This is a genomic window from Pseudomonas mangiferae, assembly GCF_007109405.1.
In the GTDB taxonomy this organism is placed as follows: domain Bacteria; phylum Pseudomonadota; class Gammaproteobacteria; order Pseudomonadales; family Pseudomonadaceae; genus Pseudomonas_T; species Pseudomonas_T mangiferae.
Genome location: NZ_VJOY01000011.1, coordinates 1 through 113561, shown reverse-complemented (window position 1 = coordinate 113561; position 113561 = coordinate 1). Strand labels below are relative to the sequence as shown.

Sequence of the window (113561 nt, the reverse complement as noted above, 5' to 3'; positions counted from 1 at the left end):
CCGGCACCTCCACCCGGTTCACCTCCAGCCCCAGCCAGAGGCTCGCCGCGGTGGCCAGGGTGACGCCGATCAGCGCCCCCGGCAGGAAGCGCAGGCGCGTTGGGCGCAGGCGCTCCCAGGCCACCATCAGCGCGATGGTGCCCAGGCCCAGCAGCGCGGCGTCCAGGCCGAGGCCGCCGCCCAGCACCGGCAGGGCCTCGCCCAGGGCGCCGGGGAACGCCAGCAGGTTGGCCAGGCCGGAGGCCTGGGGCTGGGCGTCCAGCATCACGTGGACCTGGGACAGCACGATCAGCACGCCGATGCCGGCAAGCATGCCGTAGACCACCGCTGGCGCGGTGACCCGGAACCAGCACCCCAGGCGCAGGCGCCCGGCGATCAGTTGCAGCAGGCCGGCCAGCACCAGGATCGGCCCGAGCAGCGCGATGCCGTGGGTGCGCACCAGTTCGAAGACCAGCACCGCCAGGCCGGCGGCCGGCCCGCTGACCTGCAGCGGCGAGCCGGCCAGCCAGCCCACCACCAGGCCGCCGACGATGCCGGTGACCAGGCCCTTGGCCGGCGGCATGCCGGAGGCGATGGCGATGCCCATGCAAAGGGGCAGGGCGACGAGGAAGACCACCACGGACGCCAGAGCGTCGCGAGGCAGGGTTGTCTTGAGTGAGTCGAGCATGATGGGGCTCCTGCACGTTTTCGGCACATGACGGATGGCGACACCGCGCGCGAGGGCGCGGTATCGGGCAGGCGTAAGCGGTGGGCGTGTTGTCCGGCCCGGCGTGACGTCAGCGGGCGTTGGGAAGTGCCTCAGGACCCGCTGTAGCGGGCCTTGGGCGTAGCCATCGGCACGGGGCCTTCGCCGTCGAGGGGAAGGAACTGCCCGCGTTCGGCGTCGTAGGCGCGGATGGCGCTGGTCTCGATGTCGTAGACCCAGCCGTGGATGAACAGCTGGCCGCTGGCCAGGCGCGAGGCCACCGACGGGTGGGTGCGCAGGTGGTCGAGCTGGGCGACCACGTTCTCCTCGGTGAGCACGCCGAGGACTTCGTGCCCGGCGCAGGTGCAGTTGTCCGCCACCACCGTGCGGGCCACCTCGGCATGGCGCAGCCAGGCCTTGACCGTGGGCATGCGCTCCAGGGTCTCGGGGTTGAGCACCGCCTTCATGGCGCCGCAGTCGGAATGCCCGCAGATGATGATGTGCTGCACCCCGAGGGCCAGCACAGCGAACTCGATGGCGGTGGAGACGCCACCGTTCATCTGCCCGTAGGGCGGCACCACGTTGCCGACGTTGCGGGTGACGAACAGGTCGCCGGGGGAGCTCTGGGTGATCAGCTCGGGCACGATGCGCGAGTCCGCGCAGGTGATGAACATCGCCCGGGGTTGCTGGGCGGTGGCGAGTTTCTTGAACAGCTCTTCCTGCTGGGGAAACACCTCGTGGCGAAAGCGCAGGAAGCCTTCGACGATGCGTTGCAGCGCTGTCTCGGCGTTCTCCGTCTCCGCGGGCGCCGCACTCGGGTCGTTGTCGCTCATATCCCTACCTCTGGTTTCGTTGCTGGCGGAAGAAACAGTCCCATGTCGCTAGCGCGTCCACGAGCCCTCTTGCGGCATCGGCGAAACGCCGGGCCGGCTGGCTCGCTACCGGGTCACCCTACGGCGGCAAGCTTAAGCGAAGCTGAACGGACCGCTCTGGCACGGGCCTCGAGGTTTTTCCGCATGTGTCGGACGCCCGCGCGGGCGAGTCGGTTCATGGGCCGTGCGGCCTGTCAGCATGCCAGCCCCCGCGCACCTTGCCCACCGCGTCCGTCGCCTGCGCCCGGGCGGCGAATCGGGGCGGGGCGCCGCCCGGGCGGGACCGGGTGCAATCGAGACGTCGGCTCCTGGCCGATGGCCCCGCTCGCCAGCCGATGCCGGAGCGTGCTGCCGGGGCGGGGCGAGAACGCGGCTTTTTCCAAGCGCAGCGTGTCCTGACGATTTCCGGATAACGGCCAGACACACCCCTAGAGCAGGGACAGCTGGCCGCCGGGCGGGGCGAAGCGGCTGCAGTCCAGGCCGAAGTCGCCGCGACGGTTCAGGCCCAGGCGCCGGAGGGCCACGGCGAAGCGCTGGGCCAGCAGCTCGGCGAACGGCCCCTGGCCGCGCATGCGGTGGCCGAAGCGGCTGTCGTAGACCTCGCCGCCGCGGCACTGGCGGATCAGGCTCATGACGTGCTCGGCGCGCTGCGGGTAGTGGGCGGCCAGCCATTCCTCGAACAGCGGCGCCACTTCCCGCGGCAGGCGCAGCAGCATGTAGGCGGCGGACTGGGCGCCGGCATCCCGGGCGGCCTCCAGCAGATGCTCCAGCTCGCGGTCGTTGACCATGGGGATGATCGGCGCGCAGAGCACCCCCACCGGTACCCCGGCGCCCCGCAGCACGCGGATCGCCCGCAGCCGCGCGCTCGGGGCCGCGGCGCGCGGCTCGAGGATGCGCTTGAGTTCGTCGTCGAGGCTGGTGAGGCTGATCATCACCGCCACCAGCCGCTGCTCCGCCAGTTCGCTGATGAGGTCCAGGTCGCGCAGGATCAGCGAGCCCTTGGTCACCAGGGTCACCGGGTGGCGGTAGCGCAGCAGCACCTCCAGGCAGCGCCGGGTCAGTTGCTGGTCCCGCTCGATGGGCTGGTAGGGGTCGGTGTTGGCGCCCAGGTTGATGGGGGCGCAGACGTAGCCGGGCTTGGACAGTTCCTGCTCCAGCAGCGCCGCGGCATTGGTCTTGGCGATCAGCCGGGTCTCGAAGTCCAGCCCCGGGGAAAGGTCCCAGTAGGCATGGCTGGGGCGCGCGTAGCAGTAGATGCAGCCGTGCTCGCAGCCCCGGTAGGGGTTGATCGAGCGATCGAAGGGCAGGTCCGGAGACTGGTTGCGGCTGATGATGCTCTTGGCGGTCTCGACCCGCACCTCGGTGACGCAGGGCAGCGGGGCCTCTTCGTACCAGCCGTCGTCGCTGGGCACCGAGCGGGTCGGGGCGAAGCGGTTGTAGGGGTTGCTGCCGGTGCCACGGCCGCGGGGCGGCAGGCTCGCGCTGGACATCTGGGACGCTCCACCGATACTGTTCGCATATACAGTATTAGTGACATCCCCTCGCCACAAGCCCAGCCGCCGAACGGTTCAGGACCGCGCGGTCGCCTCGACCGGCAACGGCGCGTCGGACCGCCGCGCGTAGCGCTGGGCGAGCACCGCGCAGACCATCAGCTGCAACTGGTGGAACAGCATCAGCGGCAGGATCGCCGCGCCGATGGAGCCGCCGGCGAACAGCACCTGGGCCATGGGCACGCCGCTGGCCAGGCTCTTCTTCGAGCCGCAGAAGACGATGGTGATCTCGTCCTCCTTGTGGAAACCCAGCAGCCGCGCCAGCCCGGTGGTGGCGCCCAGGGCCAGGGCGAGGATCAACCCGCAGGCCAGGACCAGGGCCAGCAGCGCCGGCAGCGGCACCTGGTGCCAAAGGCCCTCGATCACCGCCGCACTGAAGGCGGTGTAGACCACCAGCAGGATCGACCCCTGGTCGACGAAGCGCAGCCAGTGCTTGTTGCGCCCGACCCAGGCGCCGATCCAGCGGCGGGCGATCTGCCCGGCGATGAACGGCGCCAGCAACTGCAGGACGATCTTCAGCATGGCGTCGAGCATCGAGCCGCCCTCGCCATGCAGGTCCAGCAGCAGGCTCACCAGCAGCGGGGTGAGGAAGATCCCCAGCAGGCTGGAGGCCGAGGCACTGCAGATGGCCGCCGGGATGTTGCCACGAGCCAGGGAGGTGAAGGCAATGGCCGACTGCACGGTGGCCGGCAAGGCGCACAGGTAGAGGATGCCGGCGTACAGCTCCGGGGTGACCCATGGCGCCAGCAGCGGTCGCAGGGCCAGGCCGATCAGCGGGAACAGCACGAAGGTGCAGGCGAAGATCAGCAGGTGCAGCCGCCAGTGGGTGGCGCCGGCGATGATGGCCTCCCGGGACAGCTTGGCGCCGTGGAGGAAGAACAGCAGGCCGATGGCCAGGTTGGTGAGCCCGTCGAAGGCCACCGCCACGCGGCCCTGGCAGGGCAGCAGGCTGGCGAGGGCGACCACCGCCACCAGGGTCAGGGTGAAGCCATCGGGCAGGAAACGCGGGCGGGACATGGCACGACTCGAACAGCGGAACGTCGCGCCACTCTACCCCGCCGGGCGTCTTGCCGGCTAACGGTAGAAACCCCGTCGATAGCGCCGAACGGACAACGACCGCCGTCTTTCCCTCGCTTTCACGATGCCGGCACAGCGGGGGCCCTGGTCGCGCGGGCGTCCAAGACGGGTCACTGGAACTACCCCGACCTCCGGCCGCATCGTCCAGCACCGCGCATCCCCGCCAGCCCGCATCGCCGGGACCGCATGAGCCCGCACCTTGGCGGCGCTCGACACGACCCGCCGCCAGACGCACCCGCTGGCGCTAGCCGCCGCTGTGGTCGGTCACCTGGCCGATGTCGTCCCCGGAGGTGTGGGCGGAGTCGTCGTCCCGCAGGCGCTCCACGTCTCGCGCGCTCACCGCCGCGCCGCGGTTGCCCCAGCTGCCGCGGATGAAGCTGACCACCTCGGCCACCTGCTGGTCGCTCAGGCGCCAGCCGAATGCCGGCATGGTGAAGGTGGACGGCGCCTGGTGGGTGGCCGGCAGGGTACCGCCCTTGAGCACCAGGCTGATCAGCGAACTGGGGTCCTCGGTCTGCACCACCGGGTTGCCGGCCAGGGCCGGGAATACCCGGGCGTAGCCCTGGCCGTCGGTGCGGTGGCAGGCGGCGCAGTTGTCCAGGTAGAGGGCCGCGCCGGGACGGCTGTCGTCGCCCTTCCAGAGGGCGTCGGCCACCTGGCGGTCGTAGGCGTGGGGCGTGTCCTGGGGGTTCCGGGCGGGCAGCGACTTGAGGTAGCGGGCGATGGCCAGCAGGTCGTCGTCGCGCAGGTACTGCATGCTGTGCACCACCACGTCGGACATCCCACCGAACACCGCGCTGCGCTCGCTGCGACCGGTCTTGAGGAAGGCCACCAGCTGCGCCTCGCTCCAGCTGCCGAGGCCGTCGGTGTGATCGCCCCGCAGGTTCTTGGCGATCCAGCCCTCCAGGGGCGCGCTGCCGGAGAGGAAGGCGTCGCCGTCGCCGGCATCGAGGGATTTCTCCTGCATGGTGAAGGCGCGCGGGGTATGGCATGCGCCGCAGTGGCCGAGGCCTTCCACCAGGTAGGCACCGCGGGCCACCACCGGGTCCTGGCCGGGGGCGGGGACGAAGGCTTCCACCTTCGGCGCGAAGGTCCAGCGCCAGAACGCCAGGGGCCAGCGCATGGACAGCGGCCAGGGGATGTCGCTGTCGCGGTTTTCCTGGGCCACCGGCTCCACACCATGCATGAAGTAGGCGTACAGCGCGCGCATGTCCTCGTCGCTGACGCGCGCGTAGGACGGGTACGGCATCGCCGGGTAGAGGGTGCCGCCGCCCTTGGCGATGCCGTGGCGCACCGCCTTGTCGAAGTCCTCGAAGCGGTACTCGCCGATGCCGGTCTTGTCCGGGGTGATGTTGGTGGAATACAGGGTGCCGATGGGCGTCTCCATGGGCAGCCCGCCGGCGAACGGCTTGCCGCCCTTGGCGGTGTGGCAGGCGACGCAGTCGCCGGCACGGGCCAGGTAGTCGCCGCGGACGATCAGCGCCGGATCGGCGCCCTCGTCAGGCGCGGGAGGCTGCGCGGCGAGGGCCGGGCCGGCGAGGGTCAGGGCGAGGGCGGTTGCGGTGAACGGGTTCATGGCCAGCCTCCTCATGCCTGCACCAGCGGGCCGGGGTTCTTCAGGTACTGCTCGCGGATCGCCCGGGCGGCCCAGTAGGTCAGCGCCGCCACCAGGCCGGTGGGGTTGTAGCCCAGCCCCTGGGGGAACGCCGAGGCGCCGGGGACGAACACGTTGTGCACGTCCCAGCTCTGCAGATAGCGGTTCACCGCGCTGGTCTTCGGGTCGCTGCCCATGATCGCCCCGCCGTTGAGGTGGGTGGTCTGGTAGCTCTGGGTGTTGAAGCGGTCGCCGGGCTGCTTGCCGAGGATCGCCAGGGCCTTGGGGTTCATGGCCTCGGCGATGCGGCGCACCTTCCCGACCATGAACTGGTTCATGCGGATGTCGTTGTCCTTCCAGTCGAAGGTCATGCGCAGCAACGGCTGGCCGTAGGCGTCCTTGTAGGTGGGGTCCAGGTCCAGGTAGTTGTCGCGGTACGACTGGTGGGCGCCGTGGGCATCCATGGACAGGTGATGGGTGTAGTTCTCGGCGGTGGCGCGCTTCCAGGCGCTGCCCCAGGCCGGGGTGCCCGGCGGGTTGGAGATGCCGCCGATGGGCCGGGTGCCGGCCTGGTTGACCCAGAACGGCGAACCGCCGACGAAGCCATGGGGGCCATGGTCGAAGTTGTCGGCGTTGAAGTCGTCCACCGCCACGCCGTTGCCGCCGGCGCCGATGAACGGGTTGGTGTGCACGTCCTGGTCGAAGTAAGCCTTGATGGTGGCCATGTTCTGGTAGGCGAAGTTGCGCCCCACCACCCCGTCCCCGGTCTTCGGGTCGTAGGGCTTGCCGATGCCGGAGAGCAGCATCAGGCGCACGTTGTGGAACTGGAAGGCGCCGAGGATGACGATGTCCGCCGGCTGCTCCACCTCGCGGCCCTGGGCGTCCACGTAGGTCACCCCGGTGGCGCGGCTGCCGCTGCTGTCCAGGTTGACCCGCAGCACGTGGGAATTGGGCCGCAGCTCGAAGTTCGGCGCCTGGCGCAGGGCCGGCAGGATGTTCAGGTTGGGCGAGGCCTTGGAGTACATGTAGCAGACGTAACCGCTGCAGAACCCGCAGAAGTTGCACGGGCCCATCTGCACGCCGTAGGGGTTGGTGTAGGGCCCGGAAGTGTTGGCCGAGGGCAGGTTGTAGGGGTGGTAGCCCACCGCCGCCGCCGCCTGCTGGAACAGCTGCGCGGAGTAGGTGTTTTTCTGCGAGGGCAGCGGGAAATGGTCGGAGCGGTCCGGCGCGAAGGGGTTGCCGCCGCTGCCCTGGCCCACGGTCTCGCCCTTCACCGTCCAGGCCTGGCCGGAGGTGCCGAAGACCTTCTCGGCGAAGTCGAAGTAGGGCTCCAGTTCCTCGTAGCTGACCCCGAAGTCCTGGATGGTCATGCCGTCGGGGATGAAGCCCTTGCCGTAGCGTTCCTCGTAGTGGCTGCGCAGGCGCAATTCCACCGGGTCGACCCGGAAGTGCACCCCGGACCAGTGCAGGCCGGCGCCGCCGACCCCGTCGCCGGGGAGGAAGGCACCCAGCTGGCGGTTCGGCAGCGCCACGTCGTCGAGGCCATGGCGGATGGTCACGGTTTCCCGGGACAGGTCCTGGAAGAGTTTCTTGCGGATGCTGTAGGTGAGCTCGTCGATCACCTGGGGGTAGGAGCCGTCCGGGTAGGTGTCGCGCATCGGCCCGCGCTCCAGGGCCACCACCTGCAGGCCGGCCTCGGTGAGTTCCTTGGCCATGATCGCCCCGGTCCAGCCGAAGCCGACGATCACCACGTCGGCCTTCTTCATCGCGTTCGCCATGCTCAGGCCCTCTCGCCGCGGATCGACACCGGCGGGATGGGGTAGCGCTCGCCCCGCTCCACCCAGTCCATGAAATCGGCGCGGGCGCCGGGGAAGTTCACCAGCTTCCAGCCCACCAGGCCCTTGTTGCCGCCGTGGATCGGGTCGCAGAAGAAGCCTTCCTTGGTGTTGGTCAGCAGGTAGGAGAAGAACACCTTGGCCGGCACCGCGTCGAACGTGGCCTTGCCCGCTTCCAGCAGCCCTAGGGCCTGGTCCTGGGTGGCGGCGTCCAGCTCGGCGAAGCGCTTGCCGTACTGGCGCCCGCACCAGTCGTCGGCGGCGGCGATGCCCAGGCGGTAGATGTCCCGCGGCACCAGGCGCAGCTGGTAGCCGAACTCAGGCGCGGCGTCGGCGACGAAGGGCCCCTGCATGTACCAGGTGGCGCCGGTGGCATAGGGCGTGGTGAGCTGCCGGTCGATGTATTCCGGCACCCCGGCCTCCAGGGCGCCAGGGCCGGTGGCGTCGGCCGGGATCAGCCGCGCCACCGCCGCGTTGACGAAGGCCCATTCCTCGGCGGTGAAGAACACCGGCTGGTAGGCCGTGCCGCTGCCCGCCGGGGCCGCCTCGTCCCGTGCCTTGGCCTGGGCCGGCGCCGGGTCCGCCACCACCGCGGCGCCCAGGCCGATCCCGCTGCCGGCGACGGTGACCACCGGAATCAGGGTGAGGGATTTGCGCAGGAAACTGCGCCGCGAGTCGAGGATGTCGTCGGCTGACATGGGCACTACCTTATCTGGCGAACACGGTCGATGCGGGACGTGAACCGTCCCGGCGTTTATTAGGGAGCTATCTATTGCCAAGCGCCGCGGCAATCCGCCACGCGCGGCAGCCTTGGTAAAGACTGGTTACAAAAGCGGGAGGTTCAACTTCCCTGGCGGGGCGGGAAATCGCCGGCCAGCGCGGCCGGCGGGCACACAACGGGCAGGCTCCGCGGCGTTTTTCGGTCGCTCGGGAGAACGGTGCGCCCTGCCAGGCGTGGGCGACCGCATCGAAAGGACGGTACAGGCCCGTCATCCGACGGGCCCGACGCGAGAACCGGGCGAGGCCCGGTCAGTCCTTCTTCAGCTTGGGGTTGGGAAAGAACTGCACCGGCTGCACCTTGGGGTCGGCCGGTGCCTTGGGGGCCGCGGCGTTGACCCGGGTGGGCAGTTCCCGGGGTACCGACTGGCCCTGGGCATTGAGGGTGTCGGCGTAGCCGCAGGTCACGCACTCGCGGTGCGGCACGCCGTCCACGTTCCACATGCGGATGGTGTCCATGGCGCTGCACGCCGGGCACACGGCGCCGGCGATGAAGCGCTTGGGCGGGGTCAGCGGGGCGTCGCTCATGCCGCCTCCGCGCTCAGCCCGAGGTGGCGCAGCAGCGCGTCGATGCGCGGCTCGCGGCCGCGGAAATCGGCGAACAGCACCGTCGGCGCCTGGGAACCGCCGCGGGCCAGGATCGCGTCGCGGAAGGCGCGGCCGGTCTGCGGGTTGAGCACGCCCTCTTCCTCGAACCGCGAGAAGGCGTCGGCGGACAGCACCTCGGCCCACTTGTAGCTGTAGTAGCCCGCCGCGTACCCGCCGGCGAAGATGTGGGCGAAGCTGTTGGGGAAGCGGTTGTAGGTCGGCGGCGGCATCACCGACACCTCGTCGCGGATCGCCCCCAGCACGTCCAGCACGCTGCGGCCGTCGCCGTGGGTGGCGTGCAGCTCGAAGTCGAACAGGGAGAATTCCAGCTGGCGCAGCATCATCAGGCCGGACTGGAAGTTCTTCGCCGCCAGCATCTTGTCCAGCAGATCCTGGGGCAGCGGCTCGCCGGTCTGGTAGTGGCCGGAGATCAGCGCCAGGCCCTCCGGCTCCCAGCACCAGTTCTCCATGAACTGGCTGGGCAGCTCCACCGCGTCCCAGGCGACGCCGTTGATGCCCGAGGCTCCGGCGTGCTCGACCCGGGTCAGCAGGTGGTGCAGGCCATGGCCGAACTCGTGGAACAGGGTGGTGACCTCGTCATGGGTGAGCAGCGCCGGCTGGTCGCCCACCGGCGGGGTGAAGTTGCACACCAGGTTGGCTACCGGGCTCACCAGTTCGCCGCTGGCGGTGCGGCGCTTGTCCCGGGCGCCGTCCATCCACGCGCCGCCGCGCTTGTTGGCGCGGGCGTAGAGATCGAAGAAGAAGCGCCCGACGTGCTGGCCCTGTTCGCGGATCTCGAACAGCCGCACGTCCGGGTGCCAGCGCGGGAAGTCGTGCAGTTCGGCGATCTCGATGCCGTAGAGCTTCTGCACGATGGCGAACAGCCCGCCGAGCACCTTGTCGATGGGGAAATAGGCGCGCAGGGCTTCCTGGGAAATGCTGTAGCGCTGCTCCCGCAGCTTCTCGCTGTAGTAGCCCACGTCCCAACTCTGCAGGTCCGGGCAGCCGCGCTCGGCGGCGAAGGCCTTGAGCTCCGCCAGGTCCTGTTGGGCGAACGGCTTGCTGCGCTGGGCCAGGTCCCGGAGGAAGTTCAGCACCTGCTCGCTGGAGTCGGCCATCTTGGTGGCCAGGCTCAGCTCGGCGAAGTTGGCAAAGCCCAGCAGCTCGGCCAGTTCCTGGCGCAGGTCGAGGATCTGCGCCATCAACGGGCCGTTGTCGAAGCGGCCAGCGGTGGGGCCCTGGTCGGAGGCCCGGGTGCAGTAGGCGGCGTACACCTCTTCGCGCAGGGCGCGGTCGTCGGCGTAGGTCATCACCGCGTAGTAGCTGGGGAATTCCAGAGTGATCAGCCAACCGCCCAGGCCCTTGGCCTCGGCGGCCTGCTTCATCTGCGCCTTGGCCGAGTCGGTGAGCCCGGCCAGGCTCGCCTCGTCGGCGACCTGCTTGGTCCAGGCCTGGGTGGCGTCCAGCAGCTGGTTGGAGAAGGTGCTGGTCAGCTCGGAGAGCTTCATCTGGATGTCGCCGTAGCGTTTCTGCTCGGCCTCCGGCAGGTCGATGCCGGACAGCCGGAAGTCCCGCAGGGCGTGTTCCAGGATGGTGGTCTGGGCCACGTCGAAGCCGGCCGCCGCCTGGCTCTTCGCCAGCGCCTCGTAGGCCTGAAACAGCGCGCGGTTCTGCCCCAGCTCGGTCCAGTATTCCGACAGCAGCGGCAGGCAGGCCTCGTAGGCGGCGCGCAGTTCCGGGCCGTTGCACACGGCATTGAGGTGGCTCACCGGGCTCCAGGCGCGGCCCAGGCGCGCGCCCATCTCGTCCAGGGCCAGCACCAGGCCGTCCCAGCTGGGCGTATCACGCTGGCTGTCCAGCAGCGGGGCGAGGGCCGCGCGGCTGTCAGCGAGGATGTGGCGGATGGCCGGCTCCACGTGCTCCGGGCGGATGGCGTCGTAGGGCGGCAGGTCGAAGTCTTGCAGGAGGGGGTTGCTGGCAGTCACGGCAGTCACCTGGAAAAACGGAACATGAGGGGTGTGACCACAACCCGAAGAGGTTTTCACACCGTGCGGGAGGCGCATCTTAATTTAGAATCGACCGCTCCCGCAGCTCGAGAGGTGGCTATCGTGACGATTCGAACTTACCGGGGCCTCGCCCCCGCCCTCGGCGAACGGGTGTTCGTCGACGCCAGCGCCGTGGTCATCGGCGACGTCGCCCTGGGCGACGACAGCTCGGTCTGGCCGCTGACGGTGATCCGTGGCGACATGCAGCGCATCCGCATCGGCGCGCGCACCAGCATCCAGGACGGCAGCGTCCTGCACATCACCCACGCCGGCCCGTTCAACTCCGACGGTTTCCCCCTGACCCTCGGCGACGAGGTCACCGTGGGCCACAAGGTCACCCTGCACGGCTGCACCCTGGGCAACCGCATCCTGGTGGGCATGGGCAGCATCGTCATGGACGGCGCGGTGGTGGAGGATGAGGTGATCATCGGCGCCGGCAGCCTGGTGCCGCCCGGCAAGCGCCTGGAAAGCGGCTACCTCTACGTCGGCAGCCCGGTCCGCCAGGCCCGCCCGCTGACCGACAAGGAACGCGCCTTCTTCGCCTACACCGCCGGCAACTACGTGAAGCTCAAGGACCTGCACCTGGCCGAGGGGTACGACCGCTAGCCCCGATCCCCGGCGGATCCGCGCTGCGCCAGGTAGTCCCGCAGGCGGGCCTTCAGGTAGGGCACGGCGTCGGGATGGTCGAGGAAATCGTCGATGGCCATCAGGGTCCAGTACTGGCCCTCGTCGCCGAAGCGGATCGCCTGCACCTCGGCAGCGGTGAGATCGCCCACCAGGAAGTAACTGGGCAATGCCTGGGGCCGCACCCCGTCGTAGCGCTGCTGCCAGACCAGCCGCTCCGGCGCCAGGCGCAGGGCGAACTCTTCCTCCAGCTCCCGCAGCGCGCACTGGGCCGGGTCCTCGTCACCCTCGCGCCCGCCACCCGGCAGGTCCCAGTGGTCGGGGAAAGGAATGCCCGCCTTGTCGTCACGGCGATAGACCAGCACCTGGTCCGCCAGCAGCAGGGCGAGCTTGGAACCGTTGAATGCCTGCATGGCGTCCTCCTGCGTAGGCAAAACCCGCAGCCTAGCAGCACGACGGAAGAAGACCGGGCCCGAATGGACCGATGGAAATAAGAAAACGGCTTGTCTGTTTTCCTCTCGTGACCGTTCTCGAGGGGTATTTATCATCACTGTTCTTCAACGGTTATTTAGGCAAGTACCTCTATAAGAAGAAAAACGTGATAGCAGGGCGATAAAGACTTCCGTGATAAGCCCTGCCGTGCACCGTCCAACTTGCGCTTACTAGATAAGAAAGTCGCTCGTTATAAAAACCGGCGTCAGCGAGACTATTTCCCCTGTAACGAAGTTCCGCGACGATCCGAACGGCGTTCTTATATAAAAGTGCCTATCGATAGTGGCTTCGAACATACCCGGCTCAGGCCCCTATGGCCTCCACCCCGGGGCGAAAGCCGCTACCATGGCGACCCTTTTTTCCTACTCGGGGCTCGCCATGCACTACCAGACCCTGCTCTTCGACCTGGACGGCACCCTCACTGACCCGCGCCTGGGCATCACCCGCTCCATCCAGTTCGCCCTGGGGCGGCTGGGGATCGACGAGCCGGACCTGGCCCGCCTGGAGCACTTCATCGGCCCGCCCCTGTTGCAGGCATTCATGCAGACCTATGGCTTCGACGAGGCCACCGCCTGGCAGGCGGTGGCGCATTACCGGGAGCGCTTCAAGGTCACCGGGCTGTACGAGAATGCGGTCTACGACGGCATCGCCGAGTTGCTGGCATGGGTGGAGGGCCAGGGCCGCACCCTGTACATAGCCACCTCCAAGCCCTGGGTATTCGCCCGGGAAATCGCCCGCCACTTCGACTTCGCCCGCCATTTCAAGGTGATCTACGGCAGCGAACTGGACGGCACCCGCACCGACAAGCGCGACCTGATCCGCCACCTGCTGGACGAGGAACGCCTCGACCCGGCGCAGACCCTGATGATCGGCGACCGCAAGCACGACCTGATCGGCGCCCACCACAACGGCCTGCACGCGGCGGCGGTGGGCTATGGCTATGGCAGCCGGGAGGAGCTGGAGGCGGAAGCGCCGGAGCATTTCTTCCCCAGCGTGGCGGCGCTGCGCCAGGCATTCGCCTGACGCGCGAGCGGCCGGGGTGGCCGGCCGCCGGTGCGGGAGAGGGCCGGGATCAGCCGTCGTTGCGCTGGTAGATGATCTTGCGGGTGCCGTAGGCGCAGGAGCCGACCACCATGTTGGGGTCCTTCACCTCGGCGGCGGGGACGATTTCCAGGGTGTAGCTGGTGACGCCGGCCGCCTGGATCTTCACTTCGATTTCCTGCTTGAGCGCCTCGCAGTCCTTGGGCGCGGCCAGCAGCGGCAGGGCGGTCAGGCTGAGCAGGAGGGCGGCGGCATACCTTTTCATGAACGGTTCCTTGTAGAGGGGGACGGGGCGGCGCGCGTCGGGCCGCTCCCTGGCGCTTCGACCGGCGCCGCCGGGGCCGAGTTCGCCGGCGGGCCGGCCAGTTCGCCCAGGGCACGCCAGCGCGTCTCCTGGGGCAGGCCGGCCAGGGCCTCGACCCGGGCGTAGAACCGCGGCCAGTCGCCATTCACCTGGCGGAACAGCGCGGCAAACGCCGGCACCCACTGGTCGTAGAGGCCGAAGGGCAGCAGCTTGGCGTTGTTCAACGGCGCCTCGATCCAGGCGTCGTAGCCGGGCTGCCGCCAGCCGTGCGCGTCCCGCAGGGCCCGGTAGTCGCGACGCAGGTGCTCGAACTCCGCCTGCTTGGCGGCGCGCATCGCCGGCGCCGGCAGGTCGCGGGCGTACAGCGCCTCCAGGCGCGCCCGGCAGGCCAGCACCAGTTCGGTGAAGCGCGCCTCCTGGTCCGCCAGGCGCGGATCGACGTCCGCCAGACCGCGGCTGCGCCGCCACTGGCGCAGCCCCTGCTGCTCCACGAAGCGGGCGAAGGACTCGTTGAACGGCGTGTCGTCCGGCTGGTAGACGCGCTGGTGGGCCAGCTCGTGGAACAGGGTGGACACCAGGCGATCGTCGTCCCAGCCCAGCATCGGGCTGAGGATCGGGTCGTCGAACCAGCCCAGGGTCGAATAGGCCTGGACCGGGCCGATGTAAGTCTCCAGACCTTCCTCCCGCAACAGGGCCGCGGCGCCCCGGGCGCGCCCCTGCTGGTAGTAGCCGCGGTAGGCGACGCAGCCGGCGATGGGAAAGCAATGCAGGCGCGGCGCCAGGGAAAATTCCTCGGTGGCGAACAGGTTCCAGACCACGTAGGGCCGGTGGATGTCGGCGTACAGCCGGTAGCTGCGGTTGTCCGGCAGGGCCAGGGCCTGGCTGGCGAAGGTGCGGGCCTGCTGGGACAGCGCCAGGCGCCGGCGCTCGGGGCTCTGGGCCGGCAGCGTGGCGAGGACCTCGGCCACCGGCTGGCGCGCCCGCAGCAGGTCGAACTGGCCACGGGCCAACTGGCCGTAGTAGTCCAGCCCGCTGCAACCGTTCAGCAGGGCGGCCAGTGACAGCGGAACCAGGGCGCGGACGAGGGGGTCGATCAGGGCAGCGAAGCGGGGGTAGGCCATGACGGCACCCTACCCGAACGCCCGCGCCCTCTCCAGCCCGGCCCCCGCCCACGACACCGGAGACTGCCATGCGAAACCCGTTGCTCTACTGCCTGTTCCCCGTGCTCGGCGCCTGTTCCCTGATGCCCCGCCATGACCCTGCCCAGGCCTGGGTCGACCTGGACGACGACACCGCCGGCGTGGTGCAGGCCACCCAGGTGGACAGCCAGCCTCTCGAGGACGACCGCTACTTCCAGGTCACCCCCGGCGAACACGAGCTGCAGGTGCGCCTGCAGTTCGACGTCGACCCCGCCAACATCGGCCCGGACAGCGCCGGCCTGTCCCGCACCTGCCTGCTGACCCTGGACTACGACGGCTTCGACGCCGGTCGGCGCTATCGCCTGGACACCGGCAGCGCCGGCTTCCGGCCTTGGGCGCAGCTGAAGGACGAGCGCGGCGCGCCGGTCGCCCGCGCCCGCGAAGGCCGCTGCGGCGACGTCTGAAGGCCGGGGACGGCATCCTGGCGTATGCTCTGGCGTTTCCCCCGCACGGAAACGCCCTCATGACCCGCCCTCGTTCCCTCGCCCTCGCGCTGCTCGGCCTGCTGGCCGGCTGCGCCACCTCCTCCGACCTGCCGCCGCCGGACCCCGCCCAGGCCTGGGTGGACGTCTACGCGGCGCCCGGCCATGACGTCAGCGCCATGAGCCTGGACGACCAGCGGGTCGGCGATGCGCGGTATTTCCAGATGACGCCGGGCGCCCACGCGTTGCGGGTGCGCTTCCAGCACGAGGTGAACAGCCAGGGAAGCGACGGGGTCAGCGAGCCCATGCGCATCACCTGCCAGCTGGAGGTGCGCTACGACGGCTTCGCAGCCGGCCAGCGCTATCGCCTGGAGGTGAGGCCCCTGGTGCTCAAGGCCCAGGGTTACCTGTTCGATGCCCAGCGCCGGCTGCTGGCGCGGGCCGACGTATTGCGCTGCGGCCCGATCTGAGCCGTGGGAGCGGCAGGGCGCCGCTCCCGGCAGGGTAGTGCGTTCAGTTTTCCAAGGTGGCTTCCAGGGTGATGTCGGCGTTCAGCACCTTGGATACCGGGCAGCCGGTCTTGGCCGCGTCCACCGCCTGCTCGAACTTCTCGCGGTCGGCACCCGGGATCTTCGCCACCAGGGTCAGGTGCACGGCGGTGATGGTGAAGCCGTCGCTGTCCTTCTCCAGGGTCACTTCGGCCTTGGTGTCGATGCTCTCGGCGGTCATCCCGGCCTCGCCCAGTTGCAGCGACAGGGCCATGGAGAAGCAGCCCGCGTGGGCCGCGCCGATCAGCTCCTCGGGGTTGGTGCCCGGCTGGCCCTCGAAGCGGGTATTGAAGCCGTAGGGGTTGTCCCGTAGCGCCCCGCTCTGGGTGCTGATGCGGCCCTTGCCGTCCTTGATGCCACCTTCCCAATGCGCGGATGCGGTTTTCTTGATTGCCATGACGCGGTCTCTCCTGTGCGTGGGTCTTTGCTCATAGAGGGCCGAGCGGCGCCGCAAGTTCGACGCCGCGCATCGCCCTCAGGCGCGCAGCCCGGCGAGAAGCTCGAACGCCCGCAGGCGATCGGCGTGCTCATAGACGTCGCAGGTGAAGATCAGCTCGTCCGCCTCGGTCTGTTCCAGCAGGGTTTCCAGCTTGGCGCGGATCTTCTCCGGCCCGCCCACCATAGCCAGGGCGAGGAAGCTGCCCACCGCCTCCTTCTCGTGGGGCAGCCAGCGCCCGGCCATGCTGGGCACCGGCGGCTGCAGGACCAGGCTTTCGCCACGCATCAGCGCCAGAATGCGCTGGTAGACGGAGGTGGCGAGGAAGTCCGCCTCTTCGTCGGTGGGCGCCGCCACCAGGGGCACGCCCAGCATCACGTAGGGCTTGTCGAGCACCGCCGAGGGGCGGAAGTGGTTGCGGTAGACGCGGATCGCCTCGTGCATGTAGCGCGGCGCGAAGTGGGACGCGAAGGCGTAGGGCAGGCCCTTCTGCCCCGCCAGCTGGGCGCTGAACAGGCTGGAGCCCAGCAGCCAGATAGGCACCTCGGTGCCGACCCCCGGCATGGCGATGACCCGCTGCCCCGGCTGACGCGGCCCCAGCAGCGCCTGCAGCTCCTCCACGTCCTGGGGGAAATCGTCGGCGCTGCCGGAACGCTCCCGGCGCAACGCCCGGGTGGTGGCCTGGTCGGCTCCGGGGGCGCGGCCCAGCCCCAGTTCGATGCGCCCCGGGTAAAGGCTGGCCAGGGTGCCGAACTGTTCGGCAATCACCAGCGGCGCGTGGTTGGGCAGCATCACCCCGCCCGACCCCAGTCGCAGCGTCCGGGTACCGGCCGCCAGGTAGCCCAGCAGGACCGCCGTCGCCGAGCTGGCGATGCCATCCATGTTGTGGTGCTCGGCGACCCAGAACCGCTTGAACCCCAAGGCCTCCACGTGCCGGGCCAGGGCCAGGGAGTTGTGCAGCGCCTGGGCCGGCCCGCCATCCTCGCGAATGGGCGCCAGGTCCAGTACGGAAAACGGAACAGGGGCGAGACGGTTCATAAGGGCATTCTCCTGACGCTGTGTGAAAGAGGGCGAGGCGGTTTCAACTCTATGCATGAAACCCTGTTGAAACATGTCCGCCTAGAAGTATTTCGAAGAGGCTTTCATATGGAGGTGGATGCAATGAAACACAACCCGCATTCTTTTGCGGTTTCAGCGCGCTTTGAATTTTTCAACCGATGGAAAATAGTTAGTTCAATTAAATCAATCAGATAAGAGAGAAGTTATTAAATATAAAGTCGTTATTATTCATATAAATAAAAATCTTCTTTTGATTTGATTTTACATGGGCGCCCTCGTGCCCTCTCCCGACCCATCACGTCAGGAAAAGTCACACATATGGAGGTAAGCGTTTCGCCATGCGCTCGGAACTGCACCGTTCCGAGCGGGCTCCGCGCGTTCACAGGCGCGCGCTCGTGCCTCACGGCTGGAGCCTGAATTCGGCAGAAGGGAGCGGGGGAGATGGACCGCAGGCCTGGCAGCCTGCCCATGTGAAATCGCCGGAGCCGGGCATTACCCCGACTCCGGCGATCCGTGACCTTTTTCACTGACGCTGGTAGACGATTTCCTTGCTGCCCGCCTCGCAGGTACCGACGACTTTCTTGTCGCCACCGGCGCCCTTGTCGACGACCTCCAGGGTGTAGGAGGACGCGCCGTTGGCCTTGATCTTCGCGTCGATCTCGGCCTTGAGTTCTTCGCACGGCTTGGCCGCGGCCAGCGCCGACCCCGCCACGCAGAAGAGCCCCACCGCCATTGCTAGTCTTTTCATGAATAACGCTCCCTCGCTGCTCACAACATGAGTCCGCACGTGCGGACGGCATGGCGTCGCGTCGTCGACGCTCGGCCCTACCCGAGGCGCTCCCGTGCCGGTCCGGCCGGACGGGTAGCGCGCCGGATCAACTGTTGGCGATGCGGAAGCCCACCTTCAGGGTCACCTGGTAGTGAGCCACCTTGCCGTTCTCGATATGGCCACGGGTCTCGGCGACTTCGAACCACTCCATGTTCTTGATGCTCTTGGACGCTTCCGCCAGGGCGTTGCCGATGGCGTCTTCGATGCTGGTCTGGGACGAGCCCACCAGCTCGACCTTCTTGTAGGTGTGATGATCCGACATGGCTGTTCCTCCTGAAGTCAGTGACGAATGCGGCGTGACCGCCCTTAAGTGCTGAGTCCGGGAAACCACGGGATAAGTTCAAGCTCAGCATAGCCGCACTTTCCGGACCCCTCGCAGTCCACACTTCACTCACCCTTCAACAGGAGACGAACCATGGCTCTGTTCAACACCTCGAAGAAATCCCTGCACAACATCCAGTCGGAAATCGAAAACCTGATCTCCACCCTCGACGGCCTGCGCGGCGATGCCAGCGACGAGTCACGCAAATCCCTGAAGATCCTGCGCGGCAGCGCCGAGCGCGCCCTGAGCCACTCCCGCGACCTGCTGGGCGATGCCTACGAAGAGGTCAAGGACCGCACCTACAAGGCCCGCGCCGCCACCTGCGACTACTCCCGCGAGAATCCCCTGGTCGTGGCCGGCCTCGCCATCGGCGCCGCTGCCCTGATCGGCTACCTGATGTTCCGCGACGCCGAGTGACCCCGCGCGGCTTCGCGCCGCGCGTCCCATGCCGGTGACCGTTCCGCGGTGCGCCGGCCCGTGCCGGCCGCAGTACCGCCGGCTCGCTTCACCCCTCCTGCAATTCCTGCGACAGCCACGCCGCAAGGCGCCCGGCGCGCTCCTGGCCGCCTGCCGGGCGGCGGCCGGTGGCGCCCCGCTGGGGCACCCACAGCGCCAGCCGCGCCGGTGTCTCGACGAACCCCCAGGGCGCCAGCAGGCGACCCGCGGCCAACTCATCCGCCACCAGGGTGCGCGGCGCGATGGCGATGCCCAGCCCCGCCACCGCGGCCTCCAGCAGGTAGTACAGGTGCTCGAAGCCCTGGCCGAGGCGCAGGCGCTCGGGTGCCAGGTGCTGGGCGGCCACCCACTGGGGCCAGGCCTGGGGCCGTGAGGTGGTGTGCAGCAACGCCTCGTCCAACAGGGCTTCGGCTGACGCCTGGCGAAGCGCTTCCACCCGCGGATGGCGCGGGCTGAGCACCGGGCCGATGCGCTCCACCGCCAGTTCGTATACCTCCATGTCGGCCGGCCAGGGCGGGGCGGCGAAGCACAGGACGGAGTCCAGGCCCGGGCGGCGCGGGTCCAGTTCCCCTTCGCTGGCGGACAGCTGCAGGCGCAGGTCAGGCAGCTCGGCGTGGAGCCGATCCAGGCGCGGGATGAACCAGCGGGCCAGCAGGCTGCCGGGACAACCGAGGACGAAGGGCGTGTCGCCGGCCTGCTGGCGCAGCTCCCCGCAGACCAGCCGCAGGCGGTCGAACGCCTCCCCGGCGCCATCCCGCAGGCGGATACCGGCATCGGTGAGTTTTACGCCGCGGCCCTCCTTGACGAACAGGGTGCTGCCCAGGTGTTCCTCCAGTTGCCGCACCTGCCGGCTGATGGCCCCGTGGGTCACGTGCAGCTCCCGGGCGGCGCGGCTGACACTGAGCAGGCGGGCGGCGGCCTCGAAGGCGCGCAAGGCGTTGAGTGGCGGCAGGTCGCGGTTCATGTACACGGTATCCGTGAGTTTTACTGACAGGTAGCGGCGATCTTATCGCTTTTCCCCGGGCGCGCCAGTGGCTAAGGTGGTCGCCATGCCCGGGCCGAGCCCGTCGAATTCCCTCCCCCGTCGCCGTTCCCCGGAACGCCAAGGAGTCCACCCATGTCCAGCCTGCGCAGCGGCCCCGACGCCACCGGTCTGTTCGGCGCCTTCGGCGGCCAGTACGTCGCCGAAACCCTGATGCCCCTGATCCACGACCTAGCCGCCGAGTACGAGAAGGCCAAGACCGACCCCGAGTTCGCCCGTGAATTGGCCTATTTCCAGCGCGACTACGTGGGCCGGCCGAGCCCGCTGTACTTCGCCGAACGGCTCACCGAGCACTGCGGCGGGGCGAAGATCTACCTCAAGCGCGAGGAGCTCAATCACACCGGCGCCCACAAGATCAACAACTGCATCGGCCAGATCCTCCTGGCCCGGCGTATGGGCAAGCGGCGCATCATCGCCGAGACCGGCGCCGGCATGCACGGCGTGGCCACCGCCACCGTCGCGGCGCGCTTCGGCCTGGACTGCGTGATCTACATGGGCACTACGGACATCGACCGGCAGCAGGCCAACGTCTTCCGCATGCGCCTGCTGGGGGCCAAGGTGATCCCGGTCACCGCCGGCACCGGCACCCTCAAGGACGCCATGAACGAGGCCCTGCGCGACTGGGTGACCAATGTCGACAGCACCTTCTACCTGATCGGCACCGTGGCCGGCCCGCACCCCTACCCGGCCATGGTCCGCGACTTTCAGGCGGTGATCGGCAAGGAGACCCGCGAGCAACTGGCCGAGAAGGAAGGCCGCCTGCCGGACTCCCTGGTGGCCTGCATCGGCGGCGGTTCCAACGCCATGGGCCTGTTCCACCCGTTCCTCGACGACGCCAGCGTGAAGATCGTCGGCGTGGAAGCCGCCGGCCACGGCATCGACAGCGGCAAGCACGCGGCCAGCCTGAACGGCGGCGTGCCCGGCGTGCTCCACGGCAACCGCACCTTCCTGCTGCAGGACGCGGACGGCCAGATCATCGACGCCCACTCCATTTCCGCCGGCCTCGACTACCCCGGCATCGGCCCCGAACACGCCTGGCTGCACGACATCGGCCGGGTGGAATACACCTCCATCACCGACGACGAAGCCCTCGCCGCCTTCCACCAGTGCTGCCGCCTGGAGGGCATCATCCCGGCCCTGGAGTCGTCCCACGCCCTGGCCGAGGCCTTCAAGCGCGCGCCGACCCTGCCCCGCGACCACCTCATGGTGATCAACCTGTCCGGCCGCGGCGACAAGGACATGCAGACCGTCATGCACCACTACGACGAACAGGAAGAGCACATATGAGCCGTTTGCAGACCCGTTTCGCCGAGCTGAAGCAGCAGGACCGCGCGGCCCTGGTGACCTTCGTCACCGCCGGCGACCCGGACTATGCCACCTCCCTGGCGATCCTCAAGGGCCTGCCGAAGGCCGGGGCCGACGTGATCGAACTGGGCATGCCGTTCACCGACCCCATGGCCGACGGCCCGGCGATCCAGCTGGCCAACCTGCGCGCCCTCGCCGGCAAGCAGGACCTGGCGAAGACCCTGCGGATGGTCCGCGACTTCCGCCAGGACGACACCACCACGCCCCTGGTGCTGATGGGCTACTTCAACCCGATCCACAAGTACGGCGTGCCGCGTTTCATCGAGGACGCCCGGGCGGCCGGGGTGGATGGCCTGATCGTGGTGGACCTGCCGCCGGAGCACAACGCCGACCTCTGCGACCCGGCTCAGGCCGCCGGCATCGACTTCATCCGCCTGACCACCCCCACCACCGACGACAAGCGCCTGCCGAAGGTGCTGAACGGCAGCTCCGGCTTCGTCTACTACGTCTCGGTGGCCGGGGTCACCGGCGCCGGGTCCGCTACCCTGGAACACGTCGAGCAGGCCGTGGCACGCCTGCGCCGCCACACCGACCTGCCGGTGGCCATCGGTTTCGGCATCCGCACCCCGGAACACGCGGCCACTATCGCGCGCCTGGCCGATGGCGTGGTGGTGGGCTCGGCGCTGATCGACCGCATCGCCCAGGCATCGACCCCGGCGCAGGCCGTGCAGGACGTGCTCGACCTGTGCTCGGCCCTGGCCGAAGGCATCCGTACCGCCCGCCGCTGACCGGCGCCAACACGCGGGGCGATCCCAAACCGTAGGGTGGAAAACCGCGAAGCGTTTTCCACCTGACAACCACGAACATGGACCGCTGCGCCTGTGTCACCCGATAGCCCACGGGTGGGAAAGGAGCGTTTCCCACCCTACCGCTTGGCTGGCCCCACCTCGCAGACGACCCAACCGTAGGGTGGAAAACCGCGCAGCGTTTTCCACCTGACAACCACGAACATAGACCGCTGCGCCCGTCTCGCCCGATAGCCCGCGGGTGGGAAAGCGGAGCGTTTCCCACCCTACCGCTTGGCTGGCCCCACCTCGCAGGCGATCCCAACCGTAGGGTGGAAAACCGCGCAGCGTTTTCCACCTGCCAACCACGAATATGCACCGCTGCGCCCGTGTCGCCCGATAGCTCGCGGGTGGGAAAGCGGAGCGTTTCCCACCATACGGTTCCCGTGCGGACTGCACTTTTTCACCGGCGCCACGCCTGGCGGCAACTCCGCGGGCACCCCCCGTCTGCCAGGCGCCCGGTGGCGTATTCCCATGACGGCCCCGTCCGCACTACACTTGCGATCAATTCTTATCCGCACTTAGTCCTTCCCGGAGGTTCGGGTGACGCCCGCTTTCCCCGATCCATCGCTGCGACAGGACGTCCACCGCCTTTACCACGATCACCACGGCTGGCTGCAGGGCTGGCTGCGCCGGCGCCTGGGCGACCGCGAGCGGGCGGCGGACATCGCCCACGACACCTTCCTGCGTCTGCTGGTGACCCGCCGCCTCCCCGGGGTCGGCGAGGGCCGCCGCTACCTGGCGCAGATCGCCCGCAACCTGGTGATCGACCAGTGGCGCCGCCAGCGCATCGAGCAGGCCTACCTGGACAGCCTTTCCGCGCTGCCGGAGCCGGAGACGCCGTCCCTGGAGACCCGTGCCATCGTCATCGAGACCCTGCTGCTGATCGACGCCATGCTCGACAGCATGCCGGCCCGGGTGCGCGAGGCCTTCCTGCTGTCCCAGTTCGAAGGGCTGACCTACCCGCAGGTCGCCGCGCGCCTGGGGGTCAGCCTCAGCTCGGTGCAGAAGTACATGACCCGCGCCATCCAGGCCTGCTACCAGGTGCTCTACGCCGAATGACGCGCCTGCCCGACAGCCCCATCGCGCCGGCGGTGGTGGAGCAGGCCAGCCACTGGCTGATGCTCCACTGGGGCGGCCCGCTGGAAGACGAGGCCCAGCGCCGCTTCGCCGCCTGGCAGGCCGCCGACCCCGAGCACCGGCGCGCCTGGGAGCGCCTGCAACGGCTGCAGGGCACCCTCGCCGGGGTGCCCGCCGGCACGGCCCGCACGGTGCTGCGCGAACTGCCGGACGCCCGTCGCCGCCAGGCGTTGAAACTGCTGGGCCTGCTGCTGATGGCCGGTGGCAGCGGCTACCTGGCTCAGGCGCACCTGCCCTGGCGCGAGGCCCTGGCCGACCTGCGCAGCGGCACCGGCGAACGGCTGCGCCATGACCTGCCCGACGGCAGCCGCCTGGAGTTGAACAGCGGCAGCGCGGTGGACATCCGGTTCGACGCCCACCAGCGGCGAATCCGCCTGCTGGCCGGCGAGTTGCTGCTCACCAGCGGCCGCGACCCCGCTCCGTACCCGCGCCCGCTGGTGGTGGAGACCGCGGCCGGCGACGTTCAGGCCCTAGGCACGCGCTTCTGCGTGCGGGAAATCGACGGCGGCAGCCGGGTCGACCTCTACCAGGGCGAGCTGGAAATCCGCCCGCGCCGGGCCGCCGCCCGACGCCTGCAGGCGGGCCGGCAGCTGTGGTTCTCCGCCGACGAAATGGGCGACACGCGCCCCGCCGACCTCGACGCCATCGCCTGGACCGAGGGCCGCCTGGTGGTGGAGCACATGCCCCTGGGCCGCTTCGTCGACGAGCTTGCGCGGCACCGCCCCGGCGTGCTGCGCTGCGACCCGGCCGTCGCCGGCCTGCCCCTCACCGGCGTGTTCCCCCTGGCCGACACCGACCGGGTGCTGGCGGCCCTGCAACGCTCCCTGCCGGTAGAGGTACACGCCGTCACCCGCTATTGGGTGACCGTGCGGCCGCGGGCCTAGGCGCTGTCCGGAAAATGCCGGCGCTCGGTGAGGCGTCGTCGAAAACGGGAGCGGAACGCTCCCTGATCGCTCGCCGTGTCCTGGTTCGTCTTTGCCTGGCCCCACCTCCCCTCGATGCCTTCTCGCACAGCACCCGAGGAGGAAATGGGCCTACGCTCGACGAAGGCCTCGTAGAAGGCGGGCCGGGCTGCTCGTCCTGGGTAGAGCCGTTTTTCCACCAGTGCTTGCCCTGCCCTTCGGCCCTCGTTTTTTCGGGGTGAGCGCCGGGCAACGACCGCGCCGTGAAAAAAATTTCGCCGTCCCTTGTCGGTTTCGCCGGCTCGCTCGGGATACCCGTGACCCCGCTCACGACGCATTCTCACGAGGAGTACCCGGAATGCCGCACCTGCCCGCCCCCACCCGTAGCCGGCTGAACCTGTCGGTTCGCCACGCCCTGTTCGCCGGCCTGCTGGCCGCCGGCCCGCTGCCGCTGCTGCCGGCCGCCCAGGCCCAGCCCGTCGCCGATACCCAGGCGCGCACCTACGCCATCCCCGCGGGCGCCCTCGACCAGGCGCTGAACCGCTTCGCCCGGGAAGCCGGCATCCTGCTTTCCGCCGACGGGCAGCTCACCGCCGGCAAGCGCAGCCCGGGGCTGGAAGGCCGCTATGGGGTGGAGGACGGCCTGGCCCGCCTGCTGGCCGGGACCGGGCTGGTCACCGTCGCCACCGGCGACGCCTACGTGCTGCAGGCCGGCGCCGCGGACGCCGCGTTCCAGTTGCCCGCCACCACCATCGGTGGCACCGCCTACGACACCTCGCTGGGCGGTGCCAGCGGGTTGATCGCCGAACGCACCATGAGCGCCACCAAGACCGACACGGCCCTCATGGACACACCGCAGTCCATCAGCGTGGTGACCCGCAAGCAGCTCGACGACCAGAAGCCCCAGAGCATCGGCCAGGCCCTGCGCTACACCGCGGGCGTGAACGGCGAGGCAAACGGCGTCGACACCCGCAAGGACACCATCTCGATCCGCGGCTTCGACGCCACCACCGGCGGCGGCATCTACCGCGACGGCCTGCGCCAGTACAGCTTCAGCAACCAGAGCCGGATGATCGGCGAGGTCTATGGCCTGGAGCGGGTCGAAGTGCTGCGCGGCCCCGCCTCGGTGCTGTTCGGCCAGGGCGGCCCCGGCGGCATCGTCAACATCGTCAGCAAGCGCCCCACCGACGTCCCGCTCCACGAGGTGGTGGCCGAAGTCGGCAGCTACGACCGCAAGCAACTGGCCGCCGACCTGGGCGGGCCGTTGGACGACGACGGCGTCTACAGCTACCGCCTGACCGGCCTGTTCCGCGAGAGCGACACCCAGATCGACTACGCCAAGGACGACCGCCAGTACATCGCCCCGGCCTTCAGCTGGCGGCCGTCCGAGGACACCTCGCTGACCCTGCTCACCTCGTTCCAGAAGGACCGCAACGTCCTCGGCTACTACGCCCTGCCGCGCATCGGCACCCTGAAGCCCTCGAGCCACGGGCGCCTGCCCACCGACCGCTTCGTCGGCGACCCGGACTTCGACAAGTACGACGCGGAGTACTGGTCGGTCGGCTACCAGTTCGAACACCACCTGGACGCCATCTGGACGTTCCGCCAGAACGCCCGCTACATCCGCTCCGACCAAGAACAACGGACGATCTACCAGTACGGCCTGGACGACGACCAGCGCACAGCCGGCCGTTTCGGCTACCTGGGCAGCGAGACCCTGAAGAACGCCATGCTGGACAACCAGCTGCAGGCCACCTGGGAGCACGGGCGCTTCCGCCACACCACCCTGGCCGGCATCGACGTCCAGCACGCCCGCAGCGACCAGCTGGGGGGCGGCAACGTGGTCAGCCCGCTGGACCTCTACGACCCCGTCTACCACCAGGACTACAGCGACCTGGACGCCTTCTACGACATCAACCAGCAGCAGAAGCTGGACCAGGTCGGCCTGTACCTGTCCGAGCAGCTGACCTTCGACGAGAAATGGATCGTCAACCTGGGCGGCCGCCAGGACTGGAGCCGGTCGAGCACCGACAACTACGAGGACGACACCTCGCCGGACCTGCACCAGCGCGACCACGCCTTCACCTGGCGCAGCGGCGTGATGTACCGGGCGGACAACGGCCTGGCGCCCTACGCCAGCTATTCCGAGTCGTTCTTCCCCAACATCACCGCCACGGCACGGGACGGTAGCGCGTTCGAGCCCGAGACCGGCCGGCAGTACGAACTGGGGATCAAGTTCCAGCCGCCGGGCAGCGAGGCGTTCGTCACCCTCTCGGCGTTCGACCTGACCCGGCAGAACGTGCTGACCCCGGACCCGGCCAACAACCGCTTCTCGGTGGCCACCGGCGAGGTGCGCTCCCGCGGCCTCGAGCTGGAGGGCAAGGCGAAGCCCACCGAGGCCCTGGAGCTGATCGCCAATGTCAGCCACGCCAACCTGGAGATCACCCGCAGCACCCGCGCCGGCGAGGAAGGCAACCGCCCCGCCAACACCCCGGAGACCCTGGCCTCGCTGTGGTCGCAGTACACCCTGCAGGGCGGTCCGCTGGCGGGCCTGGGGATCGGCGCCGGGGTCCGCTACGTCGGCGCCGGCTACACCGACACCGCCAACGACGAGCACGTCCCTAGCTACACCCTCTACGACGCCTCCCTCAGCTACGACCTGGCCCACCTGGACGCGTCGCTGGCAGGGCTGAAGCTGGCGGTGAACGCCTCCAACCTCACCGACGAGCGCTACGTCTCCCAGTGCGGCTACACCGGCGACAGCTGCAAGTACGGCTACCGGCGCAACCTCACCGGGTCCGTCACCTACGCCTGGTGACCCCACGCGCCGTAGGGTGGAAACCACAACCTCCGACGGTGGGAAAGCAGAGCGTTTCCCACCCTACTTCCCAACCCGTAGGGTGGAAAACCGCGCAGCTTTTTCCACCAAGGGCTCGCGGTAACTCTCACCGCCTGACTACCGTGCCCAAGCCCTGTGCCAGGCGGTGAGCAGGTACGCGCCTGGATGGCTACGAACCCCTATACGCCGAGGCCTGTATGCGGATCGAGCGTCGTAGGGTGGAAAACCGCAACGCGTTTTCCACCGATGGCCCCCGGCACAGCGCTCCACGCCCTTTGGTGGGAAAGCAGAGCGTTTCCCACCCTACTTCCCAACCCGTGGGGTGAAAAACCACGCCGCGTTTTCCACCAAGGGCTCGCCGTAACCCTCACCGCCTACTACCGTGCCCAAGCCCCTGTGACAGACGGTGAACGGGTGCGCGCCTGGATGGCTGCGACCCCCTATACGCCGAGGCCCGGATGCGGATCGAGCGTTGTAGGGTGGAAAACCGAAACGCGTTTTCCACCAATGGCCCCGGCACAGCGCTCCACCCCCTCCGGTGGGAAAACAGAGCGTTTCCCACCCTACTTCCCAACCCGTAGGGTGGAAAACCGCGCAGCGTTTTCCACCAAGGGCTCGCGGTAACCCTCACCGCCTGACTACCGTGCCCAAGCCCCTTTGTCAGACGGTGACGGGGGCGCGCGCCTGGATGGCTGCGAACCCCTATACGCCGAGGCCTGGGTACCGACCTCGCTACACCCAGGCGGAAGCCGAGCCGGCGATTGCCGGGCATCGCCTGCCACCGATAAGATGAGAACAATTCACATTTCATATCGAGTGGCATCCGCCGTGTCGGCCATCACCCGCAAGCTGGGCTTCTTCTTCAGCGATCACCACCGCTGGCTGCTGCGGCATGTGCAGCGCCAACTGCGCAACCACGCCGATGCCGAGGACACCGCGGCGGAAACCTTCTGCCAGTTGCTCGCCGCCCGGGTCGACCCTGCCACGCTGGAGCAGCCGCGCGCCTTCCTCTCCACCGTCGCCCGCCGGCTGATCCATGACCGCCATCGCCGCCAGCGCCTGGAGCGGGCCTACCTGGAACGCCTGGCGCTGCTGCCGGAGGCCCTGGCGCCCTCGCCGGAGGAGCGCCTGATGCTGCTGGAAGCGCTGGACCTCGTCGACCGCACCCTGGCCGGCCTGCCGCTGGCGGTGAAGAAGGCCTTCCTCTACAGCCAGCTCGACGGCTTCGGCTACGCCGAGATCGGCCGTCGGCTGGGTGTGTCCGAACGCACCGTCGGCCGCTATATGAACCAGGCCCTGCGCCAGTGCTACCTGAGCGGGGTGGGGCCATGACGCCCTCGCCCCTCGACCGCGAGGCGGAAGAAGCCATCGCCTGGATGGTACGGTTGCGCGCCGGCGCACCGGATGCCCGCCTGCAGGCCCGTTTCGACGCCTGGCGGGACGGCGACCCGGCCCGGCGCCGCGCCTGGGAGCACCTGCAGGCGCGCCTTGGCGCGCCCTACGACACCCTGCGCCGGCTCGACCGGCAGCTCGCCCACGACCTGCTGGCGCCGCCCGCCCTCGGCCGCCGCGACGTACTGCGCGGCATCGCCGGGCTCGGCCTGGCAGGCGGCGCGCTGTGGCTGGGCCTGCGCAGCGCGCCGGGACGCGCGGTGTTCGCCGACCTGCGCAGCGGCACCGGCGAGCGCCGCCGCGTCACGCTCGCCGACGGCAGCCAGCTCGACCTCAACGCCGGCAGCGCCGTCGACGTCGCCTTCCAGGCCGGCCAGCGCCTGCTGCTGCTGCGCCGGGGCGAACTGGTGGTGCGGGTCGCCGCCGACCCCTCGCGGCCCTTCGTGGTGCGCAGCGCCCAGGGCGATGTCTGCGCCCTGGGCACGCGCTTCCTGGTGCGGCAGGAGGCGGACGTCACTCACGTGGCGGTGCTGGAGCACGCCGTGCGCGCCCGCCTGCCCGGCGGCGAAGCCCTGGAGTTGCGCGAGGGCCAGTCCGCGCGGCTGCACGCCGGGGCCGTCGAACGCCTGGCCGGCGACCCCCGGCGCGCCGCGGCCTGGCTCGACGGCCGCCTCGACGTGCTCGACGAGCCCCTGGAGGCGGTGGTCGACGCCCTGCGGCCCTACCGGCGCGGGTTGGTACGCGTCGCGCCGCAGGTCCGCGGGCTGCGCGTGCAGGGCGTATTCCCGCTGGACGACAGCGACCGCGCCCTGACCGCGCTGGCCGAGACACTGCCGATCCGCATCCAGCGTTACGGGCCGTGGTTGACCCTGATCGAACCGGCGGGATGAAAAAACGGCTCGCCGGTGTCCGGTTTTCCTCGCTCGTTCCACCTCTCTCCTGAACGCAACCCACCTTCAGGAGACCCTCCGTGTTCACACCCTGGCCCCGCGCCCTTGCCGTATCCGTCGCCCTGGCCTGCTTCAGCCCGCTGGCCATGGCCGAACAGACGGTCCGCTTCGACCTGCCCGCCGCCAACCTGGCGGAAACCCTCAATGCCATCGCCAGCCGCGGCGACCGGGCGATTTCCCTGAACCCCGCCCTGGTCAGCGGCAAACAGGCGCCGGCGATCCACGGAGAAATGACCGTCACCCAGGCGCTGCAGCAGGCCCTGGCCGGCAGTGGCCTGGACCTGAGGATCACCGAGGGCGGGACATTCGGCGTGCAGCCCCGCAGTGGCAGCGACGAGGCGCTGGAGCTGGGCGCAACCCGCATCGACGCCGCCGGTCTCGGTGAAACCACCGAGGGCAGCGGCGCCTATACCACCGGCGCCACCCGTACCGCGACCCGGCTTTCCCTCTCGCTGCGGGAGACGCCGCAATCGGTGACGGTGGTGACCCGGCAGAAGATGGACGACCAGAACGTCCAGTCCCTGGACGACGTCGCCCGCACCACCACCGGCATCACCTACACCAAGATCGGCACCGAGCGATCGACGTTCTATTCGCGGGGGTTCGAGATCAATGACCTGCAGTTCGACGGCATCCCCTCGAACATCGCGGAAAACTACTCGATGGACGTCATGTCCACCGCCAACATGGCGATCTACGACCGTGTCGAGGTGGTCCGCGGCGCCAACGGCCTGCTGCAGGGCACCGGCAACCCCTCGGCGGCCATCAACCTGGTGCGCAAACGCCCCACGCGCGACTTCCGGTTGGGCGCCGAGCTGGGCGCGGGCTCCTGGGACAACTACCGGACCCAGGTCGACGTCTCCGGCCCGCTGGTGGACAGCGGCCACCTGCGCGGGCGCGCGGTGGCCTACTACAACACCGCCAACAGCTTTCGGGACGAGGCGGAAAAGGACAACCAGCTGCTGTACCTGGTCGGCGAAGCGGACCTGGACGACGCCACCGTGCTGACCCTCGGCGCCACGCTGCAGAAGGACGACAACAACGGATACGAATGGGGCGGGCTGAACACCCGTGCCGACGGTTCGTTCTACCCGCTGTCGCGTTCCGCCTCGCTGGTGGGCGACTGGGCCTACCTGGATCGCAATAACTACACCCTGTTCGGCGACCTCACCCACTACTTCGACAACGACTGGAAGCTGACCCTGGCGCTGAATTCGATCTGGTCCGACGCCGATTTCCTGTCCTCGTACCCCAGCCGCGTCTCCGGCGACCGGTACAAGCTGATCGTCTCCCAGGCCGCCTACGAGGACCGGCAAACCGGGCTGGACCTCTATGCCACCGGCCCCTTCGAGCTGTTCGGGCGCACCCACGAGCTGATGCTCGGCGCCACCCGCCGCAAGGACACCTTCGACGTGGGCACCCGAACGGCCACCAACACCCCGACCGTCGACATCACCGACGTTCACAACAGTGCCATTCCCGCACCCCTCATCGCCGACGTGCCCGCGGCGAACTCCCGGTACGTCCGCGAGGAACAAGGCTTGTACGCCGCCTCGCGGTTCAGCCTGACCGACGCCCTGAGCCTGATCGTCGGCAGCCGCGCCAGTTGGTCGGACTACCAGGTCAGCAGCCCCTACACCAACGACCGCTACACGGAACACGGCCGGCTCATCCCCTATGCCGGCCTGGTCTACGACCTGGACCGCCGGCACACGCTCTACGCCAGCTACACCGAGATCTACAAGACCCAGAGCTATTACGGCGCGGGCAACAAACTGCTCGAACCGGTGGAGGGGGAAAACTACGAGATGGGGGTCAAGGGCGAGTACTTCGGGGGGCGCCTCAACACCGCGCTGGCGGTGTTCCAGACCGACCTGCTGAACATGCCCGAAGCCCTGGACACCGCTCATGTCTGCGGGGTCACCGGCACCAGCACCTGCTACGAGGAAGGCGGCAAGGTCCGCAACCGCGGCTTCGAGCTGGAGATCTCCGGCGCCCCCGTGGAAGGCTGGAACCTCAGCGCCGGCTACACCTACAGCGACCCCGAATACGTGGCCGGCGCCAGCAAGGGCAGCGACTACTACACGCGCATTCCGCGGCGCCTGCTGAAGGTCTCGACGGACTACCGCCTGCCCGGCGCGCTGGAGCGCTGGCGGATCGGCGGTGACGTCTATGCCCAGAGCCGCACCTACACCCGCGCCGCCGCGTACGACATCGAGCAGGGTGGCTACGCACTGCTCAACCTGCATGCACACGTGCAGCTGAACCGTCAGCTCAGCCTGCAATACAACCTCAATAACGCCCTGGACAAGCACTACTACCAGACGCTGCCGACCTCCAATAACTGGGGCGCCCTGTTCTACGGGGAACCGCGCAACGTCGCCATGACCCTGCGCTACCAGTACTGAGCCCCGTACCGGACACCTTGGGCCGGATCGCACGGATGCGACGGGGTGGGCGGGCCGTAAGCTCAGGTCTCGCCACCGAACGTCCCGCCATACCCGTAGGGTGGAAAACCGCGCAGCGTTTTCCACCAGCAACCCCGCACACTCCTCACCACCCTTGGTGGGAAAGCACAGCGTTTCCCACCCTACTGCCTAACCCGTAAGGTGGAAAACCGCGAAGCGTTTTCCACCAGCAACCTCGCACACCCCTCCATCACCCTTGGGTGGGAAAGCAGAGCGTTTTCCACCCTACTCCCACCCGTAGGGTGGAAAATCGCGCAGCGTTTTCCACCAGCAACCCCGTACACCCCTCCACCACCCTTGGTGGGAAAGCAGAGCGTTTCCCACCCTACTTCCTATCCGTAGGGTGGAAAACCGCGCAGCGTTTTCCACCAGCAACCCCGCACACCCCTCCACCACCCTTGGTGGGAAGTGGAGCGTTTCCCACCCTACGGCTCTACCCCCGGCTTCATGACGACCAAACATTCCCTCCTCTACCGCGCATCCGTATAATTGCGACGAATTCTTATTTGCAACAAAGCTTCGGGAGCACGGGATGTCCTTGGCAGTCTCCGACACGGCGTCCCACGCCGGCCTGGCGGCGCTCTATCGCGACCACCATGGCTGGCTGCGCGGCTGGTTGCGCCAGCGCCTGAACGACTCGGCGGATGCCGCCGACCTGGCCCAGGACACCTTCGTCCGGGTGCTGCTGGCCCGCACCGCGGACAGCCTGCACGAGCCGCGGCACTACCTGGCCACCGTCGCCCGCGGGCTGGTCATCGACCTCTACCGGCGGCGCAGCCTGGAGCGCGCCTACCTGGACGCCTTGGCCCTGCGCCCGGAATGCTACGCGCCATCCGCCGAGGTGCGCGCGCAGATCCTCGACAGCCTGCTGGCCATCGACCGCCTGCTGGACGGCCTCGGCGCCCGCACCCGCCAGGTCTTCCTCGCCGTGCAACTGGACGGCCTCACCTACGAGAAGACCGCCGAGCGGGTCGGGGTGTCGGTCACCACCGTGCGCAAGCACCTGGCCCGCGCCCTGATGCACTGCTTGCTGCTGGACGACGCATGAACCCGGCCCTGGCCGAGGCGGTGGACTGGTACGTGCGCCTGCACGACAGCGCGGCCGACGACGCCACCCGCGCCGGCTGGCGCGCCTGGCTCGCCAGCGACCCGTGTCACGCCCAGGCCTGGTCACGGATCGAACGGCTGCAGCAGCGCCTGGGCGGAGTGCCGGCCGGGGTCGCCGCGGCCACCTTCGAGCAGGCGCGCAGCCAGCGCCGCACCGCCCTCAAGGCCCTGGCGCTGCTGGCCGGGCTCGGCCTGGCCAGTTGGCAGGGCTATCGCCTTTCGCCATGGAGCACCGACTACGCCACCGGCTTCGGTGAACGCCGCCGGGTGACCCTGCCCGACGGCAGCCGCCTGGACCTGGCCAGCGACAGCCGGGTGGACGTGCGCTTCGACGGTGAGCGCCGGCTGGTCCTGCTGCGGCGCGGCGAACTGCTGTTGGAGACCGCCAAGGACCCCCGGCCACTGAGCGTGGAGACCGCCGAGGGGCAGATCCTCGCCCTCGGCACGCGCTTCGGCGTGCACCAGGACGACGGCCTCACCCGGGTCATGGTAGAGGCCCACGCGGTGGAGGTTCGCCCGCGCCGGGCGACCCAGCGGGCGACCCGAGTGGACGCCGGCCAGGTGCTGGTGTTCGGCGCCGACGCGGTGGGGCCGCTGGGCCCGCTGCCACCCGGCACCTCCGCCTGGACCGAGGGCATGCTGGTGGCGGTGGACCGGCGTCTGGAGGACGTGCTCGCCGAGCTGGCGCGCTACCGGCCCGGCTACCTGGGCTGCAGCGCGGCGGTGGCCGATCTGCGCCTGTCGGGCGCCTTCGCCCTGGACGAAGGCGACGCCGCCCTGGCCAGCCTGGAGGACGCGCTGCCGGTGCGGGTGCGCCACCTGACCCGCTACTGGGTGCGGGTGGAAGCGCGGGACGCCTGAACCGGCCGGCGTCCTGAAAAAAATGTCACCCCGAGGGTGACAGATTTCCGCCCGTGGTTCGGCTCCCCCTGCGACGGCGCCCAGACGCCGGCCATGCCCACCCACAGGAGCCCCCATGTCACCGCGTCCCCCTCGCCTCGCCCGGCGCATCCGCCTGTCCACCCTGGCCCTGGGCCTGTCCGGCCCGCTGCTGCTGGCCACTGCCTCGCCCTCCGCCTGGGCGGCGGCCTACGACATCCCCGCCGGCGACCTGGGCGCCGCCCTCAGCCACTTCGCCGCCGCCAGCGGCGTGACCCTCAGCTTCGCCACCTCGGAGACCGCCGGCCTGCAGACACCGGGGCTGCAGGGCGACTACGGCCTCGAGGACGGTTTCGCCCGGCTGCTGCACGGCAGTGGCCTGCAGGTGCGCCAGGCGGGTGGTAACCGCTACGTGCTGGTGAAGCCTGCCGCAGACCAGGCCTTGGAAGTCGGCGCCACCACCGTCGGTGCCAATGCCCTGGGCGCCACCACCGAGGACAGCGGCTCCTACACCACCGGCACCATGCAGACCGCCACCCGGCTGCCGCTGTCGATCCGCGAGACGCCCCAGGCGGTGACGGTGATCACCCGCCAGCGCATGGACGACCAGGCCATGACCAGCATCAATGACGTGGTGAAGTCCACCCCCGGCCTGTTCCTCAGCCGCGCCGACGGCCCCGGCCGTCCCTCCTTCCACGCCCGCGGCTTCGCCATCGACAACGTGATGTACGACGGCATGCCCAGTTCCTACCAGGGCTGGCTGGTGGGCGTGCAGCCGAACCTGGCGATGTACGACCGGGTGGAAGTGATCCGCGGCGCCACCGGCCTGGTGACCGGCAGCGGCAACCCGGCGGCGGCCATCAACCTGGTGCACAAGCGGCCCACCGCGGCCCCCTCCCTGAGCCTGACCGGCGCCGCCGGCCGCTGGGACGACTACCGCACGGAGTTCGACGCCTCCACGCCCCTCAACGACAGCGGCACCCTGCGCGGGCGGGTGGTGGGCTCCTACCGCGACGCCAACGGCTTCCGCGACCACGAGGAGCACGACCACGGGCTGCTCTACGCCGTGGGCGAGGCGGACCTGGGCGAGCGCACCACCGTGACCCTGGGCTATTCCCACCAGGAGGACCAGACCAACCTGTTCTGGGGCGGCCTGCCCCTGGGAGCCGACGGCCACCACCTGGACCTGCCGCGCTCCAGCTACCCGGGCTCCGACTGGGAGGACAAGCACCAGGTGGTGGACACCCTGTTCGCCGAGGTGGAGCACCGCTTCGACAACGACTGGAGCCTGCGCATGGCCGGCCGCTCCGCCTGGCAGGACGCCCTGTTCGCCGGCACCTACCTGCAGCGCAACGACGACCAAGTGCTGCGCCACTCGGCCTACAAGGGCCGCTACCAGGAAGACCAGCGCGCCTTCGACCTGTACGCCAGCGGCCCGCTGCAGGCGTTCGGCCGCACCCACGAACTGGTGGCCGGGGTCAGCCGCCGGGACAACGACTTCAGCGTGCGCCGCTACGACGGCGGCGGCCTGATCCCCCTGGGCGCGGCCAAGCCGACCTTCACCCGCGCCGGCAAGACCCGGGAAGTCACCACCCAGGACGGCGCCTACCTGACCACCCGGCTGAGCCTGGCCGACCCGCTCACGCTGATCCTCGGCGGCCGCCTGGACTGGTACGACTACGACAACCGTACCGGGGACGGCGACTACAAGGTCACGCGCAACGTCACCCGCTATGCCGGCCTGGTCTACGACCTGGACGACCACCACTCGCTGTACGCCAGCTACACCGACATCTTCCAGCCGCAGACCCAGAAGAACACCTCGGGCAGGCTGCTGACGCCCATCTCCGGCAAGAACTACGAGGTGGGCATCAAGGGCGCGTACTTCGACGACGCCCTGAACGCCAGCCTGGCGCTGTTCCAGATCGACCAGAAGGACCGTGCCAGCCTGCTGCGGGACCAGAGCGGCTGCCCCACCTACCCCGGCACCTCCTGCTACGAGGCCGCCGGCCTGGTGCGCAGCCAGGGCCTCGACCTGGAACTGCAGGGCGCCCTCACCGAGCAGTGGCAGGTGGGCGCCGGCTACACCTACACCCGCGCCCGCTACGTGCACGACGCCAACGCGGCGCAGGAAGGCGAGCGCTTCACCACCGACCAGCCGGAGCACCTGTTCAAGGTGTCCACGGTCTACCGCCTGCAAGGGCCTCTGGAAAACTGGCGGGTGGGCGGCAGCCTGTACTGGCAGAGCCGCATCTACAACGACGTGACCACGGCGCAGGGCGACTACCGCGTCCAGCAGGGCAGCTACGCCATCGCCGACCTGCTGCTGGGCTACCAGGTGAACGAACACCTGGACCTGCAGCTGAACGCCACCAACCTGCTCGACCGCACCTACTACTCGGCGATCGGCGCCGACGTGCACTGGGGCGGCTACGACACCTACGGCGAACCGCGCAACGCGATGCTGACCGCCAAGTACACCTACTGACCCGTAGGGTGGAAAACCGCGAAGCGTTTTCCACCAGGGGCGCCGAGGCAGGGATCGCGGCGCCGAGCCGATCCGATGCCCCGCCGGTGGGAAAGCGGAGCGTTTCCCACCCTACCCACACCGGCCACCCCGTAGGGTGGAAAACCGCGCAGCGTTTTCCACCAGGGGCGCCGAGGCAGGAATCGCGGAGCCGAGCCGATCCGATACCCCGCCGGTGGGAAAGCAAAGCGTTTCCCACCCTACCCACACCGGCCGACCCGTAGGGTGGAAAACCGCGCAGTGTTTTCCACCAGGGGCGCCGAGGCTGGAATCGCTGAGCCGAGCCGATCCGATACCCCGCCGGTGGGAAAGCGGAGCGTTTCCCACCCTACTCACACCAGCACCACCGTAGGGTGGAAAACCGCGCAGCGTTTTCCACCCATACGCCACTCCGGCTGCGGCTCCGGCGAACGCCCCTCAGTTGCGCGAGGCGGTGCGCGCGGATAGGTTTTTCTGCTGCTTGTAGCTTTTCGCCGCCGGCGGGATGGGGGTCACCTGGCCGGTTTCCAGCCAGCGCCGCAGGCGGGTGGCGTCGGCCATGTGGGTGTACTTGCCGAAGGCGTCCAGCACCACGAAGGCCACCGGCCGCTTGGCCATGACGGTGCGCATCACCAGGCAGTGGCCGGCCTTGTCGGTGTAGCCGGTCTTGGTCAGCTGGATGTCCCAGTCGGCCTTCTGCACCAGGTGGTTGGTGTTGCGGAAGCCCAGGGTGTAGTTGGGCTTGCGGAAGGCCACGGTCTGCTCGCGGGTGGTGCTGAATTTCTCGATCAACGGGTACTTGTGCAGCGCCTTGAGCAGCACCACCAGGTCGTTGGCGCTGGAGACGTTCTGCTCCGACAGGCCGGTGGGCTCCACGTAGCGCGTGTGGCTCATGCCCAGGGCGCGGGCCTTGGCGTTCATCGCCGCGACGAACGCCGGCACCCCGCCCGGGTAGTGCTGGGCGAGGCTGGCGGCGGCGCGGTTTTCCGAGGACATCAGCATCAGCAGGAGCATTTCCCGGCGGCTGATCTGGCTCCCCAGGCGCACCCGGGAGTAGATGCCGCGCATCTGGCTGACGCCTTGGATGTCGACGGTCAGGGACTCGTCCAGGGGCTGGTTGCCGTCGAGGGTGACGATGGCCGACATCAGCTTGGTCACCGAGGCGATCGGCACCACCAGGTCGGGGTTGCTGGAATAGAGGGTCTTGCCGGTCTGCAGGTCCACCAGCAGGGCGCTGCCGGAGGCCAGCTCCTGCACCGCGGGAACGGTCTTGGCGGCGGCGCCGGCAGGGTGGGCGAAGGCGAGCGCGGCGCAGAGGCACAGGGAGAGGATCGGACGGCGGATGCTCAAGACGGTCACCTGAACGAGGGGTCGGGAGGACGTCCCGCGGCCGGCGCGACGGGAAACGGTCGCGAACGGCGCCGACGCGCGGGGCGCTCGTGGAAAATGTCGGCGAAACGCCGCGGATCATACCCGTCTCGCCCGCGCGGCGTGAACGCCTTCACACTTTCGCCCCGTGCCCGGGACACCGCTATCCGACGGACGCGCTCGGCCCCTGGCGCAGGGCCGTCAGGTCCCGCAGGGGCGGCGCCCCGAACAGGCGCCGGTACTCGCGGCTGAACTGCGACGGGCTGCCATAACCCACCCGGTGCCCGGCCAGGGACGCGTCCAGCCCTTCGGAGAGCATCAGCCGCCGCGCCTCCTGCAGGCGCAGGCGCTTCTGGTACTGCAGCGGGCTGAGGGCGGTCACCGCCTTGAAGCGGTGGTGCAGGGTGGAGACGCTGAGGTTCACCGTGCGCGCCAGTTCCTCGATGCGCAGCGGCTGGCCGTAATGGTGGTTCAGCCACTCGATGGCGCGGGTCACGCGGTATGCCTGGGTGTCGGCCATGGCGATGTCGTGCAACAGGTGACCGCGGGGCCCACGCAGCAGCCGGTAGAAGATCTCGCGCATCACCAGCGGCGCCAGCATCGGCACGTCGGCCGGCTCGTCCAGCAGGCGCAGCAGCCGCAGCACACCGTCCAGCAGCGGCTCGTCCAGGCGCTGCACGTAGAGCCCGCGGCCGGCCGGGCCCTTGGCCGCGCCGGAGAGACCGGCGTCGGCGATCAGCCGGGCGATCTCGCCGGGGTCGATGGACAGCCGCAGGCACAGGTAGGGCTGCTCCGGGGACGCCTGCACCACCTGGCCGCAGACCGGCAGGGTCACCGAGACCACGAGGAAATTCAGGGCGTCGTAGTGGTAGCCCTCGGTCCCCAGGAACACGTCCTTGCCGCCCTGGGCGATGATGCACAGGGCCGGCTCGTGCACGCCGTGCATGGGCTCGGTGGGCGCGTCGCAGCGGATCAGGCTCAGCGCCGGTACCGCCGTGGCGTGGATGCCTTCCCCGGGGCACTGGCGGTGGATGCGCTGGGTCAGCTCGCGGTGCAGCGCCGCCTCGGCAGGCGGCGGGAAGGGAAGCGGTGACGGCATGCGGGGTTCTCCAGGACCGGTCCGACAGCTTAGCGGCTGGCCACGCGCGCACCAGCGGTGCCGACGATCCGCGGCAGGATCGTGCAAGCCAGGGCGAGAATCGGGCAAGTGCGGGTGACCGGATCAGGACGAGCCATGGATGATCGCCCAGCGAGCCGCAGGATCGGGCAAGAAGCCCGCAGCAATGGCCTACCGGCGCGCGCGGTGGCCGCCTTAGCCTGATTCCATCGCGGCGCATCCGGCGCCGTCCACGGAGGACTCCACGATGGAAGGCATACGCGACAAGGTGGTAGCGATCACCGGCGCCAGCAGCGGCATCGGCGAGGCCAGCGCCCGCTGGCTGGCGAAACGGGGCGCCCGGGTGGTGCTGGGCGCTCGGCGGACCGAGCGCCTGGAGGCCCTGGCCGAGGCGATCCGCGCCGACGGCGGCGAGGCGGTCTGCACGCGCCTGGATGTGACTGCGCGAGACGACATGGAGGCCTTCGTGGCCTTCGCCGTGGAACGCTTCGGCCGCCTCGACGTGCAGGTGAACAACGCCGGGGTGATGCCGTTGTCGCGCCTCGACGCGCTGCGGGTGGACGACTGGCAGCGCATGTTGGACGTCAACGTGCGTGGGGTGCTCTACGGCATCGCCGCGGCGCTCTCGCTGATGCAGCGCCAGGGGAGCGGCCAGTTCGTCAACCTGGCGTCCATCGGTGCCCATGCGGTGAGCCCCACGGCGGCCGTCTACTGCGCCACCAAGTATGCGGTGCGGGCCCTCTCCGAAGGCCTGCGCCAGGAAGCCGGCGAGACGATCCGGGTCAGTGTGATTTCCCCCGGGGTGACCACCTCGGAACTGGCCGACGACCCCACCGCCCGGGCCGCCATGGCCGAGTTCCGGCGCATCGCCCTGCCGGCGGACGCCATCGCCCGGGCCATCGGCTACGCCATCGCCCAACCGCCCGAGGTGGACGTCAGCGAAGTGATCGTGCGGCCCACCGCCAGCCCCTTTTGATCGCGAGGAATGCCATGACCATCGAACAGCATCTCAGTTGCCGCGCCCGGCCCGGCCATGAAGTCGCTACCGGCACCCTGCTCCGGCGCCTGGCCCAGGTCACCCGGCGCGCCCCGGGCTGCCTCGGCTGCCACCTGCAGGCCCCCTCGGAGGCCACCGGTGCCTGGCGCCTGACCGGCCTCTGGATCTCCCCCGAGGCCCTCTGGGCGGCCAGCGAACGACCCTCGCCCTGGCTGGACGAACTGCTGCGGGAGCACTGCATGACCCTGCGCGCCAGCACCGCCACCCTGTCCCGGGATGCGCGACCGGCGGCCTAGGTTCTGTACGAAAAGTGCCTGCGCTCGGTGATGCTGCGTTAAAAACCGGCTCAGAATGCTCATTTGCAGCACGTAAACTCCGCTTCTTCGCCTCTTTTTGCCTTGCCTGACCTTCGCTCGACGACTTTGCGTACAGAACTTAGAGCCTGTGGACAGGCATTGGCGCGTGCCCGAATCCGGCAAACCCGCCACACGTCATCCCCGCGTAAGCGCCGTTTCCCCGTCCCCGGGGGCTGGCCCGAGCGAAGCCTGACGTTTCCGGCAGAGCGATCCGCGCTACCGAAGTGCCCAGGACGGACCCACCGATCCAAGACTCGCGCCCACCTGATCGCCATCACCCTCACGCACCACCATCCACCGACGCGTAGGGTGGATGACGCCATTCCCATGAGAAACACGCCTTCACCCAAGGCGTGTCGGGGCGAGGCATTCAGCAACACCTCCATCGCTCGAGAGCGAGCGCTATCGCATCCCCGTAGGGTGGATGACGCTGTTTTCATCCACCAGGTGGGGGATGCGGCCTTCCCCATCCTCTTCGCCCAGGGCGCGGTCGACAGCGTATCCGGCACCCACTCCGGCGCTTCCCGAGCGAGACTGGCGCACAGCCCCGTAGGGTGGATGACGCTGTGCTCATCCACCCAGCCGCCACCACCGACGTTAAGAGACACCGGCTCTCTCTCCTCTTCGCCTAGGGCGTGGCGGGCGAGGCCTCCGGCAGCAGCCCCGGCGCGTCCCGGGCGAGGCTGTCGCGCAACATTTCCAGTTGCTGCAGGGCGGCGCGGGCCTCGTCCAGTTGGGCGGCGTCGCGCTCGCCGGACTGGGCGGCGTCCTCGATCCGTTCGCGGATCGCCGGAATCTCCCGTATGCCATCCAGGTAGGCCTGGGCCTGGCGCCGTTCCGCCTCGGCCTCGAAGGCGGAGTAGGCGCGAGGGTCGTCCAGCGCCGCCGCCGGCGCCGGGCGCCGCGGCTCCAGCCCGCCCAGGGCCGGGGAGCGCGGGTCGCCGCGCTCGGCCATGACCTGCATGAGCACCTGGGCTTCCTCCGCGCTGAGGGTCGGTGCCGGGCCGTCCGCCTCCGGAGGCGCCGCCGGGGCCGGGCGTACCGTGGGGGCTGCCGGCCGGGCGGGCGCGGAGGGTGCAGGCAGGGCCGGCGCGGCCGCGGCGCTGGGCGGCAATGACCGGGGCACCGGAACCGCGGGGGCCGTGGTCGGTGCCGGGAACCCGTACAGCACCGCCGTCACCGATGCCGCGCAGCAGGCGAGGGCGGCCAGCAACAGGCGCGTCACAGGCCATCCACCCGGGCCTGGGCCAGGCGACCGTCGAGGCGCGCCTGAAGCTGCGCGGCGAGCTGTTCCCGGGCCACGGCGCGGTTCACCTCGTCGCGCACCGACGGGTCCTCCAGGGGCAACTGGCGATCCTCGCGGCGGCGCACCTGGACGATCTCGAAGGCGTCGCCGATCCGCATCGGCTGCGACACGCTGCCGGCCCGCTGGATCAGCGCGGCCTTGCGCAGCAGGTCGAGGCCAGGGTCGAGGGCCTGGACGGTGCCCAGGTCTCCCGGCGGCTCCAGCTGGCGGTCATCGGCCAGGGAGTGACGGCGCACCGCTTCGTCGAAGGCCAGGCCCGCCTGCAGCTCGGCGTAGACCCGGTCGGCGCTGGCCTGGTCGGCGAGGCGCAGGTGCGCCGCCTCGACCCGTGCGACGTTGCGGTAGCGCCCGGCATGGCGCTGGTAGTAGGCCCGGGCGTCCGCCTCGCTGACCTGGCGCGCCGCCGCGTCGAGGGCCTCCGAGCGGTGGTGCATCTCCTCGGCCAGGCCCAGCTGGCGCAGATACTCCAGGCGCACCAGCTTGTCCCGCACCAGCCGTCGCAAGCCGGCCTGGGCCGCGTCGCCGACGCCTTCGCGCGCCAGCCGCTCCTGCAGCCAGGCGCGACGCAGAAAAGCGAGGGCGCGGGTGTCCAGGTAGTCGACGTTGCCCTGCTGCAGCTCGGCGCGGCCCTGCACGTCCTCGCGCTCGTAGACGGTCAGCAGGTCCACCGCCTGCCGCGGCCGGCCCGGGAAGTGCCAGGCGAGGGCCTCCACGGCCGCCGCCCGCTGGCGCTGGTCCGGCTCCAGGCGTTGGCTGTCCAGGCGCAGGATGCCGGCGGGCGAGGCCAGCAGCGCCCGCAGCGCGGCTTGGTCGAGGCGGTCGCCGGGCAGGCGGAAGGCTTCGCCGCCCTCGTCGACGCGCGGCCCGTAGACCTGCCGCAGCAGGCGCTCGACCTCGTCCTCGGTGCGTGCATCCAGGTCGTGGCGTACCCCCTCCGGCAAGCCGGTCTCCACCTCCCGGGCCAGCAGGCGGTTCTGCACCAGCCCCCTGCGCAGGCTCCGTTCGGCGTCCGCCGGCGCCTGGGCGCCGCGCAGCCGGTCCAGGGCCTGGCGCAGCAGGGCGATGCTGGCGGCCGGCAGGCGCTCGTCGTCCACCTGCAGGTCGCGACCAGCCTCGGCGACCGCGCGGAGGGCGGGCGGCTCCGGCGCCGGGGCGGCCAGCACCGGCGCCGCGATCCCCAGCCAGGCGGCCCAGGCCAGTCGCCGCAGGCTCCGGCCGCCGCCGGCGTTACAGGCTGTCCTGGCCATAGAACGCATTCGCGGCCTTGGTCAGCACGGCGGCGGTCAGCGCCACGGATTGCGGGATCAACTGCCGGGCCAGGCGCATGCGGGTGGCGTCGCTGGTGTCGTAGAGCGCCTCGGGGTGCTGGTAGGCGATGGCCGCGGTCTGGGTCAGCAGGTCGCGCAGGGGCTGGCGGGTGTCGTAGGCGCCGATCAGGTTGGCCACCGCCACGGGGTCGGCGAAACGCTCGCGCACGTAGCGGTCGTCCACCCAGGTCTCCCAGCCGGTGTGGCCGTTGGCCGAGGTCACCCACGAATGGTGTGGCTGCGCCACGTCACCGGTGGCGTGCAGCACGTAGCCGATGGTCTGCAGCGACGGCGCGGCCTTGAACTGGTCGAACCAGTACTTGGCGACGTTATCGATGGGCTGGAAGGCCATGGTCTGGAAGTCGCCGTAGTCGGCCTGCCAGTCCGAGCGGGTGCCCTGGCGGTAGTGTGCCTCGGTGGTGTCGAAGTCGCTCTTGAGCAGCTCGCGGTTGTACAGGTAGATCATGGCGTAGCGGTCGATGTCGCCGAGGCCGCCGTCCACCTTGTGGTAGCGGTAGTCGTAGCCACCATGGTCGTTGCCGTGCGCGTCGCCGTCGCGGCCCATGTTGATGAAGTGCCAGTAGGAGGTGTAGTTCACCAGCTTGGCGGCGGCGTCGCCCATGGGCGCGTACTCGTAGCCGACCCACCAGCCCCCCAGGTGGGTGTCCTGGAAATCGTCGAAGTCATAGGCGGCCTGGCCGAGGATTTCCCCGGCCTTGGCCTCGCTGCCGGCGGCGTCCACGTAGAAGCGGTAGGCCCGCTGCATGTCCGGCGTGGCGTAGGCGGAATTGAGGAAGGCCAGGGCGTCCTTGGCGATGTTCTTGTGGGTGGGTTGCGACCAGGCGGCGGCATGGCCGGCCAGGCACAGGCCGGCGGCGCCGACGAGGAGGGACAGGGTGCGGTGCATGGTTCGGTCTCGGCAGAGGGAAAGGGGACGACGCCCCTACCTATAGCCAAGGAACATGGCAGCCACGTTGCAGAAACGGAACTTCCGTACCAGAACGCCGATGGAAGGGCTCAGCCGGCTGCCGGCTGGCGCAGCGTCTCCAGCAGCGGGGCGGTGGACGGTCGCACGCCGCGCCACATCTGGAAGGCCTCGGCGGCCTGTTCCAGCAGCATGCCCAGCCCGTCCCGGCTGGTGGCGCCGTGCTCGACGGCCCAGCGGCAGAACACCGTCGGCTCGGCGGCGTACATCATGTCGTAGCAGAGGGCCCCGGGGCGCAGGCATGCCGGGTCCAGGGGCGGGCGCTCGCCGGCCAGGCTGGCGGCGGTGCCGTTGACCACCAGGTCGAAGGCGCCGTCCACCTCGTCGAAGCCGCCGCCGCGCACCTCGCCCAGGTCGGCGAAATGCCGGGCCAGCTGGCGCGCCTTGTCGGCGGTGCGGTTGGCGATCAGCAGCGCGGCCGGGCCTTCCGCCAGCAGCGGTTCGAGCACCCCGCGCACCGCGCCGCCGGCGCCCAGCACCAGCACCCGCGCGCCGCCCAGGCGAACACCAGCGTTCTGCACCAGGTCGCGCACCAGCCCGGCACCATCGGTGTTGTCCCCCAGCAGGCCGCCGTCGTCCAGGCGCATCAGGGTGTTCACCGCCCCGGCACGCTCGGCGCGGGGCGTGAGGCGGTCCGCCAGGCGGAACGCCTCTTCCTTGAACGGCACAGTGACATTGGCACCGCGGCCCTCGCGGAAGAACGCCCGGGCGAACCCGGCGAAGTCTTCCAGGGGCGCCAGCAGCGCCTCGTAGGTCAGGGCCTGGCCGGTCTGCTCGGCGAAGCGCCGGTGGATCAGCGGCGACTTGCTGTGGCCGATGGGGTTGCCGAACACACCGTAGCGGTCCATGGAGGCTCCTCGCGGGGTCGATGGGCCGCCGTGAGCGGCCGGAGGGATCAGGGCGTCGCGAGCCAGTCGCGGTCGGTGAGGAAGTACTCGGTCAGCCGCGCCTCGGGGGTGCCCGGCTGCGGGTGCCAGTCGTAGCCCCAGCGCACCTCGGGCGGCAGCGACATGAGGATCGACTCGGTCCGCCCGCCGGACTGCAGGCCGAACAGGGTGCCGCGGTCGTAGACCAGGTTGAACTCCACGTAGCGGCCGCGGCGGAACGCCTGGAACTCCCGCTGCGCCGCGTCGTAGGGCAGGCCCTTGCGCCGCTGCACGATGGGCAGGTAGGCGTCCAGGTAGGCATCGCCTACCGCACGGATGAAGGCGAAGCAGGTGTCGAAGTCCCAGGCGTTGAGGTCGTCGAAGAACAGCCCGCCGATGCCCCGCGGCTCGTTGCGATGCTTGAGGTGGAAATAGCGGTCGCACCAGTCCTTGTAGCGCGGGTAGACGTCCTCGCCGAACGGCGCGCAGGCGTCCCGAGCCACCCGGTGCCAGTGCACGCAGTCCTCGTCGTGGGCGTAGTAGGGGGTCAGGTCGAAGCCGCCGCCGAACCACCACACCGGGTCCTCGCCGTCCTTCTCGGCGACGAAGCAGCGCACGTTGGCGTGGGAGGTGGGCACGTGGGGGTTGCGCGGGTGGATCACCAGGGACACGCCGAAGGCCTGAAAGCTGCGCCCGGCCAGTTCCGGCCGGTGGGCGCTGGCCGAGGGCGGCAGGTTGCTGCCGTGGACGTGGGAGAAATTCACCCCGCCTTTCTCGATCAACGCGCCGTCGGCGATCACCCGGGTGCGCCCGCCGCCGCCGGCCGGGCGGGTCCAGGCGTCCTCGACGAAGCGGGTCCCGCCGTCCTCGGCCTCCAGGGCGGCGCAGATGCGGTCTTGCAGGTCCAGCAGGTAGGCCTTCACGGCCTCGATGGATACGGTCACGGTTCCCCCCGCAGCAGTTGTCAAGCGCCCGGGCGGGCATGGCCGCGGCCCGTGGCGAGGGCGCAAGCATACCACCGGGGTCGGCGCGCCACGGTTGACAGGGCGCAAGCGGACCGCTTGGATTAACCCTTCGCCCGCCGGTCGAGTGCGTCCGGCGGTCCACCCCCAGGCCCCTGGTGAAGGAGAATCCCGATGACCCAGCGAATCCAGTTCAGCGCCCATGGCGGGCCCGAGGTACTCGAATACGTCGACGTCGCCCCCGCCGAACCCGGCCCCCACGAGGTGCGCGTGCGCAACCGGGCCATCGGCCTGAACTTCATCGACACCTACTACCGCAGCGGCCTCTACGCGCCCCCGGCGCTGCCGTCGGGCCTGGGCACCGAGGGGGCCGGCGAGGTGGAAGCGGTGGGCAGCGCGGTCACCCAGTGGCAAGTGGGCGACCGCGTGGCCTACGCCACCGGGCCCCTGGGCGCCTATTCCGAGCAGCACGTGCTGCCGGCTGCGCACCTGGTGCGCCTGCCGAACGCCATCGACTACGAACAGGCCGCGGCGGTGATGCTCAAGGGCCTCACCGTGCAATACCTGCTGCGCCAGACCGCGCCCCTGAAGGCCGGCGACACCGTGCTGTTCCATGCCGCGGCGGGTGGCGTCGGCTCCATCGCCTGCCAGTGGGCGAAAACCCTGGGGGTGCGCCTGATCGGCGTGGTGGGGTCCGCCGAGAAGGCCGAGCGGGCCCGCGCCCTGGGCGCCTGGGCCACCATCGACCGCAGCCGAGAGGACATCGTCGCGCGGGTCGCCGCGCTCACCGAAGGGCGCAAGTGCCCGGTGGTCTACGACTCGGTGGGCAAGAGCACCTGGGAGATTTCCCTGGACTGCGTGTCGCCCCGCGGCCTGCTGGTGAGCTTCGGCAATGCTTCCGGCCCGGTCACCGGGGTCAACCTGGGGGTGCTGTCGCAGAAGGGCGGCCTGTACGTCACCCGGCCCACCCTGTTCCACTACGCCAACACACCGGAAAACCTGCAGGCCATGGCCGACGAGCTGTTCGGGTTGATCGCCGACGGGTCGCTGAAGGTGGAGGTCAGCCAGCGCTACCCGCTGCGGGACGCGGCGAAGGCGCAGACCGAACTGGCCGCAGGCCGCACCACCGGTTCCACCGTACTGGTGCCCTGAGGCCGGCGGCCCGCCGCCGCCTCGTCAGGACGGGCGCACCACCCGGCCGCTGACCAGGTCGCGGATCAGGCTGGGGTTGCGCCGGCCCCCCAGGGGGCCGGTGAGGATCGCGTCGAGCTGGTCGGGGAAGTACTGGCGGACCCGCAGGGCGCTGGTGGCGGACGGGCGCCCGGCCGGGTTGGCCGAGGTGGACACCAGCGGCCCGGTGAGGGCGCACAGCTCACGCACCAGCGGGTGGTCGCTGACCCGCAGGGCCACGCTGTCGTGGACTCCGGTGATCCAGTCCGGCAGCAGGCCACGGTGCGGCACCAGCCAGGTGTTGGGCCCCGGCCAGGTGCTGGCCAGGCGGTTCAGCCAGGCCTCCGGCAGGTCGTCGAGGATGAAGTCGAACTGGCGGATGGTATCCGCCACCAGGATCAGGCCCTTGTCCGGCGAGCGGTTCTTCAGCGCCAGCAGGCGCAGCACCGCCGTCTCGTCCCAGGGATCGCACCCCAGGCCCCAGACCGCCTCGGTGGGGTAGGCGATCACACCGCCCTGGCGGACCACTCGGGCCACGCGCTGCACGCGCCAACTGCTGACCATGGACAACCTCCGCTCGTCTCGACTGGGCGGCAGTGTACAGGGCCGCGCCGGCCGGCGCTCAGGCGGGGGCGCCGCGGAATACCCAGCGGCCCGCCTCGCAGGCCACCGCGCCATCCAGTTCCAGTTCGGTGAGGGCGGCCAGGGTCTCCGGCACGCTCCAGCCCGCCTCCCGGGCCAGACTTTCACTGCTATGGGGCGCCGCCCGCAGCAGCACCAGCAGCGGCGACTCCGGCCCATCGGCCAGGGGCGTCACGGCCGGCGACATCGCCTGCCAGCCCCGCAACGCCTCGAGGATGTGCTCCACGCCTTCCACCAGAGTGGCGCCGTCACGGATCAGTTGGTGGCAGCCCCGGGCGCCCGGGTGGTGGATCGAACCGGGAATGGCGTAGACCTCGCGGCCCTGCTCGGCGGCCAGGCGGGCGGTGATCAGCGACCCGCTGGAGGGGCTCGCCTCCACCACCAGGACCCCCAGGGACAATCCGCTGATGAGCCGGTTGCGCCGCGGGAAGTTACTCGGGTGGGGCGGGCTGTCCAGGGGCAGCTCGGAGATCAGGGCGCCACCTTCCGCCACCAGGCGCGCCGCCAGCTCCCGGTGCCGCGGCGGGTAGAGGCGGGTCAGGCCGGTGCCGAGCACCGCTACCGTTTCCCCGGCCACGTCCAGAGCGCCCTGGTGGGCCGCGCCGTCGATGCCCAGGGCAAGGCCGCTGGTGATGACGAAGCCTGCCTCGGCCAGGGTTCGGGCGAAGCGCCGGGCGTTATCCAGGCCGGGCGCGCTGGCCCGGCGGCTGCCGACGATGGCCAACTGCGGCTTGTCGAGAATCGCCGGGTTGCCGGCGACGAACAGCAATGGCGGGGCATCGTCCAGTTCCGCCAGCAGCGCCGGGTAGTCCGGCGCGTCCCACATCAGCAGGTGGTGACGCGCGTCCTCCAGCCAGGCCAGGGCCTCGGCGGCCCGCTGGCGGACCTCCGGCGCACGCCGGCTTTCCGCGCAGCCGGGCGGCAGGCCGAGGGCGCGCCAGGCGGCGGCGGGAGCACTGAGGGCAGCGGAGGCACTCTCGAAGGCGGTCAGCAGGTGGCGGAAGCGCCGGGGCCCGAAGTCGGGCAGGGCATGCAGGCGCAGGCGCGCCTCCAGTTCGGCCGGCGAAACCGGCGCGAGGCGGGGGTGACGCATGACGATCATCCTTGATCGATGCCGCTCGAGCGGCGGGTGGAACGAAAAACCCCCGCCGGAGCGGGGGTTCGGGTGTCACGGGTTGCGCACCTTGTCCAGCAGTTCCAGCTGCCGGCTGGCCACCAGCACCAGGCCGTAGCTGATCTTGTCGTAAGTGCGGAACACCATCAGCAGACCGGAGCGCTCGTCGGGGATCTTCACCTTCTCGCCGGTGAGGCGGTCCCGCACGGTCTCGCCGGTCTTGTACACGGCGAGGACGTTGCCCTCGCTCAGGCCGTCGCGCTTGCCCTTGTTGATGGTCACCACGTCGAACTGGCCGACCTGGGTAACGCCGCGCGGCACGTCGAGGATCACCCCATTGATGGTCTCGGTCGGCGCGCTGGGCATGAAGGTGGAGTTCACCGCCCGTTCCTCGGTGGGGAACAGCCGGTCGCCGAGGCGCACTTCCTGGGTGGAACGGGTCAGGGTCAGGGTCGCCACGTCGCCTTCGTGGGTCACCACGTCGGCGCTGCCGATGTCATCGGCGTTGATGCCGAGGAACTCCTGGGTTTCCGGGTCGTTGTAGACGCGGCCCTGGCGGAAGATGCCGTAGGCCGACTGGGTGTCGTCGAAATGCCCGCGGCCGTAGATGCGGTCGCCGGTGCCGCTGAGCACCCGCTCGGCGTTGCCGGCAACGATGTACGGCGCGGCCTTGAACTGATCGACGCTGTCCACCACGCGGTTGCTCAGCAGGAAGCTGTTCACCGCCTCCAAGGGGATCGCCGGGATCGCCTCGGCCATCGGCGTGCTGCGCACCTGGGGCGACAGCTTGATGGTGCCGCGGGACGCGCCGCGGTTGAGCATCAGCCGCGGCTGACCGTCGACATACACCAGGGTCAGGGTATCGCCCGGGTAGATGAGGTGGGGGTTCGCCACTTGCGGGTTGGCGTGCCAGATTTCCGGCCACTTCCAGGGTTCGCGGAGGAAGCGCCCGGAGATGTCCCACAGGGTGTCGCCCTTGACCACCGTGTAGCTCTCCGGATGGCCGTCCCGGAGCTGAACGGCCGCTTGCACCAGGCCGCTGGCCGCGAGCAGCACCAGGGCGAGTAATGATTTCCTCATGCGGTGAATCCCTTTATTATGTTCGTTCGCTACTTGACGCCTGAGAGCCGCCCCACCCGGGCTCTTCAGCCGTTTTTCAATGCTGCTCATCATCTTAGCAGTCGATTTTGAATTTATTCTACAAGTGCATCACAAACCCAAATGGCGATTCTGAATATCCTCGAATTTCCCGATCCACGCCTTCGCACCAAGGCCAAACCGGTCGAGGTGTTCGACGATGCCCTGCGTACATTGATCGACGACATGTTCGAAACCATGTACGCGGCACCCGGAATCGGCCTGGCCGCCACCCAGGTGAACGTGCACCAGCGCGTGGTGGTGATGGACCTCTCCGAGGACAAGAGCGAGCCGCAGGTCTTCATCAATCCGCAGTTCGAGTCGCTGACCGAGGACATGGACCAGTACCAGGAAGGCTGCCTGTCGGTGCCCGGCTTCTATGAGAACGTCGATCGCCCGCAGAAGGTACGCATCAACGCCATGGACCGCGACGGCAAGCCGTTCGAGCTGATCGCCGAAGGGCTGCTGGCGGTGTGCATCCAGCACGAGTGCGACCACCTCAACGGCAAGCTCTTCGTGGACTACCTGTCCAGCCTCAAGCGCGACCGGATCAAGAAGAAGCTGGAGAAGCAGCACCGCCAGCAAGCGTGACGATCCCCGAACCCAAAGGCTTGCCCCGGCAAGCCTTTTTCTTTTCCGGAGCCTGACGCTCCGCGGTGCCCACGCTACAAGGAGTCGACCTTGCGCATCGTTTTCGCCGGAACCCCGGAATTCGCCGCCCACCACCTGCAGGCCCTGCTGGACGCCGGGCACCAGGTGATCGCCGTCTACACCCAGCCGGACCGCCCGGCCGGCCGCGGCCAGAAGCTGATGCCGAGCCCGGTCAAGCAGCTGGCGCAGCACCACGGCATTGCCGTGCACCAACCGCCGACCCTGCGCGACCCGGCAGCCCAGGCCGAGCTGGCGGCTTTGACGCCGGATCTGATGGTGGTGGTCGCCTATGGCCTGATCCTGCCCCAAGCGGTGCTGGACATCCCGCGCCTGGGCTGCATCAACAGCCATGCCTCGCTGTTGCCACGCTGGCGCGGCGCCGCGCCGATCCAGCGCGCGGTGGAGGCGGGGGACGCCGAGTCGGGCGTGACCGTCATGCGCATGGAGGCGGGCCTGGACACCGGGCCGATGCTGCTCAAGGCCCGTACACCCCTTGGCCCCGAGGATACCGGCGGCACGCTTCACGACCGCCTGGCCGGGCTCGGTGCGGCCGCCGTGGTGCAAGCCTTAGAGGGCCTCGCCACCGGGACCCTGGCGGGCGAGGTGCAGGACGACGCCCTGGCCACCTATGCCCACAAGCTGAACAAGGACGAGGCGACCCTGGACTGGCAGCGGCCGGCCGCCGAACTGGAACGCCGCATCCGCGCCTTCACCCCCTGGCCGGTGTGTCATACCCGCCTGGGCGAGGAGACGGTCAAGGTGCTGGACGCCAGACCGGGGCAGGGCACCGGCGCGCCCGGCACGATCCTGTCCGCCAGCCGTGACGGCCTGGTGGTGGCCTGCGGCGAAAGCGCCCTGTGCCTGACCCGCCTGCAGCTGCCGGGGGGCAAGCCCCTGGATTTCGCCGACCTCTATAACAGCCGCCGCGATCGTTTCGCCCCCGGCACGGTGCTGGGCCGATGAATCCGCGTCTGGCGGCCGCCCGCGCCCTGGCGCCGGTGCTCTCGGGCAAGGCGTCCCTGGGCGGCAGCCTGCCGGCGCAGCTGGAGCGGGTCGAGCCCAGGGACCGCGGCCTGGCCCAGGAGCTGGCGTTCGGCGCCGCCCGCTGGCAGCCGCGCCTCGCCGCCCTGGCCGAGCGCCTGCTGCAGAAGCCGTTCAAGGCGGCTGACCGCGATGTGGAGGCGCTGCTGTTGGTAGGCCTGTACCAGCTGTTCCATACCCGCATCCCGCCCCACGCGGCCTTGGGCGAGACCGTCGGCTGCGCCGAGGCCCTGCGCAAGCCCTGGGCCAAGGGGCTGCTCAACGCCGTGCTGCGCAATGCGCAGCGCCAGGGCGAGGCGCTCTACGCCGAACTGGAACGCGACCCGGTGGTGCGCACCGCCCATCCCCGCTGGCTGCAGAAGGCGCTGAAGGCCGCCTGGCCGGAACAGTGGGAAGCGGTCTGCGCCGCCAACAACCTGCACCCGCCGCTGTTGCTGCGGGTCAACCGTCGCCAGGGCAGCCGCGACGCCTACCTGGCCGAGCTGCGCGACGCCGGGCTGGACGCCGAGCCCTGCGCCTTCAGCGTGGACGGCATCCGCCTGGCCCAGGCCCTGGACGTGCGGACCCTGCCGGGGTTCGCCGAGGGCCGGGTCAGCGTGCAGGACGAGGCGGCGCAGCTGGCCGCCGGCCTGCTGGAGCTGGCCCCCGGGCAGCGCGTCCTCGACGCCTGCTGCGCCCCCGGCGGCAAGACCTGCCACCTGCTGGAATCCGAGCCGGGGCTGGCCGAGGTGCTCGCCCTGGACCTGGAGCCGACGCGCCTGCAACGGGTGCGGGAAAACCTCGATCGCCTGCGCCTGGATGCCACCCTGGTGGCCGCCGACGGCCGCGACACCGCCCGCTGGTGGGACAGCCGGCCGTTCCAGCGCATCCTGCTGGACGCACCCTGTTCCGCCACCGGGGTGATCCGCCGCCACCCGGACATCAAGCTGACCCGCCAGGCCGAGGACATCGAGGCCCTGGCGCAGCTGCAGGGCGAGCTGCTGGATGCCCTCTGGCCGACCCTGGAGGTGGGCGGCGTGCTGCTCTATGCCACCTGCTCGGTGCTGCCCCGGGAGAACCGCGAGACCATCGCCGCGTTCCTCGCCCGCACCCCCGGCGCCCGGGAGCTGGAGGTGGCCACAGACGCCGGCTTCAAGGCCGGCCATGGCCGCCAGCTGCTGCCGCAGCCGGACGGGCACGATGGCTTCTATTACGCCAAGCTGATCAAGATCGCCGCCACGCCCCGCGGCTGAGGACACCTCCATGAAGATCATCATTCTCGGCGCCGGGCAGGTGGGTGGCACCCTGGCGGAGCACCTGGCCAGCGAGGCCAACGACATCACCGTGGTGGACACCGACAGCGAGCGCCTGCGCGACCTGGGGGACCGCCTGGACATCCGCACCATCCAGGGCCACGGCTCGTTCCCCACGGTGCTGCGCCAGGCCGGGGCGGACGACGCCGACATGCTGGTGGCGGTGACCAACAGCGACGAGACCAACATGGTCGCCTGCCAGGTGGCCTACACCCTGTTCCACACCCCCACCAAGATCGCCCGGGTGCGGGAATCGGCCTACCTCACCCGCACCGGCCTGTTCGACAACGACGCCATTCCGGTGGACGTGCTGATCAGCCCCGAGCAGGTGGTCACCACCTACATCAAGCGCCTGATCGAATACCCCGGCGCCCTGCAAGTAATCGACTTCGCCGAGGGCAAGGCCCAACTGGTGGGCATCCGCGCCTACTACGGCGGCCCGCTGGTGGGCCAGGAACTGCGCCAGTTGCGCACCCACATGCCCACCGTGGACACCCGGGTGGCGGCCATCTACCGCCGCAACCGGGCCATCGAGCCCCACGGTGGCACGGTCATCGAGGCCGACGACGAGGTGTTCTTCATCGCCGCCCGCGCCCACATCCGGGCGGTGATGGGCGAGCTGCGGCGCCTGGAGGACAGCTACAAGCGCATCGTCATCGCCGGCGGCGGCAACATCGGCGAGCGCCTGGCGGAAGCCATCGAGAGTCGCTACCAGGTGAAGATCATCGAGAAGAACCCGGCCCGCTGCCGGCACCTCTCGGACACCCTGGACAGCACCGTGGTGCTGCAGGGCAGCGCCTCGGACCGCGACCTGCTGGTGGAGGAGAACATCAACGCCACCGACATCTTCCTGGCCCTGACCAATGACGACGAGGCCAACATCATGTCGTCGCTGCTGGCCAAGCGGATGGGCGCGCGCAAGGTGATGACCCTCATCAACAACCCGGCCTACGTGGACCTGGTGCAGGGCGGCGACATCGACATCGCCATCAGCCCGCAGCTGGCCACCATCGGCACCCTGCTGACCCATGTGCGCCGCGGCGATATCGTCAGCGTGCACTCCCTGCGACGCGGCGCGGCGGAAGCCATCGAGGCCATCGCCCACGGCGACTCCCGCTCCAGCCGGGTGGTGGGGCGCAGCATCGCCGAAATCGACATGCCGCCCGGCACCACCATCGGTGCCATCATCCGCGATGAGGAAGTGCTGATCGCCCATGGCGACACGGTGATCGCCTCGGGCGACCACGTGATCCTGTTCCTGGTGGACAAGAAGCACATCCGCGACGTGGAACGCCTGTTCCAGGCGGGCCTGACCTTCTTCTGAACCCCGGGCCCCCGGCCCGGCACGGAGCGCACCGATGCTGGATTCCCTGGAAAACCTGCTGGCCAAGGGCACCGACAACGCGCTGCTGCGCTTCGGCCTGGGCAAGGGCTACCTGGACGCGGGCGACAACGCCCGGGCGGCGCAGCACCTGGGCCGCTGCGTCGAGCAGGACCCCACCTATTCCGCCGCCTGGAAGTTGCTGGGCAAGGCGCTGCTGGCCGCCGGCGACCGCGACGGCGCCCGCAGCGCCTGGGCCCGGGGCCTGGACGCGGCTCGCGACCGGGGGGACAAGCAGGCGGAAAAGGAAATGACGGTATTCCTGCGCAAGCTGGAGCGCGCGGTGCCCTGACGGCGGTTGGCCGAGGGCCTTACCGCCGGCAAGCGCTCAGGGCCGGGCTGCCGGTCAGCGGCCCGCTTTTCCCCGGCGCTCAGCGGATGGGCGCGGTGGGCACGTGCTCAGTGGGACAGGGCCGGGCGGCGCCCCAGCGCGCGTACGATGGCGTTGAGCAGCATGCCGTAGAGCGGCACGAAGAAGATCAGGCTGACGCTGAGCTTCACCCCGTAGTCCACCGTGGCGATCTCCACCCAGTGCTCGGCCATGAACGGGTTGTCGCTGTGCCAGAAGGCGATGGAGAAGAAGGTGAAGGTGTCCAGCAGGCTACCCAGCACCATGGACGCGGTCGGTGCGATCCACCAGGCGGGCAGGCGGCGCAGCCGGTCGAACACCTGGATGTCGAGGAACTGCCCCAGCACGTAGGCGAAGAAGCTGGCCAGGGAGATGCGCAGGACGAACAGGTTGAATTCCAGCAGGGCGCCGAAGCCGCGGAATTCCGCTTCCTGGAACAGCACCGAGACCACGTAGGACACCACCAGCGCCGGCACCATGACCCGGGCGATCACCTGGCGCGCCGGGCCCTTGCCCATCAGGCGCACGGTGAGGTCGGTGGCGAGGAAGATGAACGGGAAGCTGAAGGCGCCCCAGGTGGTCTGCCAGCCGAACAGGGTCATGGGCAACTGCACCAGGTAGTTGCTGGCGATGATGATGAGGATGTGGAAGCCGATCAGGCCCACCAGCGTACCGCGCTGGACGGCGGGGGAAACGAAGGTCATGACGCGTCCTTTTTTTGAGGGTGCATGGGGTGAGGGAACCCATTGGTCGCGTCCGGAAGGACGCGGCGCGGGATTCTAACGGCTCACCGCTTCCGTTGCGTGGGTTTCGTCGGAAACCCGGTCAGTCCTGTACGAAGCGCAGGCCCGCGCCTTCGCCGTCCACCCGCATGATCTCCAGGGTCAGCACCGGCGCCTCCATGGGCAGGTCCTGCACCTGGCCGGTGACCCGGGTGCCGAGGGGCAAGGCGGCGAGGTCCGGGTGGCGGATGTAGACACCCCCGTCGGACAGGTCGCGGGTCTGGGCGATCAGCTCGCCGAAACTGGGGTGAGCGATCTTGATCCGGCACTTCATCGGCACCCGCGGGTGCTGGCGCTGGTTGGAACTGGACATGAGCGTCCGCCGTCGACGGGAAGAGGTCTGGACTAAATAGCGCAAAAAGACGCCGACGCCCAGCCCTTCCCCGGCGCGGGCGCCCCTCAGTACCAGCGCGCCTCGCCCTCGGGGCGGTGCTTGAAGCGCTTCATGCTCCACATGTACTGGCTCGGGTAGCGCCGCACGTAGCTTTCCAGCACCCGGCTCATGGCTGCCACGCCCACTTCCGGGTCGGGGTCGTAGAGGTCTTCGGGCGCCGCCTCGAGGATCACCTTGTAGCCCGAACCGTCCTCCAGGCGCACCGCGTGGAAGAACACCCCGCGGGCCTTGCCCCGGGCCAGCAGGGACGGGACGAACTTGCTGGTGAGGGCCCGGGTGCCGAGGAACGGCACGAACAGGCCGGCGCTCAGGGCCGGCTCCGGGTCCGCGGGAATCCCCACGCAGCCGCCGCGGCGGACTTCCTTGATCACGCTGATGATGCCCTCGGGGGTGGAGGGCGCCACCCGGTTGCCCAGCTGTACCCGCTGTTTCTTCAGCAGTTCGTCCACCGCCTTCAGCTTGGGCGGGCGGTAGAAGATGATCGGCTTGGCGTGGGTGCAGTAGAAGTGATTGAGCACCTCCCAGTTGCCCAGGTGGCTGGTGATGCCCACCAGGCCGTCGCCCGAGGCCAGCGCCTCGCGCAGCACGTCCATGCCTTCCACTTCGCGGATCAGCCGCAGGGACTTGTGTGCCGGCCAGATCCAGGCGCAGGCGCTTTCGGTGAGAGTCCGGCCGATGTCCATCAGGCTGCGCCTCACCAGACCCTCCCGGGCCTCGAGGTCCAGTTCGGGGAAACAATGGGCCAGGTTGATGCGCACCACCCGGCCCGTGCGGGTGGGCAGCTTCCACATCATCCAGCCGATCAGGCCGCCCAAGCGCTGGACCACGGCCCACGGCAGCAGGGCGAAAAGGCGCAGGAAGCCGACGACCATCGCGCCTTTGAGCTTTTCCACGAGTCACTCCTGAAAATCGGGGGGCAATAGTCTAACCGTCCTGTAGGACAAGGCGCATGCCGGACGGTTTTATCCGTGTGGGTGACAGCTGCCGTTCAGCTGGCGAGGGCGGCGTGGCGGTCGCAATCGAGGGTGTGGTCCATGACCATGCCGGTGGCCTGCATGAACGCGTAGCAGATGGTCGGCCCGACGAAGGTGAAGCCCGCCTTCTTCAGGGCCTTGCTCATGGCATCGGCCTCGGCGGTCAGCGCCGGCACCTCGGCACGGGAGGCGAAGCGGTTGACCCGCGGCTCGCCGCCGACGAAGGACCACAGCAGGCTCGCCGGGTCCGGCTGCTCCAGCCAGGCCCGGGCGTTCTGCCGCGCCGCCCTGAGCTTGGCGAGGTTGCGGATGATCCCCGGGTCCTGCATGCGCTGCTCGATCTCCTCGTCGCTCATCCGCGCCAGGCGCACGGGGTCGAAGCCAAACAGCACCTGACGGTAGCGTTCGCGCTTGCGCAGCACAGTGATCCACGACAACCCGGCCTGGAAGCCCTCCAGCAGGAGCATCTCGAACAGCCGCTGCGGGTCGCGCTGGGGCACGCCCCATTCGGCGTCGTGGTAGGCGATGTACAGGGGGTCGTCGGTGCACCAGAAGCAGCGGGGCATGGAATCGCTCCGGTCGGAAGGAAAGACCCGGACTATAGCGCAGACCGCTGTATAAAAACCCAGATCGAGGGGCCTGTCCCTGATCCGAATCCACGCGAGCAGATCGTCCGGCCCGCAGATTCGCGTGCCGCCGGTACCGCGCCAGCTGGGTCCGCCAGGGGCCTTCGGGTATACTCAGCGGCTTTTCCTCGCCGCCGAATCGGGTGACTTTTCCGTGAGCCAGACCATACCCGCCATGCGCACCTTCCAGGACCTGATCCTCGCCCTGCAACAGTACTGGGCCGACCAGGGCTGCGTCGTCCTGCAGCCCTACGACATGGAAGTGGGCGCCGGCACCTTCCACACCGCCACCTTCCTGCGCGCCATCGGCCCGGAGACCTGGAACGCCGCCTACGTGCAGCCCAGCCGGCGTCCCACCGATGGCCGCTACGGCGAGAACCCCAACCGCCTGCAGCACTACTACCAGTTCCAGGTGGTTCTCAAGCCCAACCCGGAGAACTTCCAGGAGCTGTACCTGGGTTCCCTGGAAGCCATCGGCATCGACCCGCTGGTGCACGACATCCGCTTCGTCGAGGACAACTGGGAATCGCCGACCCTCGGCGCCTGGGGCCTGGGCTGGGAGATCTGGCTGAACGGCATGGAGGTGACCCAGTTCACCTACTTCCAGCAGGTCGGCGGCCTCGAGTGCTACCCGGTCACCGGCGAGATCACCTACGGCCTGGAACGCCTGGCCATGTACCTGCAGGGCGTGGATTCGGTCTACGACCTGGTGTGGGCCGACGGCCCGTTCGGCAAGGTCACCTATGGCGACGTGTTCCACCAGAACGAGGTGGAGCAGTCCACCTACAACTTCGAGCACGCCAACGTCGCCAAGCTGTTCGAGCTGTTCGACTTCTACGAATCCGAAGCCAATCGCCTGAGCCAGCTGGACCTGCCGCTGCCCACCTACGAGATGGTGCTCAAGGCTTCCCACACCTTCAACTTGCTGGACGCGCGCCGGGCCATCTCGGTGACCGAGCGCCAGCGCTACATCCTGCGCGTGCGCACCCTGGCCCGCAGCGTGGCGCAGAGCTACCTGCAGGCGCGCGCACGCCTGGGCTTCCCCATGGCCACCCCGGCCCTCCGCGATGAGGTGCTGGCGCGTGACGAAGTACTGGCCAAGCTGAAGGAGGCCGCGGAATGAGTGCACAGGATTTTCTCGTCGAACTGGGGACCGAAGAGCTGCCGCCGAAGGCCCTGAAAAGCCTCGCCGAGGCGTTCCTCGCCGGTGTCGAGCAAGGCCTGAAGGCCGCCGGCCTCGGCTACGTGGCGGCCCGGGCGTTCGCCGCGCCGCGGCGCCTGGCGGTGCAGGTGGACCAGTTGGCGGCGCAGCAGCCGGACCGCAGCGTCAACCTCGACGGGCCGCCGCTGCAGGCCGCCTTCGATGCCGAGGGCAACCCGACCCCGGCGGCCCTGGGCTTCGCCAAGAAATGCGGCGTGGACCTGGAACGCATCGACCGCAGCGGTCCGAAGCTGCGCTTCTCCCAGCAGATCGCCGGCCAGCCGGCCGTGCAGCTGCTGCCGGGTATCGTCGAGAGCGCCCTGGCGGCGCTGCCGATTCCCAAACGCATGCGCTGGGCCGCGCGCCGCGAAGAGTTCGTCCGGCCGACCCAGTGGCTGGTGATGCTGTTCGGCGAACAGGTGGTGGAGTGCGAGATCCTCACCCGGCGCGCCGGCCGTGCGTCCCGCGGCCATCGCTTCCACCACCCCGAGGCGGTGAGCATCGCCCAGCCGTCCAGCTACCTGCAGAACCTGCGCAGCGCCCACGTGCTGGCGGATTTCGCCGAGCGCCGGGCGCTGATCGCCCAGCGGGTCGAGGCCTTGGCCGCCGAGCAGAACGGTCGCGCCGTGGTGCCGCCGGCCCTGCTGGACGAGGTGACCGCCCTGGTGGAATGGCCGGTGCCGCTGGTCTGCTCCTTCGAGGAACGCTTCCTCGAGGTGCCCCAGGAAGCGCTGATCGCCACCATGCAGGAAAACCAGAAGTACTTCTGCCTGCTGGACGCCAGCGGCACGCTGCTGCCGCGCTTCATCACCGTGGCCAACGTCGACAGCAAGGACCCGGCGCAGATCGTCGCTGGCAACGAGAAGGTGGTGCGCCCACGCCTCACCGACGCCGAGTTCTTCTTCAAGCAGGACAAGAAGCAGCGCCTGGAGAGCTTTAACGAGCGTCTCAAGCAGGTGGTGTTCCAGGCCCAGTTGGGCAGCGTCTACGACAAGGCCGAGCGGGTCGCGGCCCTGGCCGCCTTCGTCGCCCCGCAGATCGGTGCCGATCCGCAGCGGTCGGCGCGCGCCGGCCTGCTGGGCAAGTGCGACCTGGCCACCGAGATGGTCGGGGAATTCCCCGAGATGCAGGGCATCGCCGGCTACTACTACGCCCTCAACGACGGCGAGGCCCCGGACGTGGCCCAGGCCCTCAACGAGCAGTACATGCCTCGTGGTGCCGGCGCCGAACTGCCCCAGAGCCTCACCGGGGCGGCGGTGGCCATCGCCGACAAGCTGGACACCCTGGTGGGTATCTTCGGCATCGGCATGCTGCCCACCGGCAGCAAGGACCCGTTCGCCCTGCGTCGCCAAGCCCTGGGTATCCTGCGCATCCTCATCGAGAAGCGCCTGGACCTGAACCTGCACGAAGCCGTGACCTTCGCCATCCAGCGCTACGGCAGCAAGGTGAAGGCCGACGGCCTGGCCGAGCAGGTGCTGGAGTTCATCTTCGACCGCCTGCGGGCGCGCTACGAGGACGAGGGCATCGACGTATCGGCCTATCTGGCGGTGCGTGCGTTGAACCCGGCCTCGGCCCTGGACTTCGACCAGCGGGTGCAGGCGGTACAGGCCTTCCGCCGGCTGCCGGACGCCGAGGCCCTGGCCGCGGTGAACAAGCGCGTGTCCAACCTGCTGAGCAAGGCGGAAGGTACGATTCCTGCCAGCGTCGAGGCCCACTACTTCGACAACCCCAGTGAATTCGCCCTGTATGCGGCGATCCAGCAGGCCGACCATGCGGTGCAGCCCATGGCGGCGGAACGTCGCTATGGCGAGGCCCTGGAGCGCCTGGCGAAGCTGCGCGAGCCGGTGGACGCCTTCTTCGAGGCCGTACTGGTCAACGTCGAAGACGCCAACGTCCGTGCCAACCGCTACGCCTTGCTGGCCCGCCTGCGCGGGCTGTTCCTGGGCGTCGCCGACATCTCCCTGCTGGGCTGACGCCAGCCGGTCCCGGACGCTCCACGCGCCCGGGACCGACGGCGCTGACACCGTTCCATGAAGCTAGTGATCCTCGACCGCGACGGCGTCATCAACCAGGACTCCGACGCGTACATCAAGACCCTGGAGGAGTGGCTGCCGATCCCCGGTGCCATCGACGCCATCGCACGCCTTTCCCGGGGCGGCTGGACCGTGGCGGTGGCCACCAACCAATCCGGCCTCGCCCGCGGCTACTACAGCCCCGACGTCCTGGAAGCCATGCACCAGCGCCTGCGCGCCCTGGTGGCAGAGCAGGGCGGGGACGTGGGGCTGATCCTGCATTGCCCCCACGGCCCGGACGAGGGCTGCGACTGCCGCAAGCCAAAGCCCGGCCTGCTCCGGCGGATCGGCGCCCACTACGGTGTTCCCCTGGACGGCGTGTGGTTCGTCGGCGACGCCCGTGGCGACCTGGAGGCGGCCCTGGCGGCCGGTTGTCAGCCGGTGCTGGTGAAGACCGGCAAAGGCCCGCGTACCCTGGAAAAACCCTTGCCGGCGGGCACGCTGGTGTTCGACGATCTGGCGGCCGTGGCCGACCGGCTACTTGCCCGAGAATGCACCCGATGAGTGTCCTGCAGGTCCTGCGTACCGTTCTCTTCTACCTGTTGCTGTCGTCCAGTTCCTTCGTCTGGTGCATCGTCAGCGTCTTCGTCGCGCCGTTCCTGCCGTTCCGCGCCCGCTACCGCTTCGTGATCCAGAACTGGTGCCGCCTGGCGGTCTGGCTGGCGCGCACGGTGGTGGGCATCCGCTACGACATACGCGGCCTGGAGAACCTACCCGAACGTCCCTGCGTGATCCTCGCCAAGCACCAGAGCACCTGGGAAACCTTCTTCCTCTCGGCGTTCTTCGAACCCTTGAGCCAGGTGGTGAAACGGGAACTGCTCTACGTGCCGTTCTTCGGCTGGGCCATGGCCATGCTGCGGCCCATCGCCATCGACCGCAGCAACCCCAAGGCGGCCCTCAAGCAGTTGGCGCGCCAGGGCCACGAACGTCTGGAGCAGGGCGCCTGGGTGCTGGTGTTCCCGGAAGGCACCCGGGTGCCGGTGGGGCAGATCGGCAAGTTCTCCCGCGGTGGCGCCTCCCTGGCAGTGAACGCCGGCATGCCGGTGCTGCCCATCGCCCATGACGCCGGCCGCTTCTGGCCAAAGGCGGGCTGGGCCAAGTACCCGGGGACCATCCAGGTGGTTATCGGGCCGGCTATGTACGCCGAGGGGCAGGGCTCCCGTGCCGCCGCCGAACTCAACGACCGCGCATTTGCCTGGGTAGAACGCACTCAGCGGGAGATCGGTTGCCTGGACAGCGAGGGTTGCCTCAGCGAAACGCCGGCTACTCCCTGACCTGTGGATAAGGTTGTGTACGAATCGGCATGAGCGTTAGCACCCTTTGAAATAACTGCTTGTTCCATAAGGAATATTCAACAGCTAGAACGCCAGGTACGGACGTGCATAACCCCATGAAAAAGCCGGCTCAAGGCCGGCTTTTTCGTGCGCACCCGCTTGTAGTCAGACGTCCAGGTTCGATACCGCCAGCGCATTGCTTTCGATGAAGTCCCGGCGCGGCTCCACGGCATCACCCATCAGCGTGTTGAAGATCTGGTCGGCAACGATGGCGTCTTCCACGGTCACCCGCAGCATGCGGCGCACGTTAGGGTCCATGGTGGTTTCCCACAGCTGGTCCGGGTTCATCTCGCCCAGCCCTTTGTAGCGCTGGATGGTGTAGCGGCGAGTGGTCTCAGTCATCAACCAGGTGAGGGCTTCCTTGAAGGTGGCGATCGGCTTGCGACGTTCGCCGCGCTGCACGTAGGCGCCTTCTTCCAGCAGGTTGTTCAACTGGTCGCCCAGGGTGGTGACGGTGCGGTAGTCGTTGCTGGCGAAGAAGTCCCGGTTGAAGGTCACGTAGTTGGACAGGCCGTGGGCGACCATTTCCACCTCCGGCAGCCACAGGTGACGCTCACGGTCCTCCCGCAGGCTGGCCTTGTAGGTCAGGCCCGACTTCTCGGCATCCTTCAGGCGCGCCTGGAAGGCGCTCAGCCAGCCCTGCATGGCACCCTCGTCGGCCAGTTGCTCCAGGCTCACCGGCGGCAGGTAGACCATGTGCTCAGTGAGGTCCTGGGGATACAGGCGCGACAGGCGCTTGAGGGTGCGCATCACGCTGCGGAAGTCGTTCACCAGCTTTTCCAGCGCGGTACCGGAGATGCCCGGGGCATTCTCGTTGACGTGCAGGCTGGCGTCCTCCAGAGCCGACTGGGTCATGAACTCGTCCATAGCCTCGTCGTCCTTGATGTACTGTTCCTGCTTGCCCTTCTTCACCTTGTACAGCGGCGGCTGGGCGATGTAGATGTAGCCGCGCTCCACCAGTTCCGGCAGCTGGCGGAAGAAGAACGTCAGCAACAGGGTCCGGATGTGGGAGCCGTCCACATCCGCATCGGTCATGATGATGATGTTGTGGTAGCGCAGCTTCTCGATGTTGTATTCCTCGCGGCCGATGCCACAGCCCAGGGCGGTGATCAGCGTGCCGACCTCCTGGGAGGAAATCATCTTGTCGAAACGGGCTTTCTCCACGTTGAGGATCTTGCCCTTGAGCGGCAGGATCGCCTGGGTACGGCGGTTGCGGCCCTGCTTGGCGGACCCTCCGGCGGAGTCACCCTCCACCAGGTACAGTTCGGAGAGGGCGGGGTCCTTCTCCTGGCAGTCCGCCAGCTTGCCCGGCAGGCCGGCGATATCCAGGGCACCCTTGCGCCGGGTCATCTCCCGGGCCTTGCGCGCGGCTTCCCGAGCCCGCGCGGCGTCGATCATCTTGCCCACCACGGCCCGCGCTTCGTTGGGGTTCTCCAGCAGGAAGTCGGCGAAGAATTTGCCCATTTCCTGTTCCACCGCGGTCTTCACTTCCGACGAGACCAGCTTGTCCTTGGTCTGGGAACTGAACTTCGGATCGGGCACCTTCACCGAAATGATGGCGGTCAGGCCTTCCCGGGCGTCGTCACCGGTGGTGGCGACCTTGAGCTTCTTCGCCAGGCCTTCCTGCTCGATATAGGTGTTCAGGTTGCGAGTGAGGGCGGAGCGGAAGCCCGCCAGGTGGGTACCACCGTCCCGTTGGGGAATGTTGTTGGTGAAACAGAGGATGTTCTCGTTGAAGCCATCGTTCCACTGCAGCGCCACTTCCACGCCCACGCCATCGTCACGTTGGACGCTGAAATGGAACACCTCGTTCACCACGGTCTTGTTGGTGTTGAGGTAGTCGACGAAGGCACGCAGGCCGCCCTCGTATTTGAACAGCTCTTCCTTGCCGGAGCGCTCGTCCTTCAGCAGGATGCCCACGCCGGAGTTGAGGAACGACAGTTCCCGCAAGCGCTTGGCGAGGATATCCCAGCTGAAATGGATGTTCTTGAAGGTCTCGGCGGAAGGCTTGAAGTGAATCTCGGTGCCCGACCCCTCGGTCTCGCCTACGGGCCGCAACGGGAACTGGGGGACGCCGTAATGGTAGGTCTGCTCCCAGACCTTGCCTTCACGGCGCACGGTCAGCAACAGCTCGGCTGACAGCGCGTTCACCACGGAAACCCCTACACCGTGGAGACCGCCGGACACCTTGTAGGAGTTGTCATCGAACTTCCCGCCGGCGTGCAGCACGGTAAGGATCACCTCGGCGGCGGATACGCCTTCCTCCTTGTGGATATCCACTGGAATACCGCGACCGTTGTCGCGCACCGTGATGGATTCGTCCAAGTGGATGGTAATGCAGATGTCATCGCAGTATCCGGCGAGGGCTTCGTCGATGGAGTTGTCCACCACCTCGAACACCATGTGGTGCAGGCCGGTGCCGTCATCGGTGTCGCCGATGTACATACCCGGACGCTTGCGGACCGCATCCAGGCCTTTCAATACCTTGATACTGGAGGAATCGTAGGCGTTTTTTTCGCTCATGCTTTACTCCTGATGGACCGGGTGCGGCGTGATTCGGCCGTGTTCCACGTGGAACATCGAGACCGGTGTCTCGTCACGCCACCCCTCCTTCAATAGGTCGTGGTCGACGCAGGTGATGAATACCTGGCAATTCAATTCGTCCAGCAAGCGGCACAGCGCTCGCCGGTGGTGTTCGTCCAGTTCCGAGGGAAGGTCGTCCACCAGATAGATGCATTGGCCCCGCTTGGCCTGGCTCACCAGATGCCCCTGGGCGATCCGCAGGGCACACACCACCAACTTCTGTTGGCCACGGGAAAGAATCTCCGCGGCATTGTGATGGGCCAGACGTAAACGCAGATCCGCCCGTTGAGGCCCCGCCTGTGTATGTCCCAATTGCTGATCACGAAGCAGGGAAGCGGCAAGGACATCGCTCAGCGGCTTTTCCTTGTCCCAACCGCGGTAGTAACTCAACGTGAGACCCTCGAGTTCCAGCAGCTCGCGCAATGTCTGCTCGAAAACGGGCTTGAGCGCCTGAATGTATTCCCGGCGATAGGCGTCGATTTCATCGCTGGCCAGGCACAACTCACGGTCCCACGCCGCTTGGGAAGCACCGTCCAGTGTACCATGCCGCAGCCACGAGTTCCGTTGACGCAACGCCTTCTGTAGGCGTACCCAGGCAGAAAGGAAGCGAGGTTCCACGTGGAACACTCCCCAATCGAGAAACTGCCGTCTGAGTTTCGGCGCCCCTTCCAGCAGACGAAAGCTGTCTGGATTGATCAGCTGCAGTGGCAACGTTTCCGCCAGTTCGGCGGCGCTGCGCACGTTGCGGCCGTCAATACGGATCTGGAAATCGCCCTGACGTTCCCGGGTGACGCCCAACTGGCTCCGCGCGCCGCCACCCAGTTCGACTTGGCCGAAAACCGTGCAGGCACTCGTTTCATGCTGGATTACAGGTTGCAGTCGCACGCTGCGAAAGGAGCGGGCCAAACCCAGCAAGTGGATGGCTTCCAGCACGCTGGTCTTGCCGCTGCCGTTGGCGCCGAACAGGATGTTGATGCGAGGGGAGGGGGAGAGCGTCACCGCGTGCAGGTTGCGCACCGCGGTGACGGTAAGGCGGCTCAGGGACATTCAGCGCGGGAGGTGATTACAGGCGCATCGGCATGACGACATAGGCGGAATCGTCGTTGTCCGATTCCTGCAACAAGGCGCTGCTGTTGGCATCGGCCAGGAGAATGCGCACTTGTTCCGTGCCCATCACACCCAGTACGTCCAGCAGGTAGCTGACATTGAAACCGATCTCCAGGTTGCCGCCGGTATAGTCCACGGCAACTTCTTCCTCGGCTTCTTCTTGCTCGGGGTTGTTGGCCTGGATTTTCAGCTGGCCGGACGCCAGTTGCAGGCGAATGCCGCGGTATTTCTCGTTGGACAGGATCGCGGTACGGCTGAACGCCTCGCGCAACATCTGCCGATCCCCCATCACCAGTTTGTCGCCCCCCTTGGGCAATACCCGCTCGTAGTCGGGGAACTTGCCGTCCACCAGTTTGGAGGTGAAGGTGAATTCGCCGGTAGTGGCGCGGATATGATGCTGACCCAAGACGATGCTGACTTCGCCGTCCTGGTCGGTGAGCAGACGTGCAAGCTCGAGAATCCCCTTGCGTGGCACGATGACCTGGTGCCGCCCTTCCTGCTCGATAGTCGATTCGATGGCGCACATGGCCAGGCGATGGCCGTCGGTGGCCACGGCCCGCAACGAATTGGAGTTCACTTCCAGCAGCATGCCGTTCAGGTAATAGCGCACGTCCTGCTGGGCCATGGCGAAGCTGGTACGCTCGATCAGCCGACGGACCTTGGCCTGAGGCAAGGTAAACGTGAGGGAGCCAGGGCTTTCCTCGACGCTGGGGAAATCGTTGGCAGGCAGGGTGGAGAGGCTGAATCGACTACGGCCGGCCTTCACCAGCAGCTTCTGCTCGTCGACGCGGATGTCGATCAGCATGTCCGCGGGAAGGCTCTTGCAGATGTCCATCAGCTTGCGCGCCGGCACGGTGATCTCGCCAGGCTCGGCCGCCTCTTCCAATGCTACGCGGCCTACCAGCTCCACTTCCAGATCGGTGCCGGTGAGGGACAGTTGCTGGCCCTGGACCACCAGCAGCACGTTGGAGAGAACCGGCAAGGTCTGGCGGCGTTCCACGACGCCGGCCACCAGTTGCAGGGGTTTCAACAGGGCTTCGCGTTGAATGGTGAAGTGCATGGTCTCGTCCCTTGCCTCGTGAGGCTGCGCGGATGGTTCAGGTGGTCAGTGTACGCAGCAGGTTCTTGTAGTCCTCGCGGATATCCGCGTCGGATTCCCTCAATTCCGCGATTTTACGACAGGCATGCAGGACCGTCGTGTGGTCGCGCCCGCCGAAGGCGTCGCCGATTTCCGGCAGGCTGTGGTTGGTCAGTTCCTTGGACAGGGCCATGGCCACCTGCCGCGGACGCGCCACCGAGCGGGAGCGGCGCTTGGAGAGCATATCGGTGATCTTGATCTTGTAGTACTCGACCACCGTGCGCTGGATATTGTCGATGCTGACCAGCTTGTCCTGCAGGGCCAGCAAGTCCTTGAGAGACTCGCGGATCAGCTCGATGGTGATGTCGCGCCCCATGAAGTGGGCATGGGCGATGACCCGCTTGAGGGCACCTTCCAGCTCGCGCACGTTGGAGCGAATGCGCTGAGCGATGAAGAACGCCGCATCGTGCTGCAGGTCGACCTTGGCCTGCTCGGCCTTCTTCATCAGGATCGCCACTCGGGTCTCCAGCTCCGGCGGCTCCACCGCCACCGTGAGACCCCAACCGAAGCGGGACTTGAGTCGTTCCTCCAGGCCCTCGATTTCCTTGGGGTAGCGGTCGCTGGTGAGGATCACCTGCTGGCCGCCTTCCAGCAGGGCATTGAAGGTGTGGAAGAACTCCTCCTGGGAGCGCTCCTTGCGGGCGAAGAACTGGATGTCGTCGATCAGCAGCGCGTCCACAGAACGGTAGAAGCGCTTGAACTCGTTGATGGCGTTCAGCTGCAGGGCCTTCACCATGTCGGCGACGAACCGCTCCGAATGCAGGTAGACCACCTTGGCATTGGGGTTCTTCTTCAACAGGTGGTTACCCACGGCATGCATAAGGTGGGTCTTGCCCAGGCCCACGCCGCCATACAGGAACAGCGGGTTGTAGCCATGCTTGGGATTGTCGGCCACCTGCCAGGCCGCAGCGCGGGCCAGCTGGTTGGACTTGCCCTCGACGAAGTTATCGAAGGTGAAGGTGCGGTTCAGGTAGCTGGTGTGCTTGAGGGCGCCTTCCACCTGGACCGCGCGCTCGGTACGCACCGGAGCCGCGGCGGGCGACGCGAAATGCCCATGGGCCTCGCTGACTAGGCTCTGGACCTGGGCAGGTTCGGCGGGGACGTTCATGGAGGCAGGCGCAACGGGCGCGACAGGCGCCGGCGTCGAGGGCAGCGGTGGAGGCGCCGGCCGGACCGGCGCGGCGGCGCGCTTGCTGCCGATCAACAGGGACAGGGCGGGCACCAGGCCTTCGCCGCGCTCCACCAGCAGCTCCATGAGCCGGCTCATGTATTTTTCGTTGACCCAGTCGAGGACGAACCGGTTGGGCGCATAGACGCGCAGCTCTTCGCCGTCGGCTTCGACCTGCAGGGGGCGGATCCAGGTGTTGAATTGCTGGGCGGGCAGTTCGTCGCGCAGAAGCTCGACACACTGCTGCCAAAGGGCCACGGACACGGATATCCCTCGAAGACCTATAAAGAAGCAGAACGCTGACGCAAGCGGCCATTGTAGCCCGCTGCCCATCGGTTATCCACACGTACCGACCGACGATCCCTAAACCAAATCAAGACGTTAACGCGCGGAAAAAGAACCCGGCGTATTCACCCTGAACCCTGTGGATAAAGCACCCTGAACCCTGGGCAAGACCAGCCGGATAAGCCTTGGGATAACGTGGCTGTGCATAACTCAGCAAGTTGAACACAGGCTGTCTACTTCAAGCGCACACCCCGTGCCCCGCTTTCCGACAGGCTTATCCTTCCTGGGAAACCGCACAAGGAGCGGCGTGCAGTGACTTTTCCACAGAGGATGGCCCTCTCAAGCGTTACATCAGCTTCCATCCTTTCTTAAACCATTCTTCCTTTTTCTCTATCTGCTCGACGAAACGTCAGAACCCATGCTGGCTGGAAATTGACCTGTCCGCGGCATTTCTCTAGAATCGCCGGTCTCTTTGAACGGGGACCACTTTCGGGCCCCATTTGGCCTTAGTGATCACCAGGTAATCGCATCATGAAACGCACTTTCCAACCCAGCACCCTCAAGCGCGCTCGTACCCACGGTTTCCGTGCCCGCATGGCTACCAAGAATGGCCGTCAAGTCCTGTCGCGTCGTCGCGCCAAGGGCCGCAAGCGCCTGACCGTCTGACCGACCCGGAACAGGTGGTGAGTCGGGGCTTCGGCCGGGAAAAGCGACTGCTGACTCCCCGGCACTTCAAAGCGGTCTTCGACTCACCCACCGGCAAGGCGCCTGGCAAGCATGTCCTGCTGCTCGCGCGCGACAACGGTCTGGATCACCCCCGCCTGGGTCTGGTGATCGGCAAGAAGAGCGTCAAGCTCTCCGTCCAGCGCAACCGCCTGAAACGACTGATCCGCGATTCCTTCCGCCTAAACCAGGATGCCCTGGCAGGCTGGGACATCGTGGTCGTCGCGCGCAAGGGCCTCGGCGAACTGGACAATCCCGAGCTGATCCATCAGTTCGGCAAGCTCTGGAAACGCCTGGCGCGCAATCGACCCAGAATGGACGCGCAACCCGATCCAGGGGTGACCGATACCGCCCATGCGTAAACTGGCCCTCGTTCCGATCCAGTTCTACCGCTATGCCATCAGCCCGCTGATGGGCTACCACTGCCGTTTCCATCCCAGCTGTTCCTGCTACGCGCAAGAAGCCATCGAACGCCATGGCCTGCTGCGCGGTGGCTGGCTGGGACTGCGTCGGCTTGGCCGCTGCCACCCCTGGCACCCGGGCGGCTACGACCCGGTGCCTCCGCTTTCCTCCACCCAATCCTCTTCGATGGCCGAGTAATCATGGATATTCAACGCTCGATCCTGATCGTCGCTCTGGCAGTCGTGTCCTACCTGATGGTTCTCCAGTGGAACCAGGACTACGGCCAAGCCGCGCTGCCGACCACCGCCAGCACCCCTGCCGACGTGCCCGCTTCCCCGAACCCGGGCGCATCCGCCACCGCGGCCGGTGAAGACGTGCCGGCCGCCAGCGCCGAACGCAGCGACCCCACTCTGGCGGCCGTTCCGGTCAGCCAGGACCTGATCCGCGTGCGTACCGACGTCCTCGACCTGGCCATCGATCCGCGCGGCGGCGACATCGTACAGCTCACCCTGCCCCAGTACCCGCGTCGCCAGGATCACCCCGAGGTGCCGTTCCAGCTGTTCGACAACGGCGCCGAGCGTACCTACCTGGCCCAGAGCGGCCTGACCGGCGCCAATGGCCCCGATGCCCGCGCTGGCGGCCGTCCGCTGTACGACAGTGCCCAGCGCCAGTACACCCTGGCCGACGGCCAGGACAACCTGGTGGTGGACCTGACCTTCAGCGAAGCGGGCGTCAGCTACATCAAGCGCTTCAGCTTCAAGCGCGGCCTCAACCCGCAGTGCTCGGACAAGGAACGCGAGCAGAAGAAGCCCGGCTGCATCGACCCCTCGGCCTACCAGATCGACGTGCGCTACCTGGTGGACAACCAGAGCGGCGAGGCCTGGAACGGCAACCTGTTCGCCCAGCTCAAGCGCGACGCCAGCGCCGACCCGTCCTCCAGCACCGCCACCGGCACCTCTACCTACCTGGGTGCTGCCGTGTGGACCGCGGGCGAGCCCTACAAGAAAGTGTCCATGAAGGACATGGACAAGCAGCCCTTCAAGGAAACCGTGCAGGGCGGCTGGGTCGCCTGGCTGCAGCACTACTTCGTGACCGCCTGGATCCCGCCAAAGGACGGCAACAACGCCATCCAGACCCGCAAGGACGGCCAGGGCAACTACATCGTTGGCTTCACCGGCCCGGTGCTCAGCGTGCCCGCCGGCGGCAAGGCAGAAACCGCTGCCACCCTCTACGCCGGTCCGAAGATCCAGGCCCATCTCAAGTCCCTGTCCCCGGGCCTGGAGCTGACCGTCGACTACGGCATCCTCTGGTTCATCGCCCAGCCGATCTTCTGGCTGCTGGAACATATCCACAGCCTGCTGGGCAACTGGGGCTGGTCGATCATCGTCCTCACCGTGCTGATCAAGCTGGCGTTCTTCCCGCTCTCGGCCGCCAGCTACAAGTCCATGGCGCGCATGCGGGCGGTTTCGCCCAAGTTGCAGGCGCTGAAGGAACAGCATGGCGACGATCGCCAGAAGATGTCCCAGGCGATGATGGAGCTGTACAAGAAGGAGCGCATCAACCCGCTGGGCGGCTGCCTGCCTATCGTGGTGCAGATGCCGGTGTTCCTGTCCCTCTACTGGGTGCTGCTGGAAAGCGTCGAGATGCGCCAGGCCCCGTGGATGTTCTGGATCACCGACCTGTCCATCAAGGACCCGTTCTTCATTCTGCCGATCATCATGGGCGCCACCATGTTCCTGCAGCAGCGCCTGAACCCGACGCCGCCGGACCCCATGCAGGCCAAGGTGCTGAAGCTGATGCCGATCATCTTCACCTTCTTCTTCCTCTGGTTCCCCGCCGGCCTGGTGCTGTACTGGGTAGTCAACAACTGCTTGTCCATCGCCCAGCAGTGGTACATTACCCGGCAGATCGAGGCGTCCACCCAGAAGGCCACAGCCTGACGGCGGACCTTCCGCCCCGTTGAATCCAGACGCCCCCTCGTGGGGCGTCTTGCTGTCCGGAGACCTGCCATGACCCCCGTCCGTGAAACCATCGCCGCCGTCGCCACTGCCCAGGGGCGCGGCGGGGTCGGCATCGTCCGGGTGTCGGGACCGTTGGCGCGGGACCTGGCCGTGGCCCTGGGTAGCCGCGAACCCAAGCCGCGCCATGCCCACTACGGACCGTTCCGCGACGCCGATGGCGAAGTGATCGACGAGGGCCTGCTGCTGTTCTTCTCCGGTCCCCACTCCTTCACCGGCGAGGACGTGCTGGAACTGCAGGGCCATGGCGGGCCGGTGGTCCTCGACCTGTTGCTGCGCCGCTGCCTGGCCCTGGGCGCGCGCCAGGCCCGCCCCGGGGAATTCAGCGAGCGCGCCTTCCTCAACGACAAGCTGGACCTGGCCCAGGCCGAAGCCATCGCCGACCTCATCGAGGCCAGCTCCGAGCAGGCGGCGCGCAATGCCCTGCGCTCCCTGCAAGGGGAATTCTCGCGACGGGTCCACGCACTCACCGAGGCGCTGATCCAGCTGCGTATCTACGTGGAGGCCGCCATCGACTTCCCCGAGGAGGAGATCGACTTCCTCGCCGACGGCCACGTGCTGGGCCAGCTGGACGGCGTGCGCCAGCGGCTGACGGCGGTGCAGCGGGAAGCCGGCCAGGGCGCGCTGCTGCGGGACGGCATGACCGTGGTGATCGCCGGCCGCCCGAACGCCGGCAAGTCCAGCCTGCTCAACGCCCTGGCCGGTCGCGAGACCGCCATCGTCACCGCCATCGCCGGCACCACCCGGGACGTGCTGCGCGAACACATCCACCTGGATGGCATGCCGCTCCACGTGGTGGACACCGCCGGCCTGCGCCAGACCGAGGACCAGGTGGAACGGATCGGCGTGGCGCGCGCCCTGGAGGCCATCGACGGCGCCGACCGGGTGCTGTTGGTGGTGGACGCCACCGCCGCCGAGGCCGACGACCCCTTCGCCCTCTGGCCGGAATTCCTCGAGCGCCGCCCCGATCCGGCACGGGTCACCCTGATCCGCAACAAGGCCGACCTCAGCGGCGAACCGGCCGGGATGCAGGAGGACGCCGACGGTCATGTCACCCTCAGCCTCTCCGCCCGCTCCGGCGACGGCCTGTCCCTGCTGAGGGACCACCTCAAGGCCTGCATGGGCTACGAGCAGACCGCCGAAAGTGGCTTCAGCGCCCGCCGACGCCACCTGGACGCCCTGCAACGCGCCCAGGACCACCTTGACCACGGCCGCGACCAGTTGGTGGCCGCCGGTGCGGGCGAACTCCTCGCCGAAGACCTGCGCCACGCCCAGCAGTGCCTCGGTGAAATCACCGGTGCCTTCAGCTCCGACGACCTGCTGGGGCGGATCTTCTCCAGCTTCTGCATCGGCAAGTAAGGGCCTGAGGGCGGCCACGTCCTCTCCTGTACGGCACATCCCTCGTTTCGATGACGACTCCTCGAGACGCGAACAGCCGCCTTCATCAAAAGCATCTGTATAGCCGTCTTACAGCGGCTCAAGCCGACCGCTTCCTGGTGATCGACTTCCCTCGCCCCTGCACCGATATCCTATGGATACGTCGGCCCGGCTTCGTACTAACACCCTGAATCCTCATCCAGAAAGCCTGTGGAAAACCCGCCCTGTACTGGGTGAGTAACCCGTTTGAAAGCCTGTCGAAAAACCCGGCTGTGGATAAGCGGATGAGTCATCCACACCTCATCAACCCCTTGTGAGCAGTTCGTCCGCAGTTTTCCACCAGGGTTATGCGGGGCTGGAGGCGGCGTATCTCAAGGCCTGGAAGTACTTATCCACAGAAAAGCTTTTCCCTAGTCTTAATCACAAAAACAAGCCTTTAAGAAATCTCTCTTCCTTTTTCTTTCTCTTACCTCCGATGTGCGTGAAGAACTTTTGGGCGCTGCGTATCCATCGAGTTGGCTATTTTTTGTGCAGAAGGCTTCTTTCGATGCAGTGAAGTCCCTATACTTGCCGCCCTTCCGAATTCTTCCTTCAACAGGCACGAGGTGCGTGGTGGATTTCCCTTCCCGTTTCGAAGTGATCGTGATCGGTGGCGGTCATGCCGGTACCGAGGCCGCACTGGCGGCGGCACGAATGGGCGCCAGGACGCTGCTGCTCACCCACAACGTGGAAACCCTCGGCCAGATGAGCTGCAACCCGGCCATCGGCGGGATCGGCAAGAGTCACCTGGTGAAGGAAATCGACGCCCTCGGCGGCGCCATGGCAGAGGCCACCGACCGGGGCGGCATCCAGTTCCGCGTGCTCAATAGCCGCAAGGGCCCTGCGGTGCGGGCGACGCGCGCCCAGGCCGACCGGGTGCTGTACAAGGCCGCCATCCGCCACACCCTGGAAAACCAGCCGAACCTGTGGATATTCCAGCAGGCCTGCGACGACCTGATCGTCGAGCAGGACCAGGTGCGTGGTGTGGTCACCCAGATGGGGCTGCGCTTCCACGCCGATAACGTGGTGCTGACCACCGGCACCTTCCTCGGCGGACTTATCCACATCGGCCTGGAGAACTATTCCGGCGGCCGTGCCGGTGACCCGCCGTCCATTGCCTTGGCCCGCCGCCTGCGCGAGTTGCCCCTGCGGGTCGGACGCCTGAAGACCGGTACGCCACCGCGCATCGACGGCCGCTCGGTGGACTTCTCGGCGATGACCGAACAGCCGGGCGATACCCCGATCCCGGTGATGTCGTTCCTCGGCTCGGCCGAGCAGCACCCGGCCCAGGTCAGTTGCTGGATCACCCATACCAACGCGCGGACCCACGAGATCATCGCCTCCAACCTGGACCGCTCGCCGATGTACTCCGGCGTCATCGAAGGGGTGGGGCCGCGCTACTGCCCGTCCATCGAGGACAAGATCCACCGTTTCGCCGACAAGGACAGCCACCAGGTCTTCCTCGAGCCCGAAGGCCTGACCACCCACGAGCTGTACCCCAACGGTATCTCCACTTCCCTGCCGTTCGACGTGCAGCTGGAGATCGTGCGCAGCATCCGCGGCATGGAGAACGCCCACATCGTGCGGCCGGGCTACGCCATCGAGTACGACTACTTCGACCCGCGGGACCTGAAGTACAGCCTGGAGACCAAGGTCATCGGCGGGCTGTTCTTCGCCGGGCAGATCAACGGCACCACCGGCTACGAGGAAGCGGGCGCCCAGGGCCTGCTGGCCGGCTGCAACGCCGGGCTGCGCGCCCAGGGCCGCGAGGCCTGGTGCCCACGGCGCGACGAGGCCTACATCGGCGTGCTGGTGGACGACCTGATCACCCTGGGCACCCAGGAGCCGTACCGCATGTTCACCTCCCGCGCCGAATACCGGCTGATCCTGCGGGAAGACAACGCCGACCTTCGCCTCACCGAGAGAGGCCGCGAGCTGGGCCTGGTGGACGAGGCCCGCTGGGCGGCGTTCTGCACCAAGCGCGACGGCATCGCGCGGGAAGAGCAACGCCTGAAGAGCACCTGGGTGCGCCCGGGTACCCCCGAGGGCGAGGCGGTGGCCGAGCGCTTCGGCACGCCCCTGGCCCACGAGTACAGCCTGCTGAGCCTGCTGAGCCGGCCCGAGGTGGACTACGCGTCGCTGGTGGCCGTGACCGGCGGCGGCGAGCCGGATGCCCAGGTGGCCGAGCAGGTGGAGATCCGCACCAAGTACGCCGGCTACATCGACCGCCAGCAGGACGAGATCGCCCGCTTGCGGGCCAGCGAGGACACGCGCCTGCCGGACGACCTGGACTACCAGGCCATCTCCGGGCTGTCCAAGGAAATCCAGCACAAGCTCGGCCAGGGCCGGCCCCAGACCCTCGGCCAGGCCTCGCGCATCCCCGGCGTCACCCCGGCGGCCATCTCCCTGCTGCTGATCCACCTGAAGAAGCGCGGCGCCGGTCGCCAGCTGGAGCAGAGCGCCTGATGGTCACCGCGCCGCACGTCGAGGAACTCCGCCAGGGCGCCCGCCAACTGGGCGTCGAGCTGGATGCCACGCGCCAGGACCGGCTGCTGGCCTACCTGGCCCTGCTGATCAAGTGGAACAAGGCCTACAACCTGACCGCCGTGCGCGACCCCGACGAGATGGTCTCGCGGCACCTGCTGGACAGCCTCAGCGTGGTGCCCTTCGTCGAGGCGGGGGGCTACACCTGGCTCGACGTTGGCAGCGGCGGCGGCATGCCGGGCATTCCCCTGGCGATCCTGTTCCCCGAGCGGCGCTTCACCCTGCTGGATTCCAACGGCAAGAAGACCCGCTTCCTCACCCAGGTGAAGCTGGAGCTGAAGCTGGACAACCTGGAGGTTGTCCACGGCCGGGTGGAGGAGTTTCGTCCCGAACGGCCATTCACGGGCATCGTCTCCCGGGCGTTCAGTTCCCTGAAGGACTTCGCCACCTGGACCCGCCACCTGGGCGATGGCGCGACCCGCTGGCTGGCGATGAAGGGCCAGGCCCCCGCCGACGAGCTGCAGGCGCTGCCCGCGGACTTCCGCCTGGAGGCGCAGCACGCCCTGGCGGTGCCGGGTTGCCAAGGCCAACGTCATCTGCTGATACTGCGCCGCACCCTATGACCGGGAAAGACGCCGACCATGGCTAGAGTATTCGCCATCGCCAACCAGAAGGGCGGTGTCGCCAAGACCACCACCTGCATCAACCTCGCCGCGTCCCTGGTCGCCACCAAGCGCCGCGTGCTGCTGATCGACCTGGACCCCCAGGGCAACGCCACCACCGGCAGCGGCGTGGACAAACTGGCCCTGGACTACTCCATCTACGACGTGCTGATCGGCGAATGCAGCCTGGTGGACGCCATGCAGTTCTCCGAGCACGGCGGCTACCAGCTGCTGCCGGCCAACCGCGACCTCACCGCGGCGGAAGTCGCGCTGCTGGAGATGCCGGCCAAGGAGAACCGCCTGCGCGAGGCCCTCGCGCCGGTCCGCGAGAACTACGACTACATCCTCATCGACTGCCCGCCGTCGCTGTCCATGCTGACGGTCAACGCCCTGGTGGCGGCCGACGGGGTGATCATCCCGATGCAGTGCGAGTACTACGCCCTGGAGGGGCTGACCGACCTGGTCAACTCGATCCAGCGCATCGGCAAGCTGCTCAACCCCTCGCTGAAGATCGAGGGCCTGTTGCGCACCATGTACGACCCGCGCAGCAGCCTGACCAACGACGTGTCCGACCAGCTCAAGGCCCATTTCGGCGACAAGCTGTACGACACCGTCATCCCGCGCAACGTCCGCCTCGCCGAGGCGCCGAGCTTCGGCATGCCGGCGCTGGTCTACGACAAGCAATCCCGCGGCGCGCTCGCCTACCTGGCCCTGGCCGGCGAACTGTCCCGCCGCCAGCGCAGCGCCGCCCGCACCGCACACGCATAAGGAAGCCCGATGGCCGCCAAGAAACGAGGTCTGGGTCGTGGCCTGGACGCCCTGCTGGGGGGAAGCAGCGTCACCGAGCTCCAGGAGCAGGCCGTCCAGGCCGACGTCCGTGAACTGCAGCACCTGCCCCTGGATCTGGTCCAGCGTGGCAAGTACCAGCCGCGCCGCGACATGGACGCGGCCGCCCTCGAGGAACTGGCCCAGTCCATCAAGGCCCAGGGCGTGATGCAGCCCATCGTGGTGCGCCCGGTGGGCGGCGGCCGCTACGAGATCATCGCCGGCGAACGGCGCTGGCGCGCCAGCCAGCAGGCCGGCCTCGAGCGCATTCCCGCCCTGGTGCGGGAAGTGCCGGACGAAGCGGCTATCGCCATGGCGCTGATCGAGAACATCCAGCGCGAGGACCTCAGCCCCATCGAAGAGGCGGTGGCCCTGCAGCGCCTGCAGCAGGAATTCCAGCTCACCCAGCAACAGGTGGCGGAGGCGGTCGGCAAGTCCCGGGTGACCATCACCAACCTGCTGCGCCTGATCGCCCTGCCGGAGGAGATCAAGACGCTCCTCTCCCACGGCGACCTGGAGATGGGACACGCCCGTGCGCTGCTCGGTCTGCCGCCGGAACGGCAGGTGGAAGGGGCGCGACACGTTGTCGCACGCGGCCTCACCGTGCGTCAGACCGAAGCCCTGGTGCGCCAGTGGCTGAGTGGCAAGCCCAAGGCGGCCGAGGAGCGCGCGCCGGACCCGGACATCGGCCGGCTGGAACAGCGCCTGGCAGAGCGGCTGGGCTCTCCGGTGCAGATCAAGCACGGTCGCCAGGGCAAGGGGCAGTTGGTGATCCGCTACAACTCCCTCGATGAACTGCAAGGTGTGCTGGCCCACATCCGCTGAAACATTTGGCGATAAGGCTCTTGTAGCGGGCAGTCGGAAAAGACTACCGGGCAGTTGAACAGGGGGGGAACGCCCCCTATACTCTGCGCGCATTTTGTCGGCACAAAGTATGCCAAGTCATTGATTTGGACGGCCGGCCCGGAAAACGCATTCGAGACCCCGCAATGGAAACCCGCACTCCCATGCCCTTCCATCGCCTCCCGGTCTTCCCGGTGCTCATGGCACAGCTGGCCGCCGGCCTGCTCGCGGCCCTGGGGCTGTGGCTATGGTGCGGTCCGGTCGCCGGGTACTCCGGTCTGTGCGGCGGGCTGATCGCCTGGTTGCCGAACCTGTACTTCGCCCACAAGGCGTTCCGCTTCGGTGGTGCGCGGGCAGCGCAAGCCATCGTCCGGTCGTTCTATGCCGGCGAGGCGGGAAAACTGATTCTGACGGCGGCGCTCTTCGCGCTGACGTTCGCAGGCGTGAAGCCCCTGGAGGCGCTGGCGGTATTCGGCGTCTTCGTCCTGGCCCAACTGGTCAACGGGTTCGCTCCCCTGCTGGTGAGAACAAGACTTTCGAGACCTTAGGGCGTTTGAGGCAACCATGGCAGCAGAATCCGCTTCGGGCTACATCCAGCACCACCTGACGAACCTGACCTACGGGCGCCTGGCCTCCGGCGAATGGGGCTTCGCGCACAACGCCCTGGAAGCCAAGCAGATGGGCTTCTGGGCGTTCCACGTGGACACCCTGGGCGTGTCGGTGATCCTCGGCGTACTGTTCATCCTGCTGTTCCGCGCCGCCGCGCGCCGCGCCACCAGCGACCGCCCGGGTGCCCTGCAGAACCTGGTCGAGGTGATGGTCGAGTTCGTCGACGGCAGCGTCAAGGACACCTTCCACGGCCGTAACGCCCTCATCGCGCCCCTGGCCCTGACCATCTTCGTCTGGGTCTTCCTGATGAACTTCATGGACCTGCTGCCGGTGGACTGGCTGCCGAAGCTGATCGCCCTGGTCACCGGCGACCCCCACGTGTTCTCCCGCGTGGTGCCCACCACCGACCCGAACGCCACCCTGGGCCTGGCCCTCTCGGTGTTTGCCCTGATCCTCTTCTACAGCATCAAGGTCAAGGGTATCGGCGGCTTCCTCGGCGAACTGGCCCTGCACCCGTTCTCCAGCAAGAACATCCTCGTGCAGATCGTGTTGATCCCGGTGAACCTGCTGCTGGAGTTGGTCACCCTGATCGCCAAGCCGATTTCCCTGGCCCTGCGTCTGTTCGGCAACCTCTACGCCGGCGAGCTGATCTTCATCCTCATCGCCATCATGTTCGGCGGCGGTCTGCTCCTGGGCGCCCTGGGCGTGGCCCTGCAATGGGCCTGGGCGGTGTTCCACATCCTGATCATCGTGCTCCAGGCGTTCATCTTCATGATGCTGACCATCGTTTATCTGTCGATGGCGCACGAAGACAACCATTAAGGGGCGTTCGCGCCGCTTGATGGGGGATGCCCGCAAGGGCCCGGTACTCCTCGAATCCGCTTTACCGCTTCAACAACCTAACCAATACGACATAAAAGTCGGGAGGAAAAATGGAAACTGTAGTTGGCTTGACCGCGATCGCCGTTGCTCTGCTGATTGGCCTGGGTGCCCTGGGTACCGCCATTGGTTTCGGCCTGCTGGGCGGCAAATTCCTGGAAGGCGCCGCGCGTCAGCCGGAACTGGTTCCCATGCTGCAAGTGAAAATGTTCATCGTCGCCGGTCTGCTGGACGCCGTGACCATGATCGGTGTCGGTATCGCCCTGTTCTTCACCTTCGCCAACCCGTTCCTCGGCCAGGTCGCAGGCTGATCGCTCGAATCCGTAGGATTCGAACGGTGGGACGGACAACGAACGAACGAGGTGTGGCGTGAACATTAATGCAACCCTGATCGGCCAGTCCGTTGCGTTCTTCATCTTCGTGCTGTTCTGCATGAAGTTCGTGTGGCCTCCGGTCATCACGGCTTTGCGCGAACGTCAGAAGAAGATCGCAGAGGGCCTGGACGCTGCCAGCCGCGCGGCTCGTGACCTGGAGCTGGCTCATGAAAAAGTGAGCCAGCAACTGCGCGAAGCCAAGGCCCAGGCAGCTGAACTCATCGAGCAAGCCAAGAAGCGCGCGACCCAGATCGTCGACGAAGCCCGCGATCAGGCCCGTGTCGAAGCCGACCGTGTGAAGGCTCAGGCCCAGGCCGAGATCGAGCAGGAACTGAACGGCGTCAAGGACGCGCTGCGTGCCCAGCTGGGCACCCTGGCGGTGAGCGGTGCCGAGAAGATCCTGGGTGCCTCTATCGATCGTAGCGCGCATGCGGAGCTGGTCGAAAAACTGGCCGCCGAAATCTAAGCGAGGGCGATCATGGCAGAACTGACCACGCTGGCCCGACCTTACGCCAAGGCTGCCTTCGAGTACGCCCAGGCCCATCAGCAGCTGGCCGCCTGGTCAGCCGAGCTGGGCCTGGCTGCGGCGGTGTCGCAGGACGACACCTTCCAGCGCGTGCTCAAGGCCCCGCGTCTGACGAGCGACAGTAAAGCCGCCGCCTTTGTCGAGGTGTGCGGCGACAAGCTCAGTGAACACGTACGGAATTTCATCCGCGTCATCGCCGAAAACGGCCGCCTGGCCCTGTTGCCGGAGATCGCCGCCCAGTTCGAGCTGTACAAGGCCGAGCAGGAGAAGTCGGTGGATGTGGATGTCACCAGTGCTTTCGCATTGAGCCAAGAACAGCAAGACAAACTCGCCAAGGTTCTCAGCGCACGGCTCGGCCGAGAAGTGCGTCTGCACGCCGTGGAAGACGCCTCCCTGATGGGAGGAGTGGTCATCCGCGCCGGCGACCTGGTTATCGATGGCTCGGTTCGCGGCAAGCTCGCGAAACTGGCCGAAGCGTTGAAATCCTGAGTTTGAAGGGGCAGCAGAGCAATGCAGCAACTCAATCCTTCCGAAATTAGCGAAATCATCAAGGGGCGCATCGAGAAACTCGACGTCTCTTCCCAAGCCCGCAACGAAGGCACCATCGTCAGCGTTTCCGACGGTATCGTCCGCATCTACGGCCTGGCCGACGCGATGTACGGCGAGATGATCGAATTCCCTGGCGGCGTCTACGGCATGGCACTCAACCTGGAGCAGGACTCCGTGGGTGCCGTGGTACTGGGCAACTACCTGTCCCTCGCCGAGGGCATGAGCGCCAAGTGCACCGGCCGCATCCTCGAAGTCCCGGTCGGTCCGGAACTGCTGGGCCGCGTGGTGGATGCTCTGGGCAACCCGATCGACGGCAAGGGCCCGCTGAACGCCAGCGGCTCCGACGCGGTGGAAAAAGTGGCGCCCGGCGTGATCTGGCGTAAGTCGGTGGACCAGCCGGTGCAGACCGGCTACAAGTCCGTCGACGCCATGATCCCGGTCGGCCGTGGCCAGCGCGAGCTGATCATCGGCGACCGCCAGATCGGCAAGACCGCCCTGGCCATCGACGCCATCATCAACCAGAAGAACAGCGGCATCCGCTGCGTCTACGTGGCCATCGGTCAGAAGCAGTCGACCATCGCCAACGTGGTGCGCAAGCTGGAAGAGAACGGCGCCCTGGCCAACACCATCGTGGTAGCCGCTTCCGCGTCCGAATCCGCTGCGCTGCAGTTCATCGCGCCGTACGCCGGCTGCACCATGGGCGAATACTTCCGCGACCGCGGTGAAGACGCCCTGATCGTGTACGACGACCTGTCCAAGCAGGCCGTGGCCTACCGCCAGATCTCCCTGCTGCTGCGCCGTCCGCCAGGCCGCGAAGCCTACCCGGGCGACGTGTTCTATCTCCACAGCCGCCTGCTGGAGCGCGCCTCCCGCGTATCCGAGGAATACGTCGAGAAGTTCACCAATGGCGCCGTGACCGGCAAGACCGGTTCCCTGACCGCCCTGCCGATCATCGAGACCCAGGCCGGCGACGTGTCCGCGTTCGTTCCGACCAACGTGATCTCCATCACCGACGGCCAGATCTTCCTGGAATCGGCCATGTTCAACTCGGGCATCCGTCCGGCGGTCAACGCCGGTATCTCGGTATCCCGCGTCGGCGGCGCCGCCCAGACCAAGATCATCAAGAAGCTGTCCGGTGGCATCCGTACCGCCCTGGCCCAGTACCGTGAACTGGCGGCCTTCGCCCAGTTCGCCTCTGACCTGGACGAAGCCACCCGCAAGCAGCTGGAGCATGGTCAGCGCGTCACCGAGCTGATGAAGCAGAAGCAGTACGCGCCGATGTCCATCGCCGACATGTCGCTGTCCCTGTATGCCGCCGAGCGTGGCTTCCTGCAGGACATCGAGGTGAACAAGGTGGGTGCTTTCGAGCAGGCCCTGATCGCCTACTTCAACCGTGATCACGCCGCCCTGCTGGCGAAGATCAACGAGAAGGGTGATTTCAACGACGAAATCGACGCGGGTCTCAAGACCGGCATCGAGAAGTTCAAGGCCACCCAAACCTGGTAAGCCGCAGCGGGAGCCGCCCGGCTCCCGCCTGCTAACGCGATAGGTGTCAAATGGCAGGCGCAAAAGAGATTCGCAGCAAGATTGCGAGCATCAAAAGCACGCAAAAGATCACCAGCGCCATGGAGAAGGTGGCGGTCAGCAAGATGCGCAAGGCTCAGATGCGCATGGCTGCCAGCCGTCCCTACGCGGAGCGCATCCGCCAGGTGATCGGTCATCTCGCCAACGCCAACCCCGAGTACCGCCACCCGTTCATGATCGAGCGTGAAGTCAAGCGCGTCGGCTACATCGTGGTGAGCAGCGACCGGGGCCTGTGCGGCGGCCTGAACACCAACCTGTTCAAGGCCCTGGTGCGCGAGATGGCGGCCGACCGCGAGCGCGGCGTGGAAATCGATCTCTGCGCGATCGGCAGCAAGGGCGCGGCGTTCTTCCGCAGCTTCGGCGGCAACGTGGTCGCGGCGATCAGCCACCTGGGCGAGGAGCCCTCGATCAACGACCTGATCGGCAGCGTCAAGGTGATGCTGGATGCCTACCTGGAGGGCCGTATCGATCGCCTGTCCGTGGTATCCAACAAGTTCATCAACACCATGACCCAGAAGCCCACCGTCGAGCAGCTGGTGCCCCTGGTGGCCGATCCGGATCAGGAACTCAAGCATCACTGGGACTACCTCTACGAACCCGACGCCAAGGAGCTGCTCGACGGCCTGATGGTGCGCTACGTGGAGTCGCAGGTGTACCAGGCGGTCGTCGAGAACAACGCCGCCGAACAGGCCGCGCGGATGATCGCGATGAAGAACGCCACCGACAACGCCGGCGAACTGATCAGCGACCTCCAGCTGATCTACAACAAGGCCCGTCAGGCTGCGATCACCCAGGAAATTTCGGAAATCGTCGGCGGCGCTGCCGCGGTTTAAGAACGGTTCAAATATTCAGAGGAACCAGAAATGAGTAGCGGACGTATCGTTCAAATCATCGGCGCCGTTATCGACGTGGAATTCCCGCGTGATCAGGTGCCGAAAGTCTACGACGCCCTGCAGGTGCAAGGCGCCGAAACCACCCTGGAAGTCCAGCAGCAGCTGGGCGACGGCGTGGTGCGTTCCATCGCCATGGGTTCCACCGAGGGCCTCAAGCGCGGCCTCGACGTGACCAACACCGGCAAGGCCATCTCCGTACCCGTGGGCAAGGCAACCCTGGGCCGGATCATGGACGTGCTGGGCAACCCCATCGACGAAGCCGGCCCCATCGGCGAGGAAGAGCAGTGGGAAATCCACCGCGCCGCGCCGTCCTACGCCGACCAGGCGGGTGGCAACGAGTTGCTGGAAACCGGCATCAAGGTGATCGACCTGGTCTGCCCGTTCGCCAAGGGCGGCAAGGTCGGCCTGTTCGGCGGTGCCGGCGTGGGCAAGACCGTGAACATGATGGAGTTGATCCGCAACATCGCCATCGAGCACAGCGGTTACTCCGTGTTCGCCGGCGTGGGCGAGCGTACCCGTGAAGGGAACGACTTCTACCACGAGATGAAGGACTCCAACGTTCTCGACAAAGTGGCCCTGGTCTACGGCCAGATGAATGAGCCGCCGGGCAACCGCCTGCGCGTCGCCCTGACTGGCCTGACCATGGCCGAGAAGTTCCGTGACGAAGGCCGCGACGTGCTGCTGTTCGTGGACAACATCTACCGCTACACCCTGGCTGGTACCGAAGTGTCCGCGCTGCTGGGTCGTATGCCGTCCGCGGTGGGCTACCAGCCGACCCTGGCCGAAGAGATGGGTGTTCTGCAAGAGCGCATCACCTCCACCAAGACCGGCTCGATCACCTCGATCCAGGCCGTCTACGTGCCCGCGGACGACCTGACCGACCCGTCGCCGGCGACCACCTTCGCCCACCTGGACGCCACCGTCGTACTGTCCCGCGACATCGCCTCGCTGGGTATCTACCCGGCCGTGGACCCGCTGGACTCGACCTCCCGCCAGCTGGATCCGAACGTGATCGGCACCGAGCACTACGAGACCGCCCGTGGCGTGCAGTACGTGCTGCAGCGCTACAAGGAGCTCAAGGACATCATCGCGATCCTCGGCATGGACGAACTGTCCGAGTCCGACAAGCAGCTGGTGTCCCGCGCGCGGAAGATCCAGCGCTTCCTGTCCCAGCCGTTCTTCGTGGCCGAAGTCTTCACCGGTTCGCCGGGCAAGTACGTGTCCCTCAAGGACACCATCGCGGGCTTCAAGGGCATCCTCAACGGCGACTACGATCACCTGCCGGAGCAGGCGTTCTACATGGTCGGCGGCATCGATGAAGCCATCGAGAAAGCGAAGAAACTGTAACCCCCCGAGCGCCCGGTGACGGGCGCGTCAGGCTCGACGGTCGAAGGTGCGCATTTCGCATCGGCGCCCGTCGGACCTGTCATGTGAGGCTAGCGTATGGCTATTACTGTCCATTGCGATATCGTCAGCGCCGAAGCGGAGATCTTCTCCGGTCTGGTGGAGATGGTGATTGCGCACGGCAACCTCGGCGACATCGGTATCGCGCCGGGACACGCCCCGCTGATCACCGATCTGAAGCCGGGCCCGATCCGCCTGGTCAAGCAGGGCGGCGAAACCGAGGTGTACTACATCTCCGGTGGCTTCCTGGAAGTCCAGCCGAGCATGGTGAAGGTCCTGGCCGACACCGTCCTGCGGGCGGACGACCTGGACGAAGCCGCGGCCCAGGAGTCGCTCAAGGCTGCCGAGAAGGCGCTGAACGACAAGGGCGCGGAGTTCGACTACTCCGCCGCCTCGGCGCGTCTGGCCGAAGCCGCGGCGCAGCTGCGCACCGTGCAGCAGATCCGCAAGAAGTTCGGCGGCTGATCCCCGCGCACTTCATCGGTGTCGAGTAAAAGGGTAGCCTTGGCTACCCTTTTTCTTTTCCGCTCCGCCGGGCCCCCGCGCCCGCCACCGGCTTTCCGGCGCGCCGTCCGGCTTCCGATTCCCTTCGCACCCCGGTACCCAGCATGTCCCTCGATATCGTCATCCTCGCCGCCGGCCAAGGCACTCGCATGCGTTCCGCCCTGCCGAAAGTCCTGCATCCGGTGGCCGGCCGCTCGATGCTCGGCCACGTCATCGACACCGCCCGCCGCCTCGAGCCGCGCAGCATCCAGGTGGTGGTGGGGCACGGTGCGGAGCGGGTACGCGAGACCCTGGCGGCCGACGACCTGAGCTTCGTCCTGCAGGCCGAGCAACTGGGCACCGGCCACGCGGTGGCCCAGGCACTGCCGGCCCTGAGCGCGGAGCGGGTGCTGATTCTCTACGGGGACGTGCCGCTGATCGAGGCGGACACCCTGCGCCGCCTGCTGGAACACGTGGCGCCGGACCGCCTGGCGCTGCTCACCGTGGACCTGGCCGACCCCACCGGCTACGGCCGCATCCTGCGCGACACCCGGGGCGCGGTGACCGCCATCGTCGAGCACAAGGACGCCACTCCCGAGCAGCGGGCGATCCACGAAGGCAACACCGGCATCCTCGCGGTACCCGGCGCGCGGCTGGCGGACTGGCTGGGCCGCGTCTCCAACCGCAACGCCCAGGGCGAGTACTACCTGACCGACGTGATCGCCCTGGCGGTGGCCGACGGCCTGGGGATCGCCACCGAGCAGCCCCTGGACGCCATGGAAGTGCAGGGCGCCAACGACCGCCTGCAGCTGGCCGAGCTGGAGCGCCACTACCAACGCCGCGCGGCGGCGCGGCTGATGGCCCAGGGCGTCACCCTGCGCGACCCTGCGCGTTTCGACCTGCGCGGCGAGGCGAGCGTGGGGCGCGACGTGACCATCGACATCAATGTGATCCTCGAAGGGTCGGTGCTGATCGAGGACGACGTGCAGATCGGCCCCAACTGCGTGATCCGCGACAGCACCCTGCGCCGTGGTGCCGTGGTCAAGGCCAACAGCCACCTGGAGGGGGTGGAGCTGGGCGAAGGGGCCGACTGCGGGCCGTTCGCCCGCTTGCGCCCGGGTACCGTGCTAGGCGCGCGTGCCCACGTGGGCAACTTCGTCGAGCTGAAGAACGCCCGCCTCGGCGAGGGTGCCAAAGCCGGCCACCTGAGCTACCTGGGGGACGCCGATGTGGGCGCCCGCAGCAACATCGGCGCCGGCACCATCACCTGCAACTATGACGGTGCCAACAAGCACCGCACGGTGATGGGCGAGGATGTCTTCGTCGGCTCCAACAGCGCGTTGGTGGCGCCCCTGAATCTGGGGGCCGGCGCCACCACTGGTGCCGGCTCCACCGTCACCGCCGATGTACCGGCGGGTGCCCTGGCGGTGGGCCGAGGCAAGCAGCGTAACATCGAGGGCTGGCAGCGCCCCCGCAAGCGCTGAGACCGGCCGTGGCCGGCTCGCCTATCCACGTCGTCACCGGCGGGCCCGGGTCCGGCAAGACCACCCTGATCGAAGCTCTGCGGCAGCGGGGCTTCGCCTGCCTGGATGAAGCCGGCCGGCGGATCATCCGCGAGGAGCGCGATGCCGGCGGCCGGGCGCTGCCCTGGATCGACCCGCTGGCCTTCGCCGAGCGCATGCTGGAAGCCGACCTGGCGGCCCACGCGGCGGCGCGTTCACACCCGGCTCCGGTCTTCGCCGACCGCGGTACTCCGGACATCATCGGCTACCTGCGGGTCTCGGGTGTCGACATCCGCCCGCGCTATACGCCCGCTGCGCCCGTCCCGTCTATGCCCGCGAGGTGTTCGTCGCGCCGCCCTGGCCGGCCATCTTCCACCAGGACGAAGAGCGTCGCCAGGATCTCGCCCTGGCCCAGGCCACCTGCGCCGCGCTGGAAACGGTGTACCGGGAACTGGGCTACCGCCTGGTTGAACTGCCCCGTGCCCCCGTGGCAGAGCGGGTGGGCTTCGTACTGGAGCGCCTTGGCCACTCGCCGGGGCACGCTTGACGCCTTGAAAGTTTTAGGTTTTGATTCGCGCCATTAACTTTCGAATCGAAACTTAAAGATGACGAAGCGAAACACGCCGCAGCGCCGCCATGCCATCGTCGCCCGTCTGGAGGCGGAAGGCGAGGTGAGCGTCGATGCCCTGGCCAAGGCGTTTTCCACGTCGGAAGTGACGATTCGCAAGGACCTCGCCGCCTTGGAGAAGAACGGCCTGCTGCTGCGCCGCTACGGGGGCGCGGTGCCGGTCCCCCAGGAACTGATCACCGAGCCGGCACAGCCGGTTTCCCCCTACAAGCAGGCCATCGCCCGCACCGCCGTGGCCTGCATCCGCGAGCACGCGCGAATCATCATCGACAGCGGCAGCACCACCGCGGCCATGATCCCCGAGCTGGGGCACAAGCCTGGGCTGGTGGTGATGACCAATTCCCTCAACGTCGCCACTGCCCTGCGGGAGCTAGAGCACGAACCGGTGCTGCTGATGACCGGCGGCACCTGGGACCCCCATTCGGAATCCTTCCAGGGCCAGGTGGCCGAGCTGGTGCTGCGCTCCTACGACTTCGACCAGCTGTTCATCGGCGCCGACGGCATCGACCTGGCGCGCGGCACCACGACCTTCAACGAACTGCTGGGGCTGTCCCGGGTGATGGCGGACGTCGCCCGGGAAGTCACCGTGCTGGCCGAGAGTGACAAGCTGGGTCGCAAGATCCCCAACCTGGAGCTGCCCTGGAGCAGCATCCATCGCCTGATCACCGACGAGCGCCTCGACCCCGTGGCGCGCGAGCAGATCCAGGCCCGCGGCGTGCAGCTGGTCTGCGCCGCCCTTTGAACCGACAGCGCCCCGACGGGCACCGACAGGAGTGAATCGACATGTGTGGAATTGTGGGAGCGGTCGCCGAACGCAACATCGCCGCCATCCTGGTGGAAGGCCTCAAGCGCCTGGAGTACCGCGGCTACGACAGCGCCGGCCTGGCCCTGATCGATGCGCACGGTGCGCTACGCCGGCACCGCCGGCCGGGCAAGGTGAGCGGGCTGGAGCAGGCCCTGGCCGAGGAACCGCTGAGCGGCCGGGTCGGCATCGCCCACACCCGCTGGGCGACCCATGGCGCGCCGTGCGAGCGCAACGCCCACCCGCACTTCTCCGGTGACGACCTGGCGCTGGTGCACAACGGCATCATCGAGAACCACGCCCCGTTGCGGGAGCGCCTGCGCGGGCTGGGCTACACCTTCACCTCCGATACCGACACCGAGGTGGTGGTGCACCTGATCCACCACAAGCTGAAGGAACTGGGCGACCTCACTGCCGCGCTGAAGTCGGCGGTCGCCGAGCTGCACGGCGCCTACGGGCTGGCGGTGGTCAGCCGGCATCAACCGGATCGCCTGCTGGCGACTCGCAGCGGCAGCCCCCTGGTGGTGGGCCTGGGCATCGGCGAGAACTTCATCGCCTCCGACCAGATGGCCCTGCGCCAGGTGACCGATCGTTTCATGTACCTGGAAGAAGGCGACGTCGCGGAAATCCAGCGGGATCGCGTGCAGGTGTGGGACGCCGCCGGCGCGCCGGTGACCCGCGAGGTGGTGCAGTACCACGAGGGCGCCGAGGCGGCCGACAAGGGCGAGTACCGGCACTTCATGCTCAAAGAAATCCACGAGCAGCCCAAGGTGGTGCAGCGCACCCTGGAAGGCCGCCTGGGCAGCGACCACGTCCTGGCCCAGGCCTTCGGGCCCCAGGCCGCCGAGCTGTTCGCCCGGGTGCGCAACGTGCAGATCGTCGCCTGCGGCACCAGCTACCATGCCGGCCTGGTGGCCCGCTACTGGCTGGAAGGGCTGGCGGGCATCCCCTGCCAGGTGGAGGTGGCCAGCGAATTCCGCTACCGCCAGGTGGTAGTGCCGGCCGACACCCTGTTCGTCAGCATTTCCCAGTCCGGCGAGACCGCGGACACCCTGGCCGCCCTGCGCAACGCCAAGGCCCGCCAGGGCAGCGGCCATGCCTACCTGAGCAGCCTGGCCATCTGCAACGTCGGCACCAGTTCCCTGGTGCGCGAGTCCGACCTGACCCTGCTGACCCAGGCCGGCCCAGAGATCGGCGTGGCCTCCACCAAGGCCTTCACCACCCAGCTGGTTTCCCTGCTGCTGCTGACCCTGGCCCTGGGGCGGGTCCATGGTACTTTGGCCGACGGCCTGGAAGCGCGCCTGGTGGATGAGCTGCGGCGGCTGCCCTCGCGCCTGGGCGAGGCCCTGGCCATGGACAAGACTATCGAGAAGGTCGCGGAATTCTTCGCCGACAAGCACCACAGCCTGTTCCTCGGCCGCGGCACCCAGTACCCGGTGGCCATGGAAGGGGCGCTCAAGCTCAAGGAAATCTCCTACATCCATGCCGAGGCCTACCCGGCCGGCGAGCTCAAGCACGGCCCCCTGGCCCTGGTGGACGCCGACATGCCGGTGATCACCGTAGCGCCCAACAACGAACTGGTGGAGAAGCTCAAGTCCAACCTGCAGGAAGTCCGCGCCCGGGGCGGCGAGCTGATCGTCTTCGCCGACCGCGAGGCGGACATCGAGAACGGCGAGGGGACCCAAGTGGTGGCCATGCCCCACATCGACGACGTGCTGGCGCCGATCCTCTACACCGTGCCGCTGCAGCTGCTGTCCTACCACGTGGCCGTGCTGCGCGGCACCGACGTCGACCAGCCGCGCAACCTGGCGAAGTCGGTCACCGTGGAGTGAGGCCGATGCCGGATCGCCCCGCATGGCCGGGGCGGTCCGGTGTCGAGGGGTGTCCGAGGCGTCTGGAGGGGTGGTCGGCGGACGCTTTTCCGTGTGTCGATGGCGTTTGCCCATTCCGTCTGGCGCCTGGCTGGGCTACCCTTCGGCGTCGCCAATCGAGGCCGCGAATGGGTCGCGGCGGGTGGAACGGATCGTTCCTGCTCACCCCGGCGCCAGGACTTTCCAGAGCCACGATGCGCATGCGTCCCTTCAGCGTCTCCACGCCTTCCTTCCCATGAGCACCGGCCTGATCAGGAACAGCCTCTGGTCGCTGTCCTTCCGTTTGTTGTCGGCCCTCTCCGGCCTGCTGCTGACCGCCCTGCTGGCGCGCCTGCTGACCCAGGCCGAGACCGGCCAATACTTCATCCTTCTCAGCCTGTCCTCCATCGGCTCGGTGGTGATCTGCTGCGGGATGAATTTCGCCGTGGTGCGGCTGATCGCCGAAGCCCAGGCGCTCAAGGAGCCCGGCGCGGCCAAGGGCACCATGCTGGCGGCCCTGGGCACGGTCGGCGCGGCTGGGCTGGTGTTCGCCCTGGCGCTGTTTTCGCCGGTGGGCCAGGGGCTGTTGCAGCGCTATGCGGGCATTGCGCCGGGCCCGCTGCTGACCTTCCTGCTGGTGGTGTGGACCGTGGCGTTGGCCGGCCAGGCGCTGTTCGCCGAGCTGTTCCGCGGCCTGCAGCAGATTCTCCTGGCGTCGCTGTTCGGTGGCGCCTGCGCCAGCCTGTTGGCCTTGAGTGCGCTGTCCCTGGCGCGCCTGTCGACGCCCCTCGACCTGCCCCTGGCGGTGGCCCTGGTGGCCTCGGCGACCCTGGCCGGCGTAGCCCTGGCCGCCGCCGTGCTGTGGCGTTCCGCCCGGCGCCTGCCCGGCGCACCGCGGCGCGATTGGCGCCGGCTGGCGGCCATCGCCTGGCCGTTGTGGATCACCAACCTGATGCTGGTGGTGCTGGTGCAGGCGGACCTGTGGATTCTCAACAGCCAGGGTGACAGCGCCCAGGTCGCCCTCTACGGCGCGGCGGTGCGCATCACCCAGCTGCTGACCCTGCCGCTGCTGGTGCTCAACGCGGCGCTGATCCCGATGATCAGCGAGCGCCACGCCCTCGGCGATTTCCCTGCCCTGCAGCGCCTGCTGCGGGCCTCGGCGGCCCTGGCGGCCCTGCCGGCGCTGCTGGCGGTGGCGTTCTTCGGGGTCGCCGGCGGCTGGCTGCTGCAGCTGTTCTTCGGTCCCGGCTACGGCGAGGCGCTGCCGCTGCTGCTGATTCTCGCCGCCGGCCAGTTGGCCAACGTGCTCTGCGGCTCGGCCGGCTACACCCTGATGATGACCGGACGCCAGCAGGACATGATGTGGATCACCCTGCTGGCGGGGCTGCTGATGATCGGCCTGGGCCTGTACTGGGTGCGCGAGCATGGCGCCATGGGCGTGGCCTGGGCCTCGGCCCTGGGGCTCACCGCCCAGAGCCTGGCGATGTGGTGGCGGGTCCGCCAGCGCCTGGGCCTTTGGACCCACGCCTCGGCGGGCTTCCTCGCCCGTCCGTTGCAGGCCCTGAGGGCGCTGCTGTGAGCGCGCCTCGCGTGAGCCTGGTGGTGCCGGTGTACAACGGCGCCGCCTACGTCGCCGAGACCCTGGATTCGCTGCTGGCCCAGGCCTACCCGGACCTGGAAGTGATCGTCATCGACGACGGTTCCACCGACGCCACCTGGGACGTGCTGCAGCCCTACGCCGACCGTTGCCGCCTGCTGCGCCAGGCCAATCGCGGCCAGGCCGCCACCCTCAACCAGGGCTGGTCCCTCGCCGAGGGCGAGCTGCTGGGCTACCTGAGTGCCGACGACACCCTGGAACCCCAGGCCATCGCGCGGCTGGTGGCGGCCCTGCAGGCGCGGCCCCAGGGGGTCATGGTCTACCCCGACTTCTGGCTGTTCGATGCCGAGGGCGTGCGCCTGCGCAAGGTGGACGCGCCGCCCTTCGTCTACGCCGAAGTGGTGCTGGAGGGCGCCTGCCCGGTGGGCCCCGGAGCGTTGTTCCGCCGCGAGCTGCTGCCGCGCATCGGCGGCTGGGACCCGCACCTGCGGCAGATTCCCGACTGGGAATTCCTCCTGCGGGTCGGCCTGTGCGGCGAGGTGGTGCACTGTGCCGAGCCCCTGGCCAGCTTCCGTGTGCACGAACAGTCTCAAACCTTCGCCGTGTCCGACGAGGCGCGCAGCGGCGAGTACGCCTATGTGCTGGACGGGTATTTCCGTCGCGACGACATTCCCGAGGCGATCCGTCGCCGGCGCCACCTGGCCCTGGCTAACGGCAACGTGCTGATGGCGCGTCTGCACCTGGGGGCGGGGCGTTGGGGGCGGGCGCTGGGCTGCCTGGCGACGGCCTCGCGGGCCTGGCCCGCCTGGTTCACCCGCCGGCAGAACCTGCGGCTGCTGCTCCACGGCCTGCTGGGTCGACCGCTGCACCGCCTGCGGCGGCTGCTGCGCCACCTGCGGGAGCGGTCGCTCCGGTCATGATGGCCGGCGCAGGAACAGGCGGTCGCCGGAGAAGATCAGCCACAGCACGGCCAGGGTGAAGGCCGCAGAGGTCTCGCCCACCTGGAACAGCTGGTTGTTGGCCGGGGTGTAGTAGAACAGGATCACCATCATGTAGAGCATGGTCACCCAGACCACACCCTGGCGATCCAGGGCGCGGCGCCAGCTCACCGAGAGCAGGAAGGCGAAGGCGAACATGGCGCCCATCACCCCCCAGTGGCCCAGGTCCGAGGCCAGCCAGGTGTACAGCGAGTGCCACAGCGCCATCATGCTCCACTTGCGCTCCTTCTCCAGCACCGAAGGCAACGAGTTGCTGGTGAAGTAATCGGTGCCCAGCAGCGTGTCGGCGTTGCGCGAGAGGAACATCGAGTGGCCGAGGCCGTAGGTGGACGGCGAGTCCAGGTCGAAGCTCATGGACAGCGCGTAGTAGCCCTGGCCCAGGTAGCGGGCCAGGGATTCGTAGACGATCATCACGCCCTTGGGCATCCACTGGGCGTAGGTGCCGTATTGCCGGTCGGTGAACAGCAGGGTCTCGCCGGTGGGCAGGTAGCCGGCCTCGCCGACGTTGCCCGCGCGTTCCTTCTGGCCCATGGCGAAGAACGTCAGGAACAGCGCGAAGGCCAGGCAGAACAGCAGCAGGTAGCGGATGCGCATCAGGCGGAACTTGATGCCGCCGGACCAGTTCGCCACCAGCAGCAGGAAGGGCAGGGTGATGAAGGTGTCGGCGATGCCCTTGTTGGTGCCGATGGCGATGTACAGCGCAACGTTGAACAGCGCCACCACGATGCCCAGGCTGCGCCGCAGCCAGCTCAGCTGGCCCCACAGGTAGATCAGCAGCGGGAAGGTGGAGGTGAGCAGCATCGACAGCAGGATGCGCACGTACTCGGCGCTGACGTAGGGGTTGCCTTCCAGCAGACGCTGGAAGTTCTCGTTGTAGGCCTTGCCGGCGTTCTGCAGCCCGTAAAGCACGTCCGGCAAGGCATTGCCGGAGCGGGTCAGGGACGTGGGGATCATCATCAGCAGGCTGAGCACCAGGCAGACATCGAAGAACCGCCGCGCCTTGCGCTCGTCCAGGGGCTGGTTGCCCGGCCGCCTGACCAGGCCGCCGGCCAGGTAGCCGCCGAGGATGCTCAACTGGGCCACCAGCAGGTACAGCAGCAGGCGGTCCGGATCGTCCACCGGCCACGGCCAGGGGCCGCCGTAGAACAGGGCGACGCTCAGGCTCAGGTAGATCTGGAAGAAGAGCAGGGGGAACAGCCACTTCAGCACATAGTATTTGTCAGCGTGCATGGCCGATGGCGTTCCTCAGGCCGCTCAGGGCGGCGCGGATGGGCTTGCTCACGGTGTTGCGGGTGAGCTGCAGCAGGTAGCGGGGATGGGCCAGCGGCGGATGCAGGCGCTGGGCCTCGCGGTAGAGCGTCAGGCCGCGGCGCAGGCGACCGTCGCGCAGGGCGTTGCGCGCCAGCAGGAAGTGGGCGAAGCCGTAGGCCTCGTCACGCCGCGCCAGCAGCTCGGGAGCCGGGTCGCGGGCGAAGTAGTCGTCCAGCACGCTGACGTACTCCCGGGAGACTTCCTCGGAGACGCTGCGGTAGGAGATCGCGTCCCGGTGCAGGCGGTAGCCGGCGAGCACCTCGTCCAGGTAGGCGATGTCACCTTCCCCGGCCAGGCGCATCCAGAATTCCCGGTCGGGGGCCAGCTTCAGGTGCGGTTTCCAGCCGCCGACCCGGCGGTAGGCGTCGGCGCGGAACAGCGCGCCCGGGCCGATGTAGCACTCCTGGCGCACCACCAGCTCGGCCAGGTCGAACGGGCGGCAGACGGCGCGCTTGATCACGGCGCCGTTCTGGTCGATCAGCTCCGAGTCCGGGTAGGCGCACACGCAGTCGGGACGCGCTTCCAGCAGTTCGACGATGCGGCGAATGGCGCTGGGGTAGAGCAGGTCGTCGGAGCTGAGGTAACCCAGGTACTTGCCCCGGGCCATGTCCCAGCCGGCGTTGAGGGTCGCCGACTGGCCGCGGTTGGCCTGGGTGCGCCAGCGGACCGCCTCGCCGTAGCTTATCAGCAGGGCTTCGGTGTCGTCCGTCGAGCCATCGTTGATGACGATGTACTCGACGTTCGGGTAGTCCTGGTCGAGCACGCTTTGCAGCGTATGCCGCAGGTATTGCGCCTGGTTATAGGTCGGCGTGACCAGGCTGACCAGGGGCCGTTCGGTGGTGGGCATGCCGTGTCCCCGCGAGACGTTGCCGAGGGCTCAGGCGCGGGCGGCGCGCAGGTCCTGCCAGATGTAGGCGGTTCGCAGCAGGGCCAGCAAGCAACCCAGCAGCAGGCCGAGTACCAGGCCGCTGCCGATGATCAGGCCCTTGCGCGGCTTGATCGGGGTTTCCGGCACCAGGGCGCTCTGGTCGACGAAGGCCGGGATGACCCGCTTCATGTCGATGGCGATGCCGTTGAGGAACTCGGTCTGCTCTTCCAGGTTGCGCAGTTCGCCGATGAACGGCTCTTCGGAGGTCCGGGCCTCCAGCACGGCGATTTCGTTGCGGATGGCCTTGGCGCCGCGCATGTAGGTCAGGTTGCCGTCCAGGTAGTTGGACAGCTCGGCCCCGGCGGCGGTACGGGAAATGTTGGTCTTGGGGTCTTCCAGGCCGACGGCCTCGGCCACCGTCAGCGCTTCCTTCAGCACGGCGATGCGGTCGGCCTTGCGCTTCTTCGCGGTGGCCTCGATCACGCCGATGGTGCGGTTGATGTCGGTCAGGCGCAGGTCCACGTCGGAGCGGATGGTGCGGTCGATGCGCTTGAGGGTCAGCTGCTGGGCGCGGGCGATGTAGCCGTTCACCCAGTCCGCGGCTACCTGCGGGTCGTCCAGTTCGGCGCTGACTTCCAGCACGAAGGGCCGGAGCTTGTCCGGGGCTTCTACGGCGAAGTGGCGGTTGAAGTCCTTCCACAGCTGGTCGCGCGGACGCTGGCGGTCGGATTCGTCCAGGTAGGGCAGGTAGGTGTCTTCGAAGAACTGGTAGCGCAGCGAGGCACCGAACAGCGCCTGCATGAACAGCTGGTAGACGCTCTCGGTATTCCACATCGGCAGGCTGGCCCGGGCGTTGCCCACGTTCAGCGCGCTGACGTCCGGCGACAGCGGCGGCAGGATCGAAGCGCGGGCCTCGTACACCGGCCGGGTGAGGAAGGCGACGGCGGTGGCGATGGCGAGGCAGACGACGGTCACCAGGGCGATGAAGCGCCACTGCCGGATCAGGCGACGGATGACTTCGAAGAGGTCCAGTTCCGGCGAATCGAGAGAGCCTTGCTGCGGTTGAAAGGTGGTCACGTCCTGTACTCGCCTGTGCTGGGTGCGAAGGGGTTGAATCGGGGCCGCGGGGGCGGCGAAGCCGGTGCCGGAAAAAAGCCGCAGCAACATACCATGTAGCCTGACGCTTGCCATCATTCCCGATGAACGCCCGCCGCGGCCCGGTGCATGCGAAAGCGGGTGCTCGAAGTGGAAACTTCCTGCATCATTCGCCCCCTGAACCAATCGATTCCGGCCACTCGCCACCGTAGCGAGGAGGCCACCCCAGACGCCCTCTGCCGGTTGATGCCCATGTCTTCATCGATGCAACGGATGCATAACCTGAAGCAGCCGCTTCCGCGGCCCAGCACCTTGAGCATCGCCGGGGCCAGCGGTTTCATCGGCTCCCACCTGCTGGCACGCCTGGCCGGCCGCGACGATTGCCGGGTGCGGGTTCTGACCCGCCAGCCCGGGCACCGCTTTCCCGCCGGTTGCGAAGTGATCCAGGGCGACCTGGCGGACGGGGCGGGCCTGGACGGCTTCCTCGCCGGTTCCGATCTGCTGATCAACCTGGCCTGGCCGGCCGATACCCCCGACCTCGACACCCACCGGCGGCTCGCCACCGGCCTCGCCGAGGCCTGCCTCGCCGCCGGCATCGGCCGGGTGTTGCACGTCAGCACTGCCACCGTGGTGGGCCGGACCACCCAGCGGCGTGTCAACGAGCGCACCCCCTGCGACCCCGCCAACCCCTACGAACGCAGCAAGCTGGCGGTGGAAGAGGCGCTCCGCGCTGCCCTGGATGGCCGCCTGGACTACGCCATGCTGCGGCCCACCGCGGTCTTCGGCCCGGGCTCGCTGAACCTGCGCACGCTGGCCGCGACCCTGACCCAGGCGCCGGCCTGGCGCCGCCAGGCACTGCGCTTCCTGCATGGCCGCCGGCGCATGCACCTGGTGCCGGTGGAGGACGTGGTGGACGCCTTGCTGTTCCTCGCCTTCAGCCCCGAACCCCTGGACGGCGAGACCTACCTCATCAGCGCCGACCGCCACCCGGCCAACCACTACCAGGCGGTGGACGCCCTGCTGGGCGATGCCCTCGGGGTGGGCGATCGCGCCGCCTCGGCGTACCTGCCAGGCGCCCTGCTGAGCCTGGCGCTGCGCCTGCGGGGCCGTTCCCAGAGTGACCCGTACCTGCATTTCGACGCCGCCAAGCTGGCGGCGCGGGGCTTCGTCGGCGAGCGCGACTTCGCCGCCGCCGTGCGCGCCTACGGCGAGTGGTACCGGGACGCGGAGGTGCGGGCATGAACATCCTGTTCGTCTGCGACGCCATCGACCCGTCCCAGGGCGGCGGCACCGCCGAACGCACCTTCCAGATGGCCCGGGCGCTGCACCGGGCCGGCGCCCATTGCATGCTGTTCGCCACCGACGTCGGCCTCGGCGAGCGGCGTCGTACCGAGTTGCAGGGCATCGAGACCCTGCTGGTGCCGAGCCTCAGCCGGCGCTTCTTCCTGCCCCGGGTCGCCCCGTGGCGGGTCGCCGCCCTGGTGCGCCGTGCCGACGTGGTGCAGATTACCGGGCACTGGAGCTGGCTCGGCGCCCTCGCCGGCACCCTGGCGATGCTCCAGGGCAAACCCTACGTCTACTGCCCGGCCGGCTCCCTGCGGATCTTCGGTCGCTCGGCGCGGATCAAGCAGCTCTACAACCGCCTGGTCGGTCGCCGGCTGGTGCGCCGTGCCGCCTGCTGCATCACCACCACCGAGCAGGAGCGGGAGCAATTCCACGTCTACGGCGTGCCCGATGACCGTATCGTGCTGGTGCCCAACGGCGTCGACGATGAACTGGCGGACGCGCCGCAGCCCCGTCGGGCGCGGGAGCGCTACGGGCTGGGCGACGAACCGCTGTTGCTTTTTCTCGGCCGATTGAGCCCTATCAAGGGCCCGGACCTGCTGCTGGACGCCTTCGCCGCCCTGCGCAACCGCCACCCGCGGGCACGCCTGCTGCTGGCGGGCCCGGATTCCGGGCAGGGCGCCGAGCTGCGCCAGCAGGTGGAGCGCCTGGGGCTGGAGGCGAGCGTCGGCTTCACCGGGCACCTGGAGGCACGGGAGAAATTCGATCTGCTGGCGGCCGCCGACCTGCTGGCGATCCCCTCGCGTCATGAGGTGATGTCCCTGGTGGTGCTGGAGGCCGGGCTGGTGGGGACGCCGGCGCTGCTCACCGACCAGTGCGGCTTCGACGACGTGGAACGGGTCGGTGCCGGCCGGGTGGTGGCGGCCAACGCCGACGCCCTGGCGCGGGGCCTGGAGGACCTGCTGGATGCCGCGCCGTCGCTGCCCCAGCGCGGCGAGCGTTTGCGGCAGCTGGTGCTGGAACGCTATACATGGAAAAGCCTGACCCGGCAGTGCCTGGAGCTGTTCGCGCAGTTGACCGGCAAGCCTATACCTTGATGGACCATACGGATAAAGAGAGCCGAATGTTCAACGACAAATGCCTGCTGATCACCGGGGGGACCGGATCCTTCGGTAACGCTGTCCTGGATCGCTTCCTCGACAGCGACCTGAAGGAAATCCGCATCTTCAGCCGCGACGAGAAGAAGCAGAACGACATGCGCCTGCGGTACGCGCATCCGAAGCTGAAGTTCTACCTGGGCGACGTGCGCGACTACCAGAGCCTGCACGGCGCCATGCAGGGCGTCGACTACGTGTTCCACGCCGCGGCGCTCAAGCAGGTGCCGTCCTGCGAGTTCTATCCCATGGAGGCGGTGAAGACTAACGTGCTGGGCACCGAGGCGATGCTCGCCGCGGCCCAGGCCTGCGGGGTCAGCCGGGTGATCTGCCTGAGCACCGACAAGGCGGTGTACCCGGTGAGCGCTATGGGTATCTCCAAGGCGCTGATGGAGAAGGTCGCCATCGCCAAGGCGCGCACCCTGGAGAACAGCGCCACGGTGGTCTGCACCACCCGCTACGGCAACGTCATGGCCTCCCGCGGCTCGGTGATCCCGCTGTTCGTCGAGCAGATCCTCGGCGGCAAGCCGCTGACCCTGACCGACCCGCTGATGACCCGCTTCATGATGACCCTGGAAGAGGCGGTGGAACTGGTGATGTACGCCTTCACCCACGGCCGCAACGGCGACATCTTCGTGCAGAAGGCGCCGGCGGCGTCCCTGGGCACCCTGGCCAAGGCCCTCTGCGAACTGTTCAAGGTGCCCAGCCACCCGCTAAAGATCATCGGCACCCGCCACGGCGAGAAGCGCAGCGAGGCGCTGCTGAGCCGCGAGGAAATGGCCCTGGCCGAAGACCTTGGCGGCTACTACCGGATTCCGCCGGATACCCGCGACCTGAACTACGCCAAGTTCTTCGAGGATGGCGAGACCACCATCACCACCGCCCACGACTACAACTCGGACAACACCGAGCAACTGACCGTGGAGCAGACCAAGGTGCTGCTGCTGCGCCTGCCCTTCGTCCAGGCTGCCCTGAAGGGCCAGCTGCAGGACCCGGAGCAGTGAGCGCCACCCGCCTCCTGATCGTCGGCGCCAGCGGCATGCTGGGCTACACCCTGTTGCGTCGCCTGGGGGAGGATGCCCGCTACGAGGTGCACGGCACCCTGCGCGGCGCGGGCCTGCCGGCCGGCTACGCCTGCCCCGCCGCGGCGACGCTGCACGGCGGGGTGGACGCCACCCGCGTGGACACCCTGAACGTGCTGATGCAGCGCCTGCAGCCCCAGGTGGTGATCAACTGCGTCGGGCTGATCAAGCAGCTCGACCAGGCCAAGCGGCCCAGCGCCGCGGTGGAGATCAACGCGCTGTTCCCCCATCGCCTGGCGGAGTGCTGCAGCGCCCTCGGCGCGCGGCTGATCCACATCTCCACCGACTGCGTGTTCGACGGCGCCCGCGGCGGCTACCGCGAGTCCGACCGGCCCGATGCCGACGACCTCTACGGGCGCTCCAAGCGCCTGGGCGAGGTGGACTACGGCGGTCACCTGACCCTGCGCACCTCCCTGATCGGCCACGAGCTGAGCACCCGGGTGAGCCTGGTGGACTGGTTCCTTTCCACCCGCGATGCGGTCTCCGGTTACGCCGGCGTGGTGTTCTCCGGCCTGCCCACGGTGGAGATCGCCCGGGTCCTGGCCGAGAAGGTGCTCCCCGCGCCGGAGCTGGAAGGGCTGTACCACCTGAGCGTCGAGCCCATCGACAAGTACCGCCTGCTGTCCCTGCTGGCCGATGCCTACGGCCACCGCGTGGCCATCGAGCGGGTCGACGCGCCGCGCCTGGATCGCTCCCTGGATTCCACCCGCCTGCGCCAGGCCCTGGACTACCAGCCCCCCGGCTGGGAACAGCTGGTACAGGCCATGCATGACGATTACCTGAAGGCATATGCGCCCGCGCGCAGCGCCGCCGGCGAGGCTCCATGAAAAAACTCAAGGTCATGACCATTCTCGGCACCCGCCCGGAGATCATCCGCCTGTCGCGGGTGATGGCGCGGTTGGACGAGTACTGCGAGCACTGCATCGTCCACACCGGGCAGAACTACGATTACGAGCTCAACGAGGTGTTCTTCCGCGAGCTGGAGGTGCGCAAGCCCGACCACTTCCTCGACGCCGCCCGGGACACCCCGGCGGCCACCATCGGCCAGGTGATCAGCACGGTGGACACGGTGCTGGAGCGCGAGGCCCCGGAGGCGGTGCTGATCCTCGGCGACACCAACAGCAGCCTGGCGGCCATCGCCGCCAAGCGCCGCAAGATCCCGATCTTCCACATGGAAGCCGGCAACCGCAGCTTCGACCAGCGGGTGCCCGAGGAAATCAACCGCAAGATCGTCGACCACATCGCCGACATCAACCTGACCTACAGCACCATCGCCCGGGAATACCTGCTGCGCGAAGGCCTGCCGCCGGACCGGGTGATCAAGACCGGCAGCCCGTTGGCCGAGGTGCTGGCCCACTACCGGCCGCGGATCGACGCTTCCGACGTGCTGCAGCGCCTCGACCTGCAGCCGCGCGGCTTCTACCTGGTCAGCGCGCACCGCGAGGAGAACGTCGACTCGCCGCGCCAGCTGCGCAACCTGGCCGACCTGCTGAACCAGCTGGCCCAGCGCAACGACCTGCCGGTGATCGTTTCCACCCACCCGCGCACCCGCAAGCGCATCGACGCCCTGGGCCTGACCTTCGACGAGCGGGTGCAGTTGATGAAGCCCCTGGGCTTCCTCGACTACGTGCGCCTGCAATGCGAGGCGCGGGCGGTGCTGTCCGACAGCGGCACCATCACGGAGGAATCCTCCCTGCTGAACTTCCCGGCCCTGAACCTGCGCGAAGCCCACGAGCGGCCCGAAGGGGTCGAGGAGGGTGCGGTGATGATGGTCGGGCTGTCCCTGGAGCGTGTCCTGCAGGGGCTGGCGATCCTCGACGACCAGGGCCGCGGCGACGCCCGGCAGTTGCGGCTGGTGGCGGACTACGACGCCGACAATGTCTCCGACAAGGTCGTGCGCATCCTCCACAGCTACACCGACTACGTGAACCGCACGGTCTGGCACAAGGAATGAGCGAGCATGCGTATTCTGATTCTCAGCCAGTATTTCTGGCCGGAAAATTTCCGGATCAACGAACTGGCGGTGGAGCTCGCCGCCCGGGGACATCAGATATGCGTGCTTACCGGACGACCCAATTACCCTCAGGGTGAGGTCTACGCGGAGTACCGCCACGACCCCGAGGCCTGGTCGAAGCTGGGTGGCATCGAGGTGCTGCGGGTGCCCATGTTGCCCCGTCACCGCGGGGCCGTGCGGCTGATCCTCAACTACGTCAGCTTCGCCTTGGGCGCATCCGTGGCCGGGGCCTGGAAGCTGCGCGGACGGCAGTTCGACCGCATCCTGGTATTCCAGCCGTCGCCGGCTACCATCGGCCTGCCCAGCGTCGTGCTGCGGTCGCTGAAGCGCGCGCCCACGGTGTTCTGGGTGCAGGACCTGTGGCCGGACACCCTGGAAGCCATCGGCGTGGTGCGCTCGCGCCTGGCGCTGAAGCTGGTGGATCGCTTCGTCTCCTGGGTCTATTCCCACAGCGACCACGTGCTGGCCCAGTCCCAGGCCTTTATCCCGCGCCTGCGCCGGCAGTCGCCGCCGGGGTTGCCGATTTCCTACCTGCCCAACTGGGCCGAGGCACCGCGCAAGCCGGCGGAGCTGGCCTGCGAGACGCCGCCCGAGCACGGCCCGCACTTCAAGGTGTTCTACCTGGGCAACTTCGGCGAGGCCCAGGATTTCCCCGCGGTGCTGGACGCCATCGAACTGCTCAAGGCCCGCGAGGACATCCACTGGCACCTGGTGGGCGACGGCCGCATCGCCGGCTGGCTGCGCAGCGAGATCGCCCGCCGCGGGCTGAGCGAGCGGGTGAGCATGCCCGGCGCCTTCCCCCCGGAGGAAATGCCGCGCTTCCACCGCCAGGCCGATGCGCTGCTGGTGTCGCTGAAGTCCGACCCGCTGTTCGCCCTGACCATCCCCAGCAAGGTGCAGTCCTACCTGGCGGCTGGCGTACCCATCGTCGCCATGCTGGACGGTGAGGGCGCGCGGGTGATCCGCGATGCCGAGGCCGGTCTCACCTGCGGCTCCGGCGACAGCCGTGGCCTGGCTGAAGCGGTGGAGCAACTGGCGCGCATGGACCCCCAGGCCCGCGCCCGCCTGGGCGAATCGGCACGCCAGTACAGCCGCCGCGAGTTCGATTTCCAGCGCCTGGTGGACCGCCTGGAGGACCTGCTGGCCAACACCGGCCCGGGCAAGCTGCCCGAGGAACTGTCCCGCCCGGTTCGTTGATCGCCCGGCGATCCGACGACAGACGGCAGGACCGTTCGCGAGCCGCCAGGGAACTGCGCCGCCCCGTTGGGGACAGAACCTGAGAGCGTCATCGCGCCGCATGCGGCAGGGCGTTCCTCTCGTCCAACCTCCAAGGGGTAAACGCTGGCATGAATTCCGCCGAACAGTTTCTTCCGGACTTTCTCCGTGCCCTCGACGACGTGGCCAAGCCGCTGTTCGAAGGCGTTGCCGCGGAAGCCAGGGAAAAGGGCCTGTCTGCCTCCGTGAAGGCCGATGACGATGAATTCGGCAATCCCTACCTGCAATTGAGGATTCTCGGCGAGGATGACCGGGAGATCAGCGCCTACAGCCTGAAATCCAACGTGGTCAGCCACATGGTGGTGCACATCGAATCGTTCGGGCCGAACGAAGAGAACAAGGAAATCCGCACCAATGCGGCCTCCATCAACCGCGCCGTGCTGGAAACCGAGTTGGCGGCGTTCTTCGTCAAGTCCGTGGGCAGCCGCCTGGATTTCGTCCAGGACGCCCACCCCGTCGGCTTCTGAACCCAGGGGAGGCCGCCCATGCCCGTCGAGCACGACCTCAGCCAGGACTTTCCGGAATTCCATTCCCAGGCCCAGGAACGCATCAAGTCCGACCCGGCGTTCGATCGGCTGGTGACTGACTACTGCCAGCTGGACGGCCGCATCCTCGAACTGGAAGCCCTCGACAGCCCGACGGCGGACGACGAGCTGTCCCATCTGCGTCGCGAGCGCGTCCTGCTCAAGGACCGCATCGCACAACTGCTGCAAGGCACCTGAGGGCAAGGCCGTGGCCGACATGCCCAGGCAGCCGGACACCGACCTCCCCGTGGGAACGGTGGTGCTGTACCCGAACCGGGTGCACGAACCGGAACACGAAGTAGCCGTGCACCACGAGCTCGGTCGACGTCTGGCGGCGCTGCTGGGCTATGGCTTCGGCGGTGTCTACCGGCCCGAGGATGACTACCCCGGACCCCTCTATTTCCTGCCGTCGGACAGCCTGATCGGTACGGACCAGGCCCGGCACCTAGGCATCCGCAGCGAGGCCGACCTGTTCGGTGGCGTGGTGCCCCAGGCCTTCGTCGCCACCAAGGCCATCACCCATCCCCTGCTGGAACCCCATGGCGATGCGCCGGACGGCTGGTCCCGCGCGTTCGGCGAGCAGGTCCGCGACGCGGTGTTGGCCGGCTACAGCGCGTTCACCCGAGACGATGCGCTGCGGGCCGCGGAGCGCCTGCTGGAGGCGGGGCCGGTGCGGGTGAAGACCGTACGCGCCACCGCTGGCCGTGGCCAGATGCGAGTCACCGATGCCCGGCAGCTGCGCCAGGTCCTGGATGCCTGCGACCCGGTGGAGTTGGCCGCCTACGGCGTGGTGCTGGAGGAAAACCTCGACGACGTGGTGACCTACAGCGTCGGCCAGGTGCGCGTAGGCCGGCAGGTCGCCAGTTACTACGGCACCCAGTCCCTGACCCTCGATAACCAGGGCGAGACGGTCTATGGCGGCTCCGACCTGGTGGTGGCACGGGGCGACTTCGACGCGCTGCTGACACTGACCCTGCCCGAGCCCGCGCGCCGGGCAGTGGAGCAGGCGCGCCGCTACGACCGGGCGGCCGATGCCTGCTTCCCGGGCTTTTTCGCCTCGCGCCGCAACTACGACATCGCCCAGGGTCTGGACGGCGCCGGGCGCAGCCGCTCCGGGGTGCTGGAGCAGTCCTGGCGGGTGGGAGGCGCCAGCGCGGCGGAGATCGTCGCGCTGGAAGGCTTCGCCGCGGACCCGCGCGCCCGGGCCTTCCGCGCCTCGACCCACGAGTGCTTCGGCGTGGGCCAGGTGCCCGCCGATGCCGCTGTGCTGTTCCACGGTCTGGACGCCGACCTCGGGTTCATGAGCAAGTACGTGAAGGTGGAGGTTTATGAAGACGACCCGCAGTGAAACCTACGAAGTGCACATCGATATTGACGGCGAGAGCATCGCCGGTACCTTTCTCACCCCCGAATCCAAAGTCCCCGGCGTACTCTTCGTCCACGGCTGGGGCGGCAGCCAGCAGCGCGACCTGGTCCGTGCCAAGGGCATTGCCGGCCTCGGCTGCGTCTGCCTCACCTTCGACCTGCGCGGCCATGGCGGTACCCAGGCGGAACAGGCCCAGGTGACCCGCGAGGACAGCCTGCGGGACATCCTCGCCGCCTACGACAAGCTGGTTTCCCACCCCTTCATCGATCCCTCTGCCATCGCCGTGGTGGGCACCAGCTACGGGGGTTACCTGGCCACCATTCTCACCACCCTGCGCCCGGTGAAGTGGCTGGCGCTGCGGGTGCCGGCGCTGTACCTGGACGCCAACTGGTCCATGCCCAAGCTGGAGCTGAACCGCGCCGACCTGGACGCCTACCGCCGCACCCATGTCCTGGCCCGCGACAACCGGGCCCTGGCTGCCTGCGCCGGCTTCACCGGCGACGTGCTGATCGTCGAATCGGAACACGACGACTTCGTCCCGCACCCCACCATCATGAGCTACCGCGCCGCCTTCCAGAGCGTGCACTCCCTCACCCACCGCATCGTCGACGGCGCCGACCACGGCCTGAGCGACGAAGGCTCGCAGCAGGCCTACACCTCGATCTTGGTGCGCTGGATCACCGAGATGGTTATCGGCTCGCGGGTCGGGGTGCATTAATTGTTTATTGTCTGATAGTTAATAAAATACTTATGTATTGATTAACTTTTGAATCAATTCGAGGTGTTGGTCACAGCAGGCGATGGCCGAACTAATTACTTTCTTTGCTGGTTTGTTTAAATCGGGAAGGAAGACATGGCTGTCTGTGAAACGCTTATCGGCCTACGGCTCGATGCTCAAAGTAAAGCGGCCCTGGAGAAGATAGGGCGGATGCAACACATGGGCGATGCACTTGCTGTTATGACATCGGCCGGGGTCTTTTCCAGCATTTTCTCCAAGAGCAATGCCGCTACTGCCGCTTATAACGTCACGCAAACTGACTGGGTTCTCTATATCCAAGCTATGCGGGCAGTGCCTAATGTGACCAGACGCGCCATCGAAAAAGAAGTCGAACTGATGATTTTCACCTATCAGCTTTCGAACGAAGAAATGCTTCGTCGGTTTTGGGAAGGAATGTTGAATGGCTGCCGTTAAGTGGCTCTTTGTTACGGTCTGGCTGGGCCTGTTGCCCGTGGCTCACGCCAGCGAGGCGGCACTGGAGGGGTTGAGCCGGGAGGTCGCGGAACGCGTCGTGGCCTTGGATCGTGCGATCGAGGCGTGCGACGCGCAGAAGCGTAGCGCATCACCTGCCGCGCTCCAGCGGGACCGGCTGGTAACGCTGGGGATCGAGCGCGAGGCCGTGATGGGGGCCGTCATGTACCTGGGGCAGCGCAACGACTACCGCTGCGCCCGGCGACCCCTCGCCGACCTGCTGCTGGCATCGACCCTGCTGGACAACGCCCGCAAGGCCTATGGCCAGCCGCCCCTGGGCTATCCCGACACCCTGGCGGCGTTGACCCAGCCCGATGTCCGCTACTTTGAGCTGGAGGCGGCCTATGGACGCCTTTCGCCGGACGCCCGCGCCTACCTGGCCGCCCAGTACGGCGAAACGCCATTCGACGCACTCACAGTCATCAAGGGTCTGCCCGAGTACTGACCCGATTCAACGACCCGACTTGTCTTGAGAAAGACGTGGTGGTGTGGTGAGTCAATCGCGTCCCCTTCACCGCCCCGGGACATATCCTGATCGAAGCGGGCGTTCCACGTGAAACGCCCATGGCGCCTGCGCTTCAGCGAACCATCCACTTGCCCTTGCTCTGCTGTTCGCAGAAGGGCTTGAGGTAATGGGCATCGGTGGCGACGCCGTAGTAGTGGATGTCCTGCTGGTAGAGGGTGCCGCCCACCCGGGCGTTGCGGCACACCCCGAAGGAGCCGGCGGGGCATTGCTCGGCGTAGCTGACCTCCACCTTCTGCCCTTGCAACTGCGGCTGGCAGAAACCGTCGTGGAACAGGTTGGGCGGGATGTTCACGTTCTGCTGGCAGACCTTCACGTCCACCTGATTGCCCTGGCTATGCACCAGGCAGGCCTCGGCCAGGGCCTGGGACGACAGGACGAGCAGCAACGGCATCAACCACACACGCATGTTCGGGTTCCTCGAATGGAGGCGGCGACTCTACCATGTCGCCTTTTACTCGTCCCGGACCCGCTATGGCCGTCCCACTCGCCGCCGTACCTACCCACCTGATCGCCGGCCCGCTGGGGGCCGGCAAGACCAGCCTGATCCAGAACCTGCTGGACCAGCGACCGGCCGGGGAGCGCTGGGCGGTGCTGGTGAACGAGTTCGGCCAGATCGGCCTGGATGCCGCGCTGCTGGCCCGGGACGAGGCCGGCGTGACCCTGGCGGAAATCGCCGGAGGCTGCCTGTGCTGCGTGAACGGCGTGCCGTTCCAGGTGTGCTTGGCGCGGCTGTTGCGCCAGGCGCGGCCCCAGCGCCTGCTGATCGAGCCATCCGGCCTCGGTCACCCCGCCGACCTGTTGCGCCAGTTGACCCAGGCGCCCTGGGACGGGGTGCTGAGCGTGCAGCCCGCGGTCATGGTGCTGGATGCTGCCGCCCTGGCCCGGGGCGAGGCGCTACCCGATGTCCAGCGCGCGGCGCTGGCGACCGCCGGCCTGCTGGTGCTGAACAAGGCCGAGGGGCTGGATGCCGAGGCCTGCGCCCGGGCCACCCGTGCCCTGCCTGCGCGTCCGCTGCGCTGGACCGAGCACGGCCGCCTGGCCCTGGCGGACCTGCCGAGCCACGAGAGACCGAGCCACGAAAGGTCGGGCGGCGTACGGCCGAGCAGCGACCTGCCGGACAGCGACTTGTCAGGCCCTGAACGTTCGGGCCCCGAATGGTCGAGCGTTGATCCGTTGCGTGGCGAGCGATCGGGGCTTCCGTTTTCCACACCAGGCAGCGCGCCGCTGCCCACCCTGTGGCAAGACCCCTCCCGGCCCCTGTGCCAGGTCCAGGATGCCCCCGAGGGCTGGAGCATCGGCTGGCGCTGGCACCCCCAGGTGCGATTCGACCGGGGGCGGCTGGCGGCCTGGTTGGGTACGTTGTCCTGGCGCCGCGCCAAGCTGGTGGTCCGCGAGGCCGATGGCTGGTGGTCGGCGAATGCCCTGGACGGCGCTGCGCTGGCCTGGCGGCCCAGCGAATGGCGGCGGGACTCGCGGCTGGAGCTGATCTTCACCCGCCCGCAGGACGCCTCGGCGCTGACTGCCGGCCTGGAGGCAGCGCGCGACGCGGCCGTAGAACCCATGACCACCCCGGCCGACGGGGCGTGAGTCGCGCGTCGCGAGGGACAGGGCTTGCCCGCACCGAAAACCTTGCTGGCTCACGGGTGCTGGTAACGCGCCACTTCGTCCAGCAGCCAATCGGTGAAGGCCTGTTGCTTGGCCCGGGCTGCCTCCCGTTGCGGCCAGACAAGCCAATACGGATAGGGGTAGGGCACCCGGATATCGGTCAGCGCCACCAGTTCGCCCCGTTGCAGCGCTGCATCCACCAGGCTGCGACGCTCCAGGGCGACGCCTTGGCCCAGGCGCACTGCTTCTAGGCTGAGATTGGAATCATTGACCCACAGGCTGCCCGAGACATCGTCAGGTATGTCCAGCCCGGCGGCGTCGCACCAGGCCTGCCAGGCTTCGTTACTGCGGATCGTCGGGCAGGCCCTTATCTCGGCGGGCGTGCGGGGAAGCTGGCCGCCGGCGAAGTGAGGGGCGGCTACCATCAGCAGCTCGTCGTCGAACAGCCGGTGCTGGGCCAGTCCGTCCCAGTTACCCTGCCCCATGCGAATCGCCACATCTGCCAGGCCCTGACGCAGGTCCTGAATCGCCAGGCTGGCCTGCAGGCGGATGCGGTAGTGCGGGTGGCGATCGCGAAAGCGCGGTAGCCGAGGGATCAGCCAGTGCTGGGCGAACGAAGGCAGAACGGCGATCACCAGTTCATCCTGACGCGGGCGTGCGCGGACCAGACGTGTGGCGTCCGCGAGGCCAGCCAGCCCCTGGCGGACCTGCAGGGCATACAGGCGACCGTCTTCGCTCAAGTGCAGGCCGCGGCCGACGCGCAGGAAAAGGGCGACGCCCAGGGCATCCTCCAACTGCGTGATCTGCTGGCTGACGGCGGAATGGGTGACGTGCAGTTCGGCGGCGGCCCGGGTGACGCTGCCGAGCCGGGCTACGGCTTCAAAGCTGCGCAAGGCCGCCAGGGGAGGCAGGGCATTCATGTCAGGAAAACTAACATCGAGCGCCAATACAAGTCGATTTTCCCAGAGTGCTTCGGACGCTAGAGTCGCTTTGCCTAACGCTCTGTGCGAATAGGGTCGCGAGGTGGAATGTTTCATTCGATACACAGGAGAGCCCCCTGATGCACCTGATCGGCATGCTGGATTCCCCCTACGTACGGCGCGTCGCCATTTCCCTGCGGCTGCTGGGGCTACCGTTCGAACATCGACCGTTGTCGGTATTCGGCGATTTTGAAGCATTCGCCCGGATCAACCCGCTGGTGAAGGCTCCGACCCTGGTGTGCGCCGATGGCGGCCTCCTCATGGATTCCACCCTGATCCTCGACCACGCCGAAGGGCTGGCCGCCCCGTCCCGGCGCCTGATGCCCGTAGAGCCCGCCGCGCGCCAGGCGGCCCTGCACACGTTGGGGCTGGTGCTGGCCAGTTGCGAGAAGGCGGTGCAACTGGTCTACGAGCAGCGACTGCGGCCCACCGACCGCCAGCATCAGCCCTGGATCGAGCGTGTGGGCGGGCAATTGCGCGCCGGTTGCGCAGCGCTGGAGGCGGAGGAGGCGCGGCGGCCCAGGCCGCGGTCGGAGTCGCCGCTGGGCCAGGCGGGCCTGAGCCTGGCGGTGGTCTGGCAGTTCATCCAGGCGATGCTGCCGGAACAGGTGCCAGCGGAGCGGCACCCGGCTCTGGAGGCGTGGTCACGGCATGCCGAGGGCCTGCCGGCGTTCATCGCCACGCCGCCCCGTTGAGGCGGCGGGCGCCCGGGTCACTCAGTCGTCGTTCATCTTCGAATGGGTGCGGGTGTCCGGCATGAACACGTAGACCAGCAGCGAGCAGGCGATGCAGGCGGTCACGTACCAGTAGAAGCCGCTTTCCATGCCGATGCTCTTGAACCACAGGGCGATGTACTCGGCGGTGCCGCCGAACACCGAGACCGTCAGGGCATAGGGCAGGCCGACGCCCAGGGCGCGGATCTCGGTGGGGAACAGCTCGGCCTTCACCACGGCGTTGATGGAGGTGTAGCCGCTGACGATGATCAGCGCCGCCATGATCAGGAAGAACGCACCCCACAGGGTGTCGATGGTGTGCAGGGTGCTGAGGATCGGCACCGTGAACAGGGTGCCCAGGACGCCGAAGGCGATCAGGATCGGCCGGCGGCCGATCTTGTCCGACAGTGCCCCCACCAGGGGCTGCAGCAGCATGAACAGGAACAGCGTGGCGGCCGAGATCAACGTCGAGTCGTTCTTGGTCATCCCCACCGTGTTCACCAGGTATTTCTGCATGTAGGTGGTGTAGGTGTAGAAGGCCAGGGTGCCGCCCATGGTCAGGCCGACCACGGTGAGCACCGCCTTGGGATGCCGGGCCAGGGTGCGCAGCAGGCTTTCCTCGCGAGGCGTCGCCTGGTGCCGGGTGAAGGAATCGGTCTCCTCCATGCCGCGCCGCAGGAACAGGGCGATCACTGCGCACAGCGCGCCGATCAGGAACGGAATGCGCCAGCCCCACTGTTCCAGCTGCTCGTTGTCCAGCACTTGCTGCAGCACGATCAGCACCGCCAGGGCGATGAGCTGCCCGGAGATCAGGGTCACGTACTGGAAGCTGGAGTAGAAGCCGCGGCGCTCGCGCCCGGCCATCTCCGACAGGTAGGTGGCGGAGGTGCCGTACTCGCCGCCCACCGACAGGCCCTGGAGCAACCGGGCCAGCACCAGCAGCACCGGGGCGCCCAGTCCGATGGTGTCGTAGCCGGGGGTGAGGGCGATGATCAGCGAGCCGAAGCACATCAGCAGCACCGAGGCCAGCAGCGCGGCCTTGCGGCCCTTGCGATCGGCGTAGATGCCCATCAGCCAGCCGCCGATGGGGCGCATCAGGAAGCCCACGGCGAAGATCGCGGCGGTGTTGAGCAACTGGGCGGTGAGGTCACCCTGGGGGAAGAAGACCTTGGCGAAGTACAGGGAGAAGGCGGCGTAGACGTACCAGTCGTACCACTCCACCAGGTTGCCCACCGAGCCGCTGAAGATCGACTTGATCCGTTGCGAAGTGGTGCGGGAGGCGGCGGGGGACGCGGCAGGCGCAGCGTACGGGCTTGTGTGTTCCATCCGAATTCCTCGGTCGTTGTTGTTGTGGCCGGGCGAGCCCGGTGAGGAGGGATAGCAGGGGCCGTGCCAGCCTCGGAAATGCCCGTTCTAGAGGGGGTGGCGTACGGAAAAGTCGAACGGCTGAGCGGGTTTTCGCCGACGCTACGCGGGGAATGAGCGGATTCTTGCCGACCCGCCGTCAGGGCTCGCCGTCAGGCCTCGTCGAGGAAATCGCCCCGGGCCAGGCCGTGGCGCTGCATCTTCTCGTTGAGGGTGCGTCGCGGCAGGCGCAGCAGGGTCATCGCCGCCTTGATGTCGCCGCGGCACTGGGCCAGGGCCTGGCGCAGGCATTGAGCCTCGAACGCCTCCAGGCGCTCGGCGAGGCCCGGTTCGTCGTCGCCGGGAAGCGCCTCCAGGTCCGGCGCGGCCAGGCCCAGGGCATGGCGCTCGGCGGCGTTGGCCAGTTCGCGGACGTTGCCCGGCCAGTCGTGGGCCAGCAGCCGCGCCAGCGCCGCCGGGGTCGGCGGCGGGGCCTCGCGGCCGAGGCGTTCGGCGGCGGCGCGGGCGAACTGCTCGAACAGCAGCGGGATGTCCTCGCGGCGCTCGCGCAACGGCGGCAGCTGCAGCTCGGCGACGTTCAGCCGGTACAGCAGGTCTTCGCGAAAGCGCCCGGCGCGCACTTCCTGGCGCAGGTCCGGCTTGGTGGCGGCGATCACCCGCAGGTCCACGGCGATGCTGCGGTTCGAGCCCAGGCGCTCCACCCGCTGTTCCTGCAGCACCCGCAGCAGCTTTACCTGCTGGGCCAGGGGCATGCTCTCGATCTCGTCGAGGAACAGCGTGCCGCCGTCGGCGTGCTCGATGCGCCCGACGCGGCGGCCCTGGGCGCCGGTGAAGGCGCCGGTCTCGTGGCCGAACAGTTCGCTCTCGAACAGGTGCTCGGGAATCGCCGCGCAATTCAGGGCGACGAAGGGCTTGTCGGCCCGCGGACCGAAGTCGTGCAGGCAGCGGGCGACCAGTTCCTTGCCGGTGCCGGTCTCGCCCCGCAGCAGCACGTTGACCGGCGCCCGGGCCAGGTCCAGCACCTGCCGGCGCAGCTGCTCCAGGGCCCGGGAGAAGCCCAGCAGGCGCGCGTCCAGGCGCTCGCGCTGCTCCACGTGCTGGCGCAGGCGCCGGTTTTCCTGGACCAGGCGGCGCTTCTCCAGGGCGCGCCGCAGGCTGTCCAGCAGCCGCTCGGGGGTGAAGGGCTTCTCGATGAAGTCGTAGGCGCCCAGGCGCATGGCCTCCACCGCCTGGGGCACGTCGCCGTGGCCGGTGATCAGCAGCAGCGGCAGCTCCCGGTCGAGGGCCTGCAGGCGCTCCAGCAGTTGCAGGCCGTCCAGGCCAGGCATGCGCAGGTCGCTGACCACCACCCCGGGGAAGTCCGGATCGAGGCCGGCCAGGCACACCTCGGCGCTGGCGCAGAGGCGGACCTCGAAGCCGGACAGGCTCAGCCATTCCTGAAGCGCCTCGCGGATCGGCGCCTCGTCGTCCACCACGATCACGGACGGGTTCATCGGGGGTCCTCGCTGGCGGGCAGGCGCAGGGTGAACAGCGCGCCGTCGTCCCGGTTGGCGGCGCTCAGGCGGCCGCCGAGTTCATGCACGATGGCATAGGATACCGCCAGCCCCAGGCCGAGGCCGTCGCCCACCGGCTTGGTGGTGAAGAACGGGTCGAACACGTGGGGCAGGTCCGCCTCGGCGATGCCGCCGCCGTTGTCCGCCACCGTCAGCAGCCAGTCGCCGCCGTCCCGGACCAGCGCCAGCTGGATGCGCGGCGCGGGGTGCCCGGCGCAGGCGTCCAGGGCATTGCGCAGCAGGTTGACCAGCACCTGCTCCAGACGGATCGCATCGCCGGCCACCCAGGCCGGCGTCGCCCGGGGCGGCTCGCGGACGATTTCCACCTGCCCGCCGCGCAGGCGCGGCGCCAGCAGTTGCAGCGCCTGCTCCACCACCCGTTCCAGGTCCAGCCGCTCCCGCAGCCCGCCGGGGCTCTTGCGGGCGTAGGTCTTGAGGTGGCCGGTGAGGGCGCTCATGCGGTGCAACAGGCCGTCCAGGCGCGGCAGGGCCTGGCGCGCCTGCTCGGTCTGGCCCGCCTCCAGCAGCAGGCGCAGGCTGCCCAGGTGCATCTGCAGGGCGGTCAGCGGCTGGTTGATCTCGTGGGCCAGGGCCGCGGACATCTGCCCCAGGGCGGCCAGCTTGGCGGCCTGGATCAGCCCTTCCTGGGCGGTGCGCAGCGCCTCGGTGCGCTGTTCCACCAGGCGCTCCAGCTCTTCCCGGCTGCGCCGCCGCAGCCGCGCCAGGCGCCAGCGCTGGTGCAGCAGCAGGCCGAGGAAGGCCAGGGCCAGCCAGGCGCCGCCGGCGGCCAGGCTGGCGATGCGCGCGCCGTTGGCGGTGGCGGGCTGGCGCAGCAGGTGCAGGGTCCAGCCGTCGCCGGGCAGCGCCAGGCGCTGCCAGAGGTAGTCGGCCTGGCCCTCGGGGCCGTCGACCCGGGCCAGGCGGTCGCCGTCGTCGAAGCGGTCCAGGGTCCGCTGCCGCAGCGGCGCCAGGGGCTGGCGGTCGTACTGGCGGGTGGCGGCCAGCTCGGCGCGGTCCTCGGCGTCCAAGGGCTCCAGTTCCCGGTAGCGCCAGCCGGGCCGGTTGGCGATGAACACGATGCCGCGGGCGTCGCTGACCAGCAGCAAGTCCGGGCTGCGGCTCCATTCCCGCTCCAGTTCGGGGAATTCCAGCTTGACCACGATGGCGCCGAGGAAGGCGCCCGCCTCGTCGTGGATGGCATTGGAGAGGAAATAGCCGGGAATGCCGCTGGTCACGCCCACTGCGTAGAAACGCCCGGTGCCCTGCTGGCGGGTCTGCTGGAAGTAGGGCCGGAACGCGTAGTTGTGGCCGACGTAGCTGGTGGGCAGGCGCCAGTTGCTGGCGGCGATGGCCAGGCCATCGCGGTCCAGCAGTTCCAGGGTGGAGGAGCGGGCGGCGCCGTTGATCCGCTCCAGCTTCAGGTTCAGCCGCTGGCGCGCCGCGGCGTCCGGTTCCTCGCCGCGGGCCAGGGCCTGGCGCAGCTCCGGGTCCAGCGCCAGGACCGCCGGCAGGGCGCCGTAGCGGTCGATCAGGGTCTTCAGGGCGCCGGCGTACAGGGCCAGTTGCTCTCGCGCCTGGCTGCGTTCCTCGCCCAGGGCGAGGCGCTCGGCGTGGCGGCCGGCCAGGTGCATCGCCAGCAGCAGGCCGGCCAGCAGGCAGAGAATCGGCAGGACGAGGCGCAGGCTTCGCGGGGGCACGGGGGCGTCCGGAC

108 protein-coding genes and 1 pseudogene (1 of these 109 running past the window's edge) are annotated in these 113561 nt (G+C 68.3%); 66 read left to right on the top strand and 43 right to left on the bottom strand.

All coding sequences use genetic code 11. From position 1 onward, the window contains the following. The 9 genes from FM069_RS15775 to prlC all read right to left on the bottom strand — a co-directional run. Positions 1–667 carry the beginning of a SulP family inorganic anion transporter gene (locus tag FM069_RS15775; RefSeq protein ID WP_143489328.1) on the bottom strand. It extends 872 nt beyond the left edge of the window, so 667 of the gene's 1539 nt are visible here — the first part of the coding sequence; the start codon lies at positions 665–667; its stop codon lies beyond the left edge, outside the window. Between the two features lie 131 nt (positions 668–798). Beyond that, a complete protein-coding gene (locus FM069_RS15770) occupies positions 799–1518 on the bottom strand; it encodes a carbonic anhydrase (protein WP_143489327.1) in 720 nt (239 codons plus the stop codon). Positions 1519–1985: 467 nt separating this feature from the next. Continuing rightward, the gene (locus FM069_RS15765) at positions 1986–3047 is read right to left on the bottom strand and encodes a PA0069 family radical SAM protein (RefSeq protein ID WP_143489326.1); all 1062 of its coding nucleotides are present in this window, start codon (positions 3045–3047) and stop codon (positions 1986–1988) included. A 78-nt stretch (positions 3048–3125) separates the two neighbouring features. Further along, positions 3126–4124, bottom strand: a complete 999-nt coding sequence (locus tag FM069_RS15760) for a bile acid:sodium symporter family protein (RefSeq protein WP_143489325.1) — start codon at positions 4122–4124, stop codon at positions 3126–3128. A gap of 304 nt (positions 4125–4428) precedes the next feature. After that, positions 4429–5760 carry a cytochrome c gene (locus FM069_RS15755; RefSeq protein ID WP_143489324.1) on the bottom strand — a complete coding sequence of 444 codons (1332 nt, stop codon included), beginning with the start codon at positions 5758–5760 and terminating at the stop codon, positions 4429–4431. 11 nt (positions 5761–5771) lie between these two features. Further along, positions 5772–7556 carry a GMC family oxidoreductase gene (locus FM069_RS15750; RefSeq protein WP_143489323.1) on the bottom strand — a complete coding sequence of 595 codons (1785 nt, stop codon included), beginning with the start codon at positions 7554–7556 and terminating at the stop codon, positions 5772–5774. A 2-nt stretch (positions 7557–7558) separates the two neighbouring features. After that, positions 7559–8311, bottom strand: a complete 753-nt coding sequence (locus tag FM069_RS15745) for a gluconate 2-dehydrogenase subunit 3 family protein (protein WP_143489322.1) — start codon at positions 8309–8311, stop codon at positions 7559–7561. 331 nt (positions 8312–8642) lie between these two features. Then, positions 8643–8918, bottom strand: a complete 276-nt coding sequence (locus FM069_RS15740) for a YheV family putative zinc ribbon protein (protein ID WP_143489321.1) — start codon at positions 8916–8918, stop codon at positions 8643–8645. After that, positions 8915–10963, bottom strand: a complete 2049-nt coding sequence (gene prlC / locus FM069_RS15735; protein ID WP_143489320.1) for an oligopeptidase A — start codon at positions 10961–10963, stop codon at positions 8915–8917. Before prlC ends, FM069_RS15740 begins: the two co-directional genes overlap by 4 nt. A 123-nt stretch (positions 10964–11086) precedes the next feature. On the opposite strand from prlC, the gene FM069_RS15730 reads away from it, so the two are divergent. Then, on the top strand, positions 11087–11629 hold the full coding sequence (locus FM069_RS15730; protein ID WP_143489319.1) for a gamma carbonic anhydrase family protein: 543 nt from the start codon (positions 11087–11089) through the stop codon (positions 11627–11629). Here the strand turns inward: FM069_RS15730 and FM069_RS15725 are convergent. Next, on the bottom strand, positions 11626–12060 hold the full coding sequence (locus tag FM069_RS15725; protein ID WP_143489318.1) for an NUDIX hydrolase: 435 nt from the start codon (positions 12058–12060) through the stop codon (positions 11626–11628). The two genes, FM069_RS15730 and FM069_RS15725, sit on opposite strands and share 4 nt — an antisense overlap. Before the next feature lie 457 nt (positions 12061–12517). Between FM069_RS15725 and FM069_RS15720 the strand changes: the two genes are divergently transcribed. Beyond that, on the top strand, positions 12518–13162 hold the full coding sequence (locus FM069_RS15720) for an HAD family hydrolase (RefSeq protein WP_143489368.1): 645 nt from the start codon (positions 12518–12520) through the stop codon (positions 13160–13162). A 49-nt stretch (positions 13163–13211) separates the two neighbouring features. Here the strand turns inward: FM069_RS15720 and FM069_RS15715 are convergent, their stop codons facing one another. Together FM069_RS15715 and FM069_RS15710 are read right to left on the bottom strand one after the other, a co-directional pair. Then, complete coding sequence (locus FM069_RS15715; RefSeq protein WP_143489317.1) at positions 13212–13445, bottom strand: DUF1161 domain-containing protein; 234 nt, start codon at positions 13443–13445, stop codon at positions 13212–13214. Beyond that, a complete protein-coding gene (locus tag FM069_RS15710; protein WP_143489316.1) occupies positions 13442–14605 on the bottom strand; it encodes an aminopeptidase in 1164 nt (387 codons plus the stop codon). The genes FM069_RS15715 and FM069_RS15710 overlap by 4 nt, the downstream gene beginning before the upstream one ends. A 68-nt stretch (positions 14606–14673) precedes the next feature. On the opposite strand from FM069_RS15710, the gene FM069_RS15705 reads away from it, so the two are divergent. Both FM069_RS15705 and FM069_RS15700 read left to right on the top strand, forming a co-directional pair. After that, complete coding sequence (locus tag FM069_RS15705) at positions 14674–15087, top strand: PA0061/PA0062 family lipoprotein (RefSeq protein WP_143489315.1); 414 nt, start codon at positions 14674–14676, stop codon at positions 15085–15087. A 59-nt stretch (positions 15088–15146) separates the two neighbouring features. Further along, positions 15147–15575 carry a PA0061/PA0062 family lipoprotein gene (locus FM069_RS15700; RefSeq protein WP_143489314.1) on the top strand — a complete coding sequence of 143 codons (429 nt, stop codon included), beginning with the start codon at positions 15147–15149 and terminating at the stop codon, positions 15573–15575. 43 nt (positions 15576–15618) lie between these two features. Here FM069_RS15700 and FM069_RS15695 read toward each other — a convergent pair whose 3' ends face one another. From FM069_RS15695 to FM069_RS15680, 4 genes are all read right to left on the bottom strand, one after another. Next, complete coding sequence (locus tag FM069_RS15695) at positions 15619–16050, bottom strand: OsmC family protein (RefSeq protein WP_143489313.1); 432 nt, start codon at positions 16048–16050, stop codon at positions 15619–15621. A 78-nt stretch (positions 16051–16128) separates the two neighbouring features. Then, entirely contained in the window at positions 16129–17127 is a 999-nt protein-coding gene (locus tag FM069_RS15690) for an LLM class flavin-dependent oxidoreductase (RefSeq protein ID WP_143489312.1), read from the bottom strand. Between the two features lie 544 nt (positions 17128–17671). After that, positions 17672–17896: a DUF1161 domain-containing protein gene (locus FM069_RS15685; protein ID WP_143489311.1), complete on the bottom strand. Its 225-nt coding sequence runs from the start codon at positions 17894–17896 to the stop codon at positions 17672–17674. Between the two features lie 127 nt (positions 17897–18023). Beyond that, the gene (locus FM069_RS15680; RefSeq protein ID WP_143489310.1) at positions 18024–18239 is read right to left on the bottom strand and encodes a dodecin; all 216 of its coding nucleotides are present in this window, start codon (positions 18237–18239) and stop codon (positions 18024–18026) included. A gap of 153 nt (positions 18240–18392) precedes the next feature. Between FM069_RS15680 and FM069_RS15675 the strand changes: the two genes are divergently transcribed. Beyond that, entirely contained in the window at positions 18393–18716 is a 324-nt protein-coding gene (locus FM069_RS15675) for a DUF883 family protein (RefSeq protein WP_143489309.1), read from the top strand. A gap of 88 nt (positions 18717–18804) precedes the next feature. Here the strand turns inward: FM069_RS15675 and FM069_RS15670 are convergent, their stop codons facing one another. Beyond that, on the bottom strand, positions 18805–19719 hold the full coding sequence (locus FM069_RS15670; protein WP_143489308.1) for a LysR family transcriptional regulator: 915 nt from the start codon (positions 19717–19719) through the stop codon (positions 18805–18807). A gap of 153 nt (positions 19720–19872) precedes the next feature. Here FM069_RS15670 and trpB point away from each other — a divergent pair, with 153 nt between their 5' ends. From trpB to FM069_RS15615, 11 genes are all read left to right on the top strand, one after another. Further along, positions 19873–21084 carry a tryptophan synthase subunit beta gene (gene trpB, locus FM069_RS15665; protein WP_143489307.1) on the top strand — a complete coding sequence of 404 codons (1212 nt, stop codon included), beginning with the start codon at positions 19873–19875 and terminating at the stop codon, positions 21082–21084. Next, a complete protein-coding gene (trpA, locus tag FM069_RS15660) occupies positions 21081–21890 on the top strand; it encodes a tryptophan synthase subunit alpha (protein WP_143489306.1) in 810 nt (269 codons plus the stop codon). The genes trpB and trpA overlap by 4 nt, the downstream gene beginning before the upstream one ends. Before the next feature lie 600 nt (positions 21891–22490). Then, positions 22491–23009 (top strand): sigma-70 family RNA polymerase sigma factor, encoded by a 519-nt coding sequence (locus FM069_RS15655; protein ID WP_143489305.1) that lies wholly within the window; start codon positions 22491–22493, stop codon positions 23007–23009. Next, a complete protein-coding gene (locus FM069_RS15650) occupies positions 23006–23971 on the top strand; it encodes a FecR domain-containing protein (protein ID WP_143489304.1) in 966 nt (321 codons plus the stop codon). The genes FM069_RS15655 and FM069_RS15650 overlap by 4 nt, the downstream gene beginning before the upstream one ends. A gap of 376 nt (positions 23972–24347) precedes the next feature. After that, a complete protein-coding gene (locus tag FM069_RS15645; protein WP_143489303.1) occupies positions 24348–26807 on the top strand; it encodes a TonB-dependent siderophore receptor in 2460 nt (819 codons plus the stop codon). Positions 26808–27656: 849 nt separating this feature from the next. Then, on the top strand, positions 27657–28160 hold the full coding sequence (locus FM069_RS15640) for a sigma-70 family RNA polymerase sigma factor (protein WP_233282058.1): 504 nt from the start codon (positions 27657–27659) through the stop codon (positions 28158–28160). Next, a complete protein-coding gene (locus FM069_RS15635; RefSeq protein ID WP_143489301.1) occupies positions 28157–29110 on the top strand; it encodes a FecR domain-containing protein in 954 nt (317 codons plus the stop codon). The genes FM069_RS15640 and FM069_RS15635 overlap by 4 nt, the downstream gene beginning before the upstream one ends. A gap of 80 nt (positions 29111–29190) precedes the next feature. Further along, positions 29191–31578 (top strand): TonB-dependent siderophore receptor, encoded by a 2388-nt coding sequence (locus FM069_RS15630; protein ID WP_233282057.1) that lies wholly within the window; start codon positions 29191–29193, stop codon positions 31576–31578. Between the two features lie 592 nt (positions 31579–32170). After that, positions 32171–32686, top strand: coding sequence for a sigma-70 family RNA polymerase sigma factor (locus tag FM069_RS15625; RefSeq protein ID WP_143489300.1), 516 nt, complete (start codon positions 32171–32173; stop codon positions 32684–32686). Continuing rightward, positions 32683–33606, top strand: coding sequence for a FecR domain-containing protein (locus FM069_RS15620; protein ID WP_143489299.1), 924 nt, complete (start codon positions 32683–32685; stop codon positions 33604–33606). The genes FM069_RS15625 and FM069_RS15620 overlap by 4 nt, the downstream gene beginning before the upstream one ends. A gap of 115 nt (positions 33607–33721) precedes the next feature. Next, the gene (locus tag FM069_RS15615; protein ID WP_143489298.1) at positions 33722–36112 is read left to right on the top strand and encodes a TonB-dependent siderophore receptor; all 2391 of its coding nucleotides are present in this window, start codon (positions 33722–33724) and stop codon (positions 36110–36112) included. A 456-nt stretch (positions 36113–36568) separates the two neighbouring features. On the opposite strand, the gene pbpG is transcribed toward FM069_RS15615, so the two are convergent. Together pbpG and FM069_RS15605 are read right to left on the bottom strand one after the other, a co-directional pair. Further along, positions 36569–37480 (bottom strand): D-alanyl-D-alanine endopeptidase, encoded by a 912-nt coding sequence (pbpG, locus tag FM069_RS15610; RefSeq protein ID WP_143489297.1) that lies wholly within the window; start codon positions 37478–37480, stop codon positions 36569–36571. Positions 37481–37661: 181 nt separating this feature from the next. Next, complete coding sequence (locus tag FM069_RS15605) at positions 37662–38597, bottom strand: AraC family transcriptional regulator (RefSeq protein WP_143489296.1); 936 nt, start codon at positions 38595–38597, stop codon at positions 37662–37664. A 265-nt stretch (positions 38598–38862) separates the two neighbouring features. On the opposite strand from FM069_RS15605, the gene FM069_RS15600 reads away from it, so the two are divergent. Together FM069_RS15600 and FM069_RS15595 are read left to right on the top strand one after the other, a co-directional pair. Next, positions 38863–39591: an SDR family oxidoreductase gene (locus FM069_RS15600; protein WP_143489295.1), complete on the top strand. Its 729-nt coding sequence runs from the start codon at positions 38863–38865 to the stop codon at positions 39589–39591. A 14-nt stretch (positions 39592–39605) separates the two neighbouring features. Then, positions 39606–39908, top strand: coding sequence for an antibiotic biosynthesis monooxygenase family protein (locus tag FM069_RS15595; protein ID WP_143489294.1), 303 nt, complete (start codon positions 39606–39608; stop codon positions 39906–39908). Between the two features lie 688 nt (positions 39909–40596). Here the strand turns inward: FM069_RS15595 and FM069_RS15590 are convergent. The 5 genes from FM069_RS15590 to hemF form a co-directional block, all read right to left on the bottom strand. After that, positions 40597–41193 carry a hypothetical protein gene (locus FM069_RS15590; protein WP_143489293.1) on the bottom strand — a complete coding sequence of 199 codons (597 nt, stop codon included), beginning with the start codon at positions 41191–41193 and terminating at the stop codon, positions 40597–40599. Then, the gene (locus tag FM069_RS15585) at positions 41190–42521 is read right to left on the bottom strand and encodes a peptidylprolyl isomerase (RefSeq protein WP_143489292.1); all 1332 of its coding nucleotides are present in this window, start codon (positions 42519–42521) and stop codon (positions 41190–41192) included. The genes FM069_RS15590 and FM069_RS15585 overlap by 4 nt, the downstream gene beginning before the upstream one ends. Beyond that, on the bottom strand, positions 42502–43488 hold the full coding sequence (locus FM069_RS15580; protein ID WP_143489291.1) for a phospholipase C/P1 nuclease family protein: 987 nt from the start codon (positions 43486–43488) through the stop codon (positions 42502–42504). Before FM069_RS15580 ends, FM069_RS15585 begins: the two co-directional genes overlap by 20 nt. A 110-nt stretch (positions 43489–43598) precedes the next feature. After that, entirely contained in the window at positions 43599–44414 is an 816-nt protein-coding gene (gene aroE / locus FM069_RS15575; RefSeq protein ID WP_143489290.1) for a shikimate dehydrogenase, read from the bottom strand. Positions 44415–44461: 47 nt separating this feature from the next. Further along, a complete protein-coding gene (hemF, locus tag FM069_RS15570; protein WP_143489289.1) occupies positions 44462–45376 on the bottom strand; it encodes an oxygen-dependent coproporphyrinogen oxidase in 915 nt (304 codons plus the stop codon). 192 nt (positions 45377–45568) lie between these two features. On the opposite strand from hemF, the gene FM069_RS15565 reads away from it, so the two are divergent. Continuing rightward, positions 45569–46546 carry an NADPH:quinone reductase gene (locus FM069_RS15565; protein ID WP_143489288.1) on the top strand — a complete coding sequence of 326 codons (978 nt, stop codon included), beginning with the start codon at positions 45569–45571 and terminating at the stop codon, positions 46544–46546. Between the two features lie 24 nt (positions 46547–46570). On the opposite strand, the gene FM069_RS15560 is transcribed toward FM069_RS15565, so the two are convergent. From FM069_RS15560 to FM069_RS15550, 3 genes are all read right to left on the bottom strand, one after another. Then, a complete protein-coding gene (locus tag FM069_RS15560; protein ID WP_143489287.1) occupies positions 46571–47128 on the bottom strand; it encodes an L-threonylcarbamoyladenylate synthase in 558 nt (185 codons plus the stop codon). Positions 47129–47186: 58 nt separating this feature from the next. After that, entirely contained in the window at positions 47187–48299 is a 1113-nt protein-coding gene (gene dprA / locus FM069_RS15555; RefSeq protein ID WP_143489286.1) for a DNA-processing protein DprA, read from the bottom strand. Between the two features lie 75 nt (positions 48300–48374). Beyond that, complete coding sequence (locus FM069_RS15550; protein WP_143489285.1) at positions 48375–49400, bottom strand: LysM peptidoglycan-binding domain-containing protein; 1026 nt, start codon at positions 49398–49400, stop codon at positions 48375–48377. 141 nt (positions 49401–49541) lie between these two features. Between FM069_RS15550 and def the strand changes: the two genes are divergently transcribed. The 5 genes from def to FM069_RS15525 all read left to right on the top strand — a co-directional run bounded on the left by def (position 49542) and on the right by FM069_RS15525 (position 54114). Continuing rightward, positions 49542–50048, top strand: a complete 507-nt coding sequence (def, locus tag FM069_RS15545) for a peptide deformylase (RefSeq protein ID WP_143489284.1) — start codon at positions 49542–49544, stop codon at positions 50046–50048. Positions 50049–50138: 90 nt separating this feature from the next. Then, positions 50139–51071, top strand: a complete 933-nt coding sequence (gene fmt / locus FM069_RS15540; protein WP_143489283.1) for a methionyl-tRNA formyltransferase — start codon at positions 50139–50141, stop codon at positions 51069–51071. Further along, positions 51068–52381 carry a 16S rRNA (cytosine(967)-C(5))-methyltransferase RsmB gene (gene rsmB / locus FM069_RS15535; protein WP_143489282.1) on the top strand — a complete coding sequence of 438 codons (1314 nt, stop codon included), beginning with the start codon at positions 51068–51070 and terminating at the stop codon, positions 52379–52381. Before fmt ends, rsmB begins: the two co-directional genes overlap by 4 nt. Before the next feature lie 10 nt (positions 52382–52391). After that, positions 52392–53765, top strand: coding sequence for a Trk system potassium transporter TrkA (trkA, locus tag FM069_RS15530; RefSeq protein WP_143489281.1), 1374 nt, complete (start codon positions 52392–52394; stop codon positions 53763–53765). Positions 53766–53799: 34 nt separating this feature from the next. Then, positions 53800–54114, top strand: a complete 315-nt coding sequence (locus tag FM069_RS15525; protein ID WP_143489280.1) for a tetratricopeptide repeat protein — start codon at positions 53800–53802, stop codon at positions 54112–54114. A gap of 107 nt (positions 54115–54221) precedes the next feature. On the opposite strand, the gene FM069_RS15520 is transcribed toward FM069_RS15525, so the two are convergent. From FM069_RS15520 to FM069_RS15505, 4 genes are all read right to left on the bottom strand, one after another. After that, complete coding sequence (locus tag FM069_RS15520) at positions 54222–54875, bottom strand: 7-cyano-7-deazaguanine/7-aminomethyl-7-deazaguanine transporter (protein ID WP_143489279.1); 654 nt, start codon at positions 54873–54875, stop codon at positions 54222–54224. A 121-nt stretch (positions 54876–54996) separates the two neighbouring features. Beyond that, on the bottom strand, positions 54997–55266 hold the full coding sequence (locus FM069_RS15515) for a PilZ domain-containing protein (protein WP_143489278.1): 270 nt from the start codon (positions 55264–55266) through the stop codon (positions 54997–54999). Positions 55267–55352: 86 nt separating this feature from the next. Further along, positions 55353–56240 carry a lysophospholipid acyltransferase gene (locus tag FM069_RS15510; protein ID WP_143489277.1) on the bottom strand — a complete coding sequence of 296 codons (888 nt, stop codon included), beginning with the start codon at positions 56238–56240 and terminating at the stop codon, positions 55353–55355. Positions 56241–56335: 95 nt separating this feature from the next. After that, complete coding sequence (locus FM069_RS15505) at positions 56336–56887, bottom strand: DNA-3-methyladenine glycosylase I (RefSeq protein ID WP_143489276.1); 552 nt, start codon at positions 56885–56887, stop codon at positions 56336–56338. Between the two features lie 214 nt (positions 56888–57101). Between FM069_RS15505 and glyQ the strand changes: the two genes are divergently transcribed. Genes glyQ through FM069_RS15485 form a run of 4 tightly spaced genes read left to right on the top strand, consistent with a single transcriptional unit; the run spans position 57102 to position 61494 of the window. After that, the gene (gene glyQ, locus FM069_RS15500) at positions 57102–58070 is read left to right on the top strand and encodes a glycine--tRNA ligase subunit alpha (RefSeq protein WP_143489275.1); all 969 of its coding nucleotides are present in this window, start codon (positions 57102–57104) and stop codon (positions 58068–58070) included. Then, a complete protein-coding gene (gene glyS, locus FM069_RS15495) occupies positions 58067–60121 on the top strand; it encodes a glycine--tRNA ligase subunit beta (RefSeq protein ID WP_143489274.1) in 2055 nt (684 codons plus the stop codon). The genes glyQ and glyS overlap by 4 nt, the downstream gene beginning before the upstream one ends. A gap of 57 nt (positions 60122–60178) precedes the next feature. Continuing rightward, positions 60179–60724, top strand: a complete 546-nt coding sequence (gmhB, locus tag FM069_RS15490; protein ID WP_143489273.1) for a D-glycero-beta-D-manno-heptose 1,7-bisphosphate 7-phosphatase — start codon at positions 60179–60181, stop codon at positions 60722–60724. Next, positions 60721–61494 (top strand): lysophospholipid acyltransferase family protein, encoded by a 774-nt coding sequence (locus FM069_RS15485; protein WP_143489272.1) that lies wholly within the window; start codon positions 60721–60723, stop codon positions 61492–61494. The genes gmhB and FM069_RS15485 overlap by 4 nt, the downstream gene beginning before the upstream one ends. A gap of 165 nt (positions 61495–61659) precedes the next feature. Here FM069_RS15485 and gyrB read toward each other — a convergent pair whose 3' ends face one another. From gyrB to dnaA, 4 genes are read right to left on the bottom strand one after another with little or no spacing between them, the layout of a single operon-like run. Then, positions 61660–64077 carry a DNA topoisomerase (ATP-hydrolyzing) subunit B gene (gene gyrB, locus FM069_RS15480; RefSeq protein WP_143489271.1) on the bottom strand — a complete coding sequence of 806 codons (2418 nt, stop codon included), beginning with the start codon at positions 64075–64077 and terminating at the stop codon, positions 61660–61662. Positions 64078–64080: 3 nt separating this feature from the next. Then, a complete protein-coding gene (gene recF / locus FM069_RS15475) occupies positions 64081–65184 on the bottom strand; it encodes a DNA replication/repair protein RecF (RefSeq protein ID WP_143489270.1) in 1104 nt (367 codons plus the stop codon). Positions 65185–65200: 16 nt separating this feature from the next. Further along, positions 65201–66304 (bottom strand): DNA polymerase III subunit beta, encoded by a 1104-nt coding sequence (gene dnaN, locus FM069_RS15470; protein ID WP_143489269.1) that lies wholly within the window; start codon positions 66302–66304, stop codon positions 65201–65203. A 37-nt stretch (positions 66305–66341) separates the two neighbouring features. Further along, entirely contained in the window at positions 66342–67814 is a 1473-nt protein-coding gene (gene dnaA, locus FM069_RS15465; RefSeq protein WP_143489268.1) for a chromosomal replication initiator protein DnaA, read from the bottom strand. A 552-nt stretch (positions 67815–68366) separates the two neighbouring features. Here dnaA and rpmH point away from each other — a divergent pair. From rpmH to FM069_RS15345, 24 genes and pseudogenes are all read left to right on the top strand, one after another. Beyond that, positions 68367–68501, top strand: coding sequence for a 50S ribosomal protein L34 (gene rpmH / locus FM069_RS15460; RefSeq protein WP_003458028.1), 135 nt, complete (start codon positions 68367–68369; stop codon positions 68499–68501). A 14-nt stretch (positions 68502–68515) separates the two neighbouring features. Continuing rightward, a complete protein-coding gene (gene rnpA, locus FM069_RS15455) occupies positions 68516–68920 on the top strand; it encodes a ribonuclease P protein component (protein WP_143489267.1) in 405 nt (134 codons plus the stop codon). Next, on the top strand, positions 68913–69158 hold the full coding sequence (gene yidD / locus FM069_RS15450) for a membrane protein insertion efficiency factor YidD (RefSeq protein WP_143489266.1): 246 nt from the start codon (positions 68913–68915) through the stop codon (positions 69156–69158). The genes rnpA and yidD overlap by 8 nt, the downstream gene beginning before the upstream one ends. 2 nt (positions 69159–69160) lie before the next feature. Continuing rightward, positions 69161–70900 (top strand): membrane protein insertase YidC, encoded by a 1740-nt coding sequence (gene yidC / locus FM069_RS15445; protein WP_143489265.1) that lies wholly within the window; start codon positions 69161–69163, stop codon positions 70898–70900. 69 nt (positions 70901–70969) lie between these two features. Beyond that, positions 70970–72337, top strand: coding sequence for a tRNA uridine-5-carboxymethylaminomethyl(34) synthesis GTPase MnmE (gene mnmE / locus FM069_RS15440; protein ID WP_143489264.1), 1368 nt, complete (start codon positions 70970–70972; stop codon positions 72335–72337). Positions 72338–72967: 630 nt separating this feature from the next. Continuing rightward, positions 72968–74860 (top strand): tRNA uridine-5-carboxymethylaminomethyl(34) synthesis enzyme MnmG, encoded by a 1893-nt coding sequence (gene mnmG / locus FM069_RS15435; protein ID WP_143489263.1) that lies wholly within the window; start codon positions 72968–72970, stop codon positions 74858–74860. Then, complete coding sequence (rsmG, locus tag FM069_RS15430; protein WP_143489262.1) at positions 74860–75501, top strand: 16S rRNA (guanine(527)-N(7))-methyltransferase RsmG; 642 nt, start codon at positions 74860–74862, stop codon at positions 75499–75501. The genes mnmG and rsmG overlap by 1 nt, the downstream gene beginning before the upstream one ends. Positions 75502–75519: 18 nt before the next feature. After that, the gene (locus FM069_RS15425; RefSeq protein ID WP_143489261.1) at positions 75520–76308 is read left to right on the top strand and encodes a ParA family protein; all 789 of its coding nucleotides are present in this window, start codon (positions 75520–75522) and stop codon (positions 76306–76308) included. A gap of 9 nt (positions 76309–76317) precedes the next feature. Then, a complete protein-coding gene (locus FM069_RS15420) occupies positions 76318–77190 on the top strand; it encodes a ParB/RepB/Spo0J family partition protein (RefSeq protein WP_143489260.1) in 873 nt (290 codons plus the stop codon). 164 nt (positions 77191–77354) lie between these two features. Further along, positions 77355–77756 carry a F0F1 ATP synthase subunit I gene (locus tag FM069_RS15415; RefSeq protein WP_143489259.1) on the top strand — a complete coding sequence of 134 codons (402 nt, stop codon included), beginning with the start codon at positions 77355–77357 and terminating at the stop codon, positions 77754–77756. 16 nt (positions 77757–77772) lie between these two features. Further along, positions 77773–78639 carry a F0F1 ATP synthase subunit A gene (gene atpB / locus FM069_RS15410; protein ID WP_143489258.1) on the top strand — a complete coding sequence of 289 codons (867 nt, stop codon included), beginning with the start codon at positions 77773–77775 and terminating at the stop codon, positions 78637–78639. Positions 78640–78749: 110 nt separating this feature from the next. Further along, the gene (gene atpE, locus FM069_RS15405) at positions 78750–79007 is read left to right on the top strand and encodes a F0F1 ATP synthase subunit C (RefSeq protein WP_143489257.1); all 258 of its coding nucleotides are present in this window, start codon (positions 78750–78752) and stop codon (positions 79005–79007) included. Between the two features lie 58 nt (positions 79008–79065). Beyond that, positions 79066–79536 (top strand): F0F1 ATP synthase subunit B, encoded by a 471-nt coding sequence (locus tag FM069_RS15400; RefSeq protein WP_143489256.1) that lies wholly within the window; start codon positions 79066–79068, stop codon positions 79534–79536. 12 nt (positions 79537–79548) lie between these two features. After that, a complete protein-coding gene (locus FM069_RS15395; protein WP_143489255.1) occupies positions 79549–80085 on the top strand; it encodes a F0F1 ATP synthase subunit delta in 537 nt (178 codons plus the stop codon). A 21-nt stretch (positions 80086–80106) separates the two neighbouring features. Further along, positions 80107–81651 carry a F0F1 ATP synthase subunit alpha gene (gene atpA / locus FM069_RS15390; RefSeq protein WP_143489254.1) on the top strand — a complete coding sequence of 515 codons (1545 nt, stop codon included), beginning with the start codon at positions 80107–80109 and terminating at the stop codon, positions 81649–81651. Positions 81652–81701: 50 nt separating this feature from the next. After that, positions 81702–82562, top strand: coding sequence for a F0F1 ATP synthase subunit gamma (atpG, locus tag FM069_RS15385; protein ID WP_143489253.1), 861 nt, complete (start codon positions 81702–81704; stop codon positions 82560–82562). 30 nt (positions 82563–82592) lie between these two features. Further along, positions 82593–83969 carry a F0F1 ATP synthase subunit beta gene (atpD, locus tag FM069_RS15380; protein WP_143489252.1) on the top strand — a complete coding sequence of 459 codons (1377 nt, stop codon included), beginning with the start codon at positions 82593–82595 and terminating at the stop codon, positions 83967–83969. 96 nt (positions 83970–84065) lie between these two features. Continuing rightward, positions 84066–84491, top strand: a complete 426-nt coding sequence (locus FM069_RS15375; protein ID WP_143489251.1) for a F0F1 ATP synthase subunit epsilon — start codon at positions 84066–84068, stop codon at positions 84489–84491. Positions 84492–84634: 143 nt separating this feature from the next. Then, positions 84635–85993 carry a bifunctional UDP-N-acetylglucosamine diphosphorylase/glucosamine-1-phosphate N-acetyltransferase GlmU gene (glmU, locus tag FM069_RS15370; protein WP_143489250.1) on the top strand — a complete coding sequence of 453 codons (1359 nt, stop codon included), beginning with the start codon at positions 84635–84637 and terminating at the stop codon, positions 85991–85993. A gap of 8 nt (positions 85994–86001) precedes the next feature. Then, positions 86002–86558: pseudogene (locus tag FM069_RS22370) on the top strand (AAA family ATPase). A gap of 58 nt (positions 86559–86616) precedes the next feature. After that, entirely contained in the window at positions 86617–87381 is a 765-nt protein-coding gene (locus tag FM069_RS15360; RefSeq protein WP_143489249.1) for a DeoR/GlpR family DNA-binding transcription regulator, read from the top strand. Positions 87382–87422: 41 nt separating this feature from the next. Continuing rightward, positions 87423–89273: a glutamine--fructose-6-phosphate transaminase (isomerizing) gene (gene glmS, locus FM069_RS15355; protein WP_143489248.1), complete on the top strand. Its 1851-nt coding sequence runs from the start codon at positions 87423–87425 to the stop codon at positions 89271–89273. 274 nt (positions 89274–89547) lie between these two features. Next, positions 89548–90870, top strand: a complete 1323-nt coding sequence (locus FM069_RS15350) for a lipopolysaccharide biosynthesis protein (RefSeq protein ID WP_178106771.1) — start codon at positions 89548–89550, stop codon at positions 90868–90870. Then, on the top strand, positions 90867–91808 hold the full coding sequence (locus FM069_RS15345; protein ID WP_143489246.1) for a glycosyltransferase: 942 nt from the start codon (positions 90867–90869) through the stop codon (positions 91806–91808). Before FM069_RS15350 ends, FM069_RS15345 begins: the two co-directional genes overlap by 4 nt. On the opposite strand, the gene FM069_RS15340 is transcribed toward FM069_RS15345, so the two are convergent. The 3 genes from FM069_RS15340 to FM069_RS15330 are packed head-to-tail and all read right to left on the bottom strand — an operon-like array spanning position 91803 to position 95142. Continuing rightward, a complete protein-coding gene (locus FM069_RS15340; RefSeq protein ID WP_143489245.1) occupies positions 91803–93116 on the bottom strand; it encodes a hypothetical protein in 1314 nt (437 codons plus the stop codon). The genes FM069_RS15345 and FM069_RS15340 overlap by 6 nt on opposite strands. Next, positions 93106–94044, bottom strand: coding sequence for a glycosyltransferase (locus tag FM069_RS15335; RefSeq protein WP_143489244.1), 939 nt, complete (start codon positions 94042–94044; stop codon positions 93106–93108). The genes FM069_RS15340 and FM069_RS15335 overlap by 11 nt, the downstream gene beginning before the upstream one ends. Before the next feature lie 30 nt (positions 94045–94074). Beyond that, positions 94075–95142: a Wzz/FepE/Etk N-terminal domain-containing protein gene (locus FM069_RS15330; RefSeq protein ID WP_178106770.1), complete on the bottom strand. Its 1068-nt coding sequence runs from the start codon at positions 95140–95142 to the stop codon at positions 94075–94077. Between the two features lie 291 nt (positions 95143–95433). Between FM069_RS15330 and FM069_RS15325 the strand changes: the two genes are divergently transcribed. From FM069_RS15325 to FM069_RS15270, 12 genes are all read left to right on the top strand, one after another. Next, the gene (locus FM069_RS15325) at positions 95434–96402 is read left to right on the top strand and encodes an NAD-dependent epimerase/dehydratase family protein (RefSeq protein WP_178106769.1); all 969 of its coding nucleotides are present in this window, start codon (positions 95434–95436) and stop codon (positions 96400–96402) included. Continuing rightward, positions 96399–97541, top strand: a complete 1143-nt coding sequence (locus FM069_RS15320) for a glycosyltransferase (protein WP_143489241.1) — start codon at positions 96399–96401, stop codon at positions 97539–97541. Before FM069_RS15325 ends, FM069_RS15320 begins: the two co-directional genes overlap by 4 nt. A 26-nt stretch (positions 97542–97567) precedes the next feature. After that, positions 97568–98602, top strand: a complete 1035-nt coding sequence (locus tag FM069_RS15315) for a polysaccharide biosynthesis protein (protein ID WP_143489240.1) — start codon at positions 97568–97570, stop codon at positions 98600–98602. Beyond that, a complete protein-coding gene (locus FM069_RS15310; RefSeq protein ID WP_233282055.1) occupies positions 98599–99507 on the top strand; it encodes a dTDP-4-dehydrorhamnose reductase family protein in 909 nt (302 codons plus the stop codon). The genes FM069_RS15315 and FM069_RS15310 overlap by 4 nt, the downstream gene beginning before the upstream one ends. Then, entirely contained in the window at positions 99504–100634 is a 1131-nt protein-coding gene (wecB, locus tag FM069_RS15305; protein ID WP_143489239.1) for a non-hydrolyzing UDP-N-acetylglucosamine 2-epimerase, read from the top strand. The genes FM069_RS15310 and wecB overlap by 4 nt, the downstream gene beginning before the upstream one ends. A gap of 6 nt (positions 100635–100640) precedes the next feature. Next, positions 100641–101891, top strand: a complete 1251-nt coding sequence (locus FM069_RS15300; protein WP_143489238.1) for a glycosyltransferase family 4 protein — start codon at positions 100641–100643, stop codon at positions 101889–101891. Between the two features lie 149 nt (positions 101892–102040). Then, positions 102041–102436, top strand: a complete 396-nt coding sequence (locus tag FM069_RS15295) for a hypothetical protein (RefSeq protein ID WP_143489237.1) — start codon at positions 102041–102043, stop codon at positions 102434–102436. A gap of 18 nt (positions 102437–102454) precedes the next feature. Beyond that, positions 102455–102691, top strand: coding sequence for a YdcH family protein (locus FM069_RS15290; protein WP_143489236.1), 237 nt, complete (start codon positions 102455–102457; stop codon positions 102689–102691). Between the two features lie 19 nt (positions 102692–102710). Beyond that, positions 102711–103841 (top strand): DUF3182 family protein, encoded by a 1131-nt coding sequence (locus FM069_RS15285; protein ID WP_143489235.1) that lies wholly within the window; start codon positions 102711–102713, stop codon positions 103839–103841. After that, entirely contained in the window at positions 103822–104577 is a 756-nt protein-coding gene (locus tag FM069_RS15280; RefSeq protein ID WP_143489234.1) for an alpha/beta hydrolase family protein, read from the top strand. Before FM069_RS15285 ends, FM069_RS15280 begins: the two co-directional genes overlap by 20 nt. Before the next feature lie 135 nt (positions 104578–104712). Continuing rightward, entirely contained in the window at positions 104713–105051 is a 339-nt protein-coding gene (locus tag FM069_RS15275) for a hypothetical protein (protein ID WP_143489233.1), read from the top strand. Then, a complete protein-coding gene (locus FM069_RS15270) occupies positions 105038–105553 on the top strand; it encodes a hypothetical protein (protein ID WP_143489232.1) in 516 nt (171 codons plus the stop codon). The genes FM069_RS15275 and FM069_RS15270 overlap by 14 nt, the downstream gene beginning before the upstream one ends. A 133-nt stretch (positions 105554–105686) precedes the next feature. Here the strand turns inward: FM069_RS15270 and FM069_RS15265 are convergent, their stop codons facing one another. Further along, a complete protein-coding gene (locus FM069_RS15265) occupies positions 105687–106040 on the bottom strand; it encodes an NADH:ubiquinone oxidoreductase (protein ID WP_143489231.1) in 354 nt (117 codons plus the stop codon). A 65-nt stretch (positions 106041–106105) separates the two neighbouring features. Here FM069_RS15265 and FM069_RS15260 point away from each other — a divergent pair, with 65 nt between their 5' ends. Next, positions 106106–107221: a CobW family GTP-binding protein gene (locus FM069_RS15260; RefSeq protein WP_143489230.1), complete on the top strand. Its 1116-nt coding sequence runs from the start codon at positions 106106–106108 to the stop codon at positions 107219–107221. A gap of 50 nt (positions 107222–107271) precedes the next feature. Here the strand turns inward: FM069_RS15260 and gcvA are convergent, their stop codons facing one another. Continuing rightward, positions 107272–108159 carry a transcriptional regulator GcvA gene (gcvA, locus tag FM069_RS15255; protein WP_143489229.1) on the bottom strand — a complete coding sequence of 296 codons (888 nt, stop codon included), beginning with the start codon at positions 108157–108159 and terminating at the stop codon, positions 107272–107274. Positions 108160–108299: 140 nt separating this feature from the next. On the opposite strand from gcvA, the gene FM069_RS15250 reads away from it, so the two are divergent. Beyond that, the gene (locus FM069_RS15250; RefSeq protein ID WP_143489228.1) at positions 108300–108914 is read left to right on the top strand and encodes a glutathione S-transferase; all 615 of its coding nucleotides are present in this window, start codon (positions 108300–108302) and stop codon (positions 108912–108914) included. 21 nt (positions 108915–108935) lie between these two features. On the opposite strand, the gene FM069_RS15245 is transcribed toward FM069_RS15250, so the two are convergent. The 3 genes from FM069_RS15245 to FM069_RS15235 form a co-directional block, all read right to left on the bottom strand. Beyond that, on the bottom strand, positions 108936–110258 hold the full coding sequence (locus FM069_RS15245) for an MFS transporter (RefSeq protein WP_143489227.1): 1323 nt from the start codon (positions 110256–110258) through the stop codon (positions 108936–108938). 191 nt (positions 110259–110449) lie between these two features. Next, positions 110450–111790, bottom strand: a complete 1341-nt coding sequence (locus FM069_RS15240; protein WP_143489226.1) for a sigma-54-dependent transcriptional regulator — start codon at positions 111788–111790, stop codon at positions 110450–110452. Next, positions 111787–113547 (bottom strand): sensor histidine kinase, encoded by a 1761-nt coding sequence (locus FM069_RS15235; protein ID WP_233282061.1) that lies wholly within the window; start codon positions 113545–113547, stop codon positions 111787–111789. The genes FM069_RS15240 and FM069_RS15235 overlap by 4 nt, the downstream gene beginning before the upstream one ends. Between the last annotated feature and the right edge of the window lie 14 nt (positions 113548–113561).

Coding starts and splice junctions, on each gene's coding strand:
- FM069_RS15770 (WP_143489327.1), bottom strand. CDS start 1,518: ATGAGCGACAACGACCCGAGTGCGGCGCCCGCGGAGACGGAGAACGCC.
- FM069_RS15765 (WP_143489326.1), bottom strand. CDS start 3,047: ATGTCCAGCGCGAGCCTGCCGCCCCGCGGCCGTGGCACCGGCAGCAAC.
- FM069_RS15760 (WP_143489325.1), bottom strand. CDS start 4,124: ATGTCCCGCCCGCGTTTCCTGCCCGATGGCTTCACCCTGACCCTGGTG.
- FM069_RS15755 (WP_143489324.1), bottom strand. CDS start 5,760: ATGAACCCGTTCACCGCAACCGCCCTCGCCCTGACCCTCGCCGGCCCG.
- FM069_RS15750 (WP_143489323.1), bottom strand. CDS start 7,556: ATGGCGAACGCGATGAAGAAGGCCGACGTGGTGATCGTCGGCTTCGGC.
- FM069_RS15745 (WP_143489322.1), bottom strand. CDS start 8,311: ATGTCAGCCGACGACATCCTCGACTCGCGGCGCAGTTTCCTGCGCAAA.
- FM069_RS15740 (WP_143489321.1), bottom strand. CDS start 8,918: ATGAGCGACGCCCCGCTGACCCCGCCCAAGCGCTTCATCGCCGGCGCC.
- FM069_RS15725 (WP_143489318.1), bottom strand. CDS start 12,060: ATGCAGGCATTCAACGGTTCCAAGCTCGCCCTGCTGCTGGCGGACCAG.
- FM069_RS15720 (WP_143489368.1), top strand. CDS start 12,518: ATGCACTACCAGACCCTGCTCTTCGACCTGGACGGCACCCTCACTGAC.
- FM069_RS15715 (WP_143489317.1), bottom strand. CDS start 13,445: ATGAAAAGGTATGCCGCCGCCCTCCTGCTCAGCCTGACCGCCCTGCCG.
- FM069_RS15710 (WP_143489316.1), bottom strand. CDS start 14,605: ATGGCCTACCCCCGCTTCGCTGCCCTGATCGACCCCCTCGTCCGCGCC.
- FM069_RS15705 (WP_143489315.1), top strand. CDS start 14,674: ATGCGAAACCCGTTGCTCTACTGCCTGTTCCCCGTGCTCGGCGCCTGT.
- FM069_RS15700 (WP_143489314.1), top strand. CDS start 15,147: ATGACCCGCCCTCGTTCCCTCGCCCTCGCGCTGCTCGGCCTGCTGGCC.
- FM069_RS15695 (WP_143489313.1), bottom strand. CDS start 16,050: ATGGCAATCAAGAAAACCGCATCCGCGCATTGGGAAGGTGGCATCAAG.
- FM069_RS15690 (WP_143489312.1), bottom strand. CDS start 17,127: ATGAACCGTCTCGCCCCTGTTCCGTTTTCCGTACTGGACCTGGCGCCC.
- FM069_RS15685 (WP_143489311.1), bottom strand. CDS start 17,896: ATGAAAAGACTAGCAATGGCGGTGGGGCTCTTCTGCGTGGCGGGGTCG.
- FM069_RS15680 (WP_143489310.1), bottom strand. CDS start 18,239: ATGTCGGATCATCACACCTACAAGAAGGTCGAGCTGGTGGGCTCGTCC.
- FM069_RS15675 (WP_143489309.1), top strand. CDS start 18,393: ATGGCTCTGTTCAACACCTCGAAGAAATCCCTGCACAACATCCAGTCG.
- FM069_RS15670 (WP_143489308.1), bottom strand. CDS start 19,719: ATGAACCGCGACCTGCCGCCACTCAACGCCTTGCGCGCCTTCGAGGCC.
- trpB (WP_143489307.1), top strand. CDS start 19,873: ATGTCCAGCCTGCGCAGCGGCCCCGACGCCACCGGTCTGTTCGGCGCC.
- trpA (WP_143489306.1), top strand. CDS start 21,081: ATGAGCCGTTTGCAGACCCGTTTCGCCGAGCTGAAGCAGCAGGACCGC.
- FM069_RS15650 (WP_143489304.1), top strand. CDS start 23,006: ATGACGCGCCTGCCCGACAGCCCCATCGCGCCGGCGGTGGTGGAGCAG.
- FM069_RS15645 (WP_143489303.1), top strand. CDS start 24,348: ATGCCGCACCTGCCCGCCCCCACCCGTAGCCGGCTGAACCTGTCGGTT.
- FM069_RS15635 (WP_143489301.1), top strand. CDS start 28,157: ATGACGCCCTCGCCCCTCGACCGCGAGGCGGAAGAAGCCATCGCCTGG.
- FM069_RS15625 (WP_143489300.1), top strand. CDS start 32,171: ATGTCCTTGGCAGTCTCCGACACGGCGTCCCACGCCGGCCTGGCGGCG.
- FM069_RS15620 (WP_143489299.1), top strand. CDS start 32,683: ATGAACCCGGCCCTGGCCGAGGCGGTGGACTGGTACGTGCGCCTGCAC.
- FM069_RS15615 (WP_143489298.1), top strand. CDS start 33,722: ATGTCACCGCGTCCCCCTCGCCTCGCCCGGCGCATCCGCCTGTCCACC.
- FM069_RS15605 (WP_143489296.1), bottom strand. CDS start 38,597: ATGCCGTCACCGCTTCCCTTCCCGCCGCCTGCCGAGGCGGCGCTGCAC.
- FM069_RS15600 (WP_143489295.1), top strand. CDS start 38,863: ATGGAAGGCATACGCGACAAGGTGGTAGCGATCACCGGCGCCAGCAGC.
- FM069_RS15595 (WP_143489294.1), top strand. CDS start 39,606: ATGACCATCGAACAGCATCTCAGTTGCCGCGCCCGGCCCGGCCATGAA.
- FM069_RS15585 (WP_143489292.1), bottom strand. CDS start 42,521: ATGGCCAGGACAGCCTGTAACGCCGGCGGCGGCCGGAGCCTGCGGCGA.
- FM069_RS15580 (WP_143489291.1), bottom strand. CDS start 43,488: ATGCACCGCACCCTGTCCCTCCTCGTCGGCGCCGCCGGCCTGTGCCTG.
- aroE (WP_143489290.1), bottom strand. CDS start 44,414: ATGGACCGCTACGGTGTGTTCGGCAACCCCATCGGCCACAGCAAGTCG.
- FM069_RS15565 (WP_143489288.1), top strand. CDS start 45,569: ATGACCCAGCGAATCCAGTTCAGCGCCCATGGCGGGCCCGAGGTACTC.
- FM069_RS15560 (WP_143489287.1), bottom strand. CDS start 47,128: ATGGTCAGCAGTTGGCGCGTGCAGCGCGTGGCCCGAGTGGTCCGCCAG.
- dprA (WP_143489286.1), bottom strand. CDS start 48,299: ATGCGTCACCCCCGCCTCGCGCCGGTTTCGCCGGCCGAACTGGAGGCG.
- FM069_RS15550 (WP_143489285.1), bottom strand. CDS start 49,400: ATGAGGAAATCATTACTCGCCCTGGTGCTGCTCGCGGCCAGCGGCCTG.
- def (WP_143489284.1), top strand. CDS start 49,542: ATGGCGATTCTGAATATCCTCGAATTTCCCGATCCACGCCTTCGCACC.
- rsmB (WP_143489282.1), top strand. CDS start 51,068: ATGAATCCGCGTCTGGCGGCCGCCCGCGCCCTGGCGCCGGTGCTCTCG.
- trkA (WP_143489281.1), top strand. CDS start 52,392: ATGAAGATCATCATTCTCGGCGCCGGGCAGGTGGGTGGCACCCTGGCG.
- FM069_RS15525 (WP_143489280.1), top strand. CDS start 53,800: ATGCTGGATTCCCTGGAAAACCTGCTGGCCAAGGGCACCGACAACGCG.
- FM069_RS15520 (WP_143489279.1), bottom strand. CDS start 54,875: ATGACCTTCGTTTCCCCCGCCGTCCAGCGCGGTACGCTGGTGGGCCTG.
- FM069_RS15515 (WP_143489278.1), bottom strand. CDS start 55,266: ATGTCCAGTTCCAACCAGCGCCAGCACCCGCGGGTGCCGATGAAGTGC.
- FM069_RS15505 (WP_143489276.1), bottom strand. CDS start 56,887: ATGCCCCGCTGCTTCTGGTGCACCGACGACCCCCTGTACATCGCCTAC.
- glyS (WP_143489274.1), top strand. CDS start 58,067: ATGAGTGCACAGGATTTTCTCGTCGAACTGGGGACCGAAGAGCTGCCG.
- gmhB (WP_143489273.1), top strand. CDS start 60,179: ATGAAGCTAGTGATCCTCGACCGCGACGGCGTCATCAACCAGGACTCC.
- FM069_RS15485 (WP_143489272.1), top strand. CDS start 60,721: ATGAGTGTCCTGCAGGTCCTGCGTACCGTTCTCTTCTACCTGTTGCTG.
- gyrB (WP_143489271.1), bottom strand. CDS start 64,077: ATGAGCGAAAAAAACGCCTACGATTCCTCCAGTATCAAGGTATTGAAA.
- recF (WP_143489270.1), bottom strand. CDS start 65,184: ATGTCCCTGAGCCGCCTTACCGTCACCGCGGTGCGCAACCTGCACGCG.
- dnaN (WP_143489269.1), bottom strand. CDS start 66,304: ATGCACTTCACCATTCAACGCGAAGCCCTGTTGAAACCCCTGCAACTG.
- rpmH (WP_003458028.1), top strand. CDS start 68,367: ATGAAACGCACTTTCCAACCCAGCACCCTCAAGCGCGCTCGTACCCAC.
- yidD (WP_143489266.1), top strand. CDS start 68,913: ATGCGTAAACTGGCCCTCGTTCCGATCCAGTTCTACCGCTATGCCATC.
- yidC (WP_143489265.1), top strand. CDS start 69,161: ATGGATATTCAACGCTCGATCCTGATCGTCGCTCTGGCAGTCGTGTCC.
- mnmE (WP_143489264.1), top strand. CDS start 70,970: ATGACCCCCGTCCGTGAAACCATCGCCGCCGTCGCCACTGCCCAGGGG.
- rsmG (WP_143489262.1), top strand. CDS start 74,860: ATGGTCACCGCGCCGCACGTCGAGGAACTCCGCCAGGGCGCCCGCCAA.
- FM069_RS15425 (WP_143489261.1), top strand. CDS start 75,520: ATGGCTAGAGTATTCGCCATCGCCAACCAGAAGGGCGGTGTCGCCAAG.
- FM069_RS15420 (WP_143489260.1), top strand. CDS start 76,318: ATGGCCGCCAAGAAACGAGGTCTGGGTCGTGGCCTGGACGCCCTGCTG.
- FM069_RS15415 (WP_143489259.1), top strand. CDS start 77,355: ATGGAAACCCGCACTCCCATGCCCTTCCATCGCCTCCCGGTCTTCCCG.
- atpB (WP_143489258.1), top strand. CDS start 77,773: ATGGCAGCAGAATCCGCTTCGGGCTACATCCAGCACCACCTGACGAAC.
- atpE (WP_143489257.1), top strand. CDS start 78,750: ATGGAAACTGTAGTTGGCTTGACCGCGATCGCCGTTGCTCTGCTGATT.
- FM069_RS15395 (WP_143489255.1), top strand. CDS start 79,549: ATGGCAGAACTGACCACGCTGGCCCGACCTTACGCCAAGGCTGCCTTC.
- atpA (WP_143489254.1), top strand. CDS start 80,107: ATGCAGCAACTCAATCCTTCCGAAATTAGCGAAATCATCAAGGGGCGC.
- atpG (WP_143489253.1), top strand. CDS start 81,702: ATGGCAGGCGCAAAAGAGATTCGCAGCAAGATTGCGAGCATCAAAAGC.
- atpD (WP_143489252.1), top strand. CDS start 82,593: ATGAGTAGCGGACGTATCGTTCAAATCATCGGCGCCGTTATCGACGTG.
- FM069_RS15375 (WP_143489251.1), top strand. CDS start 84,066: ATGGCTATTACTGTCCATTGCGATATCGTCAGCGCCGAAGCGGAGATC.
- glmU (WP_143489250.1), top strand. CDS start 84,635: ATGTCCCTCGATATCGTCATCCTCGCCGCCGGCCAAGGCACTCGCATG.
- FM069_RS15360 (WP_143489249.1), top strand. CDS start 86,617: ATGACGAAGCGAAACACGCCGCAGCGCCGCCATGCCATCGTCGCCCGT.
- glmS (WP_143489248.1), top strand. CDS start 87,423: ATGTGTGGAATTGTGGGAGCGGTCGCCGAACGCAACATCGCCGCCATC.
- FM069_RS15350 (WP_178106771.1), top strand. CDS start 89,548: ATGAGCACCGGCCTGATCAGGAACAGCCTCTGGTCGCTGTCCTTCCGT.
- FM069_RS15340 (WP_143489245.1), bottom strand. CDS start 93,116: ATGCACGCTGACAAATACTATGTGCTGAAGTGGCTGTTCCCCCTGCTC.
- FM069_RS15335 (WP_143489244.1), bottom strand. CDS start 94,044: ATGCCCACCACCGAACGGCCCCTGGTCAGCCTGGTCACGCCGACCTAT.
- FM069_RS15325 (WP_178106769.1), top strand. CDS start 95,434: ATGCATAACCTGAAGCAGCCGCTTCCGCGGCCCAGCACCTTGAGCATC.
- FM069_RS15320 (WP_143489241.1), top strand. CDS start 96,399: ATGAACATCCTGTTCGTCTGCGACGCCATCGACCCGTCCCAGGGCGGC.
- FM069_RS15315 (WP_143489240.1), top strand. CDS start 97,568: ATGTTCAACGACAAATGCCTGCTGATCACCGGGGGGACCGGATCCTTC.
- wecB (WP_143489239.1), top strand. CDS start 99,504: ATGAAAAAACTCAAGGTCATGACCATTCTCGGCACCCGCCCGGAGATC.
- FM069_RS15300 (WP_143489238.1), top strand. CDS start 100,641: ATGCGTATTCTGATTCTCAGCCAGTATTTCTGGCCGGAAAATTTCCGG.
- FM069_RS15295 (WP_143489237.1), top strand. CDS start 102,041: ATGAATTCCGCCGAACAGTTTCTTCCGGACTTTCTCCGTGCCCTCGAC.
- FM069_RS15290 (WP_143489236.1), top strand. CDS start 102,455: ATGCCCGTCGAGCACGACCTCAGCCAGGACTTTCCGGAATTCCATTCC.
- FM069_RS15285 (WP_143489235.1), top strand. CDS start 102,711: ATGCCCAGGCAGCCGGACACCGACCTCCCCGTGGGAACGGTGGTGCTG.
- FM069_RS15280 (WP_143489234.1), top strand. CDS start 103,822: ATGAAGACGACCCGCAGTGAAACCTACGAAGTGCACATCGATATTGAC.
- FM069_RS15275 (WP_143489233.1), top strand. CDS start 104,713: ATGGCTGTCTGTGAAACGCTTATCGGCCTACGGCTCGATGCTCAAAGT.
- FM069_RS15270 (WP_143489232.1), top strand. CDS start 105,038: ATGGCTGCCGTTAAGTGGCTCTTTGTTACGGTCTGGCTGGGCCTGTTG.
- FM069_RS15265 (WP_143489231.1), bottom strand. CDS start 106,040: ATGCGTGTGTGGTTGATGCCGTTGCTGCTCGTCCTGTCGTCCCAGGCC.
- FM069_RS15260 (WP_143489230.1), top strand. CDS start 106,106: ATGGCCGTCCCACTCGCCGCCGTACCTACCCACCTGATCGCCGGCCCG.
- gcvA (WP_143489229.1), bottom strand. CDS start 108,159: ATGAATGCCCTGCCTCCCCTGGCGGCCTTGCGCAGCTTTGAAGCCGTA.
- FM069_RS15250 (WP_143489228.1), top strand. CDS start 108,300: ATGCACCTGATCGGCATGCTGGATTCCCCCTACGTACGGCGCGTCGCC.
- FM069_RS15245 (WP_143489227.1), bottom strand. CDS start 110,258: ATGGAACACACAAGCCCGTACGCTGCGCCTGCCGCGTCCCCCGCCGCC.
- FM069_RS15240 (WP_143489226.1), bottom strand. CDS start 111,790: ATGAACCCGTCCGTGATCGTGGTGGACGACGAGGCGCCGATCCGCGAG.